Raw genomic sequence first — 115,343 nt, 5'->3', positions numbered from 1 at the left:
ATTGCCGGCATCCCCCAGGGTCGCGATCCGGGCTGGATCGAGGCCGAGATGGCGGCTCATGGCCTCGACGAAGGCTGCCTTGCCGGAACCCGGCGGGGTTACGTCGAGGTAGTAGGCCTGCGAGCGGTGGACGTCGGCGCGTCCGGCCAGCGCCTTGGCGATCTCGGTCTCGCAAGCCTCCAGGTGGGCCGCGTCCGCGCTGACGCCGACGATCTTGGCGGCGTGGTCGAGGAGGGGCACGAGATCCGCGACCACGTTCGGCTCGGTCCGGAGTGTTCGGCGCTCGAGGTCCGTGTACGGGCCGTACGGGTTGGTGAGGTTCCAGGCCCCGTGCGCGAACACCCAGGTGTCGAGGCCGGCCGCCGCGAAACGTCCTGCCGCGTCCTGGGCTGCCTCAGCGGGGATCAGCGTTTCCGACAGGATCGTCAGGTCGGGAGCGACCAGGGTGCTGCCGTTGAAGGCCCCCATCGGCAGGGTCAGGCCGAGCTCCGCCACCAGGGATCGCAACCCCACCGGTGGCCGGCTCGACGCGATCGTCAAGCCGATGCCCGCGGCTTTCAGCCGGCGCACGGCCGCGCGGGTCGCCGGTGTCAGGCGCTTCTCGGAGGTGACGAGCGTGCCGTCCACATCCGAGATGACCAGGGCGATCGCGGTGGGAGGCGCGTCGACAGAGGAGGGCGCATCGGAGGAAGCAGGCATGGCAAGGCTCGGGCTGAGATTTCAGGAGGACTGACCGCCCTCCCCCAAGTCCAGACGGGCCAGGATCGTTGCCACGACGGCCTCGGGGGCCGCGTCGATGCCCACTGCCGTCGCGTTCTCCTCCGGTCCCGGCGGCTCCAGGATCGCGAACTGGGTATCGAGCAGGGCCGGCGGCATGAAGTGCCCCTGCCGTTGCGCGAGACGCCGTTCGATCAGGGCTCGATCGCCCTCCAGATAGATGATCTGCACCTCGTCGCGACCGCGAACCAGGATGTCTCGATAGGCGCGGCGCAGGGCCGAGCAGACTACGATTCCGGGTGTACGCTGTTGTATCTGGGTATCGATCCAGGCTCCGATCGCGGCGAGCCAGGGGGCGCGGTCATCGTCGTCGAGGGGGTGGCCGGCCCGCATCTTAGCCACGTGCTCGGGGCTGTGGAAACCGTCGCCATCGACGAAGGCCCAGCCGAGGCGCTCGGCGAGGCAGGCTGCCACCGTGCTCTTGCCCGAGCCGGAGACGCCCATCACCATCAGGATTTTGGGATGTCGGGTCTGTGGCGGAGCCTGATGAGACGCCATCGCGTATCCTTACTGTCCTGACGAAACCGCCTCTTAGCAGGCTCTGGCGCGATTGCGCGGGCCGGGGGCGGGCTGCTTTCGCGGTGCGTCAGGATGCAATCGCAACGGGGCAGAGCCCGGGCTGGACCGGGCTCAGCACGCGCTCGCGCAGGCGCTGCGGGCCGAGCGTCATGGCGAAGAAGTCGTAATAGCCGCGCTGGTCGTTGGCGAGCAGGAACTGGAAGTGCATTCGGAACGGGCGCCATCGCACCTTCCGGTAGGTTTCGGCGCTGATGATCTCGCGGAATCGCGCAGACCGCACCAGGGGATTGGTTGCGAGGCGACCACGTAGGTCGAGATCGAGATGAGTCACCGGATTGAAGCCAGGAAAGTTCATCCAGTCCTGGGGGGCCTGGAAGTCGGCCCAGACCAGGCGCTGCGAGGTGACGAGACTCGTGATCTCGTCGCGCAGGCGCTGCGCCCGGCGCTGCATCGCCACGAGAGGGAGCCCGGAGCCGAGGGTCACGAGGGCCAGTGTCGTGGACCCCGTGCCAAGTCGGCCGTTGCGGGCGAGGACCCTGGCCGCAACCTCGACGGCGGTCATGGCTCCCGAGGAATGGCCGAGGATCAAGATTTCGTCGGGCTCGTCCCCTGCTACCAACCCGGCGCAGCGCGCCAGGACATGGTCGGTGAACGCGTCCAGGCGCTGCTCGTAATCCGGTCTCCAGCCCTGGCCATGCTGCCAGTTGAAGACCCAGTCGTTCAGGAGCTGCCAGAAGTAGATCCTGTTGAGGAACGCTTCCATTGCCTTGATCCACGCGAGGGCGATGAGAAGCCCCGCCGGCATGGTGATCCAGAGCGGCCATCCGAGGCTGTGTCCGAAGGCCGTCCCCAGATGGGCATGCACGAAGGTCGCGATGGCAAGCGTGCACAAAGCAAGGATGAGAACCATCACCAGGGGATAGAGAATGACGTTCCCGTATTTCCAGTTCAGGCGGTAGAATCGGATCATCAGACCGGATGCAAGGGTCTGGAGCGTGCCCATCAGCAGGAGGGCGACGCTGAGGGGGCGCCGCCGCCCGAAGTCCGTCCGGACGAGATCGTCCCAGAGCAGCACGTCGTAGGTGGTCTCAGCCCCCTGTGTCTCGGGCTGCGCCGCCACCCGCCAGCTCTGCACCGTCCCGTCCGCACTGAGGGTTGCGCGCGAGATCGCGCGCTTGGGCTCGGCGAAGCGCTTGGTGTAACGTGCCAGTTCCCGGACGAACAGCATCCTGTAGCGGCTGCTGCCCTCCGGGTCGTATCCCGGGACATAGAAGATATGTCGTCGCTTGACCGGCCCTGCGACCGCATCCGCTAGGCCTGAAGGCGTATAGTCAAACGGCGATGCCATAGCGTCCGATGGGCCAGGAATTCAGGTTTCGCAAATCGATCCTGCGCCTTGAGGTGAGAACGTATATTGCCTTGTCCTTTCAAATGTTACTCGTTGCACGATTTGTTTGGGATAGGCGTGGGTAGCGGGGATGAGAGGCTGGGTCCGGGCGCTCGCCGTTGGACTGTGACCCCTCCGCCACGGACAGAACCTCGGCGATGGTCTAGGCAGCCTGTGAGAGAAACCGACAGGCGATCCTGCATGCGCGCACTGCCTCTGGCCCTCTGCACCGCCCTGGGCACTGCCCTGGCGGTGTCGGGCTGCTCGTCGATGCTACCGGCCGCCGGTCCGACGACGGGTGCGGTGGTGGACGGGGCCGACATCGCCACGAGCGAGGGGACCTTCGCGCGCTACGAGATCGTCGACCTGTCGGCGGCCACCATCGAGNGCCGGTCCGACGACGGGTGCGGTGGTGGACGGGGCCGACATCGCCACGAGCGAGGGGACCTTCGCGCGCTACGAGATCGTCGACCTGTCGGCGGCCACCATCGAGGCCCTGCGCGGACGCGCCCTCGACAGCCTGCTGGCCTCGTTCGGCGACCGRCGCCCCTCCCTCGAACCCGTGATCGGGGTCGGCGACTACGTGGCCGTGTCGGTGTGGGAAGCGGGTTCGGGCGGCCTGTTCTCMGGKCCSCTGGTGGCCGACCGCTTCTCGGCYGGCTCCAAGTCGGCCCTCATCCCCGAGCAGGTGGTGCCGCGCGACGGAGCCATCAGCGTGCCCTATGCCGGGCGCATCCAGGTGGCCGGGCGCCGGCCCCAGGAYGTGCAGGCGCTGATCGAGACCGAACTGGCCGGYAAGGCGATCCAGCCCCAGGTGCTGGTCTCGGTGACCAAGGCGGTGTCGCAGACCGTGACGGTGACGGGCGAGGTCGTGGCCGGCGCYCGCGTGCCGCTCTCGGGCAAGGGCGACCGCCTGCTCGACGTGGTCGCCACCGCCGGCGGGGTGCGCGCGCCGGTCAACGAGACCTTCGTGCGCCTCTCGCGCGGACCGCAGACCGCCACGGTGCCGCTGACCACGGTGGTGTCGAACCCGGCCGAGAACATCTTCCTGCGCCCGGGCGACACCCTGACCCTGGTGCGCGACCCCCAGACCTTCCTGGCGGTGGGCGCGCTGGGCAACGCCTCCGAGATCCCGTTCCAGGCCGAGGGCATCACCCTGGCCCAGGCCCTGGCCAAGGCGCGCGGCCTGTCCGACTTCCAGGCCGACCCGTCGGGCACCTTCATCTTCCGCTTCGAGCCGGCCGCGGTGGTGCGCCGCCTCAAGCCGGGCAGCCCGCTGCTGGGCACGCCCCTGGTGCCGGTGGTCTACCGCATCAACATGCGCGACCCCAACAGCCTGTTCCTGACCCAGGCCTTCCGCATGCGCAATCGCGATCTCGTCTACGTCTCCAACGCCCCCTTCACCGAGGTCCAGAAGGATGGCGTCGCCGCGGTGTGCCCTTCTNCATCAACATGCGCGACCCCAACAGCCTGTTCCTGACCCAGGCCTTCCGCATGCGCAATCGCGATCTCGTCTACGTCTCCAACGCCCCCTTCACCGAGGTTCAGAAGGTCCTCTCCGTCTTCTCTACCGTCACCGCTCCGGTCTCGGCCGGCGCTTCCCTCTACGCGACGGCCCGGTAAGGTGGCGCTGCGGGCATCTGGCATCGCCGCCTGACGCCCGCGCCGAAGCTCCCTCTTGCGTTCTCGTGCAGCATCGCGCACGGGTCGCACAGGCCCGGTTCGATGCCGGAAGGCAACGGGTCGTGGACCCGGTGCACGCCGAACCTTGGCGGCAGGCCGATCCGCCTCTATCTTTCAGCGAGGTCGACCGAGGCGTGAGACGGGGCGGGATGAGGTTCAGACGCGCGGCCCGGCGCTTCGGGCTTGCGGGCGGCTTGGCTGGCAGCCTGTTCCTCGGCGCCGGCTCGATGGTCGGAGCCACCCCGGCCCGGGCCGACGTGGTCATTGGCGTCGCCGTTCCGCGCTCCGGCGCCTACGTTGCGGTCGGCGAACAGGTCCTGCGCGGTGTCCAGGCCGCGGCCCGCGATGCCAACGCCAAGGGCGGCCTTGATGGCCAGACCATCGTTCTCGACGTGCAGGACGATGCCTGCGACTCCAACAAGGCCGTGGCGGTGGCCAACCACTACGCCACCCAGGGGGTGCGCCTCGTGGTCGGCCACGTCTGTTCGAACGCGTCGCTTGCCGCCTCCGAGGTCTATGCCGCCAACGGCACGCTGATGATCACCGCGGCCTCCGTCGCCGCCAAGCTCACCGACCGGGGTCTGCCGACGATCTTCCGCGTGTGCGGGCGCGATGACGATCAGGCCAAGCTCTCGGCCACCGTCCTCGCCGAGCGGTTCCGCGACAAGAAGATCGCCATTCTCAACGACCTGACGCCCGGCTCGCGCAACCTCGCCGCCGCCACCAAGGAAAACCTCAATCGCATCGGCATCAACGAGGCTATCGCCACTGCCTTCGCGGCGGGCGATGCCGATGATGCCGCCCTCGCCGATCGCCTGAAAGAGGCCGGGATCGCTGTCGCGTATTACGGCGGGGATGCCCGCGAGATGGGGCGTCTCGTGCGGATTTCGGCCGAGCGTGGCTTCAAGCCGCAATGGTTCGGGACTTCCGCCATCGCCACTCAGGAATTCGCCACCATCGCGGGGCCAGCGAGCAACGGCGTGCTGATGACCTTCTATCTCGACCCGCGCCGGAAGCCCGAGGCCGCTGCCGTGGTCGCGGCCTTCAAGGCCGAAGGTGTCGAGCCCGAGGGATCGACGATCTATGGCTACGCCGCGCTGCAGGCCCTCGTGGCGGCCGGCAATTTTGCCCACACGACCGACTCGAAGCGGATCGCCGCCACCCTGCACGTGGAGCGCTTCGACCTCGTCCTCGGTTCGGTCGGTTTCGACAGCAAGGGCGACGTCACCGCCCAGGGATACGTCCTCTACGTCTGGAACGACGGCACCTTCACGTACGCCAAATAGTGTTCACGGACATCAACTCGTGTCCGCTGGCGTGATTGATGGCGTCGAAACGTCCCTGTGAGGATGCCATTCGGGTCGGCGGGAACTGACATTCTGACGTTTCGGGATCGTTTCCGGCCTTTCATCGGTTCGTGAACGGCGAATCTTCAGGCCATCGATCGGCCTGGACGCGCCGCGACGGGACGATTCGAGAACTTTCAGCGAGACGTCATGCCTCCATCCTCCGCAGGTCCCTCCACCGGGCGCCGTGCTCTTCTCTCCGCAGGGCTTGGCGGCGCGGCATCCCTCCTGGGGGCGCCTGCGCGCGCCGAGGCTGTGCCGGAACTGCGCTGGCGTCTCGCCTGCGCGTTTCCGAAGAATCTCGATATCCTGTTCGGTGCGACGGAAATGCTGGCCCGGCTCGTCGGCGAGGCCACCGACGGGCGCTTCCAGATCCAACCCTCGGGGCCCGGCGAGCCCGTACCTGCCGAAGGGGTCCTCGACGCGGTGAGCGCGGGTACGGTCGAGATGGGCTACGCGTCGGCGGCCCTGGGGGCGTCCAAGGACCCGACCTTCGCCCTCGCCACCGCCCTGCCCTTCGGCCTCAACGCGCGCGGCCAGGGCGCCTGGTGGCTCCAGGGCGGAGCCGCCGACCTGTTCGGCGAGATCTTCGCCAAGCACGGTCTGGTGGCCCTGCCGGCGGGCAACACCGGTGCGCAGATGGGCGGATGGTTCCGCCGCGAGGTGAAGACGCTGGCGGACCTCCAGGGGCTGAAGCTGCGGATCGGCGGGCTTGGCGGCCAAGTATTGGCCAAGCTCGGTGTCGTGCCCCAGACCACGCCGGGGTCGGACCTCTACGCCGCCCTGGAAGCCAAAACGATCGATGCAGCCGAGTGGATCGGGCCCTACGATGACGAGAAGCTCGGACTGCAGAAGGTGGCCCCGACCTACCATTATCCCGGTTTCTGGGAAGGGGCGTCGATGCTTCACCTCTGGTTCAACGCCGAGGCGTGGAAGGGACTGCCGAAAGCGTACCGCGCCATCCTGCAGGCTGCCTCCGCCCAGGTCTATGCCGACGTGCAGGCGAAGTACGACGCGCGCAATCCGCGGGCCCTGCGTCGCCTCGTGGCCGGCGGCGCACAGTTGCGTCCCTTCCCCCAGGACGTGATGGAGGCAGCCCTGAAGGCCGCCAACGACGTCTATGGCGACATCGGCGCCAAGAATGCCGACTTCAAGCGGATCTACGAGGCGATGAAGGTGTTCCGGAACGAGGAATATCTCTGGTTCCAGGTGGCGGAATACACCTACGACAACTTCATGATCCGGGCGCGCGCCCGTGGGTGACGGGCGCGCGACAGAAAAAAGGCCGCTCCGAAGAGCGGCCCGAAGTCTAGGGAGGAAACGCCCAAGGAGGGCAGCGGGACCGCGACGCCATCGCGTTCCCGCGATGCACAATCTGATCCTCCTGTGGAGAATTGCAAGGTGAATAGGGCAGCACTCGTGTCTCTTTTCGCGGGGTGCGATCGGTTGCTCCATTTCTGTATCCAAAATGTCGCATCTGAGCAGCCGCAAATGCTCGCTTCCTGGATCGGGTGCGATCTGAAGTGAATACGCGGTAGCGGGCTGTTCGAATTCAGCTTTCGTCGTTCCGTCTGTTCTTCTCCGTAGTGCGGCCCTTCGCGCGGGTGGGCCTTTATGCCTTCGGCGCCGGATGGACCTGGCGCTCGATCTTTCAGCGTGATTCGGAAATGGGTGTCGGCCGATGGCGATACAGGCGGGACGGGTTCGAATTCTCAACGATGTCGAGCCCCGCGGCGACGGGCGCTACGTGCTCTATCTGCTGCAACAGGCAAACCGCGCCCACCACAACCCGGCTCTGGAATGGGCCGTCGAGGAGGGGAACCGCCTCGGTCTTCCCGTGCTCGCCTGCTTCGGGCTGCTCGACGGCGCCAATGGGTTTCCCGAGGCCAATGCCCGGCACTACGCCTTCCTGCTCCAGGGTCTCGCCGATGCGGCCTTGGGCCTCGAGGCGCGCGGCATCGGCTTCTGCCTGCGCAAGGCCTCGCCCGCCGCGATCGCCATCGACCTCGCAAAGCAAGCGGCCGTTCTGGTTTTGGACCGGGGTTATCTCGCCATCCAGAAGCGCTGGTACGACGAGATCGCCGCCGTCGTCGAGACCCGAGTCGTACAGGTGGAGGGTGACGTGGTCGTCCCCGTGGACGTCGTCTCGAGCAAGCACGAATACGCGGCCCGCACCTTGCGCCCGAAGCTGCACAAGCATCTCGACGACTACGTGGCGCCCCTCGCTGCCCGCACGGTGAAGCACCGGGCCGGGGCGGGTCTGCCCCGTTCCGAGGTCGACATCGCCGATCCCGACGCGGTGCTGGCGAGCATGAGCCTCGACCGCGTGGTGGGTCCGGTGCGCCGCTTCACCGGTGGCGAGACCGAGGCCCGCCGGCGGCTCGTGGCCTATCTCGACGGCCCGTTCGCGCAGTACGGAAGCGACCGCAACCGCCCGGAAGCCGGGGCGGCCTCGCACATGAGCCCCTACCTGCATTTTGGGCAGATCTCACCCGTCGAGATCGTGCTGGCGGTGCGCGCGGCGAAGACCGGCGGCCGAGAGGACAAGACGGCCTATGTCGAGGAGGTCGTGGTCCGTCGCGAACTGGCGATGAATCACGTCCATCATACGGAGGGCTACGACGACTATGCCCGCGCCGTCCCCGAATGGGCCCGGAAAGTGCTGGCCGAGCACGCGGCCGACCCGCGTCCCAGGACCTATACCGAGACGGAACTCGCCGAGGGCAAAACGCACGACGTCTACTGGAATGCGGCTCAGGCCGAGATGCGCGAGACCGGCTACATGCACAACCATCTGCGCATGTATTGGGGCAAGAAGATCCTCGAATGGTCGCCCTCACCCGAGGAGGGCTTCGCCCGCACATTGCGACTCAACAACCGCTACTTCCTCGACGGCCGCGACGCGAATTCCTTCACCAACGTCGCCTGGGTCTACGGCCTGCACGATCGGCCCTGGGCCCGCCGCAAGATCTTCGGGACCGTGCGATACCAGAGCGAGAATTCTCTTCGGAAGTTCGACGCCAAGGCGTATCTCAAGACCGTCGAGGCCCTCTGTCGGGCGGAGGCGGAGGGAAAGGACGGGCACGCGAAGGTACGGCCCTTGCCTGAGCGCTCCGCTCGCCGCGCCAAGGGCTCGTCCTGAGCCTCGCCGTCCGTCCTCGTTTCACTTCCGGGACCGAATGCTCCGAATTCCGACCCCCCGGCGCGCAAAGCTCCTGCGCGCCAAACTCATTCGCGGAAAGGTCCTGCCTGCCAAGGTCCTGCCTGCCAAACTCCTGCCTGCCAAACTCCTGCCCGGGATGCAGCGGTTGCGTGGCGCGACGCAGGACGCCTTCGGGGTGTGGCGCCATCGACTGCTGTTCCTTGCCGGCGGCGTCGGCGTCGGGCTGGCGGCGGTGCTCATGGCCTGGCTGGCCGATGCGGCCCAGGGAGACTTTCGGCAGGTGCTGGCGCTCTCGCCGCTGGTGGCCCTCGGCCTCACCCCGCTCGGCTTCGCGCTCTGTGCCTGGCTCGCCCGCGACGTGTTTCCGAACGCGCAGGGGTCGGGCATCCCGCAGGTGATCGCTGCGCGCCAGACCCGGCAGGTCGCCCTGCGCCGCTCCCTCGTCTCGCTCAAGGTCGCGATCGGCAAGATCGTGGTGATGAGCCTCGGGCTGCTGTTCGGTGCCTCTACCGGGCGCGAGGGCCCGACGGTGCAGGTCGGGGCCGCGATCATGGCGGCGGCCGGTCACCTGACGCCTGAGCGGGTTCCGGGCCTGATCCTGGCGGGTGGCGCGGCCGGCGTCGCGGCTGCCTTCAACACGCCGCTCGCTGGCATCGTCTTCGGCATCGAGGAACTCGGCCGGGCTTACGAGGCGCGCACCGGCGGACTCATCGTCGCCGCCATCGTAGCGGCGGGGCTGACCGCCATGGCGCTCACCGGCAACTACACCTACTTCGGCACCTCCGACGCCGCCCTGCCCTTCGGTCCGGGCTGGATCGCCATCCCGGTGATCGGCGCTCTCGGCGGCCTTGCCGGCGGTGGGTTCGCCCGCATCGTCATCCTGTTCGCGCGCGGCCTGCCGGGACGCCTCGGGGCGGCCATCGCCAGACACCCGATCGCCTTCGCGGCGGCCTGCGGCCTCGGAGTCGCCCTGTGCGGCCTCATCTCGGGCGGCGCGGTCTACGGCACCGGCTACGAGGAGGCCCGCGCCCTCCTGCACGGCACCGCGGCGAGCCACGTCGATTTCGCCCCGCTGAAGTTCCTGGCGACCCTGTTCTCGGCGATCAGCGGTATACCCGGCGGGCTGTTCGCCCCCTCCCTCAGCATCGGGGCCGGCCTCGGCGCCGCCTTCCAGGGGTGGTTCCCGGGGGTGCCGGTGGCTGCCCTCGTCCTGATCGGCATGGTCGCCTACCTCACCGGGGCTCTGCAGGCGCCGATCACCGCCTTCGTCATCGTCACCGAGATGACCCAGGACCATACCCTGATGATCCCCCTCATGGTGGCGGCTCTGATCGCCGACGCGGTCTCGAAGGCAGTCTGCCGCGAGGGGCTCTACCACGCCCTGGCGCACATCCTTCTCGAGCGGCACGGCACGGAGGGGCGCCCGAGCGCGCCCGCATCTCCGATGCCGTCGTAAAACAGCCGAGCTTGGGCGGAACGCTTGCGGCTCAGGGCGGTTATCGCTCGGTTTCGCGAGCTGGAGTATTGCGCATGACCCTTTTGAAATGGGCCCTCATCTGTTTCGTGATCTCCCTGCTCGCGGGTGGTCTCGGCTTCACTGGCATTGCCTCGGGCGCCGGCTCCCTGGCCCGCATCCTGTTCGGTCTGTTCCTGGTGGTGGCCATCATCATCGTGATCGTCGCCTTCGCCATCGGGCAGGCGGTGTTCTAGTCCGTACGCGCCGATGCCGGACCGGATCGCTCTCGTCACCGGTGCCACCTCCGGCATCGGCACCGAAACGGCGCTCGGCCTCGCCCGGGCTGGGTACCGGGTCGGCATCGTCGGCCGGGACGCCGGGCGCGTCCGTGAGACCATCAAGCGGTTTCGCGAAGAGGTATCGCGTGGAGAGGTCGACGGCTTCACGGCCGACCTCTCGTCCCAATCCGAAATCCGTCGCCTCGCAGCGGAGGTCCGGGTAAGATACCCGCGCCTCGACGTGCTCGTGAACAATGCCGGTGCGATCTTCGACCGCTACGCCGTGACAGAAGATGGCATCGAGCGCACCTGGGCGCTCGATCATCTCGCCTACATGCAGCTCAGCCTCGAACTTCTGGATCTTCTGAAGGTCAGTGCGCCGGCCCGCATCGTCAATGTCGCCTCGGCGGCGCATCGGCGCGGTCGCATCGCCTTCGATGACATCGGCCATACCCAAGGCTACAGCCCTATCACGGTCTATTCCCAAGCCAAGCTCGGCAATGTGCTGTTCAGTGCCGCCCTCGCGCGCCGTCTGGCCGGGACCGGTGTCACCAGCAACGCCCTGCATCCCGGCGTCATCGCCAGCGGGTTCGCCGCGGGGACCGGCGGCTGGTTCGGCCTCGGCTGGCGCCTGATCCGGCCTTTCATGGCCGATCCGGTTTCAGGAGCTGCGACGTCCATCCATGTCGCGACGGCACCGGAGACGGCGGACACGACGGGGCTCTACTTCGTTCGCAGCCAATCGGTGGCGACCTCCGCCCGGGGCCGGGACGTGGCGTTGCAGGAACGGGTCTGGGCCATGAGCTTGAGCCAGCTCGGCCGGTCGGACATTGGCCCTGTAGCGACCCGCTAGCGGAAGGGATGCGGATTTCATGCACTGCACGCATAGCCGCTCCCTCAAGGAGACAATTGCATGGTGCGGTGCGGGATGGCATTTGGTGGCCATGCACCGCGGCGATGGCGTCGCCGCGGTGTGCCCTTCTTGGGCGTTTCCTCCCTAGACTTCGGGCCGCTCCCTCACCGGGGCGGCCTTTTTTCTGTCCAGGCGATGGCGGTTTATCCTCCGGATGCCGCGGAGACAAGCACAATTGTGCGAAAGCGCACGTCATGCCCCACACATTATCCTGCGCAGGCGCCCGGGGGCGCCGGCGCAAGGCGGTTCATCAAGCCGCCGGTGCTTCGGGCAGGAAGGCTCCTGTCAGCGCCGTGGCGATCAACGCCCGGGTCTCGGCGACGCCGTAGAGGGCGATGAACGAGCCAAAGCGTGGGCCGCGTGCCTCTCCGAACAGCACGTTATAGATCGTGCTGAACCAAGCCTGCGATACGCCGGGGCGCCCATCCGGGCTCTTGGCCTTGCCCGACAGGTCGGGGAAATGTCGGCGGCCGACCTCGTAGACCACCCCCTGCAGCCCCTCCGGATCACCCGAACCCGCATGTGCGGCCAGCGTCTCGGAGAGGTCCTCCAGGGCGGCCCGTTCCGCGTCCGTCGCGGCCCGGTAGGTCTTGGCCGGTCGCACCAGATCCCGGAAATACGCGAGCGCATGGCCGACGAGTCGGTTCAGCACCGGGTGGGTCTCGGGGCCCACCTCCGGGTCGTAGCGGCGGATGAAGCCCCAGAGCACGGCCGGATCCTCGGTGTTGGCCACCGCCGCGAGGTTCAGCAGCATGGCGAAGTTCAGGGCGCCGCCCTTGCCCACGGCCTCGGCCGCTGGCGGATGGCCGCCATGCAGGTGCCAAACCGGGTTGCCGAGCTTCTGGGCCGCCTCCTGGGCCGGATACTTTTCGAGGAAGCCGAGGTAGTCGTCGACCTGACGTGGGATCATCTCCACGAACAGACGCTTGGCCTCGCGGGGCTTGTTGTACATGAACAGTGCAAGGCTGTCGGCGGTGCCGTAGACCAGCCAGTCGTCGATCGAGAGGCCGTTGCCCTTCGACTTCGAGATTTTCTTGCCGTCTTTGTCGAGGAAAAGCTCGTAGTTGAAGCCCTCCGGCGGTTCGCCGCCCAGCGCTCGGGCGATCTCGCCTGAAAGCTTCACCGAATCGATGAGGTCCTTGCCGGCCATCTCGTAGTCGATGCCGAGCGCCACCCAGCGCATGGCCCAGTCGGGCTTCCACTGCAGCTTGGCATGCCCGCCGGTCACCGGGGTCTCGTAGGCCTCGCCCGTCTTCGGGTCACGCCACACCAGGGTGCCTGCGTTCACCCGCACTTCGTCGATGGCCACCTGCATCACCTCGCCCGTCACCGGGTGGATGGGCAGGAACGGGGAGTAGCTCGCTGAGCGTTCGGCCCGCAGCGACGGCAACATGATCGCCATCACGGCCTCGTAGCGCTCCAGCACCGTCATCAACGCCGCATCGAACAGACCGGCCTTGTAGCATTCGGTCGCCGAGCGGAATTCATAGTCGAAGCCGAAGGCGTCGAGGAAGCGGCGCAACTCGGCGTTGTTGTGTGCGCCGAAGCTGTCATGGGTGCCGAACGGATCGGGCACGCGGGTCAGCGGCTGATTCAGGGCGCCGATCAGCATCTCCTTGTTCGGCACGTTGTCCGGCACTTTGCGAAGGCCGTCCATGTCGTCCGAAAACGCGATCAGCCGCGTCGGTACGCTGTCCTGGGTGAGCACCCGAAAGGCGTGCCGGACCATGGAGGTCCGTGCCACCTCGCCGAAGGTGCCGATATGCGGCAGGCCCGACGGCCCGTAGCCGGTCTCGAACAGGATTTCGGATTTCGGACGACGCTCCAGCCGCGCCACGAGCTTGCGCGCCTCCTCGAAGGGCCAGGCGGCGGCGGTGGCCGCCGCCGCGATGAGATCCGGGTCGAGGTGGAACGGGGACGACATGAGACAGCGTCAGTTCTGCAAGGATGATCAGGAAGGTCGGCACCGTAGGGAGGGTGACCCGGAGGGTCAACGCGGAGTGGTCTCGCGACGCGCAGGGTTCTGGTCGCGCCGAGGCCGGCGCTTTCGCTCCGACTCAGCCTCGCCGCATCTATGTCGCGCGTCGCGGGCGGACACAGGGCGATTCAGGTCTTGGTCGCGGATCTGCGTCGGTAGCCGAGCCTAACGAGCCTAACGATCTTGGCGATCCTGGCTCCGTCTCGACGGCGGGTCGGCTTCACACCTTTGCCGCGTCGACCTGCGAAACGTCGTCTCGCATCACGATGCGCTCAGGCTGCCCAGCCCCCAAGGCTTCATGACGTCGAACCCCCGATCCGCGATCGCCCGTCCGCATATGCGGATGAACGGCGCCCCCGAAATTCGTGCCACGCGCCTGCTGTTCCTCATCGTGGGGTTCGGGGTTGCGGCCTGGGCGCCTCTGGTCCCCCTCGTGAAGGCCGGGGCCGGCCTGGACGACGCGACCCTTGGGCTGCTTCTCCTCTGTCTCGGCATCGGCTCCCTCGCCACGATGCCGATGGCGGGCGCTCTCGCACAAAGCTTCGGTGTCCGCCCGGTTCTGACGCTCGCCGTCGTCACCACCGGTTCGGCGCTGTTGGCGTTGTCCCGCGCCACCGATCTCGCGGTCCTCGCCGTCGCCTTGATTGGGCTCGGGATCGGGCTCGGCCTGCTCGATTGCCTGATGAATCTTCAAGCGGTGGTGGTGGAGCGCCGCGCCGGGCGGCCGATGATGTCGGGCTTCCACGGGCTCTACAGCCTCGGCTGCATCGTGGGCGCCGCCGGCTTCAGCGCCCTCCTGAGCCTCGGCCTGACACCGCCGGCCGCGACACTGGCGGTGGTCGCCGGCATCGCGGTCGCCTTCCTTGCCGCCCTGCCGGGACTTCTGCCCAGCGAAGGCGGATCACGCGGCCCGGCCTTCGCGGTGCCGCGCGGCCCGGTGCTGGTGATCGGCCTCCTGTGCTCTGTGGTCTTCCTCACGGAGGGGTCGGCCTTGGACTGGAGCGGCATCTTCCTGATCCAGGAGCGGGGCCTTGCGCCAGCCCAGGCCGGCCTCGGCTACGCGGCCTTCTCGTTGACCATGACCCTCTGCCGGCTCACCGGCGACGGTCTCGTGCACCGGCTCGGCCGCCGCCGCATCGTGGTCCTGGGCGCCCTGCTGGCAGCCGCCGGGCTCGTCCTGGTGACGACCGTGCCGCTCTGGCCGGTGACGCTCCTGGGCTATGCCCTGGTGGGGGCGGGGTGCGCCAACATCGTGCCGGTGCTGTTCACCGCCGCCGGACGGCAAGCCTCGATGCCCGCCGCCCTGGCGATTCCCGCTGTGACCACCCTGGGCTATGCCGGCGTGCTCGCCGGCCCGGCCGCCATCGGAATCCTGGCCCACGCCACCAGCCTGACCTGGGCTTTCCTCGCGGTAGCCGTCCTCCTCCTCGGCGTCGCGGCCGGGGCGGGGAGGCTGCGCGACTGAGGCTCACGGACGAGGCGCGAAGAGTATTGCAATCGGCCTTCGCGGCGATCGGCATCCTGACCACACTGAATCCCGGCTTGCAGCCTCGATAGGGGGTGTCGAAGACAATCGTGGTGATCTGACCGCCGGTCCTGCCCGCAGGAATGCACAATGGGAGTGACGGGTCTCGTCAGCGTTCTTCGATGTCCTGGAGGCCTATGCTGCCTGGAACAGGAAACGATCCCGCTCGATCAGAATCTGGCGCTAAGGGGCGCTCCTTGCATCGATGCCGATGCTCCGCCGAAAGAATCGAACCACGTTCGTGTTGAATGCGCGGTGGAATGCGGCTCGATCGAAGCCGGGCTGGCTGCTGCAGATCATCGGCATCACGGAGGGGACGGTGCAAGGCGCCAGAAAATCGAAGTGGCCAGCGCCCGGGACAGCGTGAAACTCAGGCGGAATGGGCAGTGCGGCGCGCACCGCATCCGCGTAAATGCGTGGCGGCAGAACTGTATCGTCGTCCGCTCGCCACAGCTGCACGGGAATCCGGATTGCGGCGGCACCTGCGCGATCGAAGGTAAAACCCAATGCCGGTGCCGCAATCACAATTGCCTTGATCCTCGGATCCCGCATGTCGGGCCATGCCCCGATTGAGACGTGCGGTTGAGCCTTAACCAGGTTGCAGTCGAAGAAGGTGGGATGGGCTGCGCAATGCTCCGTCAAGCGCGTGAGATCGGGGCGACCGCCGACAGCGGCCAGAACCGTGAACCCGCCTGAGGAAAAGCCGAATGCACCGATCCTTTCGGGATCGATGCCGGCATGGCCCGGCCAGTCCGCGAGCATATAGGTAATCAGGCGGCTGAGTGCCCTTGGGCGTTCTTCGATGTGCGTGGCGCGACTGTTATCCCGCCAGTTGTCGCCGGGATGCGTGAGGGCTGCAACGATGAAGCCGGCACGTGCCAGCGCCACCGCGGTGTCGGCGTGACCCGTGAAGTCACCTCCCGTTCCGTGCGACATGACGATCATCGGATAAGGACCCGGGAGTGGGGAGCTTCCCTGGACCACCTCGTGGGTGAAGAGGCCGAGCCGATGGGGCGAGTCCCGGCCGGCCGCAGGATACCAGATGCCAATCTCGACGCCGTCGCTAGAGACCTGACGTTCAAAGCCGGCTCCAGTCCCCTGGGCGCGGGCGGAGGATATCAAGGTGGCGCCGGCGATCAGGGCCGCCAGGGCAAAGTGCAGTGAGGTGGTGGCGAGGAGGGCAGTCAGGATGAAGTGCAGTGGCATCGTTGGACTCCGGTATGGGCACCGCACCGTGACGATGTCAGGATCGGTCCTCAAAGCCGGTTTTCGCGAGTAGGCCAGCGGGTTCGCCGATGGGCGTCCAGGCTTTGGTCCGCGACTGCATCGGGCTGGAGGTTCTCATGACTGGTCCCGTCTTTCTCGGCGCGATGAGCCTGCCGCACGCACGGCTGCTGAAGGGTGTTGGCGTCGCTGCCGGTGCGGGTGCCCTGCTCGCCGTGTTCGGTCCCTTTGGTACTTATCTCAACCCTGGATTGATCGCGCGGGCTGCCTATTGGATCGCAGCGATGCTGATCGGCTTTGTTCTCTACGGCGCGGCCTTTGCGGCTGTCGGGCTCCTTGCGCCGCCGGAGCGTCGCTACAGATGGCCCGTTCTCCTCATCGTGACGTTGCTCGCCGGCATTGCAGAAACAGCGATCACCCGCGCGTTGGCATTCTGGTTATGGCCCGACCTGAAGATGCTGGAACTGCCCTGGTCCCTATGGTTCGCACAGGTCAGCACATTCGGGCTGATCGCGATGGGGATAGCCGAACGCGCATATCGGCGCCGTATCGGGCCATCCGAGACCACTTCTCCAGGGGATCCGTCCATCGTTGCTCCGCCCCGCCGCCTCCTGGCGGGCAACGTTCTGGCCTTGCAGATGGAGGATCATTATGTCCGCGTCCACACGCCTCAGGGTTCGGATCTGGTCCTGATGCCGCTGACCCGCGCCATGGAGAGTGTCGACATCCCCGGGTTGCGGATTCACCGTTCGTGGTGGGTGGCACGTGACGCCGTCGTGTCCATCGAGGGCACCTCACGGGCGATGCGACTGCATCTCTCAAACGGTGTTGTTGCCCCCGTCGCCCGCTCCGCCGTGATTCATCTCAAGGACGCGGGTTGGCTATCGAGGAATGATCCGACCCGAATTCGCGCAGCGTCCGAGAAAGACGTTGGGGGTGGGAGGTCCACCCCTCTCTAAAACGGGCTCACCGGGAAGAACCGCAGATACAGCTCCGCATACTTGCCTTCGTCCCACAGTCGCTGCAGCGCGTCGTCCAGCGCCCGGGACAGGACGGGGTCGTCGGAGCGGGTGACGAGGCCGATGCCCTCACCGAAATAGCGGTTCTCGAGGTAGTCGCCGCCTAGGAAGGCGCAGCAGCCCGCGGCTTCGACGCCGCCGATCCAGAGGGCGAGGTTGAGCCCGTCGGCGAAAACGTAGTCGACCTCGCCCCGACGCAGAGCCGCCTCGGCGGTGGCGAGGTCGGTGAAGGGCTTCGCGGCCGCCTTGGGGAAAAAGGCCGTCAGGTAGGCCGCGTGTGCGCTGCCGCCGACCACGCCGACGCTCTTCTCGGCCAGGGCCGCGGCGGAGGGAACCGGCAGGCCCTTGTCGGTGCGCGCGACGAAGCGGGCCGGCCAGCGGAAGTACGGACGGGTGGCAAGGAAGCGCGCGCGCAGGGTCGGAGTCAGTGGGATCGCGGCGGCGACGACGTCCCCCTGCCGGTCGGCCAGGGCGTCGAGGAGGGTGTCGAAGCGGCGGGCCTGGACCGTGCAGGACATCGCGAGCCGCTCGCAGACGGCCCGGGCGAGTTCCACGACGAAGCCGGTGGGAGAGCCGTCCGGTCCGGCGAAATGCAGCGGCGGGAAGTCGTCGTCGGTGAGGAAGCGGACCGTGCGCGTACCCGGCTGTGATTCCATCCGTTCCTGGCGTGAGCGCGGGTTCCAGAAGTTCGGGATCGAGACGCCGTCGGCTCGTGCGGTCGGGGCGTTCCCGCCGCAGATCAGCGCTGCACCCAGGATGAAAGCAGTGACTCGGCTCCGCCGACGCCTTGCCTTCCGGTCATCGCGCGCGGAAGTTGTAAATGTGGCGCACGAGTTGTGCGTGGATGCGGTCTGGCTCACCGCGTCTCCCTAGCACATCCTCGGGCTCTCGGGAGGTCGCGCGTGGTGTCGCTGCTCGGCTTCAGCGCTCCCGGCGGCGGGAATGCTGCGCTTCCGCCGGAGATCGCGTTCCTGGCCCGGCAGGGATTTGACCCGGAACGCCTGGCCGAGGCCGCCGCCCTGGCTCGGGCCTGCGGCACCGACGCCGCCACCGCGCTGATCCACGCGGACCTGATCGGCGAAGAGACCTATTACCGCCGGCTCGCCCTGGCCCTCGGCGTTCCGTTCCTCGTCGGCGACCTCCTGCGGCTCGGGGATGGGACCTGCTATCCCGACAGCCTCGTGGCTGGCCTCGCCCCCCTGGCGTGGCCAGGGCCGGCAGCCTTCGTGCGCGCGCCGCGCGGACCCGCCATCGCGGCGCTCCTATGCGATGGCACCGCCGACGGCGAAGGCTATGCCATCACGACGCCGCGTGCCCTGCGCGATGCGGTCTTTGCCGCCAACCCCACCGGGATCGCGACCTACGCCGCCGACAGCCTCCAGCGGCATCGCCCCGACTGGGCCTTCGAGTCCGGGACGCAGGGGCCGCGCCTCGCCCTCGTGGGGCTGATGTTCGGGGCGGCGTATCTCGGAGCCGAGTTCATCCCCGGCGCGATCCTGATCGGCACCTGGACCGTGGTGCAGCTCGGCTTTCTCGTCATGGTGACGTTCCGCATCGCCGCCGCTGCCGTCGAGCCCGATCCGGTCCCCGAGGCGCGGCTGCCGGATACGGCATTGCCGGTCTACACCGTGCTGGTGGCGCTCCATCGCGAAGCGCGGGTTGTGCCGCGCCTCATCGCAGCCCTGGCGCGGTTCGACTATCCGGTGGCGAAGCTCGACATCAAGCTCGTGATCGAGGCCGACGACACGGAGACCGGCGACGCCCTGGCGGCGGCCGCGCTGCCGGCCCGGTTCGAGATCATTCGGGTGCCGGGGGGACTGCCCCGCACCAAGCCGCGTGCCCTCAACGCCGCCCTACCGCTGGCGCGCGGAGCCTGCCTGGTGGTCTACGACGCCGAGGATGTTCCCGATCCGAATCAGCTCCGCGCCGCGGCGGCCCGCTTCGCCCAGGCGTCCCACAAGGTCGCCTGCCTGCAGGGCCGCCTCGTCATCGACAACATGGATGACGGCCGCCTCACCCAGTGCTTCGCCATCGAGTATGCGGCGCTGTTCGACGTCCTGATTCCCGCCCTCGCCTCCTGGTGCATTCCGATTCCGCTCGGAGGCACCTCGACCCATTTCCGGACCGACATTCTCCGAAGCCTGCACGGCTGGGATGCGTGGAACGTCACCGAGGATGCCGATCTCGGAATCCGCCTCGCCCGGGCGGGCTACCACGTGGCGGACCTGCCCAGCGATACGCTGGAGGAGGCGCCTCGGGCATTCCGGCCCTGGCTGCACCAGCGCACCCGCTGGATGAAGGGCTTCCTGCAGACCAGCCTCACCCATGCGCGGGCGCCGCGCGACACGGCCCGCCAGCTCGGCATCCTCGGTACGCTCGGCGCCATCGCGCTGGTTCCCGGAACCGTGATCTCCGGTCTGGTCTATCCGTTCCTCATGGGCCGGGCGGCCTACGACTTCGCGCTCTTCGTATGGAGCGGATTCCCGGCGCCCGGCGGCTTCTGGGCGAACCTTCCCGCCGGGGCGTCGGTGACGCTGTTCATCGCCGGATTGCTGGCCATGCTGCTGCCCGCCGCCCTCGGCTGCGTCCGACGCGAGTGGTTCGACCTCCTGGCGGTCGTGCCCTGGATGCCGGTGTACTTCCTGCTCGTCAGCCTCGCCGCCTGGGCGGGCCTGATCGAACTCATCCGCGCGCCGAATCGCTGGAACAAGACCGAGCACGGCCTCGCCCGCACCTCCCGCTCCGGTGCCCTGCATCCGCGTTGAAGAGGAGCGCGGTCAGCTCAGCTCGAGGGTCGCCAGCGTGTCCGCGATCCGCCGCCGGACCTCCTCGGTCACGGGGAGGATCGGGCGCGGCGGCTCCGCTCGGCAGAGTCCGAGAGGATTGGCACAGGCATAAGCGACCCGCAGGCTCGAAAACGTCCGGAACAGCTCCCAGAGCGGTGCCAGCCGGGCGTTGAGGCGTCGCGCCTCGGCCGCATCCCCGACCTCGACCGCGCGGGTGATCGCCAGAGCGGACCTCGGGAACAGTCCGGCAAAGACGCTGTACCAGGCCTCGCCGCCCGCCAGCAGCGCCTCGACCGCGTTCCAGTCGCCGCTGTAACCGAGGGTGAATTCGGCCGGCACCGCGGCGCGCAGCACCCGAACGTGTTCCGCCGCGGCTTCCGGCTCGGGGGACGGGCTCTTCACCGCGACGATGCCCGGAACACGGGCGAGGCGGCCGACGAGTTCCGGGGTGAACCGGAAATGGGTGGTACCCGGATTGTCGTAGAGGCAGAGCGGCAGGCCGGAATCCCGCGCCACGGTCGCACAATGCTCGAAGACCTCGTCCTCGGTCAGGGGCGTATAGGACATGGCCGCGAGGAGGCCGGCCTGGGCTCCGGCACCCTTCGCGTCCTGGGCCATCCGCACCGCCTCGTCGGTGCGCAGGGCGCCGACCCCGACGAGGAGCGGCACCCGGCCCGCCACCGCCTCGACGGCAGCCTCCACGGCCCGGCGGCGCTGGTGGCGCGCCAGGAAGGGATAGGTGCCGGTGCTGCCGAGAAGGCCGATCGAGCCGACGCCCGCCTCCACCAGGGGCTGCAGGATGGTCCGCAGGGCACCGAGGTCGACTTGGCCATCGGCGTTCGAGGGGGTGATCGGGAAGGCCGACAGGACGGTCATGGTCGCTCCGGGGCAGAGAGAGAAGGCCGGCGCGTGCGCCGTTCCGCGTCAGCGTGAGGCCAAGGCGCTCACAGCATCTTGGCGAGTTCGGCCGCTGCCTCCTGGGGTGGGCGGGCGAGATTGAGGGCGTTAAGGAAGCGGTTCTGGCCATTCATCACGTAGACGAGGGCGGTGTGCTCCATGGTGTAGTCGCCATCCTTGGTCGGCACCTTGCGGACATAGGCCCGGTAGGCCTTCACCGCCGCGTTCACCTCCTCGGGCAAGCCGGTCAGGCCGACGATGCGCGGATCGAAGCTCGCCAGGTAGGTCTTCAAGGCCTCCGGGGTATCGCGCTCGGGGTCGACGGCGATGAACAGGGCGCGAGTGTCCTTCCCCTTCGGCCCGAGGGCCTGGAGCACGTCGCCGATCTGCTGCAGCGTCGTCGGGCACACGTCCGGACAGTGGGTGAAGCCGAAGAACACGAGGTGCGTCCGGCCCGCATAGTCACGCTCGGTGACGCGCTGCCCGTCCTGGTTGGTCAGGGTGAAGGGGCCGCCGACGCTGCTCGTCCCGGCCTCCTGGGTCCGCGGCGCCAAGACCACGAAGGCAGCGACGCAGAGCCCTACGAGGCCGACCACGAAGGCGAGGAGGGGCAGGAGCGTGCGACGCATGGGACGGCCTTGCAGTCGAGGGAGATGGCGGCTTCAGACCACAGGCGCCGCCCCCGGGCAATCTACCAAACCGTCGCCGGACATTCGGACCGCTGGCTTGCGGACTGCCTGTCCTCAGATCGCGAGCTTGCCCGGTTCGATCGCGGCGATCGCTGCCGCCGCACCCATCCGCCGCAGGGCCTCGCCAACCATGAGCAGGGCTGGCCCTTCATGGCCCGAGGCCTCGACCCGGTCGGCGAGGTCGGCCGCGCTGGCTTCCACCACCTGCTGGTTCGGACGGGTGGCGTTGAAGACGAGGAGGGCCGGGGTCGTCGGTGCGAGCCCCTCGGCGATCGCCCGCTCCAGCAGGACACCCAGCGTCTTCTTCGGCATGTAGACTACGGTGGTGACGCTCGGATCGGCGAGTGCACCCCAGTTCAGATCCTCGGGCAGCGCCCCGCGCCGGTCGTGTCCGGTGACGTATTGCAGGCGCCGCGCCGCGTCGCGGTTCGTCAGCGAGACGCAGAGGGAAGCCGCGGCCCCCTGCGCGGCCGAGATGCCCGGCACCACGCTGACGGGAATGCCGGCGGCGCGGCAGGCATCGATCTCTTCGCCGGCCCGCCCGAACACCAGAGGGTCGCCGGATTTCAGGCGTACCACCTGTTTGCCGGATTTGGCCAACTGCACCATCAGCGCGTTGATGTCGTCCTGGCGGCAGGAGGGGCCATGCCCGGTCTTGCCCACCAGCATGGTGCGGGCCTCGCGGCGGGCATAGTCGAGGATCTCAGGCGCCACGAGATCGTCGTAGAGGATCACGTCGGCGTTGCGCAGCGCGCGCAGCGCCTTGAGGGTGAGGAGTTCAGCATCGCCGGGTCCGGCGCCCACCAGGGTTACCGCGCCACCCTTCGGCGCGGCCTCGGTCTCGCCCAGCAACTCGGCGAGATCGGTTGCGGTCGGCGTGCGATCGGGCTCCGCGAAGGCGCGATCGGTAAAGCGCTCCCAGAAAGCGCGGCGGTCCGAGAAGCCATGGAAGCGGCTCGTCACCTCCTCGCGCCAGTCGCGGGCGGCGCCGATCCAGGCCTTGAACCCGCGCGGCAGCATGCCCTCGATCCGAGCGCGCACAGTCTGGCCGAAGACCGGGGCGGCACCCTCCGTGGAGATGCCCACCACCATGGGCGAGCGGTTGACGATGGCGCCGAACTTCACGTCGCAGAGATGTGGCCGGTCGACTGCGTTGACGATGGCGCCGGTCTTCCGGGCGGCGGTGACGAAGGCGACACAGTCCGCCTCGTCCTCCATGGCGCCGATGCAGAAAGCGGACCCAGCGAGGTCGTCCGGATGCCATGGGCGCTCATGCAGGGTCACGGAGCCCGCGACGATCTCGCCTGGCACGGCGCGCAGCTCGTCGCTCGGCTCCGGCGCATAGACGTCCACGTGGGCCCCGGCGGCGGCGAGCAGCTTCACCTTCCAGGGCGCACCCCCGTTCGAGCCGGCCAGCACGGCCCGCTTGCCCTGAAGCGGCACGAAGACCGGCAGCACCGCAAGCGGCTCCAGGCCGGCAGGGCTGCCGCCGCGAGTCGATTCATTACCGGCGGGCCGGGTTTCACGGGGAATACGGGGCGTGCTCATGAGGCTCGGAGATGGGTGTCGATTCGGCCGAAAGTGAGCCTATGCGGCGTTGCGCGCAAGCGCCTCGGGCAGCAGCTTGCGGATCTCGGGGATGCACGAGCCGCAATTCGTGCCGGCCTTGCAGGCTGCGCCCACGGCCTCCACGGTGCCCGCCCCCGCCGCGATGACCCCGGCGATGACGTCGAGCCCGACGCCGTGACAGGCACAGACGGTCGGGCCGGCCGAGGCGGTCTCGGCGCGTCCCGACAGGAGGGAGCGTCGGGCGGCAGGGTCCGGTTCGGTCTCCGCGAAAAGGGCCTTGGCCTCCTCCCAACTCGGACGGGCCTCGGCGGGCGCGAGGGCGAGGCAGGCGACGAGGCGCCCGGCCTCGTAGACGGCGCAGCGGTAGCGCCCGCGCGCATGGTCGGCATATTCGGCGAGCTCGTGGCCCTGGAACAGGCCCCGCATCATCAGCGCCACGGCGCGCGAACTTTCCTGCGTGGCGAATTGCAACCCCGAGCCGCCCGCAATCGTGGCTCGGGCCCACCACCAGCCCTCGGGCAGCGCCTGCTCCCCGCGGGTCAGCAGGAAGCCGCGGTTGCGGTAGGGCACCAGCGCGATGCCGGCCGGTGTCGCCTTCAGTTCCGGCTGGCCGGAGACCGGATCGGGAATGCCCCGTACCAGGGCGCCGACGCGGGCATCCGAGGCGGTGGCGGCGCTCCAGTGGAAGGTCGCGAACAGGTTGCCCGACCGCACGGCGTCGGTGATCATCGTCTCCAGGGTCACGGTGCCGTGCGGCGTGGCGATCCGGGCGAGGTCGCCCTCCCTCAGCCCGAGTGGCACGGCATCGTCGGGGTGGATCTCCACGAAGGGCAGCGAGCGATGGGCCGAGAGGCGCTGGCTCTTCCCCGTGCGGGTCATGGTATGCCAGTGATCGCGCACGCGGCCGGTGTTGAGGACGAGGGGGTAATCTTCGCTCACCGCCTGTGCGAGGGCCGGGGGCTGAACGGCGACGAACCGGGCGCGCTTGTCGAAGGTGTAGAACTGGCCGTCGGCGAAGAGTCGGGCGCGGGCCTTGCCGCGCTTCGGCAGCGGCCATTGCAGCGGCGACGCGGCCGCATAGGCGGTATCGGCCAGGTCGCTCAGGGCTCCGATGTCGAAATCCCGGCTGCCGTTGTTCTCGAAGGCCGAAAGGCTGGCATGCTCGCGGAAGATCGCCGCGGCCCCCGAATAGGCGAAGGCCTGCGCGTGGCCGAGGCGCTTGGCGACGTCGCAGACGATCTGCCAATCGGCCCGAGCCTCGCCGGGGGCTTTCAGGAAGCTGCGCTGGCGCGAAATCCGACGCTCCGAATTCGTCACCGTACCGTCCTTCTCGCCCCAGGCGAGGGCGGGCAGCAGCACGGTCTTCTTCCCCGTCGCCCGTGCGCTGTCGCTGTCGGCCACCGCTTCCGAGACGACGTAGAGGTCGAGGGACTTCAGGCTTTCGCGGATGAGGTCGGCGCGCGGCATCGACACGATGGGGTTGGTGCCCATCACCCACAGGGCCTTGATCTTGCCGCGCTCGATCGCCTCGAACAGGGCGACCGCCTTCATGCCCTCGCCCGTGATGATGTTGGGGGCCGACCAGAAGCGGCGGACCCGGTCCACCTCCTCGGGGGTGAAGTGCATGTGGGCGGCCAGCATGTTGGCGAGGCCCCCGACCTCGCGCCCGCCCATGGCATTGGGCTGGCCGGTGAGGGAGAACGGGCCGGCGCCGGGCAGGCCGATGCGGCCGGTGGCGAGATGGCAGTTGATGATCGCGTTGCCCTTGTCGGTGCCCTGCGCCGACTGGTTCACCCCCTGCGAGAAGGCGGTGACGACCCGCTTCGTGCGGGCGAACAGCTCGAAGAAGCGCGCTACGTCGGTCTCGGACAGGCCGGTGGCGGCCGCAGTGGCGGCCACCGTCGGCGCGATGGCGCGCGCCCGCTCCAGGGTGCCGTCGAGGCCCGTCGTATGGTCGAGGACGAAGCGGTAATCGAGGGAGCCGGTGCTGGCGAGATGGACCAGCAGGCCGGAAAACAGCGCCGTGTCGGTGCCGGGCTTCAGCCCGAGGAAGAGGTCGGCCTCCTCGCCCGTCTGGGTGCGGCGGGGGTCGATCACCACCAGCTTGGTGCCGCGCTTGGCGCGGGCATCCACCATGCGGCGGAACAGGATCGGGTGGCACCAGGCGGTGTTCGAGCCGACCAGGACGATGAGGTCGGCCTCGTCGAGGTCCTCGTAGCAGCCCGGCACGGTGTCCGAGCCGAAGGCGCGCCGGTGGGCCGCCACCGCGCTCGACATGCAAAGGCGCGAGTTGGTGTCGACGTGCGGGGTGCCGAGGAAACCCTTCGCGAGCTTGTTGGCGACGTAGTAATCTTCCGTGAGCAGCTGGCCCGAGAGATAGAACGCGATCGAATCCGGCCCGTGCTGCTCGGCGATCCTGCGCAAAGATCCCGCGACCGTGCCGAGGGCGGATTCCCAGCTCGCGCGGATGCCGTCCACCTGCGGGTACAGCAGGCGATTGTCGAGGGAGAGCGTCTCGCCGAGCGCCGAGCCCTTGGAGCAGAGGCGGCCGAAATTCGCCGGGTGTCCGGTGTCGCCGGCAATGTCCGCGCCGCCCTGCCCGTCCGGCGTGGCAAGCACGCCGCAGCCGACACCGCAATAGGGGCAGGTGGTCTTCACGGGAGCGGGCGGCGCCTGGACGTGCGCGTTCATGGCAGGATCCTCGGCGTATTTTTGATGGTGCCGTTTGCAGCAAGAGTCGGGCCGAGGCGAAAGCCCACCCCCCCCTCTCCCGACCCGCATGCGCGGGCCGCCCTCCCCCGCACCGGGGGGAAGGCTGAGATGGCGTGCTAGTACACGTCGGCCTGATACCGCCCGGTCTTCTTGAGGTGGGCGAGGTACGCCACGGCCTCGTCGGGGTTCTTCCCCCCGTATTGGCCAGCGACGTCGATGATCGCCCGCTCGACGTCCTTGGCCATGCGCTTGGCATCCCCGCAGACGTAGAAATGCGCGCCGCCCTCGAGCCAAGTCCACAGCTCCGCGCCGGTCTCGCGCATGCGGTCCTGGACGTAGGTCTTCTCGGTGCCGTCGCGGGACCAGGCCAGCGACAAACGGGTCAGCACCTTCCGGTCCTTCAGGGCGTTGAGCTCGTCCTTGTAGAAGAAGTCGCTGGCTTGGCGCTGGTGACCGTAGAACAACCAATTGCGCCCCGGCGCCGCGGTGGCGTCGCGTTCGCGCAGGAACGCGCGGAACGGCGCGATGCCGGTGCCGGGACCGACCATGATGACGTCCTGCGACAGGTCCTCCGGCAGGGCGAACCCGTGGGCCTTCTGGAGGTAGACCCTGACCTTCATCCCCTCGGGGATGCGCTCGCCGAGATGGGTCGAGGCGACACCGAGGCGCAGGCGCGAGCGGTGACTGTAGCGCACCGCGTCGACGGTGAGCGAGACCCGGCCCGGATCGGCTTTCGGCGACGACGAGATCGAGTAGAGCCGCGGCTGCAGCTCGTCCAGCGCCTCCAGGAACACCTCGGCGTCGGGCCGCGCACCGGGGAACTTGTGGAGCGCACCGAGCACGTCGAGATGGGCGGCGTCGCCGTCCGGGTCCTCGCCGGCGGCGAGCGCCTGGGCCTTCTTGCGGGCTTCGCCCGAAGTCAGGAGCGAGAGAAGCTGATAGAGCCCGTCCGGCGCGCCACCGAGGGCATAGTCGGTGAGCAGGCAATCCCGCAGGGTCTTGCGGCCGATCTTGCGCTCGGGGCGGGCCCCGAGTTCGGCGATGACCGCGTCGACCAGGGCCGGGGCGTTGGCGGGGAACAGGCCAAGCGAATCGCCGACCACGTAGTCGATGGGCGTACCGGTGAGATCGATCTCGACGTGCCAGGTCTCCTTCTCGCCGCCCGGCGCATTGAGCCGGGTGCGCGACACGAAGGTCGCCTCCACGGGGTTCTCGCGGCAGAAGCCCAGCGGCCCGAGTTCGGGCGCCGTTTTGGGGGCGGTGCCCTCGGCCTTCTTCGGGGCGGCCCCGCCGGCGGCCCCGAATTCCTCCTCGAGCTTCTTCAGCATCCGGAGCGTGTCCTTGCCGCCGGGCTGGCACAGGTTCAGGCGCTCCTCGTTCTTGAGGAAGATGGCGTTGGCGTAGTCGGCGCAATTGTAGCCGCACTGGCCGCAATCCTGCTGCGCCATGGCGGCCATCAGCTTCTGCGGCTCGGGCCGTTCCTGGGCGAGCGCCATCCGGTCGGGCAGTGGCATCGACGGGTCGTGCCAGGGCGCGTCGTCGTTGTCGGCCAGCGTCTGGCCACCGCCGGGCATCTCGCCGGAGGCAAGTGCGGTGGCTCCCTCCACGGCAGGGCCGAGGAGCGCTGCGAAGTAGCCCGAGAGCCAGGCACGCTGGTCCGGGTCGAACGGGGCGGTCTCGGGAATGAGGACCAGCGGGGGGGTGACGTGCTCGCTCATGCGGCGGCCTTCAGGACGGGTTGCTCTTCGGCGATGTGGCGCAGCGACTCGGGGCCGGTGCGGGCGGTGAAGGCCTGGAAGCTCTCCTCCGGGCCGGTGCGCCGGGCGAGATAGCTGCGCAGCAGCGCCTCGATCCGGGTCGGGCAATCCTCGGCCTTCACGGCCTTCCAGATCTCGGTGCCGATCTTCGGGCTGTCGCCGAAGCCACCGCCGACCACGATGTCGTAGCCTTCGACGGTGTCGCCCTCCTCCGAGACCACGACCTTGGCGCCGATAAGACCGATGTCGCCGATGTAGTGCTGGGCGCAAGAGTGATGGCACCCGGTGAGATGGACGTTCACCGGAACGTCGAGCTCCTTCAGGTTCGCCTCGATATAGTCGGCGATGACGAGGGCGTGGCCCTTCGTGTCGGAGGCGGCGAACTTGCAGCCGCGACTACCGGTGCAGGCGACCAGTCCGGCGCGGATGCTCGAGGCCTCGGTGGTGAGCCCAAGCGCGGCGACGCGCTCCTGCACTTCCGCGATCTTCGCATCCGGAACCCCGGAAAACAAAAAATTCTGCCAGACGGTCATGCGGATGGCGCCGTCGCCGCATTCCACGGCGATCCTGGCCAGATCCCGCATCTGGTCGGTGGTGAGTTTGCCGACGGGCAGGATCACGCCGATCCAGTTCAGGCCGGGCTGCACCTGCGGGTGGACGCCCACATGGGCGAAGCGGTCCATCGGCCCGCGCGGGGCGATGTGGGCCGGGTCGACCCGGTCGAGCTTGGTGCCCAGCACCGCCTCGACGGCCGCGAGGTACTTGTCGAAGCCCCAGGCGTCGAGGACGTACTTCATCCGGCTCTTGTTGCGGTTGGTCCGGTCGCCGTTCTGGATGAAGACGCGCAGGATGGCGTCGGCGACCTTGTTGCAATCCTCAGGCCTGAGAACCACGCCGGTGTCACGGGCCAGGTCCCGGTGCCCCGAGATGCCGCCCAGCACGAGGCGCATCCAGATGCCCGGCGCGACGCTCGCACCCTCCAGCACCCGCACGGCCTGGAAGCCGATGTCGTTGGTCTCTTCCAGCACCGGCATCACGCCGCCGCCGTCGAAGGCGACGTTGAACTTGCGCGGCAGACCGAACAGCGAGCGGTCGTTGAGGATGTGATTGTGCCAGGACTTGGCGAGGGGGCGGGTGTCGAGCAATTCCTGCGCGTCGATGCCGGCCACCGGCGAGCCGGTGACGTTGCGGATGTTGTCGGCACCGGCCCCCCGCGCGGTGAGGCCGAGGTCGATCAGCCCATCGAGGAAGGGCTGGCCGTGCTCGGGCGTGATCTCGCGGACCTGCAGGTTGGCGCGGGTGGTGACATGGGCATAGCCGCCGCCATGCGCGTCGGCCAGATCGGCGATGCCGGCGAACTGCCAGTGCTGCACGATGCCGTTGGGGATGCGGAGGCGGCACATGTAGGAGTTCTGGGCCGGAGCGACCCAGAACAGGCCATGGTAGCGCCAGCGGAAATTATCCTCCGGCTTCGGGGCCTTGCCCGTCGACGCTTCGGCAATGAGGCGATTGTGGCCGTCGAAGGGGTTCTCCGCCCGCTTCCACTTCTCCTGCTCGCACAGCTTGCCGCCTGCCTTGATGGTGGCGTCCTGTGCCTTGATGTGGATCGCGTCGGGACCGGTCGGCTCGGCGGGCGGGGCCGAAGCCCCCTGCCCGGCTGCGAGGCCGCCGGTCATCCGGGCCGCGGCGATGCCGGAGGCGAAGCCTTCGAGGTAGCGCGTCTGCTCGGCGTTGAATGCGTCAGCCATCAGGGCCTCCTCACGCTGCGAGGGGTTGGGATGCGGGCGCGGTGCGCCCGAACATGAGATCGTCGCGATGGTCGGCGATCGAGGCGCCGGTGCGGATCAGCTCCTTGCACCAGCCCTGCTCAGCGATGTCGCCGACGAAGACCGCGCCGAGGAGCCGGTCCTCGGCCACGATGAGCTTGCGGTAGAGGCCGAGGCCGGGATCCGACATCAGCACGGTCTCGGCGCCCTCCGGCGCCTCGATCTGCCCGGCGGAGAACACCGGCAACCCCGAGACCTTGAGGCTGGTGGCCAGCGACGTGCCCAGATAGGCCGCCTCCTCGCCGACGAGGTGGCGGCTCAGGGCCTCGGCCTGCTCGTAGGCCGGCTCCACGAGGCCGTAGACCTGACCCCGGTGCTCGGCGCATTCGCCGAGCGCGAAGATGCGGGCATCCGAGGATTGCATCCGGTCGTCGACCATGATGCCGCGGGCGGTCTCGATCCCGGCGTTCTGAGCCAGGGCCACGTTGGGGCGCACCCCCACCGACATCACCACGAGATCGGCCGGCAGCACGGTGCCGTCGGACAGGACCAGGCGCTCGACCCGGCCCTCCCCCTCGACCGACGCGGTGTCGGCCTTGAGCAGCACCTTCACGCCGCGCGCCTCCATGGCGCGCTTCACGAGGCCGGCGGCGGCGTGGTCGAGCTGGCGTTCCATCAGCCGGTCCATGACGTGCAGGAGCGTGGTGTCGACGCCGAGGCGCGCGAGTCCGACGGCGGCTTCGAGGCCGAGAAGCCCGCCACCGATCACGATGGCGCGGGCCTGCGCGACGGCCGCCCTGCGGATGGCGGCAACGTCCGCGAGATCGCGGAAGGTCAGCACGCCGGGCAGGTCCATGCCGGGCTTGGCCAGCCGGATCGGCAGGGAGCCGACCGCGAGCACGAGCTTGTCAAAAGGCAGGACATGGGTCTGCCCCACCATCACGAGGGCGTTCTCGCGGTCGATCTCGGTGACCGGCGCGCCGGTGATGAGACGAATGCCGTGGCCCTCGTACCAGTCGAGGCCTCGGAAGGCGCAGCCGGCCTCGTCCACCTCGCCGCCGAGCAGCGAGGAGAGCAGGACGCGGTTGTAGGCCGCCTGTGGCTCGGCCCCGACGACGGTGACGTCGTACCGGCCCGGCGCCCGCTCTGTGAGGCGTTCCAGGAAGCGCAGCGACGCCATGCCGTTGCCGATGACCACCAACCGTTCCCGCATGGCTCGCGATCCGCCCGTCAGGCCGCGATAGCGGGCTTGGCGTGGCGCGCGTAGAGGAACTCCAGCACCTCGGCGCGGGCGTGGGTGTAGGTCGCGTCCTCCACGAGATCGAGGCGGCGGCGCGGCCGCTCGAGGTCGACAGTCAGGATCTCGCCCACCGTGGCCGAGGGGCCGTTGGTCATCATCACGATGCGGTCCGAGAGCAGCACTGCCTCGTCGACGTCGTGGGTGATCATGATCACGGCGTTCTTCAGCCGCGCATGGATATCCATGAGCGAGTCCTGGAGATGGGCGCGGGTGAGCGCATCGAGCGCCCCGAAGGGCTCGTCGAGGAGCAGGACCTTCGGTTCCATGGCCAGCGCCCGGGCGATGCCGACGCGCTGCTTCATGCCGCCCGAAATCTCGCTCGGGCGCCGGTCGGCCGCGTGGGTCATGTTCACCAGCGACAGGTTGTGGTCGATCCATGCGTTGCGCTCGGCCTTCGACTTCTTGCCCTTGAAGACCTTGTCGACGGCGAGCGCCACGTTCTCGCGCACCGTCAGCCAGGGCAGCAGCGAGTGGTTCTGGAACACCACGGCCCGGTCGGGGCCGGGGCTGTTGACCTCCTTGTCCTCGAGGAGGACGCCGCCGGTGGAGGCCTTGAGCAGGCCGGCGACGATGTTGAGCACCGTCGACTTGCCGCAGCCCGAATGCCCGATCAGCGAGACGAACTCGCCCTTGTCGATCTTCACGCTGACGTCGCGCAGCACCTCGTTGGTGCGGCCCGAACGGGTGAAGGAGATGCCGATATTCTCGATGCTGAGATACGTCATGGAATGATCCTCAGGCCGTCGCGGTGCCGCGGGTGACGAGGGTGCCGACGAAGGCGACGAAGCGGTCGAGGATGAAGCCGATGATGCCGACATAGACGAGGGCGACGATGATCTCGGAGATGTGGGAGGAGTTCCACGCGTCCCAGATGAAGAAGCCGATGCCGACGCCGCCGATGAGCATCTCGGCTGCCACGATCGCGAGCCACGACAGGCCGATGCCGATGCGCAGGCCCGTGAAGATGTAGGGAGCTGCCGAGGGCAGCATGATCTTGGCGAAGAATTCCAGCGGGTTGAGGCGCAGCACTGCCGCCACGTTGCGGTAATCCTGCGGGATGTTGCGGATGCCCACCGCCGTGTTGATGATGATCGGCCAGATCGACGTGATGAAGATCACGAAGATCGCGGAGGGCTGGCCGTCGCGGAAGGCGGCGAGCGACAGCGGCAGCCAGGCCAGCGGCGGAATGGTGCGCAGGACCTGGAAGATCGGGTCGAGGCCGCGCATGGCCCATTCGGACTGGCCGATCAGGGTGCCGGTGAGGATGCCCACGATGGTCGCCAGGGCGAAGCCGAGGGCGACCCGCTGGATGCTGGCGGAGATGTGCCAGAACAATCCCTTGTCGGTGCCGCCGTTGTCGTAGAACGGGTGGGCGATGATGTCCCAGGCCTCGGTGACCACACGCGAGGGCGGTGGCAGGCCGGCACCCGGGCGCGAGCACAGCAATTCCCAGATCACCAGGAAGGCGATCACCACCACCACGGGCGGGATCAGATTTTTTGCGATGGTGTTCAGGGTCGCCATCGTGATCCGGGGCGCCCGCTTGGGCTTGGCGTCCGCCTTGGCCGCCGCTTTCGCGGCGATGGGGGCGGCGGCGATGGTGGAGGTATTGGCCATCACGCGATCCTCTTGATGCCGAGGCTGGACAGGTAGGCGGCGGGATCTGCGGGATCGAAGACCTTGCCGTCGAAGAAGGTCTCTTTTCCACGCGACGTGGAGCTCGGGATCGCGCTGACGCCGAGGGCTTTCGCGGCCTCGCGCCAGAGATCCTCCCGGTTCACCTTGGCGATGAGGGCCTTGGTGTCGGTCTGCGCGTCGAACTTGCCCCAGCGGATGTCCTCGGTCAGGAACCAGAGGTCGTGGGACTGGTAAGGATACGAGGCGTTGTCGGCCCAGAACTTCATCACGAAGGGGCTGTTCTCGACCACGCGGCCGTCGCCGTAATCGATCGTGCCCTTCATGCGGCCGGCGACGTCCGAGACCGGGACGTTCATCCACTGGCGCTTGGCCGCGATGGCGGCGACCTCATCCTTGTTCGCGGGGGTGTCGCACCATTGCTGCGCCTCCAGCACCGCCATCAGAAGCGCCTTGGTGGCGTTCGGGTACTTCTCCGTGAAGGAGGACCGCATGGCGAAGGCCTTCTCGGGGTGGTCCTTCCACAATTCGCCGGTGGTCAGCGCGGTGTAGCCAAGGCCCTGCTGCACGAGCTGCGCGTTCCACGGCTCACCGACGCAGAAGCAGTCCATCGTGCCGACCTTCATGTTCGCCACCATCTGGGGCGGCGGCACCACGATGGTCTCGATGTCCTTGTCCGGGTCGATGCCGCCGGCCGCCATCCAGTAGCGAATCCACAGGTCGTGGGTGCCGCCCGGGAAGGTCATGGCGGCTTTCACCGACTTGCCGGCGGCCTTCTTCTTCTCAATGGCGGCCTTGAAGACCTTCGCATCGAGGGCGACCTTCTGGTCGAGATATTCCTTGGCCACCGAGATGCACTGGCCGTTGGTGTTGAGCCGGGCCAGGATCTGCATCGGCACGGGGACGTTGTTCTGCGTCACGCGGCCGGCCGAGATTAGGTAGGGCATTGGCGAGAGGATGTGGGCGCCGTCGATGCCGTTGCCTTCCGATCCGAGCACCAGGTTATCGCGGGTGGTGCCCCAGCTCGCCTGCTTGAGCACCTCGACATCGGGCATGCCGTGCTTGGCAAAGAAGCCCTTCTCCTTGGCGACGAAGAGCGGACTCGCGTCGGTGAGTGCGATGAACCCGAGCTTCGCCCCCTTCACTTCGGGGCCGGCGCCCTGCGCGAAGGCGCCTCCCGGCAGGGCGGTGCGGGCCAGTGCCGCGAGGGACAGCGTCGCGGCGGCACCCTTCAGGAGGTCACGGCGGTTGTTGCGGACACCGTCAGTCATCGAACCCGAAACCCTCGAAATCATGGACACCCGCCAAAGAAAAAACCGCCGACCAAGCACATCCATCGAACGCAGGATCTGCGTTCCGTGGGGGACTCGGGTCAGCGGCTTTGCCGACGGATAGGGCTCGTCATCGTTGACGAGCCCCTGGGCATCTGCACGAGGCGTGCCAAGTTCGGCATCGAGGCTCGATCCAGGCGATGTCAAGAATTCCAGAATCGTTCCAACCTGTTCCGGCAGAAGCGATTTATCAAAAACGTCTCACCGGTCGCCGGCGGATTCGGTGCGAATCCGACCGAGCGCGTCCGGGCCTCGTCACGCGGGCGGACGCAGCCGGTGCCTGCTTCCGCGCCGCCTGGTGCGCTGCACAATCTGCAGGCACTCTGCCGGCGCGAGCGGCAGCGGCTCCTCAGCCGGCAGCGTCGTACACGTCGGTCCGGTACATCGCCCGGGCGCGGGCAACCAGGGCGGGCGTGGGCGTGATCTGGCCGGCTCGCTCCATCTCGGCGAGAATCCAGTCGGCATGGGCGGGAAGCGGCCGCTCGGCCTCGGCGCCGAACACGACGAAGCGCGGCGCGTGCCGCTCGGTCCCGTCCGGATCGACCACCACGGTGCCCGCGAGGGCCCGTCGGACGAGGCTCGCGTCTGTTCCGAGATGACCCGGGCGGGCGAGCAGGCCCGCCAGCTCGCGCTGGTTCTCGGGCGCCGCGCACCAGCGTCCGGCCCGGCGTACCGCCCGCACCAGCGGAGCGCTCGCCGCCGCCGCATAGGCCGGCAGGGCCAGCACCTTTTCCGGACAATCGGGCGCGAGCTCGCAGCCGAGAGCGGCGATGCGGCCGTAGCCCTCCGCCACTGCCACGCTGTTCCAGGGGCTGCCGACGCAGAAGCCGTCGATCTGTCCGGTCCTGAGGGCTTCGGCGATCCAGGGCGGCGGGATCACCACCATGCGGGCGGCCCCGTCGAGGTCGAGGCCGCCGCGGGCTGCGAACATCCGGAGCTGGTATGTGTGATTGGAATACGGATGCACTGTGCCCAGGGTCAGCGGCCGATTCTGCGTGACCCGCACGCGTGCGACCCGTGAGAACGCGCGTGCAATCGTGTCGAGATCGTCGGCCTCCGGCGCCATCTCGGCCCAGAGCGGCCGCGAGACCGTGATCGCATTGCCGTTGAGATTCAGCCCGAGAGGAACCGCCAGGTCGGTCTGCGGCCCGCTGATGCCCAGCGCACTGGCCAGGGCAAGGGGCGCCAACATGTGGGCTCCGTCGAGGTGGCCCAGGGCCAGCTTGTCACGCAGGGTCGCCCACGAGGGTTCGCTGATGAGGTCGATCGCCAGTCCTTCGGCAGCGGCAAAGCCTCCCTCGACGGCGGCGATCAGCGGGGCCGCGTCGATGAGCGGGACATATCCGAGGGCGAGTCTCATCCGAGCAGACTTCTCATCCGAGGAGATCCGCCGCAGTCACGATGGCGCGTGCGATGTCGGCGATCTTTCGCTTCTCGTTCATGGCCTTGCGCCGCATCATCCGGTAGGCCTCCTCCTCGGACAGACCCCTGGCTGTCATCAGGATGCCCTTGGCGCGCTCGATGAGCTTGCGGTCGGCCAGTTCGCCTCGTGCCTCAGACAATTCGCGTTGCAGCCGCGCGAAGGCGTTGAAGCGTAGAATCGCCACGTCCAAGATCGAGCGGATGCGCTGCGGCTGCAATCCGTCCACCACATAAGCCGAGATTCCCGCATCCATTGCCGCCTGCATCATCGGCACGTCCGAGCGGTCGACGAACATCGCCACCGGCCGCTCCACGTGACGGGAGAGGCCTGACATCTGCTCCAGAATGTCCCGGCTCGGGCTCTCCAGGTGGATCACGACGACGTCTGGATTCAGTGCGGCCACACGGGCCGACAGATCGGCGGTGTCAGGCAGGACCACGACGTGGGTGAAGCCGGCCGCCGTAAGGCCTTCCTCCAGGATCGCGGCGCGTGCCCGGCTCGGATCGATCACGGCGACGGTGAGGGTCGGCTCGGTCATCGGGGATTGAGAATGGATCGAAAGGGGGAATCCGGCGGATCGCTTCTGCCTAGGGATTGCCATGTTCCATCGGCGGGCGACAGCAAAACCTGAACGGATGGTCTCCAGGCAAGCGGCATGCCCGCACGGTCGTTACCGCTCGGACAGGAAACAGCCCAGGTTCCGCCGCAAACGAACCGACTAATGTCGTTGGCCTTCGAACCGATTGCCGAACCGCGCAACGAGGTGACCCGGATGTCAGCGTGCACGTCCCCCGCTCAATCGGCGTTCGAAGCGGGCACCGGGCGCGGCGTGACCCCGCCCCTCCTGCCAACCCTGATGATGGCGGTGATCCTCGGAGCGGCTTCTTATCTCTGCCACGAGCCCGCTGCTGCACCGCCTCCGCCCTCGGTCCCGGCGACGGCGGTCGCCGCCGCACCCGAGACGGTGGTGGAGACACCCTACATCCCGGCTCCCCTCGCCTTCCGGACCCAGTTCCCGATGGTCGTGGTGGCTCAGGCCGAACCCGCCGCCGTTCAGGCTCACAAGGCCATGCCTCGCCCCACACGTCTCGCCGCCCCACGCCGGGCCGATCCGCCGCGTCTTGCGACCAAGGCCCTCCCGGCGCCGAGCAAGCCGATGCCCTTCGCGCCGGAGGCCGAAGAATCCCCGATCGTCGAGAGAGCGGTTTCGACCTCGGACGAAGGCATCCTACCCGAGATCGCCCTGCCCTTCGCGCCGACGATCCGCGCCGTGAGCGAAGCCGGCGCGGCCGCCGGTGCGTTCATGGGGGCCAAGGGAGCGGTGCTCAGCGCCGAGACCGCGGCTCTCGGTGCTGCTGTCTCCGGCTTGGTCGGGCGCCTGCGCTGAAGCCGGCCCGGTTTTCCGGGCGACCGGAAAATCCGGACGGAAAGCAACGCGCAATCGCCGCGCCGACCCTGGACCCTGCCGGCTTCGGAGACTAGGTGGACGCGAGCAGTGAGGCGCTGCCGCAGGCCGTGGTGACGGTCGGCTTCGCGGACACGAGGACTTGGATGGCCGGACGGATCGAGGATTACGCGCTTGTCGGTGATGGACGTACCGCTGCGCTGATCGCCCGTGACGGCAGCGTCGACTGGCTGTGCTGGCCCCGCTTCGACTCCGCCGCCTGCTTCGCCGCCCTACTCGGCACGGAAGATCACGGCTACTGGAAGCTCGGTCCCGCCGAGCCCGCCACCACCACGCGCCAGTACCGCGAGGGGAGCCTCGTGCTGGAGACCCGGCATGAGACCGCGTCCGGTTCGGTGCGGGTGACGGACTACATGCCCGCCAATGACGGGTCGCACCTTGTGCGGATCGTCGAGGGGCTCGAGGGCGCTGTGCCCATGCGGATGCAGATGCGCGTGCGCTTCGACTACGGGTTGGCGGTGCCGTGGGTCTCGCACAACGAACTCGGAGACCTGCGCGCGATCTCGGGGCCTCACAAGGTGGTGCTGCGCACCCTCGTGCCGACGCACGGCCAGGACCAGACCACCGTCGCGGACTTCACGGTCGAGGCCGGCCGCAGCGTGGCCTTCACCCTGAGCTACGGTGCCTCTCACGAGGACGATCCAGCGCCGATCCAGCCACGCAAGGTTCTGTTCGAGACCGATCGCTACTGGCGCGACTGGTCGGGCCGAGCTGCCTCGGGCACGCCCTGGGACGCGATCCTGAAGCGCTCCCTGCTCACCCTGAAGGCGCTGATTTACCAGCCGACGGGCGGCATCGTGGCCGCCCCCACGACCTCGCTGCCGGAGGATCTCGGCGGCGTCCGCAACTGGGATTACCGGTTCTGCTGGCTGCGTGATTCCACCTTCACGCTGATCGCTCTGATGGACGGCGGCTACCTCGACGAGGCGCGTGCCTGGCGCGACTGGCTCGTCCGGGCGGTGGCCGGCAACCCGGAGCAGGCGCACATTCTCTATGGCATCGCCGGCGAGCGCATGCTGCCCGAGATCGAGCTCGACTGGCTTCCGGGCTACGAGAATTCGAAGCCCGTGCGCATCGGAAACGCGGCGGTGGAGCAGTTCCAACTCGACGTCTACGGCGAGATCTTCGACGCGCTCTACCAGGCGCGCCAGCGTGGCCTCCAGGGCGACGCCGACGGCTGGCGCGTCGGCGAGGCGCTGCTGCGCCACCTCGAGAAGGTCTGGTGCACGCCCGACGAGGGCATCTGGGAGGTGCGCGGCGGCCGCCGGCACTTCGTGCACTCGAAGGTCATGGCGTGGGTTGCCTTCGACCGGGCCATCCGCTCCTTCGAGGAGGCCGAGACTCGCGAGCAGGATGAGATCCGCACCACGGGCTTGAGCCATCGACCCAAGGAGGCCCGTGACGTGCCGGTGGCACGCTGGCGCGAGATCCGCGATCAGATCCACGCCGAGGTTTGCGCCAAGGGCTTCGACCCTGAGCTGAACAGCTTCGTGCAATCCTACGGCTCGAAGCGCCTCGACGCGAGTCTGCTGCTGATCGCCCATATGGGTTTCCTGCCCCAGCACGACCCCCGGGTGGTCGGTACGGTGGAGGCGATCGGGCGCACGCTCATGCGCGATGGCTTCGTTCTGCGCTACGACACCGAGAACCAGACCACAGACGGGCTGCCCGGCGACGAGGGTGCCTTCCTGCCCTGTTCGTTCTGGTACGCCGACAATCTCATCGGCCTCGGTCGCTGCGACGAGGCGCGTGCGCTGATCGAGAGGCTGATCGGCGTCTGCAACGATGTCGGATTGGTGGCGGAGGAGTATGATGTGAAGGCTCGGCGCTTGGTGGGTAACTTCCCGCAGGCGTTCAGCCACGTCACACTGGTGAACACCATTCTCAATTACAGCCGAGCCAAGGGGCCCGCGCGGGAGCGGAGCAGTGGCTCCGTGGACGTCAGATCCCCGGCCCGATCACCGGTTGCGGTTGTCTCCGCGGCCCAACGGCGCGACGCCTGAGCGTTCCGGACGCTGAAGGCGAACAAGCTCAGAGATTTGAAGGACGACGAGAGATGAGCGGAGCAGAGACCAAGCCGAATGCGGTCCTGAGCGAGATCGACAAGCTCAGCATCGACACGCTCCGGACCCTCGCCATCGACGCGGTGCAGAAGGCCAATTCCGGCCATGCCGGCGCCCCGATGGCGCTGGCGCCGGTGGCCTACACCCTGTGGAACCGCTACCTGCGCTACGACCCGGCGCATCCGCACTGGCCGAACCGCGACCGCTTCGTGCTGTCGGCCGGCCACGCCTCGATGCTCCTCTATGGCCTGATCCATCTAGCCGGCGTCGCTGAGAAGGATGGCGGCAACGCCCCCGCCCTCACCCTCGACGACCTCAAGAACTTCCGCCAACTCGACAGCCGCACGCCGGGCCACCCGGAATACCACTTCACCACCGGCGTAGAGACCACCACCGGGCCGCTCGGCCAGGGCGTCGCCAACTCCGTTGGCATGGCGATGGGCGGTCGCTTCCTCGGCGAGCGCCTGAATCGGCCCGAACTGCCGCTGTTCGACTACAACGTCTACGCCATCTGTTCGGACGGCGACCTGATGGAGGGCGTCGCCTCGGAGGCCGCCTCCATCGCCGGGCACCTGCGCCTGTCGAACCTGTGCTGGATCTACGACAACAATACCATCACGATCGAGGGCCATACGGAATTGGCCTTCTCGGAAGAGGTCGCGGCCCGTTTCCTCGCCTATGGCTGGCAGGTTCTGCGCGTGGCCGACGCCAACGACGTGCACGCAATCGCGTCCGCTCTCGAAACCTTCCTTCAGTCGAGCGACCGCCCGACCCTGATCGTCGTGAACTCGATCATCGGCTTCGGCGCCCCGAAGAAGCAGAACACCGCCAAGGCCCACTCGGACGCCCTTGGCGAGGACGAAGTTAAGGGTGCCAAGCGCGCCTATGGCTGGCCCGAGGACGCGCAGTTCCTGGTACCGGACGGTGTCTACGACAACTTCCGCAACGGCATCGGCAAGCGTGGTGCCGAACTCTATGCGACCTGGGAGGGTTTCTTTCAGGAAGCAAGGGCCGCCGATGCCACCCATGCCGAGGAACTCGACGCTTACTTGGAAGGCCGTCTCCCCGAGGGCTGGGACAAGGATATCCCGGTCTTCGAGGCCGACGCCAAGGGCCTTGCCACGCGCGAATCCTCCGGCAAGGTCCTGAATGCCATCGCGCAGCACGTGCCGTTCATGCTCGGCGGATCGGCCGATCTCGCGCCCTCCAACAAGACTAACCTTACCTTCGAGGGTGCCGGCTCGCTGACCCCCTTCGAGCCGGGTGGGCGCAACATCCACTTCGGCGTGCGCGAGCACGCGATGGGCTCCATCGTGAACGGCTTCGGCCTTGTGGGCCTACGCGCCTACGGTGCCACCTTCCTGGTCTTCGCCGATTACATGCGCCCACCGATCCGCCTCGCAGCGCTGATGGAGGTGCCGGTATTCCATGTCTTCACGCACGATTCGATCGGCGTCGGCGAGGATGGCCCGACCCACCAGCCGGTGGAGCAATTGCTGACGCTGCGGGCGATCCCCGGCTTGGTGACCCTGCGCCCGGCGGATGCCAACGAGGTCGCGGAATCTTATCGGGTGATCATGAGCCTCAAGGACCAGCCGGCGGTGCTGGCGCTGAGCCGCCAGCCACTGCCGACCCTGGACCGCTCAGCCTACGCCGCCGCATCCGGCACAGCCAAGGGCGCCTATGTCCTCGCCGATTGCGACGGGGCGCCTGAGGTGATCCTGATCGGCACAGGCTCCGAAGTGCAGCTCTGCATCTCGGCCTACGAGACCCTGAAGGCCGAGGGCATCAAGGCCCGCGTCGTCTCGATGCCGTCCTGGGACCTGTTCGAACGTCAGGATGAAGCCTACCGCAACAGCGTGCTCATCCCGGAAGTGCTGGCCCGCGTCGCCGTGGAGCAGGGCTCGGTCATCGGCTGGGACCGCTATGCGGGCTCGGCCGGCACCATCATCGGCATGCACACCTTCGGCTCCTCAGCGCCGATCAAGGATCTGCAGACGAAGTTCGGTTTCACCCCCGAAAAGGTGCTTCAGGCCGCCCGCGACCAGATCGCCCGGCACAAGAGGTAGGCGACGCGGGTTCTAACCCTATCCGGAACGCGTACCCCGTCCGTGTGAAGAGAGGCTAGGAGTGGGGTTGGCTGAGTGACCCTCCGGCACCTGTGGCTGGCGGAGCCGCCCCCACCTCCAGCTTCTCTCCGCAAGGGCGAGGAGAGACGCATGATCAATGACGAATGAGGCGACGCTGATTTTTGTGCGCGACGCCACGATGACGGACGACGAGGAGTTTTCCATGAACCCGCTCAAGGCTCTCTTCCCCGAACAGGGTCAGGCCGTGTGGCTCGATTTCGTCGCCCGCGGCTTCGTTGCGCAGGGCAAGCTCAAGGCGCTGGTGGACGAGGACGGCCTGCGCGGCGTCACCTCGAATCCCTCGATCTTCGAGAAGGCCATTGGCGGTTCGTCCGAGTACGACGACGCACTCAAATCCGTGATGAACCAGGGCGATGCCCGTGTCATCGACCTCTACGAGGGCTGCGCGGTGGCCGACATCCAGGCTGCCGCCGACGTACTGCGCCCGGTTTACGATGAGAGCGACGGCGCCGACGGTTATGTCAGCCTGGAGGTGTCGCCCTACCTCGCCCTCGACACGGAGGAGACCCTGGCGGAAGCGCGTCGCCTGCACAGGATGGTGGCCCGCGACAACCTGATGGTGAAGGTGCCCGCCACTCGCGAAGGCATTCCGGCGATCCAGGCCCTGACGGCGGACGGCATCAGCATCAACGTCACTCTGCTGTTCTCGGTTGACACCTACGAGGCGGTGGCCCGCGCCTTCATTGCCGGTCTGGAGGCATTCGCCGCTAAGGGCGGCGACGTCTCGAAGGTCGCAAGCGTGGCGAGCTTCTTCATCAGCCGCATCGACGTCGCCATCGATAAGGCGCTCGATGAGAAGGGCGGCTTCGACGACCTGAAGGGCAAGGGCGCCATCGCCAACGCCAAGCTCGCCTATCAGCGCTACAAGGCTGTTCACGCCGAGCCGCAATGGCAGGCGCTTGCTGCCAAGGGGGCCAAGGCGCAGCGCCTGCTCTGGGCGTCCACGGGCGTCAAGAACAAGGCCTATTCCGACGTGCTCTACGTCGAGGAACTCATCGGACCCGACACGGTCAACACCATGCCGCCGGCCACCATGGATGCCTTTCGCGACCACGGTACCGTCAAGGCCGCCATCGAGAACGACGTGGCGGGTGCGCAGAGCGTGATGACGCGCCTCGCCGAGGCCGGGATCGACATTGAGCGTGTCGCCGACACCCTGGTCGACGAGGGTGTGCAACTTTTCATCGATGCCGCCGACAAGCTGCTGGGTGCGGTGGCCGGCAAGCGCATTGATTTCCTCGGGACGAAGCTCGACTCACAGACCCTCGTGCTTGGGGAAGCCCTGACCACGGCTGCCAAGAAGGCGGTCGAGGAATGGCGTGCGTCGGGCAAGATCCGCCGGCTCTGGGCTCACGACAAGACCGTGTGGAGCAATGCCGACGAGGATCGCTGGCTCGGCTGGCTGCGCATCGTTGAGGATGAACTGGAGCACGTCGCCGACTACGAGGCTTTCGCCGAGGAGGTCCGGGCGGGCGGCTTCTCCGATGTCGTCGTTCTGGGCATGGGCGGGTCGAGCCTCGGTCCGGAGGTCTTGGCCGAGACCTACGGTGTGCACGATGGCTTCCCGACCCTGCGCATCCTCGATTCCACCGACCCGGATCAGGTCCGCGAGACGGAAGCCGCCATCAGCCTGCCCACCACGCTCTTCATCGTGGCGAGCAAGTCCGGCTCGACCCTCGAGCCCAACGTGTTCCGTGACTACTTCCTCGGCCGGATGAAGGACACGGTCGGCGCCGACAAGGCGGGATCGCACTTCGTCGCTGTCACCGATCCGGGCTCAGCCATGGAGAAGGCTGCCCAGTCCGACGGCTTCCGAAAGATCTTCTACGGGGTACCGCAGATCGGCGGACGCTACTCCGTCCTCTCGGCGTTCGGCTTCGTGCCGGCGGCGGCCTCGGGCATCGACGTGAAGGCCTTCCTCGACACCGCCCGGATCATGGTCCGCTCCTGCGGCCCGGCCGTGCCGCCGGCCCAGAACCCGGGCGTGCTCCTCGGCACCGCCATGGGGGCTGCCGCTCTTACCGAGGGGCGCGACAAGATCACGATCATTGCTTCACCCGGTATCGACACCTTCGGGGCGTGGGCCGAGCAGCTCATCGCGGAATCCACCGGCAAGGAGGGCAAGGGCCTGATCCCGATCGACGGCGAGCCCGTCGACGTGCCTGCCGTCTACGGCCGGGACCGCTTCTTCGTCTATCTGCGCCTCGACAGCCGTGCCGATCCCCATCAGGACGAAGCCGTGCGCAACCTTGAGCGTGAGGGGCACCCCGTGGTGCACATCACCCTCGCCAACGCCGAGCAGTTGCCCCAGGAATTTTTCCGTTTCGAGATCGCCACGGCGGTGGCGGGGGCGATGCTCGGGATCAATCCCTTCGACCAGCCCGACGTTGAGGCGAGCAAGATCGAGACGAAGAAGCTGTTCGACGCGGCCGAGAAGAGCGGTGCCCTGCCGGGGGAAACGGCGATCTTCGCCGATGAGACGATCGCGCTCTACGCGGATGCGGGCAATGTCGGCGCCCTTCCCCAGGCCGTCGAAGGGTTGGAGGCTGCCGTCGCCGCCCATCTCGCCCGGGCGAAGGACGGCGACTACGTGGCGTTGCTGGCCTACGTGGCGCGCAATCCGGGCCATCACGCGATCCTCCAGGAGGCCCGGGTGGCCCTCCGCGACAAGCGACGCCTCGCGACCTGCCTCGAATTCGGGCCGCGCTTCCTGCACTCCACCGGCCAAGCTTATAAGGGCGGTCCCGATACCGGGGTGTTCCTGCAGATCACCGCCGACCCTTCGGCCGACCTCGCGATTCCCGGCCGCAGCCTCGGCTTCGGCACGGTGGTGGCAGCCCAGGCACGAGGGGATTTCGCGGTCCTGGCCGAGCGAAAGCGCCGGGCCCTCCGCGTCCACATCAAGGGCGGTCAGGTCGAGGCCGGCTTGAAGCGCATCGCGGCCGCGATCAGGGCCGCGCTGTAGCGCCTGGCGGGGCGGACGGCGATCGAGCGAGAACCGCCTGTTCCTGACCGGGGATGGGCGGTTCTCGTTTTGGGCTCACTGAGCCGTTTGGACGTTTTTGGGCGGCTGAAGCGGGGAGAGCCGGCCCGGGCCTACGACGCGAACCCGTTGTCCCGTCCCCAGATGATCGCCTCGCCACGGCGATGGATGCCGAGCTTACGATAGAGCGCGGCGGCGTGGTTGCGGACCGTGTTGGGGGTCAGACCCAATCGCTTGGCGATGGCGCCGTCTCCCAGGCCCTGACAGATCAGGCGGAGCACTTCACCTTCGCGCCTGGTCAGATCGGGCCGGATGGGGGCAACTTCGGTCGCGCCCGGATGGCGCAGGCTCCCGAGCTTCTCGATCAATCCGCGGCTGAACCAGGACGTGTCGGCCATTACGGCCTCGATCGCATCGAACAATTCGCGCTCGGAACGCTTGCGATCGCTGATATCCTGCAGCACCGCGAGTAGGCAGGCCTCGTCGCCGATGGTGACGCGTTCGGCGGAGACGAGGCAGTCGAGTTCGACACCGTCGCAGGTCCGCAGGCAGGCTTCGAAGCCGAGAATGCTTCCCTGCGCAGCGAGATCGGTTCCGAAGCGCTCGCGCTGGACGCTGTCGGCCCACAAGGCCATGGCATCGAGCCCCTGCCCCACCACCGTGTCGTCGGGGTGGCCGAAAATTCGGGTGAAGGCCTGATTGATCCCGATGACGGAAAGGTCATCCGCCCGGCACAGCAGAGTCGGCACCGGCGTGAGGCGGAAGGCCGTCGCGAATCGCTCCTCGCTGTGCCGGAGCGCCGTTTCCGCCTTCTTTCGCAGTTCGAGGTCGGCGAAGGTGAAGAGCATGCAGGGCTCGTCGCCCATGGCGATCGGTTGCCCGGCCACGATGACGAAGCGCGTGCCGCCATCCGGCAGGCGCAGGCAGGCCTCCATCTGCGGGATGGTCTCGCCCGCATTGAGGCGCGCGATGGCCAGCGACCGGTTGCGGGCCTCGTTGAGCACATCGATCTCGTAGACGCTGCTCCCAACGATGTCGGCGCTGCGATAGCCGGTCATCTCCAGGAAACCGAGATTGACCTTGACGTGGCGAAGGTCCGATAGGCGGCAGATGACGGCGGGAGCCGGATTGGCGTGGAAGGTCTTCTCGAAGCGATCCTCGGCTTCGAACTGCGATGTCACGTCGGTCAGGATCAATACGAGGCAGTCGGGTTCCCCGGCCGCGTCCGTGATGACGAGGCTGCGGATGCGCTGCATCACGTCGAAATCGGGGCGGTCCGTCCGCCGAACGTTGACGATCACCTCGTCAAAGGTCTCGCCCGCCAACACCCGTTCGATCGGCGTGCGCGTCAGGACGTGGTGATTGCGATAGCGCAGTACGAACCTCTCGCGATAGGCTTCGACGGTCCCCCCGAGTTCGGCGAGTTCGGAAGCCCCGTGCATGGCGAGGGCGGCCGTATTGGCCCAGGCGATCCGCTGGTCGGGCTCGATCAAGATGACGCCCTCGGTGAGGCCGGCGATGATCTGGTGAAGCTGGGAACGGTCGACGCCCGTCGTCAAAGGTTTTGGCATCCTGCGTGCAAAGCGACGCTCGCGTGAGCGAAGGCACCTGAGTAGGTCGTCACGCCTCGCAAACGGACCTGTTCGCCTGGGAACAAACGCGGCGCAGCGGGACTCGTTGCCGACACGTGCCTAGGCGGAAAGCGTGGCCGCAGCTTTGCATGCAAAATTCTTGCTGATTCTAAAACCGAGGATTTGCGATGTGCCAGGGTGACGATCCGAATTGCGTTCATTTCGTCGAGCATCGGGCCCGTATGCTCGACGATCTGGCGCCGGAGCGGAGATCCTTTCTGAAGAGCGGATTCGTGGCGTCTGGCGCGGCCGCGACCCTGATGGCCGGTGGTCTCAGCCTGCCCGGGCCCACGCTGGCGCAGGCAAGCGCCCGCGGCGGCTTGAAGCAGACGGCGCATTACCATCTGCCGGCCACGGCCGAAACGGTGCATTGGGGCTATTTCAGCCGCAGTCTCAAGCCCCAGGTCGAGATCGAATCCGGCGACTACGTCACCATCGAGACGTTGACCCACCACGCCAACGACGACGCCGAGCGCATGGTGACGGGGGATCCCGGCGCAGAGAGCGTCTTCCTCTGGACCAAGGACAGAAAGGGCGTCGTCCGGCGCGGGGCTGGTCCGGAGGAGACCAAATTCGGACCGGGCGGAGGCCTCGGCGTGCATATCTGCACCGGCCCGGTGGCAATTCGCGGCGCCGAGCCCGGCGACGTGCTCGAGGTCCGCATCCTCGACGTGGCGCCCCGCCCCTGCGCCAACCCAGCCTTCAAGGGCCGCACTTTCGGCAGCAATGCCGCCGCGAACTGGGGCTACCACTACAAGGACATGATCACCGGGGACCGACCCCGGGAGGTGGTGACGATCTACGAGGTCGATGCCTCCGGCGCCCGCGACTGGGCGCAGGCGGTCTATAGTTTTCGCTGGCCGGGTGTCATTGATCCCAACGGCGTCGCCCATCCGACCATCGATTATCCGGGTCTGCCCGTCGATCACACCAGGACCATTCGCAACGTCGATGTGCTCAAGGGCTTCCGGATCCCGATCCGCCCGCATTTCGGCACCATGGGCTTGGCGCCCAAGGAGGCCGAAATGGTGAACTCGATCCCACCGAGCTACACCGGCGGCAACATCGACAATTGGCGCATCGGCAAGGGTGCGACCCTGTACTATCCTGTCGCGGTGCCGGGCGCGCTGTTCTCGGTGGGTGACCCACATGCGAGCCAGGGCGATTCCGAACTCTGCGGCACGGCCATCGAGTGCTCGCTGACCGGCACCTTCCAGTTCATTTTGCACAAGAAGCGTGATCTTCCCGGCACCGCCCTGGAGACCCTCGACTTCCCGATGATCGAGACGGCCGATGACTGGGTGCTCTCCGGCTTCAGTTACCCGAACTACCTCGCCGATCTCGGGCCAGACGCACAGAACGCGATCTTCGCCAAATCCTCCATCGACCTCGCCATGCGCGACGCCTTCCGCAAAATGCGCCAGTTCCTCATGCACGGGCACGGGCTGACCGAGGACGAGACGATTTCGCTCATGTCCGTTGCGGTGGATTTCGGAATCACCCAGGTGGTGGACGGCAACTGGGGCGTCCACGCCATTGTCAAGAAGTCGATCTTCCCGGTGCGGACGACCTGAGCCGCCGCCTTCGTGTTGGCTAGAGCCGACCGGCGCGCACCGACAGGGGCCAACGGATATCCCGCTGCTCCATGGGCGAGCCCCAGGCTTCCGCCAGGGCTTCCTGAAACGCCACGATCGGCGCGCGGCCGATGGCCTTCTCCGCCGCTCGGACTGCCGACCAAGTTTCCGTATAGCCAATCAGGTCCGACAAGCCCCAGGACAGTGTGATGGCGAGTTCCGGCACTGCGATCTCCGGAAATGGGAACGGAAGCATTTGATATCCGTCCTCGACATGGCGGCGCTCCGGCGGCCAATGGGGCTGGAGAGTTCCGCCGTAGAAGCGCTGTATCACGGCGTCGACCGTCGCATCGTCCACGTGCAGAACGCCGTAGGTGATCAGCGCCAGGATCGCGCCCGGCCGTGCGACCCGCCGCACTTCGACGTAGAATGTCGGGAGGTCCAGCCAATGCGCCGCCTGGGCGACGGTGACGAGATCGGTACTGGCGTCCGGAAGGCCGCTGCGCTCGGCAGGCGCGATACTGTATGCGACGCGGTCATGCGGCGTCGCATGGGCGATCTGCTGCGCACTCGCGTCGGTGGCCACGACATGCTGGAATCGGTCGGCGAGTAGGACCGAGAGCTGCCCGGTGCCGCAGGCGCAATCGAGGGCGACGGATTGCCCTGGCGCGGCCTCCGCAAGGACATCGATCAGCGCCCGCGGGTAGGTCGGCCGATGTGCCGCGTACTCGGACGCATGGGTCGAAAAATGGTCCTTGAAACGCGTCATGGCCATCGGCCCCGGGTATCGGAAACATGCGCAGATCGCGACCGCATCGATCTGCTTCCGGAGCGCTGCACATCAGGGATTGTACAGGCTGCTACAACACCCGCAAGAGCTGGGATCAGCGTGGTGTGAGGAAGACTATTCCTTTGAGAAGGTGGTGATCTCGTCGTTCGGATCGATGGGATATCGATCAGTCCAACCGTCAGGCGATGGCCATGTCAATTGATGCGGCCCTGTCCGAAATCACCGTCGTGGCGCCGCGCGTTCCCGGCTCGACGGTGACGGAGAAAGCCACATCGAAGCACTGCCCCAACGGGTTGCGTTGGGGCTAAAGCATCCTGGGCCCAGCCAATGCGATTCCCTCAAGGATCGCATTCGTCTCGCCCCTAATCGCCGCTGGTTCGGACCCGGAGATCAGCAACTCAGGCGACGGCCCTCACGACGACCGAAGACACGGAAGTGAGCGGCGCCGGATTCCATCTGGCCCCGGTTGACCGCTCGGCGGACATCGGGATTGCAGCGAAGATACTCCGCCTCGTCGAAGCCGCTGTCTCGCCGGCCGTAACCCCGTCCACGCTCCCGGTAATCCCCGTCGCGATCACGGTATCCGTCGTCCCGGCCTCGATATCCGTCGTCGCGGCTGCGATAGCCGTCTTCGTATCCACGATAGGGCTGGGCGAGGACAGGGCTGATCGAGCCGAGGACGGTCAGTCCCAGAACCGCTGCTGCACAGAGTGACTTCATGTCCGAGATTCTCCTTGCCGGACGCTAGAAACAGTTCCGCTTGGGATTTGGTTCAATCGGACCCGACGATCCGGCCTTCGAGGCCGAACAGACGGCTGAGGCCGCGCACCCGGTTCAGGATACGGTCGCCCGGCAATGAACCTTGACCGGGCGCGAGTGTCAGGGTCACTCGGCCGTCCTGGACAAGGACCGGGAGCCGCCCGAGGGCGCCCTCCATGCCGGCCGAGAGCGGAAAGGCGAGGCGCAGAAGAGCGCCGAGAAGGCGCGCGCGCTCAAACAGGCGAGGACCTGCCAGATTGCGCAGCATCGGGCTCGCCTTCTCGGGCGCGATCCCCTCATGGCGGAAGTAGATGGCGAGCGCGAGGTAGGCCCGGCCCGGATGGTCGATGCCTACGAAGGCCGCATGCGTGATGACGTTGACGCTCTGCTCTCCGCGGTAGTCTGGATGGGCCCGCCACCCGATGTCGGACAGAAGGCAGCCCGCGTGCCGCAGGCGGCGCTCGTCGGCGGTTTCGGGAGCATCGAGACTTGCGATGAAGCGGTCGCTCCAGCCGATCAGATCGGCAGCATGCCCCGGCGAGCGGGCCCGGAGTGCGTTCAACTCGGCAGCTGCCGCGAGCAACGGGTCGGCCAGGCGTGAATCGCGGTCGAGCTGCTCGTAGAGCAGACCCTCGCGCACACCGCTGGCGGAGACGGCAAGCTCGCGCGGACGTCCGATGCGGATGATTTCCTCCAGCACCACGGCTCCATAGGCAAGCAAGGGGCGGCGCGCTTCTGAGACGCTTTCGACATCCTGGAGCAGGGCCGCGTCGGTGCGCTCCACCACTTCGAGGAAGTTCAATTCGTCGGACGGCTCGACACTGTAGCCGTGCATGACGTGGAGCGGGTATCCGCGGGCCGATTGGTGCAGCCGCGCCAGCGCGCGCCACGTCCCTCCCACGGCGTAGAAGCTACGTCCGCGCAGAGTCTCCAGTTGCGGCGCTGCCTTCTTCAGGTTCTCGCGGACGATCTTGAGCGCCTTCTTCACTGACCCGCCGGAGAGATCCTGCAGCGCGAGGCCCCCGAGCGGCATCGTCACACCCGTACCGACCGTGGCGCCGCGCACATCGACGAGTTCGAGGGAGCCGCCGCCGAGATCGCCAACGACGCCATCGGGGGCGTGGAAGCCCGAGATGACACCGAACGCCGAGAGTTCGGCCTCGCGACGCCCGGAGAGAAGCTCGATGCGCTGGCCGCAGGCGGCTTCCGCGGCGGCCAGGAAGTCGGGTCCGTTCTCGGCATCGCGCGCCGCGGCCGTGGCCAGCACGAAGACCCGGCCGATCTGCATGGTTTCGCAAAGCACGCGGAAGCGCGCGAGGGCGATGAGGGCCCGGCGCACCGCATCCTCATTGAGACGGCCCGTAGTCAGTACGTTGCGGCCGAGGCCGCACAGAACTTTCTCGTTGTAGAGCGGTGTCGGTGCCCGTGTCAGCCCGTCATAGGCGACGAGCCGTACCGAGTTCGAGCCGATGTCGATGATCGCCACCGGCGCGTTGTGACCTCCCGTCCCCTGGAAGGGGGGCCCTCGGACAGGTGTAGGGCGGGCAGGGTCGAGGCCCATGCGGGCTCCTCTGGACAATCCGTCGGCCACGCTGCCGTCAGCCACGCTGCGCGCGTCGGCTCAAAGCGCGCGGGCTCGACTTTTTCGACGACTTGCCGCGCCCGGACAGGCTCGGATTCGTCATGAAGTACTTGTGCGCATTGAACGGCTCCTCCCCTTCGGCAGGTAGGATCCGCTCACTGGCACCCGACGCCAGTACACGCCAGCTCTGGCGGTTGTCGAGGAGGTTGGCCAGCATGATCTGATCGAGGACCTGCTGATGCACGGTCGGATTGGTGATCGGTAACAGGGCCTCGACGCGACGGTCCAGATTCCGGCTCATCAGATCGGCGGACGAGATGTAGACGGTCGCCTTCGGATGGGGCAGCCCGACGCCGTTGCCGAAGCAGTAGATGCGCCCGTGCTCCAGGAAGCGTCCGACGATCGACTTCACCCGGATCGTGTCCGACAGGCCCGGGATGCCGGGCCGCAAGCAGCAGATGCCGCGCACCACGCAGTCGATCTGCACGCCGGCCTGGGAGGCATCGTAGAGCGCGTCGATGATCTGTTGGTCGACCAGCGAGTTGCACTTGATCCAGATCGCCGCCGGGCGCCCCGCCTTGGCGTGGGCCACCTCCGCCTCGATGTTCTCGAGAAGGCGCGGTTTCAGGGTCAGCGGTGAAACCGACATCCGCTCGAGCTCCGCGGGCTCGGCGTAGCCGGTGATGAAATTGAAGATGCGGCTGACATCACGAGCCACTGCTGGGTCGGCGGTGAAGAAGGACAGGTCGGTGTAAATGCGCGCCGTGATCGGGTGATAGTTGCCGGTGCCGACATGGCAGTAGGTCACGAGGCGATCCCCCTCGCGGCGCACCACCATCGACAGCTTGGCGTGGGTCTTCAGCTCGATGAAGCCGAACACCACCTGAGCACCGGCCTTTTCTAGGTTGCGCGCCCAACGGATGTTGGCCTCTTCGTCGAAGCGGGCCTTCAGCTCGACGAGGGCAGTCACCGATTTGCCGAGTTCGGCGGCCTCTGCCAGAGCGGCGACGATCGGTGAATTCGAGGAGGTGCGATAGAGCGTCTGCTTGATCGCCACCACGTTCGGGTCACGAGCCGCCTGAGCCAGGAACTGCACTACCGCGTCGAAGGATTCGTAGGGGTGATGGACGATGAAGTCCTTCTGTCGGATCGCCGCGAAGACGTCGCCTCCGCTCTCGCGAATGCGCTCGGGAAAGCGCGGATTGTAGGACTTGAACTTCAGGTCCGGCCGGTCGATCCCGACGATCTGGGACAGCTCGTTGAGCGCCAGCATACCCTCCACGAAAATTACCGCATCGGTGCTGATCTCCAACTCGTCGGCGACGAAAGCTCGCAGGTCCTCGGGCATGCCGGCCTCGACCTCGAGACGGATGACCACGCCGCGGCGGCGCTGCTTCAGCGCTGTCTCGAAATGCAGGACGAGGTCCTCTGCCTCCTCCTCGATCTCGAGGTCCGAATCGCGGATCACCCGGAAAGCGCCCTGTCCCCGCAGCGAATAGCCCGGGAATAGCCGTCCGGTGAACAGGACGATGACCTGCTCGATGGCGATGAAGCGCGCGGTGGCATCGTTCTCCGCGTCAGGGAGGCGCACGAAGCGGTCGAGCACCGCCGGAAGACGAATGAGAGCCCGCAGGGTCCGGCCATCGCGGGGACGCACCAGCATCAACGCGATGGTGGAGCCGAGATTTGGAATGAACGGGAACGGATGGGCCGGATCGATGGCGAGGGGCGTCAGCACCGGAAAGACGTGGTTGAGGAAGTAGTCTTCCAGCCACGCTTTATGTTCCTGCGTCAGACAGGCGGGCTCCACCAATTCGATGCCGACGCCGAGCAGGTCGCGGCGCAGTTCGCGCCATCGGGTCTGCTGATCGAGGGCGAGGCGCGAGACTTCGGAACCGACACGGGCCAGTTGCTCCGACGGCGTCAGCCCATCCTGCGAGGGCAGCACCAGTCCCGCGCGGACCTGATCATGCAGGCCGGCGACGCGCACCATGAAGAACTCGTCCAGATTGTTGGCCGAGATCGACAGGAAGCGCACCTGCTCCAGCAACGGGTGGTTGGTGTTCGAAGCCTCCTCGAGCACACGGCGATTGAACTGCAGCCACGAGAGTTCGCGGTTGACGAAACGCTCGGGCGAGTGGCGCAGAGCGAGGCCGGCTTCACGCACGGAATCGCGAGCGTCGGAGCCCGGGATTGCCTCGGCGGAGGCCGTCCCTGCCTCAGCAGCCGGCAGATCGAGGTCCGCATCCGGCAATGCCTCCGGGGCGGGCGCCGGCACGACCCGCGTCTCTTTGGGGGCCATCTTCTCCTGAGGTGGTCTGGCTGCCGAAGCGGGGGCGCTTCGCCGAGCAGCAGGGCGGGCCGGTCGCGCGCGGCTCTCGGTGCCCCGCGGGATTTCGGCGTCCGGGATGCCGGTGTCCCGTGCGGTTGCGTCCGAGTCCATGTCGCCCAAGAGTCTTTCTCCTTCGTCGCGGGATCGGCTTCCTAGCATGGGCAAGGCCGCCGTTTTTGACAGTTCAATGACAATCACTGGTGCTGCCAGGAGGGCATCAGGACCGTCGCTCCTGTCGATGAGAGCCGTGTTCTCGCATTCAGATGGGGGCTTCGCTGTCGGCGGCTGGATTGTCGTATGCCTCGTCGTCGTCGGCTTCACCCGCGCCGTAGCCGAGGCGCTCCAGCACGGCCAGGGCCAGGGGCTTGGTGATGCGCCGGCCCCGGCTCAGGGCGTCGCGATCCAGGGCGGTGACGACTTCCCGGGCGCGGCCGAGGGAGCGGTCGATGCGGAGCGCGAGAGCCTCGACGATCGCAAGGTCAACGACGAGTTGGCGGTCTACGAACAGCTTGACCAGAACCGCTCGCAGGAGGGCGTCGTCGGGAGGCAGGATCATGGCGCTGGGCGCAAGGCGCAGCCGTGAGCGCAGATCCGCCGTGGTCAGCCCCAGTGCCTCCACCGAGGTCGCGGAGGTGATCAGGACCGGACAGGCTCTTTCGCGGGCGAGATTGAGCAGGTGGAACAGGGCCGCTTCGTCGCGCGGGCCGGCCCGGTCTATGTCTTCGACCACCAGGGCGCCGTTGGACAGGAAGCGTGGGACCGTCTCCGCAGTGATCTCGGAGGCCTGTGCCGTCCAGGCATGCGAGCGGGTCGCCCAAATCGAGGCGAGATGGCTCTTGCCGCTGCCCGGCGGTCCGGTGAGCAAGCATACGGGGTGGGGCCAGTTCGGCCAGGCCTCGACCAGCGCATAGGCGGCCTCGTTGGCCGGACCGACGAGGAAGTCTTCACGGCCGTAGCGCGGGTCTGCCGGCAGGTCGAAGGCGAGTTGCTTCGGGGGGACGTTTTCGCGGATTGCCATCTAGTGATCGGGTTTGGACAGGAGCGCAGGAGCGTCGGCATAGTAGAGCGGGCTCTGGAGGTAACGCTCCAGGACGAACCGGACCAGAACTCCGATGGAAGCCGCGACAGGGACCGCCAGCAGGAGTCCGAGGAAGCCGAACAGCGAGCCGAAGGCAAGCAGCGCGAACATCAGCCAGACCGGATGCAGGCCAACCGATTCCCCCACCAGCTTCGGCGAGATGATGTTGCCCTCGAGGAACTGACCCACCACGAACACCCCGATGGTGAGGCCGATATGAAGCCAGTCGGAACCCGGCCAGAACTGAGCCAGGGCGACGCCGACGGAGAGAAGGAAGCCGGTCAGCGTCCCCACATACGGGATGAAGGTCAGGAAGCCCGCGATCAGCCCGATCAGGACACCGAAATTCAATCCAACGGCGAACAGGCCGACGGCGTAGAAAGTGCCGAGGATGAGACAGACCAGGGTCTGGCCGCGCACGAAGCCCGTCACCGCCCCGTCGATCTCGCGTCCGAGGCGTCGCACGACTGGACGGTGGCGCGGGGGTACCCAGCCGTCGACGGACGCGACCATGCGGTCCCAGTCAACGAGAAGGTAGAAGGCCACCACCGGGGTCACCACCAGGAGCGACGCGATTGAAATCAGCGCCTGGCTGCCCGACCACAACGATTTCAGGAAGGTCAGGAACCAAGTCCCCCCCTGCCCCACCAGGGTGCCGACCTGCGATTGTAGGTCGCTCAGCACGTCGGCGCCACCGACCCGCTGCAGGAGTGGGCCGGCCCGCTCGGCCAGAATGCCCTGAAGGCGCGAGACCATGCCGGGCAGGGTCGCTACGAGGGCGGAGACCTGGTTGGCGGCAAGCGGCACGACGAGGAGCAGTACGACGACGAGGCCGACCACGAACATCGCCAGGATGAGGAGGGAGGCGGAGAGCCGCCCAAGTCCCAGGCGCTCCAGTCGATCAGCGATCGGATCGAGAAGATAGGCCAGCGCCAGACCGGCCACGAACGGCAGCATCACGTCGGCCAGCAGGTACAGCAGCAGGGCGAGGCCCACGAGGGCCGTCAGCCCGATCATCGCCCTGCCGCGCATCGGCCGTTCCCCGTTCACGTCGTTCCATGCCCAACAGTGGGAACCCGGGGCAACACGGTCAAGGCTGTGGTGCGAAAGGGATGGAAACCTTGTACGCCCCTGAGCGACGCAAGACAGAACACAAGATTGGTATACCAGCGGCACGGCTGTCCTGGGATACGATGGACTCGCGAACCCGCGCGCGAGCGGTTAGAGGTCGCCCAACACGGATTTGCAGAGAGCGGTGCGGATGACCGGCGAGCCCAGTAACGGAATGACCTACGCGGCAGCCGGCGTCGATATCGACGCCGGCAACGCCATGGTCGAGACGATCAAGCCGCTGGTACGTGCTACCCGCCGGCCGGGGGCGGATGCCGAGATCGGCGGCTTCGGTGGCCTGTTCGACCTCAAGGCCGCCGGCTTCAAGGACCCGATTCTTGTGGCGGCCAATGACGGCGTCGGCACCAAGGTGAAGATTGCCATCGAGACCAATCGGCACGACACCATCGGCATCGACCTTGTGGCGATGTGCGTCAACGACATCATCGTGCAGGGTGCCGAACCGCTGTTCTTCCTCGACTATTTCGCAACCGCCAAGCTGGTACCGGGAGTGGGCGCCGACATCGTGCGTGGCATCGCGGCCGGCTGCCGGATTGCCGGCTGCGCCCTGATCGGCGGCGAGACCGCGGAAATGCCGGGTCTCTACGACGGCGCCGACTACGATCTCGCAGGCTTCAGCGTAGGCGCGGCCGAACGCGGAACCCTGCTGCCGCGCGGCAACATCGTTCCGGGCGACGTGGTACTGGGCCTGCCCTCCTCGGGCGTGCATTCCAACGGTTTCTCGCTGGTGCGCCGCATCGTCGAGAAGAGCGGCCTGTCCTACGACGATCCCGCCCCCTTCGAGCCCACCCGGACGCTGGGCGAGGCGCTGCTGGAGCCGACCCAGATCTACGTGAAGCCGCTGCTGGCGGCCCTGCGGACCACGGATGGCATCAAGGCGCTGGCCCACATCACGGGTGGCGGCTTCCCCGACAACCTGCCTCGCGTGCTGCCCGACGGCGTCGGCATCAGCATCGACCTCGACGCGATCATCCCGCCGCCGGTCTTCGGGTGGCTTTCGGAGGTTGGCGGAGTCGCCGAATCCGAGATGCTGCGCACCTTCAACTGCGGCATCGGCATGGTTGTGGTGGTGGCGCCCGAGAGCGTCAGCAGCGTGTCGAAAGCCCTCGACCTCGGCGGCGCCTCCCCGGTCCGCCTTGGCCGGATCACCCCGCGCGGCCCCGAGCCCGTGACCTTCGAAGGCCGGCTCGCCTTCTGATGGTGGCCCTTGCGAAAACCCGCGTCGCGATCCTGATCTCAGGGCGCGGCTCGAACATGGCCTCGCTGATCGCAGCGGCCGAGGCGTCGGATTATCCCGCCGAGATCGTGCTGGTGGCGGCCAACCGCCCCGAGGCACCGGGCCTTGCCTTCGCGGCAGAGCGCGGCATCCCGACCCGTGCCCTCGATCACCGGGCCTACCTGAGCCGGGAGGCCTTCGACGCCGCGCTCCATACCGAATTGAAGGACGCCGGCATCGATCTCGTCTGCCTCGCTGGCTTCATGCGGATCTTCTCCGCCGGCTTCGTCGAGTCCTGGGCGGGTCGGATGATCAACATCCACCCCTCCCTGCTGCCGCTGTTCAAGGGCGTGCACACCCACGATCAGGCGCTGGTCGCCGGTGTCCGCCTTCACGGCTGCACCGTGCATTACGTCGTGCCCGAACTCGATGCCGGTCCGATCATCGCCCAGGCCGCCGTGCCGGTCCGGCCCGGAGACGATGCCGAGACCCTCGCGGCACGCATTCTGGTACAGGAGCATCGGCTCTACCCGCAGGCCCTGGCGCTGGTCGCGGCCGGCCAAGTGAGCCTGGACGGTGACCGGGTGACGTTTTCGGGAGGCGTGCCGGGGACGGACGGGGCGCTACTCAGCCTGTAGCACAGAGCCGTGGGCCGCTTATGCGTTCGGGAGGTGCGTCGCCAGGGCTTCCAGAACCGCCATGCGGACGGCGACGCCCATCTCGACCTGCTCTCGGATCAGCGACTGCGCCCCATCGGCGATCTCAGACGAGATTTCGACGCCCCGGTTCATCGGACCCGGATGCATCACCAGGGCGTCGGGGGCGGCCAGCCGCAGCTTGTCGGCATCGAGCCCGAAATAGCGGAAATACTCCTTCACGGAGGGTACGAACGAGCCGTTCATGCGCTCGCGCTGCAGGCGCAGCATCATGACGATGTCACAGCCCTCCAGGCCCCTGCGCATGTCCGTGAAGACCTCGACGCCGAAGCGCTCGATGCCGGCGGGTAGCAGGGTCGAGGGCCCGATGATGCGCACCCGGGCACCCATCGCCTGGAGCAGGATCAGGTTGGATCGCGCGACGCGGCTGTGCAGGACGTCGCCGCAGATGGCGACCCGAAGGCCCTCGATCCGACCCTTGTTGCGCCGAATGGTCAGGGCATCGAGAAGGGCCTGGGTCGGATGCTCGTGCGCGCCATCCCCGGCATTGACCACGGCACAATCGACCTTGCGGGCGAGGAGATGGACGGCGCCCGCCGCATGGTGGCGCACCACGATGATGTCGGGCCGCATGGCATTCAGGGTAGCGGCGGTGTCGATGAGGGTCTCGCCCTTCTTCACCGAGGACGAGGCCACGGACATGTTCATGACGTCCGCGCCGAGGCGCTTGCCGGCCAGCTCGAACGAACTCTGCGTCCGCGTCGAGGGCTCGAAGAACAGGTTGATTTGGGTGCGGCCCCGCAATGTGGCGCGCTTCTTCTCGACTTGGCGGGAGAGTGCCACCGCCTCCTCCGCCCGATCGAGGAGGATCTCGATATCGGGCCGCGAGAGCCCTTCGATACCGAGCAGGTGCCGGTGGGGGAAACTTTGAGGCGCGGCTGTCATGCTGGGTCCAGGGCTATAGGCCGGGCCGGCAAGGGCGGCAAGGCACGTGAGGCGCCCGGCCGCCCCCGCGCCTACACCCCCGGAGCCACCAGCGGGCGGAGGGATGCTGCGAGGTCGGTGAGGCTCAGACCACCCTTCTGCAAGACGCGGTCGGCGCGTCCTGCGAGGCGGCGCCGATCTTCCGCGGTGATGTCCTTGGCGGTCAGCACCACCACCGGAATGTCGCGCCACTCCGCGCGTTCGCGCAGTGCCCGCAGGAATCCGAAGCCGTCCATCTCCGGCATCATCAGGTCGAGGAGGATGAGGCAGGGCTTCTTGGCCGCCGTTGCCTCGAGTCCCGCGACGCCGTTCTCCGCCGAGGCGACCCGCCAGCCTTCGCGCGTCAGCATCGCCGACAGCCGTTCCCGGGCATCGGGATCGTCGTCGATGATGAGGACCGGTCCCTTGTGCTCGGAGGGTTTGAACCGATCCATCGCGGATTTGAGCTGCGTCCACTCGATCGGTTTCTGCAGATAGTCAGTGGCCCCGAGGGAGAAGGCGAGGTTCTGCTCGTCGAGCACCGTCACCATGATGATCGGTGTCGTGCCGAGTTCTGGATCCGCTCTCAGGGTGCGCAGCACCGACCAGCCATCCATGCGCGGCATCGTCACGTCGAGGAGGATGACGCGAGGCTTCAGTTCGCGGGCCCGCTCGATGCCTTCGCGCCCGTCGCGGGCTGTGGCAACGGTGAAGCCGTCTTTCTGCAAGAAACGCGCGAGAAGGTCGCGGGTCGAGGCGTCGTCATCGATGATGAGGACGTGTCCGCCGGGGATCGGCCGTGCCTCGTGCGTCAGGTGCAGGGCGCCATGGTCGTGCGCGACGGCTGCCTGGGGGCTTGCGGGGACATAGACTGCGGGCACCACCAGGGTGAAGGTGGTGCCGGACCCTTCCTCGCTCTCGACCTCGATCCGGCCGCCCAGCATCTCTGCGAAGGCGCGGGTGATGGCGAGGCCGAGGCCCGTTCCGCCGAAACGCCGGGTGGTCGAAGCGTCAGCCTGGGTGAAGCGCTGGAACAGCTTGGCCTGCTGCTCGGCGTTCATGCCAATGCCCGTGTCGGTGACGCGGAAGTTGAGCCAAGCGGCCTCGTCGCGCGTCATGCGCGAAACCGCCAGCACGATCCGTCCCCCCTCGGTGAACTTTGCGGCGTTGCTCAGGAGGTTGATCAGGCATTGGCGCAGCTTGGTCTGGTCGGTCTGCGCCTCGCCGAGGTCGTCCGCGATTTCGAGGGCGAGGGTGTTGCCCTTCTTCTCGATGAGCGATTCCACCGTGGAGGCGACGTCACGCACAGTCTCCGAGACGGAGAAGGTTTCGGCGTAGACCTCCATGCGCTCGGCCTCGATTTTTGACAGATCGAGCACATCGTTGATCAGGCCCAGAAGGTGGCGGGCATTCGACTCGATTTTGCGCATGTCGGCGAGGAGTCCTTCCTCGCCTAGATCCTCGATTTCCTCCTGCAGCATCTCCGAGTAGCCGATTACCGCGGAGAGCGGGGTGCGCAGTTCGTGACTCATGTTGGCGAGGAACTGGCTCTTGGCACGATTGGCCTCCTCGGCCGCCTCCTTGGCGGCTTCCAGCGCCAGCTCGGCCTCTTTCCGTGCCGTCACATCTGAATGGGTGCCGACCCATTCGCGAATGCTGCCATTTTCCTCCAGGATGGGGACCGCCCGGGCGGACATGATCCGCCAGACGCCGTCGTGACGGCGGATCCGATGTTCGATCTCGTAGGGTGAAAGGCTCTCTACGGCCTGCACCCAGGTCTCGTTGGTGCGGCTCTGATCATCCGGGTGGATGGCCTTCAGCCATCCGGCTCCCGCGGCCTCCTGGGGTGTCTGACCGGTAAAGCGGGTCCATTCGGAGGGCGTCACCTCGAAGCCGCCCTCGGGCGTCGTGGTCCAGACGATGGCGCTCGTGGCCTCGGTAAGAGACCGGAAGCGCTCTTCGCTGTGGCGCATGCGCTCCTCGGAGAGCTTGCGCAGGGTCTCGTCCGAAACCACCAATCCGACGCCGTCGGCCTGGGATTTGCCAGCGCCGGACGAACCGCCCCGCCCCCGCAGGGGATAGAAGCTCATCTGGAAATGGCGCACCCCGCGGGGGGCGCTCGGCGTCGAGACCGCCACGTCGACATTGGTGGTGACGAGGCCCTCGTCGCGGGCGGCCTTGAGCTTCGGAATCAGCTGCTCCTGCAGGGTCGGCACATGGGCCCAGATCGGCGCCCCGAGATCGGCCCCGAAGCCGCGCTCGTTCATGGTGGCGAGCGCCCGGTTCATGTGCTGGATCGTCAGGTCGCGATCGAGGAAGCCGAGCCCGACGGGCGCGTTGGCAAATACGCCGTCGAGGAGAGCCGCCGTGCGCTGCTCGTCGCGCCGGCGCACCAGTGCGAGTCGTCCGAGCAACGCGACGGCACCGAGGGCGGCCGCAATCGAAACCAGGGACAGGACGAGGGAGAGTACCCGGTCCCGTGCCTCGCTCGTCGCCAGGACCGCATTGGCGTGGTTCTGAACCGCCTTCACCGCGGCCCGCACTTCGTCCATCGAGCGCTTGCCCTCGCCCATCCGGGCGAGCCCCACGGCGGCGTCGTAGCCCTGCTCCCGACGCAGCGCGATCACCCGGGCTGCGTAGGCGCGCTTCGTCTCGACGAAGCGGCGCAGGTCGCGGATGTGCTGCGGCCCTTGATCATCCGTTTGCGTGGACAGCGTCTCGATGGCGTTCAACTGACCGTCGATGGTGTCCTGCGCCGCCTGATAAGGCTCGAGATAGGCCTCGTCCCCGAACAGCACGTAGCCCCGCATGCCGGTCTCAAGCTCAACCATGTTCGAGAGCAGGCGCTCGCTCTGGCTGAGGATGGCATGCTGGCGAGCGCCCTGTGCGCGGCTCGCCTCGCCGGCCAGGTAGTTCCCGATTCCAGCTGCGACCGCCAGGCCGATCAGCACCAGGGCGAGCGGCGAGCTGGGTAGACCCGCGAGAAGGCGGGGCTTGCGCCAGGCTCGATCGGGACGCGGAGGCGAGGCATTGCTCATGTGGTGGACTTCATGCGGCGGGTGACCCGGTGGGCGAAGGAACGAACGGACAATCGCGATGGCGCTTTGCTGCCGGTCTGCGTGCCCGGACAGGGTGCCCTCGCAGAGGCCGGAAGCGATGGAGGCGGACTCACGTCAATGAGCCGTGGACATGAGCAAGGGGGGACACGAGCAGGGAGGACATGAGCAAGGAGATTGCATCGACGCTCGCAAACGCGCCGCCGGTCCGTCCGTTCATCGCCAACCTGTCTTTGGTCAACGCGCCTGGTTGCGCAGGCGGCGTGTCCCACCGGATCGTCAGTCGCTGCCCTCGTCGGGAATGGCGAGGCGGGTGCCACAGGCCTTGCAGTGGACGGCATCCGTGTCATGGCGCTGCAGACCACAGGTCGGGCAAGGAAATCGGATTTTGGGCGGCCGGAACAGCACCTGGGCAAGGCGCAGGAACAGGGTCACACCAAAGATTATGACCGCGACCGAGATCAGGCGCCCCGTTGGGCCCGGCAGGGTGATGTCCCCGTATCCGGTAGTCGTCAGCGAGGTCACGGTGAAATAGAGCGCGTCGATGGCATTGCCGATCGCCGGATTGGTGCCGTGCTGGGTCGCGTAGACGATCCCGGTCATCACGAACACGAACACCGCGAGGTTGGTGGCCGCCAGGATCGCGTCCTCGTTGGCGCGGAAGACCGCACTGTCGGCACGCAACCGGTCGAGGAGCTGGTAGGTGCGCAGAAGGCGGAGGGTGCGGAGGATGCGCAGGAAGCCCACGCCCTCGCCAATCACCGGTGCCAGAAACGAGACCAAAGCGGCGATGTCGGCCCAGGTCGAGAGATGCAGGAACTCCCGCGATCGATTCCGGCTGATGGCGAGCCGGGCCAGGAAGTCCAGGAGGACCACGAGGCCGAAGGCGATATCGATCCGCTCGATCCAGGCCTGACGCGGCAGGAACGAGGTCCCCACGACGTAGACCACGGTCGCCGCATCGAAGAGGAGGAGGCCATAGCGGAAGCGATGGGCGCGGCCCGTATCGCCCTCGTAGAGTTCCGCGAGAAGCGCGTTCTGCTGAGCCATCAATGCGAAGTTGCCTGTCGGGGGAAGGAGTGCGCTCAGCGCCGCAGGCGATTGCCGAGCACGAAGCCGAACAGACCCATCAGGATGATGCCAGCCGCGCCCTCGATGCCGACGAGAAGATTGGTGACGCGTCCCACGGGTTTGACGCCGATCTCGGGAGGATTGGCGGTCATCATGTTGAGAGCGCTATAGCTCACCAGGTCCAGAGGGTTGTAGGTCGGCCGGCCGTCGCTGCCCTCGGGAATCAATCCACCGGTCAGACCGTAGAGCGCTGCGAAGACGCCGATGAGGATTACGAAGGCACGGGCAATCCGCGACAGGCTTTCGCCATAGTCGCAAAGCCACTCCACGAAGCGATCCGCGACCCATTGATAACCATGGCGGAGCAGGTCCGGGCCAGAACGCGCGTCCCAGGCTGCCCGCGCCTGAGCGCCCGCATGGAGACGACCCATCCGGCGACCGCGCTTATAGGCCCAGCTTGCCGCGTCCTGGCTGCCGATACTCTTGAAATTCTGCTCGAGCGCCAGATAGCTCGCCTGAGCCGCGGGGTAATCTCGAGCGACCTCCTCGCCCACCGCGCCGCCAAGCTGGTCCACCCGCATCCGGGTGCCGTTGAGCCAGGCGCCGGCGAAGCGCGCGTGGCGCAGGTCGCAGGTGGAGAGGTTGAGGCGTACGAGGCTGGTCTCGGAGAGGTCCGCCTCCGACAGGTTGGCCCCGTCCAACTTCACGCCGGTGAGGTTGGCGCCCCGCAGGCGCGAGCCGGTCAGCTGCGTCTTCTTGAGGCTGGCGCCCTCGAAATCGGCGTAGGTCAGGTTGACGCCCACGAGCTTGACCTCGTCCAGGCGAGCGCTGCGAAAATGGGTGTAGTCGGCGTCGGCCCCGGTGAAATCGGCGCCCCAGAGGTCGGCGCCCTCGAAGTTGGCTCCATCGAGGAGCGCACGACGCAGCTTGGCGAAGCGCATCGCCGCACCGTCGAAACGCGCATCCTCCAGCATCGCATCGTCGAAGTTCGCCTCGCCCCCGGCAATGCCAGTGAAGCGCGCGCCGCTGAGGTCGGCATTGGCGAAGTTCGCCTCCTCCACGGTGGCACCGGTAAAATCGGCGGACCGGCCGAGCACGCCGGCCAGCGTCGCACCTGAGAGGTTCGCTCCGGAGAGATCCACGTCCTCGAGGTGTGCGTCGGTGAGATCCGCTCCAGCCAGGGCCAAGCCGGCCTGCTTGGCGTCCCACCAGGCAGGCGGTTCCGTATCCACACCGAGACGGGCTGCCAACGCCTCGCGTCCGAGGGGGAGTCCCGCAAGGGCACGGGTGTCGTCGCCCGCCGCGAAGGCCGTGCCGGCGAGAGCTGCGATGCGTTCCAGGACCCGGTCGGCACGAGCCTGCGCGGCGGTGATCGGATCCGCCTCAGGGTTCATGGCGGGGCTCCAGACCTGTCGCGTGGGCACCATTCCGGGCCTCGGACGTTTCGAAGTGCTTGGCCACGGCGTGCCGGCGACGGCACGGGGAGCGCGGTGTGGGTGTGATGTGGGTGGAGATCGGCCTGAAGGCCGCCGGGGGGATCCTCGTGGTCGCGACCCTGCTGCCCTTCATTCCCAGCAATTCCGGCTTCATCCGCACCTTCGACTTCCCGCGATTGCAGATTGCGGCCCTGATCGTGGCCGTGATCCTGGGATTGCTGATCGCTGCCCGCGACACTTCGGGTCTCACACTCGTTGCCGCGCTCGCCGCAGCCCTAGCCTACCAACTGGTCTGCATCTACCCGTTCACCCGATTGGTCTCGCCGCAGGCGGCCGCGGCAGAGCCGGAATCCTGCCGCTCGGAGGCGGGCTTCTCGATCATGATCGCGAACGTGCTGGAATCGAACCGCGCCTACGCGTCCCTGCTCGACCTCGTCACCAAGCAGGATCCCGACCTGTTGCTGCTCGTCGAGACCGACGAACTCTGGGCGGAGGCTCTGGAACCCCTGCGGACGCGGTATCCATACGGAGTGGCCCAGCCGCAGCACAACACCTACGGGCTGATGTTCTATTCCAAGCTCGCTTTAGATAACCCGGAGGTGCGTTTCCTGCTGCAGGACGACGTCCCCTCCGTGCGCACCGGTGTGACGCTCCGCTCGGGAGAGCGCTTTACCTTCTTCGGCGTGCATCCCAGGCCGCCTCATCCGGGTCAGAGCAGCGCGCCGCGTGACGCCGAACTCGTGATGGTGGCGCGCGAGGTTGCGGCGGAGGGGGGCCCGGCAGTGGTGGCAGGCGACCTGAACGACGTCGCCTGGTCGAAGACGAACGACCTGTTTCAGCGTATCAGCGGTCTCCTCGATCCGCGGATCGGCCGTGGTCTCTATCCGACCTTCAACGCCAAATGGCCGCTGCTGCGCTGGCCCCTCGACCATGTGTTCTTCAGCGACGATTTTCTCCTCGGCCGGATCGAGCGATTGCCTCATATCCAGTCCGACCACTTTCCAATCCTGATCAGCCTCTGCCGCACGGATCGGGCGCCACGCCTGCAGGATGCCCCGCAAGCCACGGCGCAGGATCACGAGGATGCACAGGAGGCGGTAGAGGCGGCCCGATGATGGGGCTCAACGCTGGGCAACACCGGCCGCCATGTTGATGGCGAGGGCCAGCACGCTGGTATTGAAGATATAGGCGTAGATGGTCTGCACTGTCGCAACACGGCGCATCGCCTTGCTGGTGATATCGGTATCCGATGTCTGCGACGTCGCCCCGATGGTCACGGAGAAATAGAAGAAGTCCCAGAAATCCGGGTTCTCGTCGCCATTGAAGTCGAGTCCGCGGCGCGATGTGTCCGCTTCGGTCCCGTAGTACAGGTGCGCGTAGTGCACCGTGAAGACCACCTGCACGAAGAGCCAAGCGCAGATCATGGTCGCTGCGGCGAGCGCGAGGTGGCTCAAACGATACGCCTCGCTTCCATTGCCGCCGAGTACCAGCATCGCCACGGCGCCGAAGCTCGCGGCGGCCGCCAGAATCGCGAAGAGCGTTACGGTGAGAGCACTGTCGTCCAGGCGCGACGACTCCCTACGCAGCGAGTCCTGCGACTGACGCGCTGCTTTCCCGACGATCAACCCGCAATAGGCGAGAACGCCGAGGCACCAGCCGAGCAGCAGCCGAACCGACAGGTCTGCGAAGGGAAGAATCAACGCGAGGACGAGGGTGAGCCCTACGGAGGCGAGAAGGCGCGGACGGAGCCAGAAGGCCTGAAAGGGATTCAGCATGTGAGGATCGTCTCGACCATTCGCGATTCGATCCTGCTCTCGCGCGGAGATGCCTTATCCGCAAGCCTTGTCTCCGCAAGCCTTGTCTCCGCAAGCCTTGTCACAGCTTGCTCTGCGGCCTGGGAGGAAGCGGGCGATCCACGGTCGCAGCGGTAGGAACAAGCGATAGGCGACCTCGCCGAGGCTGATCAGCCCAGGCAGGCGAGCGAGATGGGCAAGGATACGCCAGCGCGGCAGCACGGCCCAGAGCGCAGCGAAACCTCTCGCTCCCGATGCCAGCGCACCATCCGGGCGGCGGACATGGAAGCGGGCACGGGCTGCGCTTCGGGTCAGGTCGGGACCGAGATCCGCGGGGTCTTCGGCGGCGACGTCGATCCAAGCGACCCGCTCTCCGCCCGGCGAGCGCCGGTAGAGCCGGATCTCAGCAGCGCAAAGAGGACAGGCCCCGTCATAATAGACGGTCAGGGTCGGCGACGATGGCGCGGTCGGAGTCATGCCTTGGAAGATAGGGTGACGAGCCCCCGTGACACGGTCGTGAATCGCTTCGCGACCGTGTCATTGTCCCGCATGGGTCTCTCAGACCGGGTTCAGCGACGGGCCAGCGCCTTCAGGGCATTACGACCGGCATAGAGGGCCTGTGAACCAAGGCCTTCCTCGATGCGGATGAGCTGATTGTACTTGGCCAATCTGTCGGAGCGCGCCAGCGAGCCGGTCTTGATCTGTCCGCAGTTCGTCGCAACCGCGAGGTCAGCGATGGTCGAATCCTCGGTCTCACCGGAGCGATGGGACATCACGGCCGTGTAGCCGGCCCGCTGGGCCATATCGACGGCGGCCAGCGTTTCTGTGAGCGAACCGATCTGGTTCACCTTCACCAAGATCGAGTTGGCCGTCTGCTCGGCGATGCCGCGCGACAGGCGTGTCACGTTGGTGACGAACAGGTCGTCGCCGACCAGCTGGCAACGGTCGCCGACACGCTCGGTGAGAAGCTTCCAGCCCTCCCAATCGTCCTCCGACATACCATCCTCGATCGACAGGATCGGGTAGGCGTCGACGAGCCCCGCCAGATAGGCGACCTGCGCCTCGATATCGCGGGTCTGGCCTTCACCCTCGTAGTGGTAGGCGCCATCCTTGAAGAACTCGGTCGCTGCGCAGTCGAGAGCCAGCACCATGTCGGTGCCGGGCTTGAAACCAGCGGCCTGGATCGATTGCATCACGAAATCGAGAGCGGCCTCGGCCGAGGGCAGGTTCGGGGCAAAACCGCCCTCGTCGCCCACGTTGGTGTTGTGGCCGGCCTTCTTCAATGCACCCTTGAGGGTGTGGAACACCTCAGCACCCATGCGCACGGCTTCGGCAAGCGAGGACGCGCCCACCGGCATGATCATGAATTCCTGGAAGTCGATCGGGTTGTCGGCATGGGCACCGCCGTTGATGATGTTCATCATCGGCACAGGCAGTACCCGGCCCTGGGTTCCACCGATGTAGCGGTAGAGCGGCAGGCCTGCCGTCTCGGCGGCGGCTTTGGCGACAGCGAGTGACACGCCCAGGATTGCGTTGGCGCCGAGGCGGCTCTTGTTGGGCGTGCCGTCGAGCTCGATCATCGCCTCGTCGATGGCGATCTGATCCTCGGCATCCATGCCGCCGATGGCGTCGAGGATGTCCGACTGCACCGCATTGACCGCCTTGCGGACACCCTTGCCGCCGTACCGACCCTTGTCCCCGTCACGCAGTTCCATGGCCTCGTGCGCGCCGGTGGAGGCGCCCGAGGGAACAGCGGCACGCCCGAAGGAGCCGTCTTCGAGCAACACGTCGACCTCGATGGTCGGGTTGCCTCGACTGTCGAGGATCTCACGGGCGGCGATGTTCGTGATCGCGGTCATGGAAGCGCCTTTGCGGACGGTGCGGCTTATCGAGGCCTCGTCACGCGAGGCCGGGTCCGATGCCCAAGGATGTCCGGATGACATGCCCCGGGACCGGACGATTTCGCCGAGGCTTATCCGTCAACGCTTCGCGTCCGGCAAGCGTCCTGTCGCCTCCTGCAAGACTGCCGGCGCGCTGGAACTGGTATTCCAGCCCGTCGGCCGCAGGGGATTGATCGTTGCGCCTGAATCGAAGGGAAGTGGCCTAGCGGTCACCGGCTCCGGACAGAAGCAGCTCGATCTGCGCCATTCCGTTCTCACGCGCCTTGGCTTCGGTCGGGTGATTGCGGTCGGATCGCTGGATCAGCTTGCCCTTCCGGCGGATGGCCCATTGGTATGGACTGCCGGGCGCCTTGGGCGGCTGGATCTCCAGAGTGTAGGGATAGGTGGCCGTGTTTTCGTCGCTCATGGTTCCCATATGGCACGCGGACATCGCGCCTGCCACTCACCGTCGCCACTTGGGCGGCAAATTGGTTGGATTTCAGCATAAGGCGTGACCTGTGCGACAAGCGTGTCGCCCCCGTCACCGGAAGATTTTGCCCATGACGCAGCCACCTTCAGGCGCCGAGAGCTTGCAACTCGGACAGACGACGCCCCTGCCGACCAGTCCCGACGAGGCCCGTCTCGACCGGGTGCCGAACCCGCATCCGGGCACTGACTATCTTGCCCGCTTCACCGTGCCTGAGTTCACTTCGCTCTGCCCCGTCACCGGCCAGCCGGACTTCGCCATCCTGGTAATCGACTACGTGCCGGATCAATGGCTCGTCGAATCGAAGTCGCTCAAGCTCTACCTGACAGCCTTCCGCAATCACGGGGCCTTCCACGAGGATTGCACAGTGGGGATCGGTTTGCGGCTCACGGAGTTGCTGGCGCCCCGCTACCTGCGCATCGGGGGCTTCTGGTACCCACGCGGCGGCATTCCCATCGACGTGTTCTGGCAGACCGGCGAGCCGCTGAAATCCGTCTGGCTCCCGGATCCCGGCGTGCCCCCCTACCGGGCCCGCTGAGATCCGTTCCCATTGAAAGCGGCTTCGGCTCAGGCTGCCGCCAGGAGTCGCGTCTCGATGTCGGGCCAGGCTGCCTGTGCAGCCAGACGCAGGCGCAAGCCGGTGACGATCCGGTCGCGCTCGGCCTCGACGATCGGTCCGTCGAACGCCACCGGGCGGCAGCGGCCGGGCAGTGGACTGGCGCTTTCATCAACGTCCCTCCACCAGCCCTGCACGGTGTCACTGCCGAACCAGGCGCGCGAGCCGCTCTCGAAATACGATTCGGCCGGCAGGCCTTCCGCCAGCAGGATGTCGTGCTGGTCGAGCTCCACGTGCCAGTAGGTGACCCGGTCCACGGGCTCTCGGCAGATCGCGATCCCATCAATGAGGTTCATGATAGGAGTCAGCACACCGCCCGCATTCCCCGCGTCGGCACCGATCAGGACAGGGTGGCCGGGCGACAGGCGCAGGTCCCGAGCCGGGAGGGCTTGACCGGAGCCGTCCCTGCCGAAGGCCCCCGCCAGGATGCGCACGGGCCATTGCGTGGATGGATCGCCATACGTCTCAGGCCGGACGTCCCGCTGGCCAATCCAGCGGATCGAACGGTGACCGCCCGTGGCGGTTACCGCCACGTCGGTCAGGCGCAGATCCTCGATCGGTACCGTGCAGGCAGCACCGTCCCGCACGACGCCGAGGCGTGTTCCGGTGGTGAAGCAGACGGGCGCGGCGAACCGGATCTGTTCGATGCCCGTCAATGTATCGACGGCGCCGGTGGTCTTATCGGTGACGGTGGTGACCGTGCTGGTCCTGTCGATTGCGAAGTTCGTGCGCAAGCCTGTGACAATGAAAGTATCAGAACCACCTCCGCCGTTGACCACGTTGCTGTTGCCATTGCCGATGATCACGTCGTCGCCGGCACCAGTGACGACCTTGTCGATTCGTGTGCCGAAAGAGATGCCGATGTTGTTCGTGACGGCGCTGTTGGCGCTGGCCGTGCTGAAGGTGCCGGGATTCAGATTGATCCGGCTGCTCGTGCTGAAACCAGAGACGTCGAGGGTGTTGTCGATTCCGCGATTGTAGAGGGTCACGAAGGGCGTGCTGTTCTTGGTGAAATCGAAGTAATCTCGGGACGACCCGGCGATGTTCGTATTGAAGCCGTAGGTCTGACCGCCAGCGAAGGTGCTGGTTTTCGATTCGCCGTAGAAGCGCTGGATGGCCATAATATCGATGGGCATGGGTGTCTGGGCCCACCCTCCCTGCCAATCCGCCACGACGGGGCCCTCGGAGGTGAAGGGCGAAGCCGGATCACTGTTTCCGTAGTAGGACATCAAACTCCAGAGATTCTGGTCGTACGGGCCTCGAACACCCTCCACGGTGTCGCCGTTGACCGGTCCGGTATGTCCAAGGCCTAAGAGGTGGCCAGTCTCATGGAATACAGTCCCCATAACGTTGGAGTACTGAAGGTCGAAGTTGCCCCACGCGTTGTCCGGTGCTGCGATCCCAGTGTCGTTTTGCACCTTTGTCCGGGGATTAGGCGAGACCCACGAAGGAATATTCGAGCTACCAATGGGTTGCGATCCGTTGTTTGTCCATCCGGCCGGGGTCTGTTGTGTTCTAAAAATGATATTAGATTTCTCGGTATTGGAGGTGTACTTAAACTGAACGTCGGCGATATCCGACCACATGTTTAACGCAGAGGTGTAGGCCGCCTGTGCCTGCGGCGGTAGATCAGCATCAAAAGAATAGGTGACCACTCCACCCGGCGTTCCAGCTCGGCTGGCTGGCGCGAGGGCCGCGCCATCACTATCGTTGTACCACTTGTTGAACCAGACTTTGTCGGTGCCAGTGTCCAACGTTTTCCAAGTCCACCACGTATCCTTAGCGATCCGGCCATCCTCATCGAGGCCCGACAGGTAAGTAACCTCGTCGCGCTGTTCCGCGTTCAGGTCCGTCAGGTTGGCCATTCCGCATTCCCCGCAGCTGTGGGGATCGGACGCGAGCCCCTGTGCGAAGCTTGTGGGACGAGGCGCGAAAATCGATACGGCCACGCCCGGAGGGGGCGGACTATGCCGGTCCAAGAGTGACGCTTGGAGCCCAAATGGGATCGAGGACGGCCAACCTTCGTGGGCTGTCCTCGATCGCTTTCGCTACAGGTCGTTTGTATCAGACGAGGTGGGACTCAGTAGCCATAACCGTAGGCTGGCGCGCCGTACCCATAGGCAGGACGGGCATAACCATCGCGATAATAGGAGTCGCGAGCAGCGCCAGCAGCGATGGCACCTGCCGCAAGACCGGCAATGCCGAGGCCGACCGCCGCGCCGGTTCCGATTCCGCGACGACGACCGCCATACGCGTATCCGCGACCATAACCACGATGGCCGTAAGCATGGCCATGACCATAGCCACCATGACCGTACCCATGGCCACGCGGGCCAGCCTCGGCGGAGGTCACAGTGGCAAGGCCGCCGAGCGAAAGGGTGAGAGCGGAAATCAAAGCAAGCTTGCGCATGGTATCCTTTAGCGTTCGAGAACGAATTGGAAATTCTAACGTCAGGATGCCCTGATCGTTCCCGTCACCTTCCGCAGACGGACACTGTACGACCTGGTTCATTGATCATGGTGAATCGCTCCAATCGGCCGCACCCGTGATGCCTGCGCCTGGACTTGCTCCATCTGGGTTGCCGGTTTCAGTGGTCTTGATGGACCGTTCGCGCCTTTGCCAGCCGGTCGAACGCCTGGAGTTCGGCCAATAAGGCCGGCATCGCTTTCAGCGGCACCATGTTCGGGCCATCCGAGGGGGCATGGTCCGGGTCGGGATGCGTCTCGATGAAAAGCCCGGCCACGCCGACGGCGACGGCCGCGCGGGCGAGCACGGCGACGAATTCGCGCTGACCGCCCGAGGTCGCGCCCTGCCCGCCGGGCTGCTGCACCGAGTGGGTGGCGTCGAACACTACAGGGGCACCATGCGTGACCTGCGCCATGATCGGCAGGCTGCGCATGTCGGAGACGAGGGTGTTGTATCCGAACGAGGCGCCGCGCTCGGTCACCAGCACGTTGGGATTGCCGGCCCCCGTTACCTTCGCGGCCACGTGGGCCATGTCCCAGGGTGCGAGGAACTGGCCCTTCTTCACATTCACCACGCGTCCGGTGGCGGCGGCCGCGAGCAACAGGTCGGTTTGCCGGCATAGGAAGGCCGGAATCTGGAGGATGTCGATGACCTCGGCGGCGGGGCCACACTGCGCCGCCTCGTGTACGTCCGTGAGCACGGGCAGGCCGAAACGGTCCTTGATCTCGGAAAAGATCGGCAGCGCCCCTTCCAGGCCGAGCCCGCGAGCGGTGCTGCCGGAGGTCCTGTTGGCCTTGTCGAACGAGGCCTTGAACACCAGGCCGATCCCGAGGCGGTCGGTCATCGCCTTCAAGGCGTCGGCGATCTCGATGGCGTGGTCACGGCTCTCGAGTTGACAGGGGCCGGCGATCAGCGCGAAGGGCAGATGGTTGGCGAAGGCGACCGAACCAGCGGTGACCACGGGAGCGGTGGAGGGGGTGATCTCAGGCATGACGTCGGTCTAGCCCGCTGCGGTCCCAACGAAAAGGCCGGCCCGGCGTCGAAGCACGGGCTTCGCATGAGGAACCGGGAGGGGGGCCAGGATGCAACGGGTACGCAAACCGTCGAAGGGGTCTGCATCCGAAGCGGTTTCGCATCGAATGGCGACCCGCCTGGTCGTCCCCTGCTGTGGACGTCCTGTCGCCAGGGCCTCCTGCTGCAGGACCAGCGCCAGCGTCTCTGCCGCTTCGGCGCTCGCGCCGGTCAAGGCCTGCGCGGCGTCACCGATCAGTTCGTAGAACCGGCGGCTTGGTTCGCGTTCACGGGCGATGAGGACCATCCGGCGCGGCGCCCGGCAATCCAGGCTCATGCGTTCCGCATCGGCCGCCCGGAAGACGGCCCGGGAGCCGACGCGTCCGGCCAGCGATGCTCCCGTTGCACGGATCATGCGGACGGTAAGGGTATCACAGGTATCCGCTGCCTGGGCCGGAGCCAGGCAGACCAAAGTGCTCGCGGCAAGAATCAAGGAAAGGCGAACAGAAATCGTCATCGTGTTGATTTAACGCACGCCCGGCTCAAGGCCCACACTCCAAGTCCCACACTTATTGGTGTTGGCCGATCGCCCCGGTGATCTCATCGGAGCAAGTTTCATGGGTGTGAGAGCGCAACACACGGGGCAGATGAACTGCATGCAGCCCCGCCTCGTCCTCAATGGTGCCCGTCAGAGCGCCGGGTTCGACGACGCCCTGGAAACGAATCGCGCCCGCCTCGGTCGAGACCGCGAAGGTAAGCGCCCTGGTGGAATCGTCGAGGCTCATGGCTTCAACCGCAACGGGGCCGATGTGGTCCGCGCCCTCGAAGGTCACGGCATTGCCGTTTGGCGAGCGCCGCAGCATGACCCGGTGTCCGTTGCGTGCGCCATTGTCCCGAACGGTGCAGAGATCGGCATAGACGAAGGTGCCGGTGATCCAGGCGGAGCGTGCCTGCGCCTGCGTTGCGGCGCTGAGGAGCATGACGACCGTCACGACCGCCCGGCACGGCGGACCGTCCCAGCGCCATGTTCTGATCGTCGTCACGTCCTCACCCTCGTCACGTCCTCACCCTCGTCACGTCCTCACCCTCGTCACGTCCTCACCGTCGTCATCCTGGCGCCTCCCGGCCCCACGCCTCGGCATCCGATCTGTGACCCGGATGCCGAGGCAGGTCTCAGGCCGCCGCTCGTTCACGGGTCCTGTGTTCGGCGTCGAGGGATGCAAGAAGGATGCACAGCGCGATGCCCTCGGCTGCCTTCGTGACGTCGTCGAGGCTGGGATAGGTGGGCGCGAGACGCAGGACGCTGTCCTTCGGATCACGGCCGTAGGGCGAGGTCGCTCCGGCCGGCGTGAGGGCGATGCCGGCATCCTTGGCCAACCGCACCACCTCGGTGGCCGTGCCCTCACGGGCTTCCACGGTAATGAAGTAGCCTCCCTCCGGCCGCGTCCAGCGTGCGGCACCCGTGCCGCTGAGGTGCCGGTCAAGCGCCGCCTGCACGGCAGCGAATTTGGGCGCGATCAGGGCGCGGTGGGCGTCCATGTGGGCCTGAAGGCCAGCGCCATCCCGCAAGAAGCGCACGTGGCGCAGTTGGTTGAGCTTATCCGGACCGATGGTCTGCTTCGCGGATCGAGCCAGGAACCAGCGCGTGTTCTCGGGCGAGCCGGCGAAGACCGCAAGACCGGCGCCCGCAAGCGTGATTTTCGAGGTCGAGGCGTAGAGGAAGGGACGGTTCGGGTTGCCGGCCTCGGTGCAGGCGGTGAGAATATCCTGCACCGGATGGCGATCCGACGTCAGGTGATGCACCGCGTAGGCGTTGTCCCAGAACAGGCGAAAGTCGGGAGCGCCGGTCTTCATCGCGGCGAGGCGCCGCACAGTTTCGTCCGAGAAGATCTCTCCGGACGGATTGGCGTATTTCGGGACGCACCACATGCCCTTGACGGCCGGGTCGGCGACGAGACCCTCGACCACGTCCATGTCCGGTCCCTGTCCCGTCATCGGCACGGGGATCATGCGGATGCCGTATTCCTCGCACAGGGCGAAGTGGCGGTCGTAACCCGGGACCGGGCAGAGGAAGACCGGAGCGTCCTCCTTCGACCAGGGCCGCTCGGACCCCGGTACGCCCTTCAGCAGCGCCCACGCGATGGTGTCGTGCATCAGGGCGAGGCTCGAATTGCCTCCGACCACGATCTGGTCCGCCGGCGCGTCGATGAGGTGCGAGAACAGCGCGCGCAACTCGGGCAGGCCCTGCTGGCCACCATAATTGCGGGCATCCTCCCCGGCTGCAGTGGTGTAGTCGCCGTTGCCGGGCAGCGCGAGCATACCGGACGACAGGTCGAGCTGCTCGGGCGCCGGTTTGCCACGCGTCATGTCGAGCTTGAGGCCCCGCGCCTTGAAGGCGTCATAGGCCGCTTGAGCCTGGGCGCGCAGATCCGCGAGTTCGGCCGGGCTGCGGTCGGCGATCGTCGTCATGATGTCTCGAGTCCGAGTGAGGCCGCGCGAGCGGCAAGCGCGGCGCACCATGACGCCTCGCGCCGCCTGCGTCACCCCGTTTGAAATGCAGCCCGCGACGGATCAGGGTTGCGTGGTCTGCCAGGCCGCGCACCCCTGGGCGTCGAGGGCGTTGTACTTGGCCTCAATCCAATCGAGGCCTGCGCCCGCCATGTTGTCGGCCAGATGCTGCCGATCGCCGGTGCCGGCAATCGGAAGCAGCACGGGCGAGCGCCTGAGAAGCCAAGCCAGCACCACCGCGCCATCCTTGACCCCGTGTTCCCGGGCAAGCTCGGTCAGGACCGAGCCATACGGGACTCCGTATGAGGCTGCACGAGGGCTTGAGTCGCAGATTCTGCGAAGGAAACCTGCGAGACAGTCACGTATGCCGCCTGACATAACCTGACAGTGCGTCCCCGGACGCATTCGAAGACCTGAACCCGCCAAAGACCTGACGTCATCGGCGCCCGGACGACGGGCGGCGCCGGCCCATGCAATGAGCCGGCGCCGGGTTCGTTTTTCGCGATGCGAGGCGGGTTGGGATCAGCCCGCTCGGGATCAGCCTGCCTTGTTCAGGGCCACCGCCACAAAGCGGGTGACGCCCTTCTGGCTCTTGACGCGCATCAAGACCGCCTTCCGGCCGCTCGTCTCGGCGGAGCGAATCCGCTCGGCGACCTCGGAGGGCTGCGAGACGCTGGAGCCTGCGACATCGAGGATGATGTCGCCCTGCTCGATACCCTTGGCCGCTGCCGGACCATCCGGATCGACCTCCATCACCGCCACACCTTCGGAGCCGGCACCGACTTCGGAGGCCGGAGCGAGGCTGAGGCCCAGACGCGGCTGCCCGTTTGCCGACGAACCGCGATCGTTGTTCGCCACCCGGGTGTCGTTCGGCAGGACACCGAGTTCCACGGTCGCGGTATCGGACTTGCCGCCGCGTAGGTAGGTCAGCTCGACCTTGGCACCCGGCTTGATGCCGGCGATCTTGCGGGACAGCTCCCTGGCATCGTTGATCGGCGTGCCGTTGACGGTTTCGATGACGTCACCGGATTTCAGACCGGCCTTGGCCGCGGGGGTCCCGGCCTCGGCGTGGTCCACGAGGGCGCCCTTGGCCTTGTCGAGGCCGAGGCCGTCGGCGATGTCCTTCGTCACCGGCTGGACCTGAACTCCGAGATAGCCGCGCGCCACCTTGCCGTCGGCCCGGAGCTGGTCGACCACCGCCTGAACGGTCTCCGCAGGAATCGCGAAGGCGAGACCGACGCTGCCGCCTGAAGGCGACGCGATGGCGGTGTTCACGCCCACCACTTCGCCGCCGACGTTGAAGGTCGGGCCGCCGGAATTGCCCTTGTTGATCGGCGCATCGATCTGCAGGAAGTCGTCGTAAGGGCCGGCACCGATGTCGCGGCCGCGGGCCGAGACGATGCCGGCAGTGACGGTGCCACCCAGGCCGAACGGGTTGCCGATGGCCACCACCCAGTCACCGACCCGGGGGGCCGACTTGCTGAGCGAGACGTATGGGAAGGTCCCGCCCTCGGTGATCTTCAGGAGAGCGAGGTCGGTCTTGGGGTCCTTGCCGATGACCTTCGCGTCGAGGGTGCGGTTGTCGTCGAGCGTCACCTGCACGGACTTGGCCTTGTCGACGACGTGGTTGTTGGTCACCACGTAGCCATCGGCCGAGATGATGAAGCCGGAGCCCATGGCGCCGCGTTGGCCCTGGCGCTTGGGCGCGCCGAAACCCTGGCCCTGGCCCGGACCACCCTGGCCGAAGCGCTTGAAGAACTCCCGGAGCTGAGGCGGAACCTGCTGACCCTGGCCCTGACCGGGGCCGTCGTCATCGTCCGACGTGGCGCTATCGTCGAGTTTCACCTTCACGGCGACGACGCCCGGCTTCACCTTGTCGACGACGCTGGCAAAGGAGCCCGGCGGATGGTCGGGCGTCTCGATCGGGTTCTTGGATAGGGACTGGGCATAGGCCGGCGTCGACGGTTGGGTCAGGCCGAAGCCGGCGGCGCCCGTCGCGACGAGGGATGCAACGGCGACCGAGGCGAGAGCATTGCGGCGCAGGCGGTTGGGCTGAGCGATCATCATGGACTCCGGATCGGGTGGCGCGCAGCGGCACGCCGTGATCCGGTTTGTAAGGCGTGCCGCCTGACCCCCGCGTGGCGCCAGGATTACGGTTTGGACAGGTTCGCGGTCGCGGCAGGAAGGGCCGTGAGGCCGGCGCGCCAGCGCAGGTCGAGGAGCAAGCCCGCCGGATACGTGTCGAGGATTGGCGTGATCGGGAGGCCGGCCGCATTCAGCAGCCGTGCGGCCCAATGATTGCAGACATTCGCGTAGGAGAAGCGTCCCGTCCCCTCGTAGAACAGGCTCGGGCCGTAGAGGCCTGGTCCGCCGGCGATCGGCTGTCCCTCCACGAGGCCGAATCCTGCCTCTAACCGGGTGAGAAGGCGCGCGAGGCCGGCGCGCGAGACCCGCACGGGCACGATATCGGAACCAGGAAAGCTCTCGCGCACCGGACGCTCCAGACCGACCACCTGGATGACGCCTGCGCGACCCCCCGGCGTGAAGAGGGCCTCAAGGGCGAGGCGAGCATCGAATTGCGCCAGGGTCGGCGTCGCCCGGTAGAAACGGGCTTCGCCCCAGCCGAATTCGATCTGCGGATAGGCGCGAAACCGGGTGGCGATGCTGGCAAGCGCCGGCCCCCCGCCGGGCCCGATCAAGGCCGCGCGGGGCAGGATCAGGCCGGAGTGCCAGCCATGCGAGACGAGGCTGATGGTCTCGCCGTCCTCTGCACGAGCGGGATAAAGGTCGGGATCGCCCGGGTGCGCCGTCATCAGCGCCGCCAGGACCAGCACGCCGATGGTGATCGCCACGACGGCCACCATGGCTGCGAAGAGGCGACCGGTCCGGTACAGGGCGGTACGGCGCGTGCACATCGGATTTCGGACGATCAGTCGGGCTGCCAGACCTGACCGTGATAATCGAACAGATCAGGTTGGCTCGCCAGGGCGGCGAGGCCGGTCAGGGCCGGATCGTGCACGGCGATGACGCTGGTGGGGATTACCTGCATTTGTGCGATGAAGGGCGGCTTGCGCTCGAAGGCTTCGCGAAACGCTCCGCGCTGCAGCACGTCGATGATCCGGGGCGCGATCCCGCCGCCGATATAGACGCCACCGGTCGCCAGGAAGGTCAGGGCGAGATCGCCGCAGACCCTGCCGAGAAGCTTCGCGAAAAGGTTCAGGGACGCTGCCGCATCCGGATCGGTGCCCGAGAGTCCGGCTTCGGTCACGGATGCCGGATCGCGCCGAGGGCCGTCTGTGCCGGTGCGCAGACGGTGCAGTCCCCCATGGAGCCGCGTCAGGCCGGGGCCGGAGAGCAGAGTCTCCACGGTCACGCGACCCTCGACGCGCTCCAGGTGCGGCCACAGCGCGTGCTCGGCGGCATTGCTCGGTCCGAAATCCGTGTGTCCCGCTTCGGTGGAGACGATGACGAGCCGCTTGCCGACCGGCAGCAGCGCCGCCGCGCCGAAGCCGGTGCCAGGACCGAGCACCAGCCGGGCACCCTGATCGCCCTCCCGGCCTTCCTCGCGATGAGGACCGATCGGCGTGAGCTCGGAGGGGCTGATCCCCGCCGCGCCTGCCGCGACCGGCACGTAGTCGTTGACGACGACGGAGCGCGAGAGGCCGAAATCCCGACCGATCCGGGCACCCTCGATCACCCAATGGGCGTTGGTGAGCTGCACCGCCGGTCCATCGACCCGGGCCGCCACCGCGAGGATTGCCGAGCGCGGGGCGGGACCGTCACCCTGGGCCAGCGAAGCCCGGATGGCGGCGCTGGGATCGGGATGGCCGGCCGTCGCCTCGTGGGAGAGCAGGATGGGCTTCGCGCCCGCCTCCGGCACCACAGCGAAGCGCGCGTTGGTGCCGCCGATATCACCGACGAGAACGGGGAACTCGAACATGCGCGCCTCTTCCATCGGGTGCCCGGGACCGGGCTGGGCGGGAAATTGGGGGCCGGAAATGCGGTTCTAGGCTGGCGGCAAGGCGTCGGGATCGATGGGGGCGCCATCGGCCCATCCATAGATCAGGCGCCGGACATCTTCAGGATCGATCAGGCGACGCGATGCGATGGTCTCGGCGCCCCCGATGCGGATGCTAATGCCACCGAGCTCATTGACCACCGCGAAGGCCTTCTCGTCGGTGAGATCGTCTCCAAGGAAGATCGCCCGGCGGCCCGCATAGGGCGGGTTTCCGGCGAGCGCCCGGATGGCGTGCCCCTTGGTGGCGGAGGCGGGCACGATCTCGCCGACCGCCTTGCCAAGCTGGAGGCGGTAGGCGCTCCCGAGATGGGCCGCAGCGGCCTTGACCGCGTCTTCGGCCGCGGCGGCATCGGTTGGCGTGGCGAGGCGCCAATGGACTGCTACGGAAGCGCCCTTGTCCTCGATCAGCACATGCTCCAGCGCCGCCACGGCCGCATGCAGGGCCGGAACCTGGGCGCGCAACTCGGGATGGTCCTCTGCTCGCCCGCCCGAGACCACGCCGTCGACCCGGCTCTCGACGCCGTGCAGGCCGGCGACGTCGAACCGCGCCGGTGCGAGGAAGCCGTCGATCACCGCAATCGGCCGCCCGGTGACGATGGCGAGCGCGCCGCCGAGCCGGGTGCGCAGGCGCTCCAAGGCCGGGGCGAGGGCCGGATCGACCCGCACCTGATCGGGCTTGGGGGCGATCTCCACCAGAGTGCCGTCGAAGTCGAGGTACAGGGCGAACGCGGTCGGCTCGGTCACGCGGGATGTCCCTTCGTCTGATCCGGGCCTGCGCTACCATGCCCTGCGCCGGGGGAAAACGGGCGGCCGCACCGCCCTGCCCTATCTGTCAGGGCTTCCGATCCACCGAGGCAAGGTTCCGACCCATGTGGCCCACCCCGATCCCGCCCGGCCCGAACGAGGAGAGCGTGTGGGACTATCCGCGGCCACCACGGCTGGAGGCCGTCGACGCGCGCCTGCGGGTTGCCTTGGCCGGTCAGACCATCGCCGAGTCCCGAGCCGGGTATCGGGTGCTGGAGACGAGTCATCCGCCAACCTATTACTTTCCGCCTGGTGATGTGGTGGCCGGCGTGCTCGGACCCGCCCGCCGCGCGGGGATCTGCGAGTGGAAGGGCCGCGCGGTTTTGTACGACGTGGCGGCGGGCGTGGCCCGTGCCGAGGGCGCTGCCTGGGCCTACCCCGCTCCGACGCCTGGGTTTTCCGCGATCGCCGGCTACATCGCCTTCTATGCCGGGCCGATGGATGGATGCTTCGTCGGCGATGCGCGGGTGACAGCGCAGCCGGGCGGTTTCTACGGCGGCTGGATCAGCCCGGGCATCATCGGCCCCTTCAAGGGCGGTCCCGGAAGCATGGGCTGGTGATGGGCCGAGGCCTTGCGCAGGACCGCTCCCGCGCTATGCCGGGATAGGGTGATCACGGAACGGAGCGTGCGGATGCAGGGTGAGATCGGATGCGAGCCACGGGCTCTGGGCTTCTGTCCGGATCGCCTGGAGCGCATCGACGGCTGGATGCAGCGCCTGGTCGGCGATAGCAAGGTCGCGGGTCTGTCCGTGATGCTGGCGCGTGGCGGACAGACCGCGTTCTTTCGCGCCCATGGCCGCGCCGACATCGCCCGCAACGCAGCCTTCAAGCCTGACACCATCGCGCGCATCTACTCGATGACCAAGCCGCTGACGTCGGTGGCGGTGATGATGCTCTACGAGGAGGGGCGCTTCCAACTCGACGATCCCGTCACCCGCTTCCTGCCCGAATTCACGGACATGCGGGTTCTCACCGGCGGCAACCGAGCGAAGTTCGACAGCGAGCCGGCCCAACGCCCGATCACCATCCGCGACCTGCTCACCCACACCTCCGGCCTGACCTACGGTTTCATGGAGGCGACCCTCGTCGATGCGCTATACCGTCAGAACGGTGTCGATTTCGGAGAGGCCCAGGAGGCGAGCCTGGCCGACGTGGTCGGACGGCTCGCGCGGCAGCCGCTGCTCGCCCAGCCCGGCGCCGAATGGAACTACTCGGTGGCCACCGACGTCCTCGGGCATCTCGTGGCGGTGGTCTCGGGCCAGGATTTCGCGGACTTCCTGCGCGAACGTGTGATCCGGCCGCTGGGCATGGTCGATACCGACTTCTTCGTGCCCGCCGACAAGCTGCCGCGCCTCGCGGCCAATTACAGCCTGTTCCGGGATCGCACCCTGAAGCTCTACGACGACGCGGTGAGGAGCCGCTTCTCGACACCCCCGGCCTGCCCCTCCGGGGGCGGCGGCCTCGTTTCGACGGCGTCCGACTACATGCGCTTCTGCCGCTTCCTTCTCGGGCGTGGCGAACTCGATGGCGCCCGCCTCCTCGGGCGCAAGACCGTCGACCTCATGCTCATGAACCATCTCGACGGGGACCTGGCCGCCATGGGCCAGCCGCGCTTCTCCGAGACGGCCTACACGGGCATCGGCTTCGGCCTCGGCTTCTCGGTCATGCTCGATCCGGCTCGCGCTCAGATCGTCGGTACACCGGGCGAGGTGGCCTGGGGCGGGCTCGCCAGCACCGCCTTCTGGGTCGATCCAGCCGAGGATCTCGCCGTGGTATTGCTGACCCAGCTCATTCCCTCGTCGGCGCTGCCGCTCCGGCGCGAATTGCGGGTGCTGACCTACGCGGCCCTGGTGGATTGAGTCCTCGGGGGCGAACGCGAAACGCCGCCCCGGGTCGGGAGCGGCGTTTTCTGGGTTCAGTCGGTCGTCGACAGGATGGGCCGTCTATTCCGCGGCCGGGGCGGCCGCCGGCGCCGCACCCGCCTTCGGGGCAGCCTTCGGCGCCGGCTTGGCGGTTCCGGCGCCGCCGGCAGGAGCGCCGGACGCGGCGGCCGGGGCCTTGGGAGCCCACTCGGCATCGGAGCGCGGCCCGCCGGGGCCGTTGGTCGGGCCGGTAAGCTGTCCCGGCAGCACATCGTTGACCCGGTTCCAGGTCTGGGACCCGCAGAGGAAGCCGAGGAGGCAGCCGCGCACCGACAGTTCGGTCGGCTGGTCCGACCACATCGTCACGTCGTAGAACTTGCCCTCGTCGGCATTGTAGATCTTGCCGCCGTAATGGCCGTCGGGCTGCGGCTTCAGCCCCATGATGAGCTGCAGGCCGAGGGAGGGCCGGGCCTGCTTCTTCGGGTCGGGATTCTTGAAGTCGATGCGGGGTTGGCCCTGATCGTTCAGGGGCACCTTCAGCCAGACCACATAGCCGCACAGGTTGGTGTTCTGCGGGCCGCACTTCTCGGTGCGAATCCGGGCGCGTCCATCCTCTGTGAGCCAGGTTCCACTGGCATCGTTCGGGGCGGCGGCCAGAGCAAGGCCCGGCAGAAGAGCGGCCGCGAGGCCGGCCAGGGGCACCAGCCGGCGTGCGGCGCCCGCGATGGTCGAACGATTCATCATGCTTCCAACAACCCTCATGCGCTCGCCCCGCGGCGACCCGCCCCTATCCGAAGGACGGTCAGCGCCCGTCACCTGATGCCTCGCCATCCGCTGCGAAGGTGACGGGATCATGGCCGGGTTGGGTGAGTCCCGAAGATTTGGCGCACTCACAGGCTCGACGAACAAGCTTCGGGCAGATCTCCCATGTCGTATGCGGACGGACGATCGGCCGGGCCGGCCTGTCCTGACTTCGCGAAGACCTGTTGCGAAGCCTTATCCCGAAGATGTGGGGTCGATCGCGGAAACGCCGGGCGGTACCCAATTCGGCGAGGGTCTTCGCGGCGGTGAGGTGATCGCATCGGTTCTCGCCGACTGCGACCGGCCACGGCCCCGGGCCGTCCGGCACGTGGTCGTCGAAGACGCGGCAGGTCTCGCAGGCCGCTCTCGGGAGGACGATCCGACCTGCGACGCGGTCGTTTCGGGCCGGGGTGCACCGGCCGAACGCGGCATCGAACGATCCGGGGCGCTCCGCGTTTATGGCCGTGCTTCACCCCGAATGGCGGACCCGTTGATGCGTGATGAATCGGCGGGGCTGCGGCAGCGCCTGGAGGCGGCGGACATCCGCCTCGGTGTGTCGCTCGCCCGTGCGAAGGACACCCGCGGGGTGCGAGGCCTGGCAGCGGCCAGCGAGGCGGGGGGCTGGAAATGGCTGCTCGCTCTCTCGGCCGGGACCCTCGCCGTGGGGGTGCTGCGGCGGGACCGGCGTCTGGCGGAGGCCGGGCGGCACATGCTCGTCTCCGGGGTCATGGCGGCGATGACGAAGACGACCGTGAAGCGGATCGTCCACCGCACCCGGCCCAACGTGCTGATGGACGAAGGCCTCTACGAGACCGGCTGGTTCGGGCCGAATGTCGGGCCGTGGCAGTCGTTTCCGTCGGGGCATTCGGCTCTGAGCGTGGCGGTGGCGAGTGCCGCCGGGCGGGCCTATCCGGAGATCCGCGGGGTGGCCACGGCGGCGGCCCTGGGCGTCGTCGGGGTCCAGGTTCTGCGCGGCGCGCACTTCCCGTCCGACGTGGCGGCGGGGGCGCTGATCGGTCTCTCGGCCGAGGCCGCCGAGCACCGGATCGCCCTCGGGCGGGATGTCATCGCCGGCGTGGTATTCCGAAAGGTCGCGTCACGGTCACGCGGCATCGGGCAGCAGGAACGGGGCGACGCAGCCTCCGGTTGACGCGGTATTCCAACGGAGACTCCGCGTGACCACCAATCCCTTGACGCAGTACCCCCGGCCCCCGTTCGAGGGCCAGCCGCAGAGCTTTCCCGGCAAGACCGGGAAGATGTCCCCCGAGCCGGATCACGGCGAGGCGAGCTACCGGGGCTCGGGCAAGCTGACGGGCCAGGCCGCCCTGATCACCGGCGGCGACAGCGGCATCGGCCGGGCCGTGGCCATCGCCTTCGCCCGCGAAGGGGCCGACGTGGCGATCGCCTACCTGCCGGAGGAGCAGGCGGATGCCGAGGCGGTGGCCGGCTGGATCGAGCGGGCCGGGCGCCGCGCCCTCCTGCTGCCGGGCGACCTCAAGGACCCGGCCCACGGCCGCGACCTGGTGGAGCGGACCGTCGCCGCCTTCGGCCGCCTCGACGTGCTGGTGAACAACGGCGCTTTCCAGCAGCCGAACCAGGGGCTCGATGCCATCGAGGACACGGTCTTCGAGGACCATTTCCGCACCAACGTGTTCGGACCGTTCTACCTGACCAAGGCCGCCCTGCCCCACCTGAAGCCCGGCGCCTCGGTGATCTTCACCTCCTCGGTGAACTCCAAGCACCCGATGCCCTCGCTGATGGCCTACAGCGCCACCAAGGGCGCCCTGAGCAACATGGTGCTGAGCCTGTCGCAGCTCCTGGCCGAGAAGGGCATCCGGGTAAACGGCGTGCTGCCGGGACCGATCTGGACGCCGTTCATTCCCTCGGGGATGAGCGAGGATTCGGTCAAGTCCTTCGGCAGCCAGGTCCCGTTCGGGCGTCCGGGCCAGCCGGCCGAACTCGCCTCCGCCTACGTGATGCTGGCCTCGCCGGAGAGCAGCTACACCTCCGGTGCCCTCGTCACCGTCGCCGGAGCCATGCCGGTCCTCTGACCCCATCCCAGAAACCGAAGCGCCTATCCCAGAAACCGAAGCGCCGGGACCGAACGGTTCCGGCGCTTCGTGCGTTCCTGTCGCCTCGAACAGGGGGGACGGCACGATGCGGACCTGGAGGGCCATGGACCGGGCGCCGCAGGACGGGCGCTGGATCATCGCGATCCACCGGGACGACCCGGACCGGCGGGCGGTGATCCGCTGGGACCCGGAGAACGCGGTCGATCCCCGGCCCTGGCACGTCGCTTCCTGCCAGCACAGCTACCCGGCCGACGCCTTCACGGACTGGATGGAGTTTCCCGACCGTCCGCCCGGACCGGCGCGTCCGCCCGAATCCGAGATCCACCGGTACGGCAGCGGAGGCGATCACCATGACGCGTGACCCCACCCCGGCACAGAACACCCCTCCGGCCGAGGAGACGGGCGGGCCCCTCACCCTCCAGCTCACCCTCCAGGTCGAGCCCTGCCCCGAGGATGCCGGCCGCTATCGCTGGACCCTGCGGGCGGGCTTGCACCCCGTGCGGACGGCGCCCTACGCGCTGCCCGATGCCGAGGCCGCCTGGGTCCAGGGCCGGGCGGCTTTCGCCGAAGCCGCCGCCCTGCAGCGCGACACGACGCCGGCCGCGCCGCACTGAGGGGTCGACCGTCCGGCGCGCCGGGCGCCCGGGTTGGCACGGTGCCGCCAGAGCTGATCGCGATTTCAAACCTTGGGATGCAGAGCAACCGCGAGTGGGCGTGACCCGCCCCGGAACGCCGTTTCCTTCCAGGACAGAGAACCCGCGTGGATTGGGAACGGCCGCAGGCGGTCAGGGGCGGGACTCGTCCGGGCGCCAGCCCGGCAGGCCGGCCCAGGCCGTGTCGATGATGCGGTCCCGGCGCGCGGCGCGGTCGCCGGCGGCATCGGCCACCCGCCGCAGGGCGGCCTCCATCGCCTCGCGCCCGCCGGCGGCGGACGCCTCCTCGCCCTTGCGCCGGATCGCGGCCTGGAAAGCCTTGACGGCGGGGCCGGCGGTCGGCCCGCTCTCGACGGCCGCCACCAGGCTCAGCAGGGCCTCGGCGATCGGCACGATCGCTTCCTGCCAGGGCGGTGCGGAGGGCGCGGCCGGTCCCGGGGGAGCCGCATGGGACAGCACGGTCGTCCGTGGGCGGATCATGGCGTCGGGCTCCTGCGTGCGAACGGGGGGATGCGGGCGTGCCGGACGGGCCGGCGGCGTCACGCCGCGATCGGCGTCACCGAACCCATCACGGCCCGCCGGCCTTCGCCGGAAACCGCGCAACCCCGAACCGATTGTGCCACGAACACCCGCCTCGCTTCCACTGTCGCCGTGTCGCCCTGCGGCACCGAGATTCTGCTGCACTGGGATTCTGCGCAGCTGTCGTCCAGAACCGGAGCGCCCGCGCCCCGCCCCGGCGCAGGGAGACACCGCCGCCACCGGGTCGAGAAGCGGTCGTCTCCGGATACCGAGCGGCCGGGCGCCGCGTGGTCCGCCGTCCGCTGGCGCCACGGACTCCCTTCGGGCGGCGGGGTGCCGGGCTTGTCGCTGCCGACGGAGCGCGGCGGCCGGGTGATGCCGTGTTCCGCCCGGCCCTACCCCACCCGCGCGGTGCGGCGCAGGCGGCGCCAGCCCAGGATCACGCCCGAGACGGCGATGCCGGCGCCGAGGCCGTTGAGGAGCCACATCACGAGGTCCCAGGCCGGGCGCGCCTGGAACAGGATCGCGAAATCGAGGCGGTGCGGCGCCTCGAACAGCCAGCGCTGGAGGCGGCCGCTGGCGTCGAGGCGGTCGAGGAGCGCGCCGGTCTCCGGGTCGAGGTGGAGCCAGGTCGCGGCGGCATCGTCGAAGCGCACCCGCAGCACCGGCAGGGGCCGGGTGTCGTGGTGGGGATACCAGTAGGCGTCGTAGGCGGTCAGCGTCTCGATCGCGGCGATGCGGGCCTCCGGCAGGACGCGGGCGGCGGCCGCCCGCAGGGCCTCGGGGCTCGGCGGCGGAACCACGCGCCGCCCACCCCGCGCGTCGGCGGCGATCAGCACGGGCCGGCCATCGACCTGGGTGAACCGGACCTCGACGGTGCCGAGTCGGGCCCTATCGTCGAGGTCAAGGTCGTCGAGAGCAAGGCCGTCGAGGGCGGCGCGGCCGACCGGATGGACAGGCCCGGCATAGGCCTCGCGCATCGGTTCCGGCGGGGAGCGGGGCGAGAACCAGTGGTTGGGGTTCATCGAGAGCCAGCCGCTCGCCACGAAGGTGAGAAGGCTCAAGCCCCCGAGGGTGCCGAGGAGGTGGTGCCAGCGCGCGAGGCCGCGATAGGGCGTCACCCCCGAGGCGTAGAGCCGGCGCAGCCGGAGGCGCCAGATCCCCAGGACGAGGCCGCTGAGCACCCCCGCGATCGCGATCCCCGACACCCACAGCACTGTGCCGCGCCACAGCTCGGCCCGGGCCCGCAGGGGCGTCGGGTAGAACCAGTGCGGGATCGCCCCGAGCCAGTTCCACAGGCGCTCCCGGCGGGTGGTGTCGAGCACCACCGCGCCGGTGCGGGCCGAGACGTAGAGCTCGGTGCCGGACGCGTCGCCCGGCGCCACCACGTGGAAGGGGCGCAGAGGGTCGTAGCGGTCCCGCACCGTCCATTGGTCGCGCCGCACCGCCCGCACGGTGGCGCCCGGCCCGAACGACGCCACGGCCGCCGCCGCGTCGATGGGGCCGAGGGTCTGCCCGGTCTCGGCCGAGACCGCGTGGCGCGCGCCGTCGCGGGTGGTGACCTGATAGACCGGTGCCCTGCCCCGCATCGACAGGCTGAGGCCGCCGGGGGGCGGGTCGAGCCCGGCCCGGGCCAGGGCCGCGTCGGGGCCGAGATGCACCCGGTCCCAGGCGATGGGCGCGAGATGGGACAGGCGCTCGGCCTCGGTAAGGGCCGGGAACGCCACGTAGAGCATCACCAGCCCCGACAGCACCCAGGCGGCGAGGAACAGCCCGGTGACGATGCCGAGCCAGCGATGGCCGAGGATCAGCCAGCGCTTGACGGGCTTCAGGAGCACCCGCGTCGAAGAGGCCCGCATCAGAACCGCACGCTGTAGGCCACCTCGAAGGAGCGCGGGCGGCCGAGCAGCCAGTTGGTGCCGATCCCGTTCACCGCGTTGCCGCTGATCGCGTAGATCTCGTCGAAGAGGTTGTAGGCTCGCAGGGACAGCCGCGAGGACGGCGTGACCTGATGGTCGAGACCGGCATTGACCAGGGTGTAGGCCGGGCGCTGCGCCTGGTTGCCGAAGTCGCTGAAGGTCTCGCCCACGTGCTGCAGGCCGATCCGGGCCTCCCAGGCGGGGGCGAAGGCCCAATTGACCCAGAGGTTGCCGACGCGCTCCGGCACGTCGATGGGCTGGCGTCCGGCATAGGAGACCACTGCGCCCCCGACCCTTTGGTTGAAGGCGTCGTACTGGGCGTGGAGAAGGGCCACGTTGGCGTCGATGCGCCAGGCCTCGAACAGGTGCAGGCTCAGGGCCGCCTCGACGCCGAGGGAGGATTGCTGCCCGACCTGGGTCGCGAGCGCCGCCTCGCCCGGCACCCGCGTGATCGGATTGTCCTTGACGATGCGGTAGCCGGCCAGGGTCCACTCGGCCCGGCCGTTCCAGGCCACGCCCTTGGCGCCGACCTCCACCTGCTCGCCGGTGGAGAGCTTCAAACCGGACAGACTCTGCGACAGCGAGATCAGGCTGCCGACCGGATCGGTGGCGGTGGCGTATTGGGCGTAGAGCGCCAGCAGGGGGGTCGGGTTGTAGACGGCGCCGAAGCGGTAGCTGAGCGCCTGGAAATCCTGCTCGAAGGCGGCGCCCGTGACGAGGTTGGTCCGGTGCAGCACCGGCGCGTCGTAGCGCATGCCGGCCAGCAGCGAGACCTGGTCGGACAGGATCAGGCGGTTCTCGGCGAAGACCGAGGCCTGGCGCGTGTTGGTGGCGTAGGCCGGAGTGGCGCGGCCATTGGCCGGGAACAGACCCGGGTCATAGGCGAAGGGATCGACGCTGGTGGTGAGGCCGCCGCCCTCGGAGCTGAAGTTGTTGGTGTGCCGGAACGCGATGGCGTTGACGTCGAACCCGGCCAGGAATTCGTTGCGGAATCCGAACACCGTGCCCCGGACCGTCGCGTCGAGGCGATTCCCGATCTGCTCCTGGCTGTGGTAGATTTCGAGATAGTCCGAGCGGTCGATCCGCCCGGTGTCGCGGTTGAAGGCGTATTGCTCGACGTCCCGCCACTGGCGCCGGCTCTGGAGCCGGTAGGCGGTGTTGCGGATCGTGATGTCGGCGCTCGGCGTCCACTCCGCTCGCAGCTGCGTCCAGTTGTCGGTCCAGAGGATCTGGGCGTCGCGGACGTTGTAGTTGTTGAACCGGATGGCGTCGCGGATGCGCCCGTCGATGAGCGGCGTGCCCCAGTAGCGGGCCGGCTCCTGGTAGCCGAAATCATGGCTCAGGGTGATGGCGAGGTCAGGATTCGCCTGCAGGGTCAGGGCGCCCGAGACCGCGAGATTGCGGAAGTCGCCGTCCGGCGCGATCCAGCCCGCGGCGCGGTTGCCGCTGATGTTGAGGCGGTAGGCGAGCGCCTCCCCGATGGGACCGCCGGAATCGAGGGCCAAGCGCGCCAGACCATCCGAGCCGACGGCCGCGCGCGCCACGTTGAGGGGCGTGAAGACCGGCTTCTTGGTCACGACGTTGATCACGCCGCCGATGGCGCCGTCGCCGTAGAGCACGGAGGCCGGCCCACGCAGCACCTCGATGCGCTCGACGTTCCAGGTGTCGAACGGGAAGGTGACGGTGCCCGCCCCGACGAACAGGCGGGTGCCGTCGTAGAGCTGCTGGATCGAGTTCGGGCCGGCGAAGCCCCGGGCCGTGAAGGCGCCGTTGCCGTTGCCGGGGGCCGCCACCGTGGTGATGCCGGTGGCGTTCTGGGTGACGGCCTCCGCCACCGTGTTCTGGCCGCGCAGGCGCGTGGTCTCCCCCGCGATCACGTCGACGCTGGCGGGGGTTTCCAGGGGCGTCAGGCCGAGGCGGCTGGCGCTGCGGCTCGAGCTGCGCAGGTTCAGCCCCTCGGCGGGCGGCGGGCCGCCGCGCCCGGAGCCCGCGACCTCCAGGGTCTCCAGGGTGACGGCCGAGTGGGATTCGCCGGGCGCGGCGTCGGCCGGCATCGGCAGCAGGCCGCCGAGCAGGGCCGCGAGCGGCCAGGATGTGAGGGGCCGGGATATCGGAGGCCGGGATATCGGGGGCAAGACGTGGCCCTGCCGTGCGCGTCGGGCGCGTGGGGATCGGGACGGGATTTGGGCGAGGGCCATGGGACAACCGGGAAAGGGGCGCGGGCATCGGCCAGGGCCGACGAGCCACCTCTGCTAAAGCGAATGTTATAATGTTACAATCGCTGAGTGGTGCCGGACGCGACGTTGTCCGCAAGCCAGCCGTCTTCGGACCGCGCGGGGCGATCGGACGAGGCGGACGGGAGCGGGACGCGCGGGCGCAGACGGGCATCGACGGGACGGCTGACGCGACGGGTCGCGCGGAGTGGCACGTCACCGCGACGAGGTCGGTCCGTTCGCCGCATGCGAACGCCCCGACACCCACCAGGACACCCCGCCCGATGCGTTTCGCGTGTGACCACGACTGACGGCAGGTCTCCTGGCTCGCGGGTCACCGCCCTCTCATCGTCTTCCCAGAGGCTTGCAACCCCCAGTGACGTGTTGATGATGGGCTCGCCGCTTACAGTTGCGGGGGCAGCCGCGGCGTTGGGGCAGAGCCCCGCACCGCGTTCCCTTTTGATCCTCGATCCGAGGAACCGTCGCGCCGAAGCTAGGCGGTTTCCGGCGCCGGCGTCAATCGACGGGGACGATTCGCCCCCGGGAGCGTTGGCCCCGCGGCGGGGGTCGCACCTGCGATCGCCGGTCACGAAGGAGCAGAAGCACGATGTCCGAGGATGGGATCACGTTCGAACGGGTCCGCGAGCGCGCCCACGAGATCTGGGAGCGCAACCACCGTCCCGAAGGCTTCGAGGTCGAGTTCTGGCTGATGGCCGAGCGGGAACTCCGCGCCGAGCAGGCCCGCCGCAAGCCGGCCGCCGACCGGACCGCCTCGGAGACGCCGCCGGGGGCCGACACGACCACCCGGTGAGGCCGGCATGGCTCGCCTTCGGGCGAGGTTAGGCCGACGAGGCCCGCGGTGAGGCGCGTGCCGCCTGCCGGGACGGAAAACCGTCAGGATCGGACGTCGAGCACGCCCATCATGCCGAGTTCCTCGTGCTCGAGAATGTGGCAATGGTACATGCGCGGCCCCGGCTGGTCCTGGCGCAGCAGGAGCCGGACCGTCTCGCCGGACACGACGTTCACGGTGTCCTTCCAGGCGCGATAACCCGGGGTCCTGACCTGTCCGTCCTTCTCGTAGGCGACGATCTGGAACTGGGTTCCGTGGACATGGAACGGGTGATCCATGTCCGATTGGTTGACGATGTCCCATTGTTCGACCTGACCGACCTTCGAGACCTCGTCGATGCGGGTCATGTCGAAGCTCTTGTTGTTGATCAGGAACTTCATGTCGTGGCTGCCGGGCGGCTTGGCGGCGGCGGCACCGCCTTTCGCGGTTCCGCCGTGATCCATGCCCGGCATGGCGCCGTGATCCATGCCGGGCATGGCACCGTGATCCATGCCCGGCATGGCGCTGTGATCCATGCCCGGCATGGCACCGTGATCCATGGAGCCCATGTCCTCCGTCAGCACGAAGCGGCGGGTGACGACCGGGGCCTGGAGCGGGGCGATCGCCCGCAGCATCTTCGGCAGCGGCGGTGGCGGCGTCGCCGGTCGTCCCGCCACGTTCGCGGTCAGCAGGACCTTACCCGCCTCCTTTGGCTCCCCCGGTCCCATCCAGCCGCGCTCGTAGGCGAGCGTGGTCAGTTTGGCCGGGCCGGGCTGATCGAAGGAGACGATGAGTTCCACCCGCTCGGCCGGGGTGAGCAGCACCTCGTCGACGGCGACCGGCGCCTCGACAAGGCCGCCATCGGTGCCGATCAGGGTCATGCGGGCGCCCGCGAAGCGCAGGCGCAGGTAGCGCGCGTTGGTCGCGTTGACGAGCCGGAGGCGGCGCTTCTCGCCCGGCGCCACCGTCATCACCGGATTGCTCTGGCCGTTGACGAGCACGTGGTCGCCGACGCGACCGTTCATCAGGTCGACCATCGTGCTGGGCGGCATCGTCCCGTCCGCCGCGATCCGGAGATCGGTGAGCATCAGGACCGTGTCGCCATAGGCGGCCGGAATCGGATCGGATTTCGGCTTGACCAGGAAGAGCCCGGCGAGGCCGCGATAGACCTGTTCGGCGGTGAGGCCGTGCGGATGCGGATGAAACCAGTAGGTCGCCGCACTGCCCTCGGGCAGGTCGAAGGCGTAGCCGTGTTCGGCCCCGGACGCGACGGGGTTCATCGGGTTGCCGTCCTGGTCGGACGGCACCGGCATCCCATGCCAGTGGATCGTGGAGGGTTGCCCTGGAATGCCGTTCTGGAACGTGATCGCGACCCGGTCGCCCTCCTGCGCCTCGATCACCGGATGGCCGCCGTTATAGAGCAGCACCGGCGTGTCGAGGCCCTCCGCATAGCGGACCACGCCGGGGCGCGCCGCGATCGTGGCCTCGAATCGACCGGGTCGGGTCGAGCGGTTGCGGAGCCGGGGCAGCTCCTTCAACGGCTGCCCCGGCGGCAGGACCGGCGCGGTGCCGGCCATCGGTGCCATCGGCCCGCCCGGCCCGGCCCCGGCTCCCATGGGTCCCATGTTCCCCATGGCTCCCATGTCGTGCTTCATCTGAGCCGATGCCGGTCCGGTTCCGAGGACCCCCGCAAGACCTGCCAGGAATGTGCGCCGATGCATGTCCAGTCCCTCTTGAATCAACGGGCGGGTAGCGAGTTCTTCCCCATGGTACAAGACGGATTTGTCTTCGGGACATAAATATCTCTCAACTATTCTGAGCTAGAACAGGTCAGAGACCAAAGATCGGTCCGTCTCGGGGTGCCGGGATCATCAAGGACCTGCGTGGTTTCCTGAGCGCATCTGTCGCGAATCGACGTTTGATCCGTCTCTCCCTGTATCGCGTCTTGATGAGGCAAGGTCGGTCTGATCATCGGAGTCGATCCGGACTTGAAAATCTCAGATGTTCGACGCGTCTCAGGCCGGCATCGATCTCCGTTGGTCCCAGGCCAGGGTCGATCGGCCGAGGTCGGCTGGTTTCCAATTCCGATTCCACCAGGATCAGGGTCGCGATGAGATCGCATTGCGGGCCAGGTTACAGACAAGAGCATCTCGCCTGATCTCGGTGTTGTTGTCGGACTTGCCGCTCCGTCAGGGCTTCGTCTCCGTCACGAAAACCTTCAGCTCGATCGTCGCACAATGTTTCTTCAGAAATCCGATTCGATAGTTTTATGCTGTCGCAGGTTATATTCTTTGAATTCAATCATGGAGGGGGCTGGCAGCGTCATTTTTCGATAAACCATCCGTTGAACAGACTATTCCGTGCCCCGACAAAATGGTGTAGTCAGCCCCTATGAGATTCGAGCAGCAATTCGTGCGCCTGATGGCGGCGGTGATCGTGATGATCATCGCCTACGTTGCGCCGTCCGCTGCTCGGGCTCACGAGGGCCATCACCCTGCGGATACGGCCGCCCTGACGACGGCGGAGGCGCCCAGCGCGCCGGCGGGCGCGTCCGCAACGCCCGACATCGCCACGGCGGTGACCGTCGGTTCGGGAATGCCCACCCTGCTCGGCGACCAAGCCTTTCTCAGCAAACAAGCCCTGTTTGGTGAGAAAGCCCTCCTTAGTGAAGAGGTCTTGCTCGGCGCTGCGGCCGTGGTCCGTGTGGCGGGGCTGATCTCCGACGACACGGGGCGGGGCTGCTGCTCCGGTCCGTGCACGGGCACCCGCTGCGGAACCCCGATCTGCTGCGCGTCGGGCATCCTGTCGGCCACGGCCACGTTGCCGACGCTCGCCTACGGACGGGTGGTCCGCGTCTCCCGGCAGGTCGATCGCCGCCGCGGTCTCGGACCCGAGACGCTCTCCAGGCCCCCCAGACTCCGCGCGTAAGCGAACGGCGCCCCCGAGGCGCTCGACGGTCGGATCGTGCCCGCCAAAGGCGGGGGCACGCCCGGGATTTGAACGCGAGGAAGCTTCTCCCATGGTTTTTCGAATTGCCGCCGCCCTGGGCGCGGTGTGGCTGCTGGTCGGTACGCTGGCGGGTCCCGCGCAGGCTCATGAGGGGCACGACGACGGGGCCACGCCCGCGCTGGTGCTGACGTCCGTCGCCCCGCGCGGCGAGGCCGTCTCGGACGCCTTCGAGCTGACCGCCATCCTGCGGGATGCCTCGGTGACGTTCTACCTCGACCACTTCCGGACGAACCAGCCCGTCCGGGACGCCGTCCTGACGGTGGAGACGCCGGACGGCCAGCAGACGGCCGAGAAGACGGCGGACGGGGCCTACGTTCTGCCCGTGCCGTGGCTCGCCAAGTCGGGCCTGCACGACCTGCTGGTGACCGTCACCGCGGGGGACGTGGTCGACATCCTCACCGTGCCGCTGTCCATGCCGAAGGCGGGCGCGTCTTCAGCGACTGCGGCGGCCACCGGCGGGCCGATGTCCGAGGGGATGGCCTCTCCGGTCGCCGAACTGAAGGCGCGCCTCGGCGCACAGAACCCGATGCTGATCGCAGCGGGCGCCTTCCTCCTCGGGGTGCTGGTCACCGGACTGACGCGGGCGCGGCGCAGCCTGAGGCTGGGGGCCGTGCTGGCCGCGGCCCTGGCCGTCATCCTGGCCCTGGGCACGCTCGCCTTCGCCCATGGCGACGAGGATCACGGCGCGCCGGTGACGGGGGCCGCCCTGCCGGGTCCCGGAAAAGCCGCGACGGACCTCGCCCAGCGCCTGCCCGACGGCTCCGTGTTCGTACCCAAGCCGACCCAGCGCCTCCTCGACCTGCGCACCACTCTGACGAAGCAGGGCACCTTCCACCGCACCGTCGAATTGCCGGCCCGCGTCATTCCGGACCCGAACGCCAGCGGCGTCGTGCAATCCTCTGTGGGCGGCCGCCTGTCGCCGCCGCCCTCCGGGCTCTTCCCGCGGCTCGGCACGATCGTGAAGAAGGGGGACGTGCTCGCCTACGTGACGCCCCCGGTCCAGGCCATCGACGTCTCGGACATGCGCCAGCGCCAGGGCGAGCTCGACCAGCAGATCGACGTCCTCGCGCGGCGGGTGGATCGCTACCGCAAGCTCGCGACCACCGGGGCCGTCGCCCAGACCCAGCTCGACGACGCCCTCTCCGAACTGCAGGGAGCGCGGGACCGCCGCCTGGCCCTCGACAAGGTGCGCCATCAACCGGAGGCCCTGGTCGCGCCCGTCGACGGGGTGATCGCGCAGGCCTCCGCGGTGGCGGGCCAGATGGCGGCGGCCGGCGCCATGGTGTTCCAGATCGTGGACCCCGACCGCCTGTGGGTCGAGGCGCTCAGCTTCGACGCCCTGACCACGGCCCAGAACGCCACGGCCCGCTTCGCCGACGGGCGCACCCTGTCCCTGGTCTACAAGGGCGCGGGTCTCGCCGACCGAAACCAGGCCCTTCCGGTCCAGTTCGCCGTGCAGGGCAGCACCAGCGGGCTGCGGGTCGGGCAGTTCCTCACCGTGCTGGCGGGCACCGATACCGAACAGTCCGGCCTCGCCCTTCCGCGCGCCGCCGTCATCCGCTCCGGGAACGGGCAGGCGATCGTCTACGAGCACGTCGCCGCCGAGCGTTTCGAGGCCCGTCCGGTCCGGGTCGAGCCCCTCGACGGGACCAACGTGCTCGTCGCCGAAGGGGTCGGCGCGGGCAGGCGCATCGTCACCGAAGGTGCCGAACTCCTCGATCAGGTCCGCTGAGCAAGTCCGCTGAGGAGGCAAGGCCATGTTCAACTTTCTCGTCACGCAGTCCCTGCGCAATCGCCTCCTCGTCCTCGCGGTCGCCGCCGTCCTGATCCTGTACGGGGCCTTCACGGCGACGCGGCTGCCGGTGGACGTGTTTCCCGACCTGAACAAACCGACGGTCACGATCATGACCGAGGCTGAGGGGTTCGCCCCGCCGGAGGTCGAGCAGCTCGTCACCTATCCGATCGAGACCCGGATGAACGGCCTGCCCGGCGTCAGCCGGGTGCGCTCGGTTTCCGGCGTCGGTCTCTCGATCGTCTACGTCGAATTCGACTGGGGCACCGACATCTACCGCAACCGGCAGCAGCTCGCCGAACGCCTCACCCTGGTGCGTGATCAGCTGCCGCCGAACGTGACCCCGCAAATGGGGCCGATCTCCTCCATCATGGGGCAGATCCTGCTGGTGGGCGTCACCAGCGAGACGGCCACCCCCATGGAGATGCGCGAAGTCGCCGACTTCATCCTGCGTCCCCGGCTCCTCACCATCCCGGGCGTGGCCCAAGTCATTCCCATCGGCGGGGAGGTGCGCCAATTCCGGGTCAGTCCGAACGTGGCGGTGATGCGGGCGCTCGGCGTGACCAATGCCCAGCTCGAGTCGTCCCTGGCGCAGTTCGGCACCAATGCGGGCGGCGGCTTCACCGATCAGTACGCCCGCGAATTCCTGATCCGGAACATCGGCCGGACCATGAGCCTCGACGACCTGCGCAGCGTCGTGGTCGCCAATGTCGGCGATGCCCCGGTCTACCTGCGCCAGGTGGCCGACGTCTCCTTCGCGGCGAAGGTGAAGCGCGGCGATGCCGGCTACATGGGCAAGCCCGGCGTCATCGTCTCCGTCGAGAAGCAGCCCGACGTCGACACGGTCAAGCTGACGCGCGAGATCGAGTCCGCCCTGAAGGAGATCACCGCAACCCTGCCGAACGGCATCAAGGCCGACCAGATCCTGTTCCGTCAGGCGAACTTCATCGAGGCCTCGATCGCCAATGTCGAGCGCGTGCTCGTCGAGGCCATCGTGGTGGTGGCCATCGTGCTGTTCGCGTTCCTGCTCAACGTGCGCACCACGGCCATCTCGCTCACCGCCATCCCGGTCTCGATCCTGGCGACCGCGGTGGCCTTCCACCTCGCCGGCCTGTCGATCAACACGATGACCCTCGGCGGGCTCGCCATCGCCATCGGCGAACTCGTCGACGACGCGGTGGTCGACGTCGAGAACATCTTCCGCAGGCTCGGCGAGAACCGGGCGGCCGGCTCGCCGCGCTCGACCTTCGACGTGGTGGTGGCGGCGTCCTCGGAGGTGCGCTCCGGCATCGTCTACGCGACGATGATCATCGTGCTCGTGTTCGTGCCGCTGTTCGCCCTGTCGGGCATCGAGGGCCGGCTGTTCGCGCCCCTGGGCCAGGCCTACATCATCTCGATCCTGGCGAGCCTCGTGGTGTCGCTGACCCTGACGCCGGTGCTGGCCTATTACCTGCTGCCGGGCCTCAAGAGCCTGACGGAGCACGACAGCGCCCTGCTGCGGTGGCTCAAGCGCGGCAATGCCCGCCTGCTCGACGTCGCCTTCCGGCACCAGGGCGTGCTGGTCGCCACGGTGGCGGTCTCCGTCACGGTGGCCGGCATCGTCGCCTGGAACCTGCCGCGCGCCTTCCTGCCGCCCTTCAACGAGGGCTCGTTCACCGTCAACACGACGTTCAACCCGGGGATCTCGCTGTCCGAGAGCAACCGCGTCGGCCTGATCGCCGAACGCCTGCTCCTGGATATCCCCGAGGTCCGTGCGGTCGGCCGCCGCACCGGCCGGGCCGAACTCGACGAGCATGCCGAGGGCGTCCATTCCTCCGAGATCGAGGTGGAGCTGAAGGGGGGCGGTCGCTCCAAGGATGCGGTGATCGCCGACATCCGCCAGCGCCTGGCCCAGCTTCCCGTGTCGATCAATGTCGGGCAGCCGATCTCGCACCGCCTCGACCACATGCTCTCCGGCGTGCGGGCCGAGCTGGCCCTGAAGATCTTCGGCGAGGATCTCGATGCCCTGCGCAGCGTGGCCAACGATCTGCGCGAACGCATGGCCAGGATTCCCGGGCTCGTCGACCTTCAGGTGGAGAAGCAGGTTCGCATTCCGCAGCTGGAGATCCGGGTCGACTACACCCGGGCCGCCCTCTACGGGGTCCAGCCCTCGGCCGTGGTGGACCAGCTCAGCCGCCTCTCCAACGGGCGCGTCGTCTCGACCGTAGCCGACGGCTACAAGCGCTTCGACGTGCTCCTGCGTCTGCCCGAAGGGCAGCGCACGACGCAAGGGCTCAAGGACCTCCTGATCGAGACGCCGTCCGGCTGGGTGCCGGCGCGCCAGATCGCCGACATCCGGGAGACGGACGGCCCCAACCAGATCCTGCGGGAGAACAGCCGGCGCCGTGTCGTGGTGCAGGCCAACACCAACGGGGACAGCGACATGGGCACCATCGTGGCGGCCATTCGCGAGCAGGTGGCCGAGGCCAAGCTTCCCCCGGGGTTCTTCGCCAAGCTCGAGGGGACCTTCCAGGCGCAGGAGGAGGCGAGCCGGACCATCGCGGCCCTGTCCACCCTGTCCCTCGCCCTGGTCTTCGCCATCCTCTACAGCCGCTACCGCTCGGCCGTGCTGGCGCTGATCATCATGGGCAACGTGCCGCTCGCCCTCATCGGCAGCGTGCTCGCGCTGTGGCTGGTGGGGCAGCCGCTCTCCGTGGCGTCGATGATCGGGTTCATCACCCTGACGGGCATCAGCGCCCGCAACGGCATCCTGAAGATCAGCCACTACCTGAACCTGTCGCTGCACGAGGGCATGCCGTTCGGGCGCGACCTCGTGGTGCGGGGCAGCCTGGAGCGCCTGACGCCGGTGCTGATGACCGCCCTGTCGGCCGGCGTGGCCCTGGTGCCGCTGCTCTACGACGCCGCGACCCCGGGCAAGGAGATCCTGCACCCGGTCGCGGTGACCATCTTCGGCGGCCTGATCAGCGCGACCCTCCTCGACACGGTGCTGACGCCGGTCCTGTTCTTGCGCTTCGGGCGGGCGCCGTTGGAGCGCCTGCGGGCGGCCCAGGCCGAAGCCGCCGAGGCCCCTCTTCCGGAGGGCGCCAAGCCCCGACAGGTCGAGGCGTTCTGATCCAACCGCCCGACCAAGCCGCCCGACCAAGCTACCCGAGACGGCCATCTGACACGGCCACCCGACGAGGAAAGAACCGATGATGCGATGGATGATGACCCTGCTCGCCGGCCTGCTGACGGCCGTGGCGGCCCACGCGCACGAGGCGGCCGGCCAGCATGGCGGCCGGACGACGGATGTCGGCGCGTATCACGTCGAACTGATCGCCAAGGGTGAGACCGTCGACATCTTCGTCACGAACGCCAAGCAGGAACCGGTGCCGGCGGGCGGCTTCAAGGGCACGGCGATCCTCGTCCTCGGCGGCAAGGCCACCCGCATCCCCCTCGCGCCGGCCGAGGGCAATCGTCTCTCCGGCACGGCGCCGATGGCGCTCGGGGAGCGTCCGAAGGGCGCGGTCCAGCTCACCGGACCCGACGGCGCGACCGCCAGCGGCAAATTGCATTGAGGCCTCGCGCCTCCGCCGCACGCGCGGTCGGACGGCGCCGGACGATCCCGCACAGGGATGCAGAGGGACCCGCGCGCAGGCGCGTCTCCCGTTTGCGAACCACCGGTCAGGCGGCCGAGACGGCCCTGATCACGCCAACGCGAACAACCAAGGCAGTCACCTCATGAAGTTCACCACCGTGCTCCCGCTGCTGGTCGCTCTCGCCGCCGCCTCCCCGGCTCTGGCCGACGACCAGGGCAACGCGAATGCCGAGCAGCAGACCCAGCCGACGCCGAACCGCGGCGGCACCGCGGGCGGACCGGGGCATAGGCCCACCGCCCCGGACGCCATGACGAAGCCGGCCGAGGCGCCCGCGGCCAAGGAGGGGCATCACCACCATCCCAAGGACACCGCGCCGGCGAGCAAGCACAGCCACTGAAACCAGCCCCCGCCCTGCCCGCAGAACCGGGCCGAAGGACTCAGGTCGGATCTGGCAGGCAAAAGCCTTCGCCGGCGCGGTCATCCGCGCCGGCCACCCGCCCTCGCGAGGACGCGCCTGACTATGTGAGAGATGGACCGGCGATACGCCGTCCCGACGCGATCCCGGGCGTCATCCGTCCGAGCCCGCCGGCAGGACGGTGGAGCATGTTCGATATCGGGTCATACCGAATATCAGGCCTGGTTCCGCGCCGCCGCAGGCCTGCGCCCCTGCCCGACCGCATCACCCGGGTCTGTACCGGACGGTCCTGCCGATCTGTCGCCAGCAACCGAAACTTCGCGATCTCGGCTCCCACGATCCGCACCGGATTGACGTCAACGCCCGACGCGGCGGTGGAGCGCCTACGCGCACCAGCGACCCAGCCAGATCGTTACGACTGTGAGATGTATTGGATAAGGTAAATGGCGCGCCCGAAAGGATTCGAACCTCTGACCCCCAGATTCGTAGTCTGGTGCTCTATCCAGCTGAGCTACGGGCGCCTGCGACCGGGTGGCTGGTAGGCGCCGCCCCGGTGTGAGCGGGTGTTTAGAGGCTCCGTTTTGCGCTGGCAACCCTGGCCGGACAAGTTTTTCGCGCCGGCCGGATTTCGGGACCCGGGGCGTGGGCAGCGGCGCTTCGCGCTTGGGCTCCGGCAGCGTCCGGGTCCAGATCTTCGCAGCGGATAGGCGTGTTCCCGGCGGGCGAACAGAGAGCTTGAGGGTTCACGAGCGATCTTTGTTGCAGGAAGGACTTTCGCCGGCGCAGGATCAGCTTGCCGTTTCATCCGATGTATCGTGTCAGATCATGACGGAACCTTTTTCCGATCGAAACGTGTCGGCCATTCGGGCTGCTATTCTTGATGCGCGCCCGGGAACGCTTTGCGGTCTCGCGGGATTGAGAGGGACTTTCGCCGCTTCGGACTTCCGTACCGGATCGGCGGTTCTCAGATGCCTTCCAAGGAGAATGCCGTGAAACGCTCCCTGACCACCCTCGCCCTTCTGTCGGTCCTCGGCGCGGGGCCGGCATTCGCGCAGACCACCGTCACCGGCACCCCCGCTCCGGACGCCAAGTCGAGCGCCACGTCGGGCGGCCAGGAGGCCGTGACCCGGCCCAACACCGACAAGCCCGACGCGACCAAGCCCGCCACCACCAAGGCCGCCGCCAACGCCAAGCTCGAGGAAGGCGCCAACAGCTTCACCGAGGCCCAGACCCATCACCGTCTCACCGAGGCGGGCTACAAGGACGTCAAGGGCCTGACCAAGGACGACAAGGGCATCTGGCGCGGCCAGGCGATGCTGGACGGCAAGCCCGTCAAGGTCGGTGTCGACTTCAAGGGCAACGTCGCCGCGCAGTAGCGCATCGCGCCGCGCGACCGGAGCACGTCTCCCGCTCCGCGCGGCTCTCCCCGATCGGCTTTCCCAGAGGAATTCATCCCATGGCCCAGCAGACCATCACCGCCCTGTACGACAATTACGATGACGCCAGCACCGCCGTCTCCAAGCTGGAGGCCGCCGGCGTCTCGCATTCCGACATCAGCATCGTGAGCAACAACGAGGGCGACCGCCACGCCGGCCGTCTCGGCACTACCACCACTACCACCGACCTCGATCCGCATACGCATGGGGACACCCCCGAGAAGGCCAGCACCGGCGCGGGCGCGGGCGCGACCGTGGGCACGGTCCTGGGCGGGGCCGCCGGCCTCCTGACCGGCCTCGGCCTCCTGGCGATCCCGGGCGTCGGCCCGGTGGTGGCCGCCGGATGGCTGGTGGCGACGCTGACCGGCGCCGGCATCGGTGCGGCCGCCGGCGGTCTCGCGGGCGGCTTGACCGGGGCCGGCTTGAGCGAGACGGATGCCCACACCTACAGCGAGGGCGTGCGCCGCGGCGGCACCCTGGTGACGGTCCGGGCCGATCAGGCGCACGCCACCCGCGTGATGGACATCCTGGAGGAGCACGGCTCGATCGACGTGGACGAGCGCGCGCAGAACTGGCGCGCCGATGGCTGGACCGCGCCGCAGGCCGCCGCTGCGACCTCGCCGGACGCGATTCCGGGCAATGCGCTCGGCGGCACCGTCGAGGGTCGCAATCGCGTGCGTGCCTACCCGACCACGCCGGTCTGATCGGCTGATCCGGACGGCCACCCTCTCTCTGGGGTGGTCGTTCGACCCGGCCTCGGGTCGCAAGACCATCGAGCCCAAGAAAAAGCCCCGCGCCGGATCGGCGTCGGGGCTTTTTCAGGTCCGGTGGCATACGCCCCGTCGCGCGATGCGCGACGTCCGGGAAAAGGTGGGTCCCGGAGCCGAAGCCCCGGGTTCTGTTTCGACGGTTACCCTACCGCAAGATGCTTACGCCGCGAGGCGGGCATCCATGACAACGTTATCGTTGGCATTTAGAGTTTTGGCCAAATGCCCGAAACAGGGGTTGCCTGCGTCGAACCGGTCGAGTCCTTACCGACAGCCGCATCGTCCTGCACCGAAGTGCAAGCGAACTCGCGATCCCTTTACCGCCCAGTCGATCCTATTTCGCCCCCATCAGAAACCCACCGGCGCTGGCGCTCGTGGGCTTATGGTGGAGGCGCCGGAGTACTGCCCTCCGGGTCCTGAAACGTTATTACGAACCGGTCATCAACCGCGGGTCCGATATACGCGCGATCACCCGGCGGGTCCAGATGCTGCGTTATCCCGCCGCACCCACGGCCTCGGCGTACCAGTCGGCATAGGGGGTGTTGCGGGCCATGTGCCGGTTGAGGTCGGGCGTCCCGTCGGTCCACCAGACCGGGCCGCGCTCGCCGAGGCCGTGCTTGGCGGCATCGACGGCGGCCCGCGCCTGCGCGAGGGCACCGCCATCCCCTGCGGCCTTGGCGGTCTTCACGGCCCGGCGCCCGTCCATCAGGGCCGCCACCAGCGCCTCTCGGCGCGCAGGGTCGAGGTCGGGCCGCGTCCGGCGCCAGAGGCGGCCGCGCACCACGATGTAGCGCCCGTCCGGGGTTTCCAGCGGTGGGCCGGCCCTATTCGGCCGCGCGGCCACGGCGATGCGCCTGTTCCTCGATGAGGGCCTCGACCGCCGCGATGGTGTTCTCGAGGTCGGCGATGCGCCGCAGCATGCTGTCGGGCGGCAGCATGGCGATCTTCGCGGCTTCGAGGATGAGCGTCCTCTGAGCGTCCTTGAGGCGTTCGAGGAGAGAATCCAAGTCTGACATGACTGGGCTTTAGCGGATGCCGGGGCCGACCGGCAATGCACAGGGGAGCAGAACGACGGAGATATCCTGTCGTGTCCTCGGATCGCGCGCCGAGATTCGCGTGCGACCCGGTTCCGATCTTTGCCGGCACCGGGTTAGAGCGGGATCGATACGATCGAGCCGCGGTTCCGGTCCGATGCGACTCAGTTGGGGTGGAAGACCACCTTCACGCAGCCGTCCTTCTTATCGCGGAACGTCTTGTAGAGGTCGGGGCCGTCGGCGAGGTCGGCGGAGCGGTGCGTGATCATCGCGGTCATGTCGAACCGGCCCTCCTGGATCAGCTTCGTCAGCGTCTCGAGGTAGCGCTTCACGTGGGTCTGGCCGCTCTTCAGGGTCAGGCCCTTCTGGACGATCGAGCCCATGTTGATCGGCACCGGCCCGCCATAGACGCCTGGCACCGAGACGATGCCGCAGGGCCGCACCGCCTTGATCGCCTCCGCCAGCACGTAGGGACGCTCGGTCGAGGTCAGCTTCTCCTGCAGGGTGCTGAGCATCCCGGCGATGCCGTGGCCGGCGGTGGCCTCCATGCCGACGCAATCGATGACGCCGTCGGCGCCCTGCCCCTTGCTGATCTCCTGGATGCGCTCGAAGACGTCCTCCTGCATGAAGTCGATCACGTCGGTGGCGCCGTAGCGGCGGGCCAGCGCGATGCGCTCGGGCACGGTCTCGATGGCGATGATGCGCTCGGCGCCCATGATCTTGGCCGACTGGATCGCGAACAGGCCGACGGGGCCGGCGCCCCAGACCGCGATGATCTCGCCGCCCTTGATCTCGCAATGCTCGGCGGCCTGCCAGCCGGTCGGCAGGATGTCGGTGAGGAACAGGACCGACTCGTCGTCCATGCCGTCCGGCACCTTCATGGGGGCGACGTCGGCCATCGGCACGCGGACGTATTCCGCCTGTCCGCCCGCGTAGCCGCCGGTGAGGTGCGAGTATCCGAACAGGCCCGCGGTGGTGTAGCCGAACTGGGCCGCCGCCATCTGGGCATTGCGGTTGGAGCGCTCGCAGACCGACCAGTTGCCGAGCCGGCACTGCCGGCACGCGCCGCAATTGATGTTGAAGGGCACCACGATGCGGTCGCCCTTGCGGAACTTGGTGAAGCCGGCCCCGACCTCGACCACCTCGCCCATGAACTCATGGCCGAGCACGTCGCCGGACTCCATGGTGGGCATCTGGCCGTCCATCAGGTGGAGGTCCGAACCGCAGATCGCGCAGCTCGTCACCTTGATGATGACGTCGCGCGCATCCTCGATCTGCGGGTCCGGGACCGTATCGCAGCGGATGTCGCCCTTGCCGTGCCAGCACAATGCCTTCATCGCGGATCTCCATCCGGCCGATACCGGGTTCCTGCGCGTGGGCAGGGCTGGTTGTGGGGAGAGGGGGAGCCTTGAAAGGGGCTGCCCTTCGCGAGAAGGTCCGGCCCGGCGGCCTTGTTCCCCGGGGATTTTTTCGGTTCTCCGGCGGCTTTTTGCGATATCCCGGTCTTCTCCGCGGGACCGGCCGGGGGGAACGGGTGGCGCCTGCGTCCCGTTGGCCTCCGGATTCGCGCCGGAATGCGTGCCCGGGAAGGCCTCATGCTGATCCTCGTCCTGTCCCTCGTGCTGCTCGCGACCCTGGTGCTGATGGTCGTCCGCCGCCGCTACATCGGCCGGCTGACCTCGTTCGCGACCCTGTTGGCCTCGATCATCCTGATGATCTGGCTGCAGGACAGCGGCCTCTTGCCGGGCACCCGGGGGCCGTTGAGCGATCGTCGCCCCCAGACGAGCCTCGATCGCCCGGCGCCGGCGCCCACCCTCCCCTGATCGCGTCGCACCGAGGCAGGCCGGTACGGCGCGGACCCTGTGTCGCTCGATCGCGTGGCATGCCATGGACCGTTCCGGCGCATCGTGCGTTCACACGACGGCCCGGGCTGATGTCTTGCTCGGGCACCGGTATCCGGGCGCGTGTCCGGCGTGCGATGGGCTGCGCGGTGATGATGCCGGCGACGTTCGAGGGGTTCAGGGGCAATGGCGAAAATCCTGCTGGTGGAAGATCACGAGGAGATCTGGGACTTCCTGTCCCGCCGGCTGAAGCGGCGCGGCTACGACGTGATCCTCGCCCATGACGGCGAGTCCGGTGTGCAGCAGGCGCGCACCGGACAGCCCGACGTCATCCTCCTCGACATGAACCTGCCGATTCTCGACGGCTGGTCGGCGGCCCGGGTGCTGAAATCCGGCAGCGACACCAAGGGTATCCCGATCATCGCGCTGACCGCCCATGCCATGTCGGGCGACCGCGACAAGGCGATTCAGGCCGGCTGCAACGACTACCACCCGAAGCCCGTGGATTTCTCCAAGCTGCTGACGCAGATCAACGCCGCCGTCGGACCGCAGGCGCCCGCGGTGCCCTGAAGGCGGCCGCTCCCGTCCCGTCCCAGGCTTCGCCCGACCCTCATCCGCCCCTTCGTCGCCCGTCCCGCCCGACATCCGATCGTCGGCGCCAGCGTCGCTCACCCCCACGAGACCCGGCCAATCCATGAGCGACGATCCCATCACCGCCCGCCTGCTGCGGCAGGCGATGCCGGTCTTCACGACCCTGGCCTCCTGCCTCCTCGTGATCACCATCGCGGCGGCGCTCTATCTGGGGCGCGACATCTTCGTGCCGGTGACGCTGGCGATCCTGCTCAGCTTCGTCCTGGTGCCGGGGGTGAGGCTCCTGCGCCGCATCCGGGTCCCGCGGGCGCTCGCCGTGCTGGTCGTGGTGCTCACCGCCTTCGGGGCGCTCCTCGGTGTCGCCCTCCTGATCGCCAACGAGACGGCGCAGCTCGCCTCGGACCTGCCCCGCTATCAGGTCACCATGCGGGAGAAGATCGCCTCCCTGAAGGAGGCGACGGCCGGGAGCGGCACGCTCTCGCGCATGGTCGACATGGTGCAGGACCTCAGCGCCGAGCTACAGCCGGACCTGAAGAACACGACCCCCGAGGGCAGCGCCGGCAGCCTCGCCCATCCCCTCCACGTGCAGATCGCCTCCGCCAAGGCGGGGCTCCTGGGAACCCTCGGCGCCGTGGTGGGGCCGATCCTGCATCCGCTCGCCACCACCGGCCTGATCCTGATCTTCACGATCTTCATCCTGCTGCAGCGGGAGGATCTGCGGAACCGCGCGATCCGCCTGGCCGGCTCGGGCGATCTGCGGCGGACCACGGCGGCCATCGACGACGCGGCGGCTCGTCTCAGCCGGTTCTTTCTGGCCCAGCTCATCCTCAACATCGCCTTCGGCATCGTCATCGGCGTCGGGCTGTGGTGGATCGGGGTGCCGAACCCGATCCTGTTCGGGGTGCTCGCCGCGATCATGCGCTTCGTGCCCTATATCGGCGCCGCGATCAGCGCCCTGCTACCGCTGATCGTGGCCGCCGCCGTCGATCCCGGCTGGAGCATGGTCATCGCCACGGCAGCCCTCTTCGTCGTGGTCGAGCCCATCGCCGGCCACGTGATCGAGCCCCTGCTCTACGGCCATTCCACCGGCCTCTCGCCGATCGCCGTGATCCTGGCCGCCACCCTGTGGGCGTTCCTGTGGGGGCCGATCGGCCTGGTGCTGGCCACGCCGATCACCGTCTGCCTCGTGGTTCTGGGCCGGCACATCGAGCGCCTGTGGTTCCTGGACGTGATCCTGGGCGACCGGCCGGCCCTGGCGCCGCCCGAGATCTTCTACCAGCGCATGCTGGCGGGCGATCCCGAGGAGGCGATCGACCAGGGCCGGATGTTCCTGAAGGCGCGCGCCCTCGTCACCTACTACGACGAGGTGGTGCTGGCCGGCCTGCTGATGGCGCAGGAGGATCTTTCGCGCGGGACCCTCGACCGGACCCGGCAGGACGAGGTCGGCACCGCTCTGCGGGCGGTGGTCACCCGGCTCGGGACCGTGCCGGCGGGCCGGAAGGGCGGCTCCGCCACCAAGGCGGCGGGCAATTCGGAGACGTCGGCGGCCTTCGCGGCCATCGGGCCGGACCGGCAGGTCGCCGCCATGGTGCTGCGCCCGGACGAACTCCCGCCGCGTTGGCGGGCGGCCCGGCCCGTGCTCTGCGTCTCGAGCCGCGGCCCCTTCGACGAGGCGGCGACGTCCATGCTCGGCCAGATCCTCGACCGCCACGGCCTCGCCGCGCAGGTGATGTCGATGGCGGACCTGCGCCGCGGGGCGGTGCCGGACGACCTCGGGGGCATCGCCCTGGTGTGCTTCTCCTACCTGGAGCCCGTCAGCCTGTCGCAGATCCGGCTCAACGTCCGCCAGGCGCGGCGGGCGATTCCCGGCGTGCGGGTACTGGTCGGCTTCTGGCGCGAGCGCGATCCCGCCTCCCTCGATCGCCTGCGGCGGACCCTCTCGGCCGACGTGCTGGTGACGACCCTGAACGGTGCCCTCGATGCAGCCCTGACCTTCGCCAAACGAGGGTGAGACCGGTGCGGCGGGACCGATCATTTGACTTCCCCCCGGGGTTGACCCACTTCTCCCCGGCGCCGACCCCCTCTCCGGACGGGTGGCGACGCCCCCCGCACAATCTGCGAACGGTCGTTGCTGTGGGTCAGGCCCTGACGAGAGGCTAGTACCAGCACATGAAAGTCGTCGTCGTCGAGTCGCCGGCCAAGGCCAAGACGATCAACAAGTATCTCGGTCGCGATTACGAGGTTCTCGCCTCGTTCGGCCACATCCGTGACCTTCCGGCCAAGGACGGTTCCGTCGATCCCGAGGCCGACTTCCACATGCTGTGGGAGCTCGACGACCGGGGATCGAAGCGCGTCTCCGATATCGTCAGGGCGCTCAAGGGCGCCGACGGCCTGATTCTCGCCACCGATCCGGATCGCGAGGGCGAAGCGATCTCCTGGCACGTGGTCGAGGCGCTCACCGCCCGGCGCGCCCTCAAGGGCATACCCGTGGAGCGGGTGACCTTCAACGCCATCACCAAGGCGGCGGTCGAGACCGCCATGCGCCAGCCCCGGCAGATCGACCAGGCCCTGGTCGACGCCTACCTGGCCCGCCGGGCGCTCGATTACCTCGTGGGCTTCAACCTCTCGCCGGTGCTGTGGCGCAAGCTCCCTGGCGCCCGCTCGGCCGGCCGCGTGCAATCGGTGGCGCTCCGCCTCGTCTGCGAGCGCGAGCGCGAGATCGAGGTCTTCCGCCCCCGCGAGTACTGGTCGCTGGTGGCGACCCTGACGACGGAGACCGGCGCCAGCTTCGAGGCCCGGCTCACCGGCGCCGACGGCAAGCGCATCCAGCGCCTCGACGTCGGCACCGGCGACGAGGCGGCGGCGTTCAAGCGTGACCTCGAACTGGCGACCTTCCAGGTTGCCAGCGTCGAGGCCAAGCCCGCCAAGCGCCACCCCGCACCTCCCTTCACGACGTCGACCCTGCAGCAGGAGGCCTCGCGCAAGCTCGGAATGGCGCCGGCCCAGACCATGCGGGCCGCCCAGAAGCTCTACGAGGGCGTCGAGATCGACGGCGAGACGGTCGGCCTGATCACCTATATGCGGACCGACGGCGTCGACATGGCGCCCGAAGCCATCGCCGACGTGCGCCGGGTGATCGGCAAGGAATACGGCGAGCGCTATCTGCCGGGTGCGCCGCGGAAATACAGCGTCAAGGCCAAGAACGCCCAGGAGGCGCACGAGGCCGTGCGCCCCACCGACATGAGCCGCCTGCCGAAGACGGTGGCCCGCACCGTCGATGCCGAGCAGGCCCGGCTCTACGAGCTGATCTGGACCCGCACGGTGGCGAGCCAGATGGAATCGGCCGAGCTGGAGCGCACCACGGTCGACATCGTCGCCCAGGTCGGCCCGCGCAAGCTGGAGCTGCGCGCCACCGGCCAGGTGGTGAAGTTCGACGGCTTCCTCACCCTCTACCAGGAGGGCAAGGACGACGAGGAGGACGAGGACGGCCGGCGCCTGCCGCCGATGAGCGCGGGCGATCCGCTCAAGCGCGAGCGCATCGCCTCGACCCAGCACTTCACCGAGCCGCCGCCGCGCTACTCCGAGGCCAGCCTCGTCAAGCGCATGGAAGAGCTCGGCATCGGCCGGCCCTCGACCTACGCGGCCGTGCTGCAGACCCTGCGCGACCGCGAATACGTGCGGATCGAGAAGAAGCGCCTGGTGGCGGAGGACAAGGGCCGCCTCGTCACCGGCTTCCTCGAGAGCTTCTTCAAGCGCTACGTGGAGTACGACTTCACCGCCGAGCTCGAAACCCAGCTCGACCGGGTCTCCAACGCCGAGATCGACTGGCGCGAGGTGCTGCGCGATTTCTGGCGTGATTTTTCCGCCGCGATCCTGGGCACCAAGGAACTGCGCGTCACCGAGGTGCTCGATGCCCTCAACGACCTGCTCGGCGCCCATATCTTCCCCGAGAAGGCCGACGGCTCGAACCCACGGACCTGCCCGACCTGCGGCTCGGGCCAGCTCTCTCTCAAGCTCGGCAAGTTCGGCGCCTTCGTGGGCTGCTCGAACTACCCGGAGTGCAAGTACACCCGTCAGCTCGCCGCCTCCGGCGTCGAGGGCGACGGCGAGGGCTCCTCGGAGAACGGCGGCCAGCCGGGCACCCGCGTGCTCGGCAACGATCCCGCGTCCGGCCTGCCCGTGACGGTGCGGGACGGCCGCTTCGGTCCCTTCGTCCAGCTCGGCGAGGCCTCGACGGAGAAGGAGGCTCCGAAGCCCAAGCGCTCCTCGATCCCGAAGGGCACCAGCCCGTCCTCGGTCGACCTGGACATGGCCCTGAAGCTGCTGTCGCTTCCCCGTGAGGTGGCGCGGCACCCGGAGACCGGCGAACCGATCCTGGCCAATCTCGGCCGCTTCGGACCTTACGTGCAGCACGGCAAGATGTACGCCAATCTCGGGCGCGACGACGACGTGCTGGAGATCGGCGCCAACCGGGCCATCGACCTCATCGTGGCCAAGGAGCAGGGCGGCGGCCGGCGCGGTCCGGCCTCCGATCCCGGTCGCGCGCTCGGCGAGCACCCGGAGACCGGCAAGCCGATCGTGGTCAAGTCGGGCAAGTACGGCCCCTACGTCACCGACGGCAGCACCAACGCGACGCTGCCCAAGACCCTGGCGGCCGAGGAGATCGGGCTCGCCCAGGCGCTGGAGCTGATCGCCGCGCGGGAAGCCGCGGGCGGGGGCAAGAAGAAGGCTCCGGCGCGCAAGGCTGCGGGTGCGAAGGCGCCGGCCAAGAAGGCGCCGGCAAAGAAGGCTGCGGCCAAGAAGGCGCCGGCCAAGAAAGCGGCCGCCGAGAAGGCGCCGGCGAAGAAGGCGGCGGACGGCGACGAACCGGCCGCGAAGTCGACGGCGAAGGCGGTTGCGGCCAAAAAGCCCGCGAAAAGCGCCGCCGACACGCCCACGGCGGCGGCCCGCAAGAAGGCGTGAGCGCCCGCTCCGGCATCGGCTGCGTCCCACCCCGCGACCGCTGAGGTTTCCTGACAAACCTCTCGTTCGCGGGCCGGGGCGCTCTCCCGAACGGCAACGGTCCGCTTCGGTTCCTGGCTGATTCCGGGCCGTACCCGCCCGGGGGGCTGGCGGTCGTGGAGGGCGATGGCGGCGCCGATCCGCACGCAGAGCCGTCCTGGCGTGCCGCCCGCGCGCCCTGCCGCTTCCGGGGCGATCCACGCGCGTCATCGCTCTGCCGGGTGAGTTTGATGGTCGGCGACGGTCGCCGGGCGCCTTCACGGACCGTCCCCGTTGAAGGGACACGTTCGGTGGAGGACGGAAGACCCGGAACGGTTGCGTTCCGGACGGGGTGAGGCCAGGCTGCCCGAGCTTGGGCCAAGGCCCTTCGTCCAGCCATCCTGTCCTCCGATCGACGGCGGAATGCCCCATGCACGTTTGGGTGATGTTCCGGTTGGTGGGTCTTGGGGGACTCGCCGCGCTTTGGGTTGCAGGCGCGCCGCTTCGGGCCGCGGACTATGCCGGCGTCGATCTACGGATACCGATTGCGGCGCAGGAGGGCGGCAGCCTCGAGGCCGTCATGGTGCTCCCGCTCGGCGGCGGCCGGCATCCTCTCGTCATCCTCAGCCACGGATCACCCCGTGAGGCGCGCGACCGCCCCGGCATGAGCGCGCGCGGGATGATGCCGCAACTGGTGGCGTTCGCCCGGCGCGGCTTCGTCGCCGTGAGTGTGCTGCGTCGGGGCTACGGCACCTCGGTCGGACCCTGGGCAGAAGGCTCCGGGCCCTGCGAGAAGGCCGATTACGCCCGATCGGCTCGGGCGGGCGCGGCCGATATCCGGACGGCGATCGCGTTCATGACCCGCCGCGATGATGTCGATATCACCAGGATCGTCGCGGTGGGGCAATCGGCCGGAGGCTTCGCCACCGTGGCGCTCACGGCCGATCCACCCTCCGGTCTCGTGGCAGCGATCAGCTTCGCCGGCGGCCGCGGCTCGCGCGCGCCCGACTCGGTCTGTGACGAGGACGCGCTGGTTCGCGCCTTCGGGACCTTCGGACGACGGTCTCACGTACCGATGCTGTGGATCTATACCGAGAACGACCGCTATTTCGGGCCGGCTCTGGCGCGGCGGTTCCGTGCGGCCTTTCAGGACTCTGGCGGGCAGGTCAGCTTCGTCGCCGCTCCGGCCTTCGGGTCGGATGGTCACGCCCTGTTCTCGGCTCCGAACGGTCGGGACATCTGGATGCCCATCGTCGAGGCGTTCCTGGTCCGGCAGGGTCTTCATCTTCCGGCGGTCCGTCCTTCGACACCCTCGTCGCTGAAGCCTCCGCAATCCCTCGGCGCTGCCGGGCAGGCCGCTTTCGGGACTTATCTCGACAGCCCCGGCAGCAAGGCCTTTGCCGTGTCCGCCACGGGCGGATATGGCTGGCGCACCGGACGCGTTTCGGCCCTTGAGGCGCGCGACGGCGCCCTCGCGAATTGTGCGCGTGCCACCGGCACGATCTGCCGGCTCCATGCCGTCGACGACGCCTATGTGGTCGATCCATGAACCCGGACGCCCGTCACGATCCGGGCCGTCACACCTGTGCCATGCGATCGGGTTAACGGGCGAGGCTGCCGCCAGCCTCTACGGACCGCCCCATGACCGAACCGACGCGAACCCGCTCGCAGGCCGCCGAGGCCGCCGAGGATCGCGGCTCGAACGCCAGCGCCAACCCGACCTTCGGCGACGTGGTGGCGGCGCGCTTCGACCGGCGCGACCTCCTGCGCGGGCTGCTCGGCGTCGGCGCCATCGCGGCGGTGGTGACGCCGGGTGCACTGGCCGCCGGTGCGGCCCAGGCGGCCAGCGCGCGCTTTCCGTTCGAAGAAATCGAGGCCGGGTCGGACGCGCACCATCACGTCGCCGCCGGGCACGATGCCGACATCCTGATCCGCTGGGGTGACCCGGTGCTGCCCGGTGCGCCGACCTTCGACCCGCACCAGCAATCGGCGGCGGCCCAGGCCCAGCAGTTCGGCTACAACAACGACTTCGTCGGCTACTTTCCGATGCCGGGGGCGGCCGACCCGGCGGCGCACGGCCTCCTCGTGGTCAACCACGAATACACCAACGAGGAACTGATGTTCCCCGGCCTGGGGCGCCAGGACACTCGGGCGGCCGCGTTCAAGGGCATGACCCGGAACCTCGTCGACATCGAGATGGCGGCCCATGGCGGCTCGGTCATCGAGATCCGCCGCACCGATGGCCGGTGGGCGGTGGTGCCGGATTCGCCCTATGCCCGCCGCATCACGGCGCAGACTCCGATGATGCTGACCGGCCCCGCCGCCGGCACGGAGCGGATGAAGACGGCGGCCGACCCCGGCGGGCGGGCGGTTCTCGGCATGATCAACAACTGCGCCGGCGGCACGACGCCCTGGGGCACCTGGCTGACCTGCGAGGAGAACATCAACTACTACTTCTCCGGCACGCTGCCGGAGGCCTCGCCCGAGGCCCCCAACCACAAGCGTTTCAACCTGCCGGCCGGCGCCTATGCGTGGGGCCGATTCCACGAGCGCTTCGACGTCTCGCGCGCGCCCAACGAGCCCAACCGCTTCGGTTGGGTGGTGGAGATCGACCCGTTCGATCCCCAATCGACCCCAAAGAAGCGTACGGCGCTCGGCCGCTTCAAGCACGAGGGCGCCGCCGGCATCGTCGCCCGGGACGGCCGCTACGTCATCTATCAGGGCGACGACGAGCGCTTCGACTACGTCTACAAGTTCGTCACCGCCGGGCGGGCCGACAGCGGCGACCGCGATCTCCTCGATGCGGGCACGCTCCACGTTGCCCGCTTCGAGGCCGACGGGCGCGGCACCTGGATGCCGCTGGTGCTCGGCGAAGGGCCGCTGACGCCCGAGAACGGCTTTGCATCCCAAGCCGACGTGGTGATCGGCGCCCGGCTCGCCGCCGACCGGCTCGGGGCCACCAAGATGGACCGGCCCGAGGATGTCGAGGCCAGCGCCAAGACCGGCAAGGTCTACGTGATGCTGACCAACAACGGGAAGCGCAAGGCCGACCAGACGGACGCCGCCAATCCCCGCGCTGATAACCGTTTCGGCCACATCGTCGAACTCACCCCCGACGACGGCGACCACGCCGCCACGGGCTTCACCTGGGAAATCCTGGTCCGCTGCGGCGACCCCGGTATCGCTGCGGTGGGCGCCACCTTCTCGTCCGCCACCACGACGAACGGCTGGTTCGGCATGCCGGACAATTGCGCCGTCGACGGGCTCGGCCGGCTCTGGGTCGCCACCGACGGCAATGCCCCCTCGCGCACCGGCCGCAACGACGGCATCTGGGCGATGGAGACCGAAGGGGCGGGCCGCGGCACGGGCAAGCACTTCTTCCGCGTGCCCGACGGCGCCGAGATGTGCGGCCCCTATTTCACCCCCGACGACACCACCTTCTTCGTGGCCGTGCAGCATCCCGGCGAGGCCGACGAGGAGGACCCGAAGGCGGTGCCCGCCACCTTCGAGGCGCCCGCCACCCGCTGGCCCGACTTCGACCCGGCGATGCCGCCGCGCCCCGCCGTGGTGGCGATCACGAAGCGGGGCGGTGGCCGCGTCGGGACCTGAAAGATCGGGCTGTCCCGCCCGTAAGGCGGCTCCGCCACGGTGAGGCCTTCTTAACCACCCCCATACCATGTCATGGGGTGGTACGTTTCGTGCGGCGGAGGCTCCGAGCCCCAGCCCCTGCGAGACGGGAACCCCTTTCTGTTTCCGGTTTGTTCCGGTATGGTGAGAGGATGAAGGCGAATGCTGCACGGTCTCCCTCTGCGATCCGGTCCGCGAAGCCCGCGGCCTCACCATCCCCGGCGCGAGGCGCTCCGGTGAGCGACCCCGCACGCGATCTCTTCGCCGGCGGCAAGCCTCCTGTGCCGAAGCCTCCCGCGCCGAAGCCCCCTGCCTCGAAACCCGCCGAGCGACGCAAGCTCGACGCCGTGGCGCCGCTTCCGCCCGTCTCGGCCGAAGCCGGCTACGACGCCTCCGACATCGAGGTGCTGGAGGGGCTGGAGCCGGTGCGCCGCCGCCCCGGCATGTATATCGGCGGCACCGACGAGCGCGCCCTGCACCACCTCTTCGCCGAGGTGATCGACAATTCGATGGACGAGGCGGTGGCGGGCCATGCCAGCTTCATCGAGGTGGAGCTGGAGGAGAGCGGCCACCTCGTGGTCACCGATAACGGCCGCGGCATCCCGGTCGATCCGCATCCGAAATACCCCACCAAGTCCGCCCTGGAGGTCATCATGACCATCCTGCACGCGGGCGGTAAGTTCGACTCGAAGGTCTACGAGACGTCCGGAGGTCTGCACGGCGTCGGCATCTCGGTGGTCAACGCCCTCTCGGACGAACTCGAGGTCGAGGTCGCCCGCAGCCAGACCCTCTATCGCCAGACCTTTTCGCGCGGACATGTGCAGGGGCCGCTGGAAACCGTCGGCCGGGTGCAGAATCGGCGCGGGACGCGGGTCCGCTTCCATCCCGACGCCGAGATCTTCGGCGCCCTCAAGTTCGACCCGCGCCGCCTCTTCAAGATGGCGCGCTCCAAGGCCTACCTGTTCGGCGGAGTCGAGATCCGCTGGCGCTGCGCCCCTGCCCTGCTGGAGGGCCTGGACGACGTGCCGGCCGAGACCGTGCACCGTTTCCCCGGGGGCTTGCGCGACTATCTCGCCCGCGATCTGGAGGGCAAGGAACTCGTCACCGACGCGATCTTCTCGGGCAAGATCACCAAGCCGGGCGGGCACGGCTCCCTCGAATGGGCCGTCGCCTGGATGGTCACCGACGACGGTGTCTCGGCCTCCTACTGCAACACCATTCCGACCGCCGAGGGCGGCACCCACGAGAGCGGCCTGCGCGTCGCCCTGCTGCGGGCCCTGCGCGAGCATGCCGAGCGCGTCGGCCAGGCCAAGCGCATGACTGCGGTGACAACCGACGACGTGATGGCGACCTGCGCCTCGATGCTCTCGGTGTTCATCCGCGAACCCGAGTTCCAGGGCCAGACCAAGGACAAGCTCGCCACCGTCGAGGCCTCGCGCATCGTCGAGACCGCGATCCGCGACGCCTTCGACCATTGGCTCGCCGCCTCCCCGGCCCAGGCCAACAAGCTTCTCGACTGGGTGATCGACCGGGCGGAGGAGCGCCTGCGCCGGCGGCAGGAGAAGGAGGTTGCGCGCAAGTCCGCCACCCGCAAGCTGCGGCTGCCGGGCAAGCTCGCCGATTGCTCCAAGGCCGGCATGGCCGGCTCGGAGATCTTCATCGTCGAGGGTGACTCGGCCGGCGGTTCGGCCAAGCAGGCGCGCGACCGCGCCACCCAGGCGATCCTGCCCCTACGCGGCAAGATCCTGAACGTGGCCTCGGCCAGCCGCGACAAACTCGGCGCTAACCAGCTGATTTCCGACCTGACCCAGGCGCTCGGCTGCGGCACCGGCACCAGCTACCGCTCGGAAGACCTTCGCTACGAGAAGGTGATCATCATGACGGACGCCGACGTCGACGGCGCCCACATCGCCTCGCTGCTGATCACGTTCTTCTACCGGCAGATGCCCAAGCTCATCGATCGCGGTCACCTCTACCTGGCGATCCCGCCGCTCTACCGGATCAGCCAGGGCGCCAAGACCGCCTATGCCCGCGACGACGATCACAAGGTCCAGCTGATCAAGACGGTGTTCAAGAACGGCAAGGTCGAGATCGGCCGCTTCAAGGGCCTCGGCGAGATGATGCCGGCGCAGCTGAAGGAGACCACCATGGACCCGAAGAAGCGTACGCTGCTGCGGGTCGAGGTCCTGGACGAGGCGCGCGATTCCACCGGCGATGCGGTCGAGCGCCTGATGGGCAACAAGCCCGAGGCCCGCTTCACCTTCATTTCCGAACGCGCCGCCTTCGCCGACGGGGCGGAACTCGACATCTGAGGCTGGATTGTGCCCGCCCGTCCGGACCTCCGGAGGGGCGCGGCCGGTGATCGGTCGGCGCCTTCGTTCGCTGGGGTTCAGACGGAAGAAGAGGCCAGACGCAAGAAAGCCCGGCCGCGAGGCCGGGCTTTCTTGTTGGAGGAAGTCTCGCGCGACCCGTTCGGGTCGCGCGAGATGCCGCCGGATCGGGTCCTAGGGTCCTAGTACGAGCCGAACTTGTAGTTCAGGCCGGCGCGGACGACGGCGAACTCGGTGCCGCTGTTGCGGTTGGAGAAGCCGGGCTGGCGGTAGAGGACGTTGTTGGTGTCGTAGGCGTAGACGCCGGCGTTGCGGTTGTTGTTGTCGAGGTTCACGTACAGGCCTTCGACCTTGAGCGTGACGGCCGAGGAACGGAAGAAGTTCAGGAACGAGTCGGTGGGGAGCGCGTACTCGATGCCACC

At 68.0% G+C, this 115,343-nt stretch carries 90 protein-coding genes, 1 tRNA gene, 1 other RNA gene, 4 pseudogenes and 1 riboswitch (1 of these 97 running past the window's edge); of the genes and pseudogenes, 40 read left to right on the top strand and 56 right to left on the bottom strand.

Annotated features, from left to right (window positions below):
- From ASF57_RS20790 to ASF57_RS20780, 3 genes are all read right to left on the bottom strand, one after another.
- Positions 1-699, bottom strand: the 5' portion of a protein-coding gene (locus ASF57_RS20790; RefSeq protein WP_056486925.1) for a Cof-type HAD-IIB family hydrolase. Its footprint begins 147 nt before the window's first position; the window shows 699 of its 846 coding nt (coding positions 1-699); it begins with the start codon at positions 697-699; its stop codon lies beyond the left edge, outside the window.
- Between the two features lie 21 nt (positions 700-720).
- Positions 721-1,275: a gluconokinase gene (locus ASF57_RS20785; protein WP_056486921.1), complete on the bottom strand. Its 555-nt coding sequence runs from the start codon at positions 1,273-1,275 to the stop codon at positions 721-723.
- Positions 1,276-1,363: 88 nt separating this feature from the next.
- Positions 1,364-2,524, bottom strand: coding sequence for an alpha/beta hydrolase (locus tag ASF57_RS20780; protein ID WP_348528148.1), 1,161 nt, complete (start codon positions 2,522-2,524; stop codon positions 1,364-1,366).
- A gap of 547 nt (positions 2,525-3,071) precedes the next feature.
- Here ASF57_RS20780 and ASF57_RS20775 point away from each other — a divergent pair.
- The 7 genes and pseudogenes from ASF57_RS20775 to ASF57_RS20745 all read left to right on the top strand — a co-directional run.
- Positions 3,072-4,127, top strand: a pseudogene (locus tag ASF57_RS20775) (polysaccharide biosynthesis/export family protein); the annotation flags it as partial.
- 466 nt (positions 4,128-4,593) lie between these two features.
- A complete protein-coding gene (locus ASF57_RS20770) occupies positions 4,594-5,652 on the top strand; it encodes a branched-chain amino acid ABC transporter substrate-binding protein (protein WP_244477060.1) in 1,059 nt (352 codons plus the stop codon).
- Positions 5,653-5,862: 210 nt separating this feature from the next.
- On the top strand, positions 5,863-6,975 hold the full coding sequence (locus ASF57_RS20765) for an ABC transporter substrate-binding protein (RefSeq protein WP_056486907.1): 1,113 nt from the start codon (positions 5,863-5,865) through the stop codon (positions 6,973-6,975).
- A 418-nt stretch (positions 6,976-7,393) separates the two neighbouring features.
- Positions 7,394-8,854, top strand: coding sequence for a deoxyribodipyrimidine photo-lyase (locus ASF57_RS20760; RefSeq protein WP_082504244.1), 1,461 nt, complete (start codon positions 7,394-7,396; stop codon positions 8,852-8,854).
- Between the two features lie 157 nt (positions 8,855-9,011).
- Positions 9,012-10,331, top strand: coding sequence for a chloride channel protein (locus ASF57_RS20755; RefSeq protein ID WP_056487479.1), 1,320 nt, complete (start codon positions 9,012-9,014; stop codon positions 10,329-10,331).
- 74 nt (positions 10,332-10,405) lie between these two features.
- Entirely contained in the window at positions 10,406-10,585 is a 180-nt protein-coding gene (locus ASF57_RS20750; RefSeq protein WP_056183226.1) for a DUF1328 domain-containing protein, read from the top strand.
- A gap of 13 nt (positions 10,586-10,598) precedes the next feature.
- Positions 10,599-11,462 (top strand): SDR family NAD(P)-dependent oxidoreductase, encoded by an 864-nt coding sequence (locus ASF57_RS20745; protein WP_056486905.1) that lies wholly within the window; start codon positions 10,599-10,601, stop codon positions 11,460-11,462.
- Between the two features lie 310 nt (positions 11,463-11,772).
- Here ASF57_RS20745 and ASF57_RS20740 read toward each other — a convergent pair whose 3' ends face one another.
- Entirely contained in the window at positions 11,773-13,446 is a 1,674-nt protein-coding gene (locus ASF57_RS20740) for a lysine--tRNA ligase (RefSeq protein ID WP_056486902.1), read from the bottom strand.
- A gap of 352 nt (positions 13,447-13,798) precedes the next feature.
- On the opposite strand from ASF57_RS20740, the gene ASF57_RS20735 reads away from it, so the two are divergent.
- The gene (locus ASF57_RS20735; protein ID WP_056486900.1) at positions 13,799-14,965 is read left to right on the top strand and encodes an MFS transporter; all 1,167 of its coding nucleotides are present in this window, start codon (positions 13,799-13,801) and stop codon (positions 14,963-14,965) included.
- Between the two features lie 243 nt (positions 14,966-15,208).
- On the opposite strand, the gene ASF57_RS20730 is transcribed toward ASF57_RS20735, so the two are convergent.
- Positions 15,209-16,231: a dienelactone hydrolase gene (locus tag ASF57_RS20730; protein ID WP_056486897.1), complete on the bottom strand. Its 1,023-nt coding sequence runs from the start codon at positions 16,229-16,231 to the stop codon at positions 15,209-15,211.
- 137 nt (positions 16,232-16,368) lie between these two features.
- On the opposite strand from ASF57_RS20730, the gene ASF57_RS20725 reads away from it, so the two are divergent.
- Positions 16,369-17,208, top strand: a complete 840-nt coding sequence (locus ASF57_RS20725) for a LytTR family DNA-binding domain-containing protein (protein ID WP_200935906.1) — start codon at positions 16,369-16,371, stop codon at positions 17,206-17,208.
- Here ASF57_RS20725 and ASF57_RS20720 read toward each other — a convergent pair.
- A complete protein-coding gene (locus ASF57_RS20720; RefSeq protein ID WP_056487476.1) occupies positions 17,205-18,026 on the bottom strand; it encodes a transporter substrate-binding domain-containing protein in 822 nt (273 codons plus the stop codon). The two genes, ASF57_RS20725 and ASF57_RS20720, sit on opposite strands and share 4 nt — an antisense overlap.
- A 144-nt stretch (positions 18,027-18,170) precedes the next feature.
- On the opposite strand from ASF57_RS20720, the gene ASF57_RS20715 reads away from it, so the two are divergent.
- Complete coding sequence (locus tag ASF57_RS20715; RefSeq protein ID WP_244477050.1) at positions 18,171-20,033, top strand: glycosyltransferase; 1,863 nt, start codon at positions 18,171-18,173, stop codon at positions 20,031-20,033.
- 12 nt (positions 20,034-20,045) lie between these two features.
- Here the strand turns inward: ASF57_RS20715 and ASF57_RS20710 are convergent, their stop codons facing one another.
- The 12 genes from ASF57_RS20710 to ASF57_RS20655 all read right to left on the bottom strand — a co-directional run bounded on the left by ASF57_RS20710 (position 20,046) and on the right by ASF57_RS20655 (position 35,671).
- Positions 20,046-20,930: a dihydrodipicolinate synthase family protein gene (locus ASF57_RS20710; protein WP_056486894.1), complete on the bottom strand. Its 885-nt coding sequence runs from the start codon at positions 20,928-20,930 to the stop codon at positions 20,046-20,048.
- A 68-nt stretch (positions 20,931-20,998) separates the two neighbouring features.
- Positions 20,999-21,580 carry an SCO family protein gene (locus ASF57_RS20705; protein ID WP_056486891.1) on the bottom strand — a complete coding sequence of 194 codons (582 nt, stop codon included), beginning with the start codon at positions 21,578-21,580 and terminating at the stop codon, positions 20,999-21,001.
- 114 nt (positions 21,581-21,694) lie between these two features.
- Positions 21,695-23,188, bottom strand: coding sequence for a siroheme synthase CysG (gene cysG, locus ASF57_RS20700; RefSeq protein ID WP_056183195.1), 1,494 nt, complete (start codon positions 23,186-23,188; stop codon positions 21,695-21,697).
- A gap of 39 nt (positions 23,189-23,227) precedes the next feature.
- Positions 23,228-25,900 (bottom strand): nitrate reductase, encoded by a 2,673-nt coding sequence (locus ASF57_RS20695; RefSeq protein WP_056486887.1) that lies wholly within the window; start codon positions 25,898-25,900, stop codon positions 23,228-23,230.
- 137 nt (positions 25,901-26,037) lie between these two features.
- The gene (locus ASF57_RS20690) at positions 26,038-27,639 is read right to left on the bottom strand and encodes a sulfite reductase subunit alpha (protein ID WP_056183189.1); all 1,602 of its coding nucleotides are present in this window, start codon (positions 27,637-27,639) and stop codon (positions 26,038-26,040) included.
- Complete coding sequence (locus ASF57_RS20685; protein ID WP_056486884.1) at positions 27,636-29,426, bottom strand: NirA family protein; 1,791 nt, start codon at positions 29,424-29,426, stop codon at positions 27,636-27,638. The genes ASF57_RS20690 and ASF57_RS20685 overlap by 4 nt, the downstream gene beginning before the upstream one ends.
- 10 nt (positions 29,427-29,436) lie before the next feature.
- Positions 29,437-30,657, bottom strand: coding sequence for an FAD-dependent oxidoreductase (locus ASF57_RS20680; RefSeq protein ID WP_056486880.1), 1,221 nt, complete (start codon positions 30,655-30,657; stop codon positions 29,437-29,439).
- 17 nt (positions 30,658-30,674) lie between these two features.
- The gene (locus ASF57_RS20675) at positions 30,675-31,469 is read right to left on the bottom strand and encodes an ABC transporter ATP-binding protein (protein ID WP_056183181.1); all 795 of its coding nucleotides are present in this window, start codon (positions 31,467-31,469) and stop codon (positions 30,675-30,677) included.
- Positions 31,470-31,479: 10 nt separating this feature from the next.
- Positions 31,480-32,361: a nitrate ABC transporter permease gene (gene ntrB, locus ASF57_RS20670; protein WP_056486877.1), complete on the bottom strand. Its 882-nt coding sequence runs from the start codon at positions 32,359-32,361 to the stop codon at positions 31,480-31,482.
- Positions 32,361-33,650, bottom strand: coding sequence for a CmpA/NrtA family ABC transporter substrate-binding protein (locus ASF57_RS20665; RefSeq protein ID WP_056183176.1), 1,290 nt, complete (start codon positions 33,648-33,650; stop codon positions 32,361-32,363). The genes ntrB and ASF57_RS20665 overlap by 1 nt, the downstream gene beginning before the upstream one ends.
- A gap of 409 nt (positions 33,651-34,059) precedes the next feature.
- A complete protein-coding gene (locus tag ASF57_RS20660; protein WP_056486874.1) occupies positions 34,060-35,070 on the bottom strand; it encodes an ABC transporter substrate-binding protein in 1,011 nt (336 codons plus the stop codon).
- 13 nt (positions 35,071-35,083) lie between these two features.
- Entirely contained in the window at positions 35,084-35,671 is a 588-nt protein-coding gene (locus ASF57_RS20655; RefSeq protein WP_056183170.1) for an ANTAR domain-containing protein, read from the bottom strand.
- A gap of 291 nt (positions 35,672-35,962) precedes the next feature.
- Here ASF57_RS20655 and ASF57_RS20650 point away from each other — a divergent pair, with 291 nt between their 5' ends.
- Positions 35,963-36,520, top strand: coding sequence for a hypothetical protein (locus ASF57_RS20650; protein ID WP_210166831.1), 558 nt, complete (start codon positions 35,963-35,965; stop codon positions 36,518-36,520).
- A gap of 164 nt (positions 36,521-36,684) precedes the next feature.
- On the top strand, positions 36,685-38,601 hold the full coding sequence (locus ASF57_RS20645) for a glycoside hydrolase family 15 protein (protein WP_056183276.1): 1,917 nt from the start codon (positions 36,685-36,687) through the stop codon (positions 38,599-38,601).
- 105 nt (positions 38,602-38,706) lie between these two features.
- Here ASF57_RS20645 and ASF57_RS27080 read toward each other — a convergent pair.
- Positions 38,707-38,768: pseudogene (locus ASF57_RS27080) on the bottom strand (hypothetical protein).
- Between ASF57_RS27080 and tkt the strand changes: the two are divergent.
- Positions 38,760-40,730 (top strand): annotated as a pseudogene (gene tkt / locus ASF57_RS20640) (transketolase); the annotation flags it as partial. The pseudogenes ASF57_RS27080 and tkt overlap by 9 nt on opposite strands.
- 223 nt (positions 40,731-40,953) lie before the next feature.
- Positions 40,954-43,776, top strand: coding sequence for a bifunctional transaldolase/phosoglucose isomerase (locus ASF57_RS20635; RefSeq protein WP_056487470.1), 2,823 nt, complete (start codon positions 40,954-40,956; stop codon positions 43,774-43,776).
- 131 nt (positions 43,777-43,907) lie between these two features.
- On the opposite strand, the gene ASF57_RS20630 is transcribed toward ASF57_RS20635, so the two are convergent.
- Positions 43,908-45,353, bottom strand: coding sequence for a helix-turn-helix transcriptional regulator (locus ASF57_RS20630; protein ID WP_056486865.1), 1,446 nt, complete (start codon positions 45,351-45,353; stop codon positions 43,908-43,910).
- Positions 45,354-45,553: 200 nt separating this feature from the next.
- Between ASF57_RS20630 and ASF57_RS20625 the strand changes: the two genes are divergently transcribed.
- A complete protein-coding gene (locus ASF57_RS20625; RefSeq protein ID WP_056183158.1) occupies positions 45,554-46,999 on the top strand; it encodes an acetamidase/formamidase family protein in 1,446 nt (481 codons plus the stop codon).
- Positions 47,000-47,018: 19 nt separating this feature from the next.
- Here ASF57_RS20625 and ASF57_RS20620 read toward each other — a convergent pair whose 3' ends face one another.
- From ASF57_RS20620 to ASF57_RS20595, 6 genes are all read right to left on the bottom strand, one after another.
- Positions 47,019-47,774, bottom strand: coding sequence for a class I SAM-dependent methyltransferase (locus ASF57_RS20620; protein WP_244477049.1), 756 nt, complete (start codon positions 47,772-47,774; stop codon positions 47,019-47,021).
- 405 nt (positions 47,775-48,179) lie between these two features.
- Positions 48,180-48,509: a hypothetical protein gene (locus ASF57_RS20615; protein WP_082504241.1), complete on the bottom strand. Its 330-nt coding sequence runs from the start codon at positions 48,507-48,509 to the stop codon at positions 48,180-48,182.
- Positions 48,510-48,561: 52 nt separating this feature from the next.
- Positions 48,562-50,034 carry an exopolyphosphatase gene (gene ppx, locus ASF57_RS20610; RefSeq protein WP_056486857.1) on the bottom strand — a complete coding sequence of 491 codons (1,473 nt, stop codon included), beginning with the start codon at positions 50,032-50,034 and terminating at the stop codon, positions 48,562-48,564.
- 112 nt (positions 50,035-50,146) lie between these two features.
- Positions 50,147-52,432 carry an RNA degradosome polyphosphate kinase gene (locus ASF57_RS20605; RefSeq protein WP_082504237.1) on the bottom strand — a complete coding sequence of 762 codons (2,286 nt, stop codon included), beginning with the start codon at positions 52,430-52,432 and terminating at the stop codon, positions 50,147-50,149.
- A gap of 289 nt (positions 52,433-52,721) precedes the next feature.
- Positions 52,722-53,474 carry a hypothetical protein gene (locus ASF57_RS20600; protein WP_056487462.1) on the bottom strand — a complete coding sequence of 251 codons (753 nt, stop codon included), beginning with the start codon at positions 53,472-53,474 and terminating at the stop codon, positions 52,722-52,724.
- Between the two features lie 6 nt (positions 53,475-53,480).
- Positions 53,481-54,572: an AI-2E family transporter gene (locus ASF57_RS20595; protein ID WP_056183147.1), complete on the bottom strand. Its 1,092-nt coding sequence runs from the start codon at positions 54,570-54,572 to the stop codon at positions 53,481-53,483.
- Between the two features lie 229 nt (positions 54,573-54,801).
- Here ASF57_RS20595 and purM point away from each other — a divergent pair, with 229 nt between their 5' ends.
- Both purM and purN read left to right on the top strand, forming a co-directional pair.
- Positions 54,802-55,869: a phosphoribosylformylglycinamidine cyclo-ligase gene (gene purM, locus ASF57_RS20590; protein ID WP_056486851.1), complete on the top strand. Its 1,068-nt coding sequence runs from the start codon at positions 54,802-54,804 to the stop codon at positions 55,867-55,869.
- The gene (purN, locus tag ASF57_RS20585) at positions 55,869-56,525 is read left to right on the top strand and encodes a phosphoribosylglycinamide formyltransferase (protein WP_056486847.1); all 657 of its coding nucleotides are present in this window, start codon (positions 55,869-55,871) and stop codon (positions 56,523-56,525) included. Before purM ends, purN begins: the two co-directional genes overlap by 1 nt.
- A gap of 18 nt (positions 56,526-56,543) precedes the next feature.
- Here the strand turns inward: purN and ASF57_RS20580 are convergent, their stop codons facing one another.
- The 4 genes from ASF57_RS20580 to ASF57_RS20565 all read right to left on the bottom strand — a co-directional run bounded on the left by ASF57_RS20580 (position 56,544) and on the right by ASF57_RS20565 (position 63,027).
- A complete protein-coding gene (locus ASF57_RS20580; protein WP_056183141.1) occupies positions 56,544-57,488 on the bottom strand; it encodes an aspartate carbamoyltransferase catalytic subunit in 945 nt (314 codons plus the stop codon).
- Between the two features lie 71 nt (positions 57,489-57,559).
- Positions 57,560-60,544, bottom strand: coding sequence for a response regulator (locus ASF57_RS20575; RefSeq protein WP_056486844.1), 2,985 nt, complete (start codon positions 60,542-60,544; stop codon positions 57,560-57,562).
- Between the two features lie 297 nt (positions 60,545-60,841).
- Positions 60,842-61,612, bottom strand: a complete 771-nt coding sequence (locus ASF57_RS20570) for a potassium channel family protein (RefSeq protein WP_056486841.1) — start codon at positions 61,610-61,612, stop codon at positions 60,842-60,844.
- Between the two features lie 35 nt (positions 61,613-61,647).
- Entirely contained in the window at positions 61,648-63,027 is a 1,380-nt protein-coding gene (locus ASF57_RS20565; protein ID WP_056486839.1) for a pentapeptide repeat-containing protein, read from the bottom strand.
- Between the two features lie 107 nt (positions 63,028-63,134).
- On the opposite strand from ASF57_RS20565, the gene ASF57_RS20560 reads away from it, so the two are divergent.
- Entirely contained in the window at positions 63,135-64,184 is a 1,050-nt protein-coding gene (locus ASF57_RS20560) for an endonuclease/exonuclease/phosphatase family protein (RefSeq protein WP_082504233.1), read from the top strand.
- Positions 64,185-64,190: 6 nt separating this feature from the next.
- On the opposite strand, the gene ASF57_RS20555 is transcribed toward ASF57_RS20560, so the two are convergent.
- The 4 genes from ASF57_RS20555 to ASF57_RS20545 form a co-directional block, all read right to left on the bottom strand.
- Positions 64,191-64,844 carry a DUF1345 domain-containing protein gene (locus ASF57_RS20555; RefSeq protein ID WP_056183128.1) on the bottom strand — a complete coding sequence of 218 codons (654 nt, stop codon included), beginning with the start codon at positions 64,842-64,844 and terminating at the stop codon, positions 64,191-64,193.
- A 54-nt stretch (positions 64,845-64,898) separates the two neighbouring features.
- Positions 64,899-65,339 carry a DUF393 domain-containing protein gene (locus tag ASF57_RS25060; protein ID WP_082504231.1) on the bottom strand — a complete coding sequence of 147 codons (441 nt, stop codon included), beginning with the start codon at positions 65,337-65,339 and terminating at the stop codon, positions 64,899-64,901.
- Positions 65,340-65,431: 92 nt separating this feature from the next.
- Positions 65,432-66,721 (bottom strand): phosphopyruvate hydratase, encoded by a 1,290-nt coding sequence (gene eno / locus ASF57_RS20550; protein WP_056183125.1) that lies wholly within the window; start codon positions 66,719-66,721, stop codon positions 65,432-65,434.
- A 244-nt stretch (positions 66,722-66,965) separates the two neighbouring features.
- The gene (locus tag ASF57_RS20545; protein ID WP_056183260.1) at positions 66,966-67,169 is read right to left on the bottom strand and encodes a hypothetical protein; all 204 of its coding nucleotides are present in this window, start codon (positions 67,167-67,169) and stop codon (positions 66,966-66,968) included.
- 133 nt (positions 67,170-67,302) lie between these two features.
- On the opposite strand from ASF57_RS20545, the gene queF reads away from it, so the two are divergent.
- Positions 67,303-67,767 (top strand): preQ(1) synthase, encoded by a 465-nt coding sequence (gene queF, locus ASF57_RS20540; RefSeq protein WP_056183122.1) that lies wholly within the window; start codon positions 67,303-67,305, stop codon positions 67,765-67,767.
- Between the two features lie 29 nt (positions 67,768-67,796).
- Here the strand turns inward: queF and ASF57_RS25055 are convergent, their stop codons facing one another.
- The 11 genes from ASF57_RS25055 to otsB form a co-directional block, all read right to left on the bottom strand.
- On the bottom strand, positions 67,797-69,710 hold the full coding sequence (locus tag ASF57_RS25055; RefSeq protein ID WP_244477048.1) for a Hint domain-containing protein: 1,914 nt from the start codon (positions 69,708-69,710) through the stop codon (positions 67,797-67,799).
- A 215-nt stretch (positions 69,711-69,925) separates the two neighbouring features.
- Positions 69,926-70,255, bottom strand: a complete 330-nt coding sequence (locus ASF57_RS20530; protein WP_082504229.1) for a hypothetical protein — start codon at positions 70,253-70,255, stop codon at positions 69,926-69,928.
- 178 nt (positions 70,256-70,433) lie between these two features.
- On the bottom strand, positions 70,434-71,303 hold the full coding sequence (gene kdsA / locus ASF57_RS20525; protein ID WP_056183115.1) for a 3-deoxy-8-phosphooctulonate synthase: 870 nt from the start codon (positions 71,301-71,303) through the stop codon (positions 70,434-70,436).
- Between the two features lie 9 nt (positions 71,304-71,312).
- Positions 71,313-71,840 (bottom strand): hypothetical protein, encoded by a 528-nt coding sequence (locus ASF57_RS20520; protein WP_056486829.1) that lies wholly within the window; start codon positions 71,838-71,840, stop codon positions 71,313-71,315.
- 52 nt (positions 71,841-71,892) lie between these two features.
- Positions 71,893-72,366 (bottom strand): hypothetical protein, encoded by a 474-nt coding sequence (locus tag ASF57_RS20515; protein ID WP_056183110.1) that lies wholly within the window; start codon positions 72,364-72,366, stop codon positions 71,893-71,895.
- Between the two features lie 130 nt (positions 72,367-72,496).
- Entirely contained in the window at positions 72,497-73,792 is a 1,296-nt protein-coding gene (locus tag ASF57_RS20510; protein WP_056183107.1) for an aminotransferase class I/II-fold pyridoxal phosphate-dependent enzyme, read from the bottom strand.
- Positions 73,793-73,894: 102 nt separating this feature from the next.
- The gene (locus ASF57_RS27400; protein WP_348528146.1) at positions 73,895-74,209 is read right to left on the bottom strand and encodes an aldo/keto reductase; all 315 of its coding nucleotides are present in this window, start codon (positions 74,207-74,209) and stop codon (positions 73,895-73,897) included.
- A 159-nt stretch (positions 74,210-74,368) separates the two neighbouring features.
- A complete protein-coding gene (locus tag ASF57_RS20505) occupies positions 74,369-75,895 on the bottom strand; it encodes a Do family serine endopeptidase (RefSeq protein WP_056183253.1) in 1,527 nt (508 codons plus the stop codon).
- An 86-nt stretch (positions 75,896-75,981) separates the two neighbouring features.
- Positions 75,982-76,695, bottom strand: coding sequence for a DUF2459 domain-containing protein (locus ASF57_RS20500; RefSeq protein ID WP_056487458.1), 714 nt, complete (start codon positions 76,693-76,695; stop codon positions 75,982-75,984).
- A gap of 65 nt (positions 76,696-76,760) precedes the next feature.
- Complete coding sequence (locus tag ASF57_RS20495; protein ID WP_056487455.1) at positions 76,761-77,771, bottom strand: glucokinase; 1,011 nt, start codon at positions 77,769-77,771, stop codon at positions 76,761-76,763.
- Between the two features lie 66 nt (positions 77,772-77,837).
- Positions 77,838-78,593: a trehalose-phosphatase gene (gene otsB / locus ASF57_RS20490; protein WP_056486823.1), complete on the bottom strand. Its 756-nt coding sequence runs from the start codon at positions 78,591-78,593 to the stop codon at positions 77,838-77,840.
- 125 nt (positions 78,594-78,718) lie between these two features.
- Between otsB and ASF57_RS20485 the strand changes: the two genes are divergently transcribed.
- Entirely contained in the window at positions 78,719-79,213 is a 495-nt protein-coding gene (locus ASF57_RS20485; protein ID WP_056486820.1) for a DUF427 domain-containing protein, read from the top strand.
- Between the two features lie 72 nt (positions 79,214-79,285).
- Entirely contained in the window at positions 79,286-80,512 is a 1,227-nt protein-coding gene (locus tag ASF57_RS20480; protein ID WP_056486818.1) for a serine hydrolase domain-containing protein, read from the top strand.
- A gap of 84 nt (positions 80,513-80,596) precedes the next feature.
- Here the strand turns inward: ASF57_RS20480 and ASF57_RS20475 are convergent, their stop codons facing one another.
- The gene (locus ASF57_RS20475) at positions 80,597-81,259 is read right to left on the bottom strand and encodes a DUF2147 domain-containing protein (RefSeq protein WP_056183086.1); all 663 of its coding nucleotides are present in this window, start codon (positions 81,257-81,259) and stop codon (positions 80,597-80,599) included.
- Between the two features lie 550 nt (positions 81,260-81,809).
- Here ASF57_RS20475 and ASF57_RS20470 point away from each other — a divergent pair.
- From ASF57_RS20470 to ASF57_RS20455, 4 genes are all read left to right on the top strand, one after another.
- Entirely contained in the window at positions 81,810-82,466 is a 657-nt protein-coding gene (locus tag ASF57_RS20470) for a phosphatase PAP2 family protein (RefSeq protein WP_244477046.1), read from the top strand.
- A gap of 25 nt (positions 82,467-82,491) precedes the next feature.
- Positions 82,492-83,367: an SDR family oxidoreductase gene (locus ASF57_RS20465; protein ID WP_056486815.1), complete on the top strand. Its 876-nt coding sequence runs from the start codon at positions 82,492-82,494 to the stop codon at positions 83,365-83,367.
- A 106-nt stretch (positions 83,368-83,473) separates the two neighbouring features.
- Positions 83,474-83,749 (top strand): hypothetical protein, encoded by a 276-nt coding sequence (locus ASF57_RS20460; RefSeq protein ID WP_244477045.1) that lies wholly within the window; start codon positions 83,474-83,476, stop codon positions 83,747-83,749.
- A complete protein-coding gene (locus ASF57_RS20455; RefSeq protein WP_056486811.1) occupies positions 83,739-84,002 on the top strand; it encodes a hypothetical protein in 264 nt (87 codons plus the stop codon). Before ASF57_RS20460 ends, ASF57_RS20455 begins: the two co-directional genes overlap by 11 nt.
- Before the next feature lie 171 nt (positions 84,003-84,173).
- Here ASF57_RS20455 and ASF57_RS20450 read toward each other — a convergent pair whose 3' ends face one another.
- The 3 genes from ASF57_RS20450 to ASF57_RS20440 all read right to left on the bottom strand — a co-directional run bounded on the left by ASF57_RS20450 (position 84,174) and on the right by ASF57_RS20440 (position 88,533).
- A complete protein-coding gene (locus ASF57_RS20450; protein WP_056486808.1) occupies positions 84,174-84,521 on the bottom strand; it encodes a hypothetical protein in 348 nt (115 codons plus the stop codon).
- A gap of 434 nt (positions 84,522-84,955) precedes the next feature.
- Positions 84,956-86,419, bottom strand: coding sequence for a PepSY domain-containing protein (locus ASF57_RS20445; RefSeq protein WP_056486805.1), 1,464 nt, complete (start codon positions 86,417-86,419; stop codon positions 84,956-84,958).
- Complete coding sequence (locus ASF57_RS20440; protein ID WP_056487452.1) at positions 86,419-88,533, bottom strand: TonB-dependent siderophore receptor; 2,115 nt, start codon at positions 88,531-88,533, stop codon at positions 86,419-86,421. The genes ASF57_RS20445 and ASF57_RS20440 overlap by 1 nt, the downstream gene beginning before the upstream one ends.
- 453 nt (positions 88,534-88,986) lie before the next feature.
- Positions 88,987-89,191, bottom strand: a riboswitch (cobalamin riboswitch).
- Positions 89,192-89,299: 108 nt separating this feature from the next.
- On the opposite strand from ASF57_RS20440, the gene ASF57_RS20435 reads away from it, so the two are divergent.
- Positions 89,300-89,503, top strand: a complete 204-nt coding sequence (locus ASF57_RS20435) for a DUF2934 domain-containing protein (protein ID WP_056183064.1) — start codon at positions 89,300-89,302, stop codon at positions 89,501-89,503.
- Between the two features lie 83 nt (positions 89,504-89,586).
- Here ASF57_RS20435 and ASF57_RS20430 read toward each other — a convergent pair whose 3' ends face one another.
- Positions 89,587-91,242, bottom strand: coding sequence for a multicopper oxidase family protein (locus tag ASF57_RS20430; protein WP_056486802.1), 1,656 nt, complete (start codon positions 91,240-91,242; stop codon positions 89,587-89,589).
- 691 nt (positions 91,243-91,933) lie between these two features.
- Here ASF57_RS20430 and ASF57_RS20420 point away from each other — a divergent pair.
- From ASF57_RS20420 to ASF57_RS20400, 5 genes are all read left to right on the top strand, one after another.
- Entirely contained in the window at positions 91,934-92,449 is a 516-nt protein-coding gene (locus ASF57_RS20420) for a hypothetical protein (RefSeq protein WP_162241582.1), read from the top strand.
- A gap of 91 nt (positions 92,450-92,540) precedes the next feature.
- Positions 92,541-94,262, top strand: a complete 1,722-nt coding sequence (locus tag ASF57_RS20415; RefSeq protein WP_056486794.1) for an efflux RND transporter periplasmic adaptor subunit — start codon at positions 92,541-92,543, stop codon at positions 94,260-94,262.
- Positions 94,263-94,287: 25 nt separating this feature from the next.
- Positions 94,288-97,434, top strand: coding sequence for an efflux RND transporter permease subunit (locus ASF57_RS20410; protein ID WP_056486789.1), 3,147 nt, complete (start codon positions 94,288-94,290; stop codon positions 97,432-97,434).
- A gap of 79 nt (positions 97,435-97,513) precedes the next feature.
- Positions 97,514-97,879, top strand: a complete 366-nt coding sequence (locus ASF57_RS20405; protein ID WP_056486785.1) for a hypothetical protein — start codon at positions 97,514-97,516, stop codon at positions 97,877-97,879.
- A gap of 163 nt (positions 97,880-98,042) precedes the next feature.
- Positions 98,043-98,297 carry a hypothetical protein gene (locus ASF57_RS20400; RefSeq protein ID WP_056486782.1) on the top strand — a complete coding sequence of 85 codons (255 nt, stop codon included), beginning with the start codon at positions 98,043-98,045 and terminating at the stop codon, positions 98,295-98,297.
- 462 nt (positions 98,298-98,759) lie between these two features.
- On the opposite strand, the gene ASF57_RS20395 is transcribed toward ASF57_RS20400, so the two are convergent.
- Positions 98,760-98,836, bottom strand: a tRNA-Arg gene (locus ASF57_RS20395).
- Positions 98,837-99,304: 468 nt separating this feature from the next.
- Between ASF57_RS20395 and ASF57_RS20390 the strand changes: the two genes are divergently transcribed.
- Positions 99,305-99,691, top strand: a complete 387-nt coding sequence (locus ASF57_RS20390) for a hypothetical protein (RefSeq protein ID WP_056183249.1) — start codon at positions 99,305-99,307, stop codon at positions 99,689-99,691.
- An 80-nt stretch (positions 99,692-99,771) separates the two neighbouring features.
- A complete protein-coding gene (locus tag ASF57_RS20385; protein ID WP_056183038.1) occupies positions 99,772-100,455 on the top strand; it encodes a hypothetical protein in 684 nt (227 codons plus the stop codon).
- Between the two features lie 183 nt (positions 100,456-100,638).
- Here ASF57_RS20385 and ssrA read toward each other — a convergent pair.
- The 4 genes from ssrA to ASF57_RS20370 all read right to left on the bottom strand — a co-directional run bounded on the left by ssrA (position 100,639) and on the right by ASF57_RS20370 (position 102,889).
- Positions 100,639-101,006, bottom strand: a transfer-messenger RNA (tmRNA) gene (gene ssrA / locus ASF57_RS25050).
- Positions 101,007-101,011: 5 nt separating this feature from the next.
- A complete protein-coding gene (locus tag ASF57_RS20380; protein WP_200935904.1) occupies positions 101,012-101,362 on the bottom strand; it encodes a hypothetical protein in 351 nt (116 codons plus the stop codon).
- Positions 101,343-101,534 (bottom strand): hypothetical protein, encoded by a 192-nt coding sequence (locus ASF57_RS20375; protein ID WP_056183034.1) that lies wholly within the window; start codon positions 101,532-101,534, stop codon positions 101,343-101,345. The genes ASF57_RS20380 and ASF57_RS20375 overlap by 20 nt, the downstream gene beginning before the upstream one ends.
- A 182-nt stretch (positions 101,535-101,716) precedes the next feature.
- Entirely contained in the window at positions 101,717-102,889 is a 1,173-nt protein-coding gene (locus tag ASF57_RS20370) for a zinc-dependent alcohol dehydrogenase (protein WP_056486779.1), read from the bottom strand.
- 258 nt (positions 102,890-103,147) lie between these two features.
- Between ASF57_RS20370 and ASF57_RS20365 the strand changes: the two genes are divergently transcribed.
- The 7 genes from ASF57_RS20365 (at position 103,148) to parE (ending at position 114,903) form a co-directional block, all read left to right on the top strand.
- Complete coding sequence (locus ASF57_RS20365; protein ID WP_056487449.1) at positions 103,148-103,375, top strand: hypothetical protein; 228 nt, start codon at positions 103,148-103,150, stop codon at positions 103,373-103,375.
- Between the two features lie 204 nt (positions 103,376-103,579).
- Positions 103,580-103,963 (top strand): response regulator, encoded by a 384-nt coding sequence (locus tag ASF57_RS20360; protein ID WP_056183028.1) that lies wholly within the window; start codon positions 103,580-103,582, stop codon positions 103,961-103,963.
- Positions 103,964-104,087: 124 nt separating this feature from the next.
- Entirely contained in the window at positions 104,088-105,995 is a 1,908-nt protein-coding gene (locus ASF57_RS20355; RefSeq protein ID WP_056183026.1) for an AI-2E family transporter, read from the top strand.
- Positions 105,996-106,153: 158 nt separating this feature from the next.
- On the top strand, positions 106,154-108,946 hold the full coding sequence (gene topA, locus ASF57_RS20350) for a type I DNA topoisomerase (protein ID WP_056486776.1): 2,793 nt from the start codon (positions 106,154-106,156) through the stop codon (positions 108,944-108,946).
- Positions 108,947-109,394: 448 nt separating this feature from the next.
- A complete protein-coding gene (locus ASF57_RS20345) occupies positions 109,395-110,513 on the top strand; it encodes a CocE/NonD family hydrolase (RefSeq protein WP_244477044.1) in 1,119 nt (372 codons plus the stop codon).
- A gap of 92 nt (positions 110,514-110,605) precedes the next feature.
- Positions 110,606-112,573, top strand: coding sequence for a PhoX family phosphatase (locus tag ASF57_RS20340; RefSeq protein WP_056486771.1), 1,968 nt, complete (start codon positions 110,606-110,608; stop codon positions 112,571-112,573).
- A gap of 254 nt (positions 112,574-112,827) precedes the next feature.
- Positions 112,828-114,903, top strand: a complete 2,076-nt coding sequence (parE, locus tag ASF57_RS20335) for a DNA topoisomerase IV subunit B (RefSeq protein ID WP_056486767.1) — start codon at positions 112,828-112,830, stop codon at positions 114,901-114,903.
- A 200-nt stretch (positions 114,904-115,103) separates the two neighbouring features.
- Here the strand turns inward: parE and ASF57_RS26280 are convergent.
- Positions 115,104-115,343, bottom strand: a pseudogene (locus ASF57_RS26280) (porin family protein); the annotation flags it as partial.

This window comes from Methylobacterium sp. Leaf117, from assembly GCF_001422985.1.
Taxonomy (GTDB): domain Bacteria; phylum Pseudomonadota; class Alphaproteobacteria; order Rhizobiales; family Beijerinckiaceae; genus Methylobacterium.
Note: the sequence above shows the minus strand (reverse complement) of the source record. Positions and strands in the feature narration are given on the sequence as shown.

Bases quoted from the DNA above. Each gene is read 5' to 3' on its own strand.
- purM (WP_056486851.1), top strand. From the start codon at position 54,802: ATGACCGGCGAGCCCAGTAACGGAATGACCTACGCGGCAGCCGGCGTC.
- kdsA (WP_056183115.1), bottom strand. From the start codon at position 71,303: ATGCCTGAGATCACCCCCTCCACCGCTCCCGTGGTCACCGCTGGTTCG.
- ASF57_RS20730 (WP_056486897.1), bottom strand. From the start codon at position 16,231: ATGCCACTGCACTTCATCCTGACTGCCCTCCTCGCCACCACCTCACTG.
- ASF57_RS20460 (WP_244477045.1), top strand. From the start codon at position 83,474: ATGCGGACCTGGAGGGCCATGGACCGGGCGCCGCAGGACGGGCGCTGG.
- ASF57_RS20345 (WP_244477044.1), top strand. From the start codon at position 109,395: ATGCACGTTTGGGTGATGTTCCGGTTGGTGGGTCTTGGGGGACTCGCC.
- ASF57_RS20655 (WP_056183170.1), bottom strand. From the start codon at position 35,671: ATGACCGAGCCGACCCTCACCGTCGCCGTGATCGATCCGAGCCGGGCA.
- ASF57_RS20340 (WP_056486771.1), top strand. From the start codon at position 110,606: ATGACCGAACCGACGCGAACCCGCTCGCAGGCCGCCGAGGCCGCCGAG.
- ASF57_RS25060 (WP_082504231.1), bottom strand. From the start codon at position 65,339: ATGACTCCGACCGCGCCATCGTCGCCGACCCTGACCGTCTATTATGAC.
- ASF57_RS20705 (WP_056486891.1), bottom strand. From the start codon at position 21,580: ATGCGTCGCACGCTCCTGCCCCTCCTCGCCTTCGTGGTCGGCCTCGTA.
- ASF57_RS20735 (WP_056486900.1), top strand. From the start codon at position 13,799: ATGACGTCGAACCCCCGATCCGCGATCGCCCGTCCGCATATGCGGATG.
- ASF57_RS20480 (WP_056486818.1), top strand. From the start codon at position 79,286: ATGCAGGGTGAGATCGGATGCGAGCCACGGGCTCTGGGCTTCTGTCCG.
- ASF57_RS20400 (WP_056486782.1), top strand. From the start codon at position 98,043: ATGAAGTTCACCACCGTGCTCCCGCTGCTGGTCGCTCTCGCCGCCGCC.
- ASF57_RS20690 (WP_056183189.1), bottom strand. From the start codon at position 27,639: ATGAGCGAGCACGTCACCCCCCCGCTGGTCCTCATTCCCGAGACCGCC.
- ASF57_RS20445 (WP_056486805.1), bottom strand. From the start codon at position 86,419: ATGCGGGCCTCTTCGACGCGGGTGCTCCTGAAGCCCGTCAAGCGCTGG.
- ASF57_RS20415 (WP_056486794.1), top strand. From the start codon at position 92,541: ATGGTTTTTCGAATTGCCGCCGCCCTGGGCGCGGTGTGGCTGCTGGTC.
- eno (WP_056183125.1), bottom strand. From the start codon at position 66,721: ATGACCGCGATCACGAACATCGCCGCCCGTGAGATCCTCGACAGTCGA.
- ASF57_RS20370 (WP_056486779.1), bottom strand. From the start codon at position 102,889: ATGAAGGCATTGTGCTGGCACGGCAAGGGCGACATCCGCTGCGATACG.
- ASF57_RS20410 (WP_056486789.1), top strand. From the start codon at position 94,288: ATGTTCAACTTTCTCGTCACGCAGTCCCTGCGCAATCGCCTCCTCGTC.
- ASF57_RS20530 (WP_082504229.1), bottom strand. From the start codon at position 70,255: ATGCGCAAGCTTGCTTTGATTTCCGCTCTCACCCTTTCGCTCGGCGGC.
- topA (WP_056486776.1), top strand. From the start codon at position 106,154: ATGAAAGTCGTCGTCGTCGAGTCGCCGGCCAAGGCCAAGACGATCAAC.
- ASF57_RS20595 (WP_056183147.1), bottom strand. From the start codon at position 54,572: ATGCGCGGCAGGGCGATGATCGGGCTGACGGCCCTCGTGGGCCTCGCC.
- ASF57_RS20765 (WP_056486907.1), top strand. From the start codon at position 5,863: ATGCCTCCATCCTCCGCAGGTCCCTCCACCGGGCGCCGTGCTCTTCTC.
- ASF57_RS20770 (WP_244477060.1), top strand. From the start codon at position 4,594: ATGGTCGGAGCCACCCCGGCCCGGGCCGACGTGGTCATTGGCGTCGCC.
- ASF57_RS20580 (WP_056183141.1), bottom strand. From the start codon at position 57,488: ATGACAGCCGCGCCTCAAAGTTTCCCCCACCGGCACCTGCTCGGTATC.
- ASF57_RS20560 (WP_082504233.1), top strand. From the start codon at position 63,135: ATGTGGGTGGAGATCGGCCTGAAGGCCGCCGGGGGGATCCTCGTGGTC.
- ASF57_RS20450 (WP_056486808.1), bottom strand. From the start codon at position 84,521: ATGATCCGCCCACGGACGACCGTGCTGTCCCATGCGGCTCCCCCGGGA.
- ASF57_RS20745 (WP_056486905.1), top strand. From the start codon at position 10,599: ATGCCGGACCGGATCGCTCTCGTCACCGGTGCCACCTCCGGCATCGGC.
- ASF57_RS20615 (WP_082504241.1), bottom strand. From the start codon at position 48,509: ATGAAGTCACTCTGTGCAGCAGCGGTTCTGGGACTGACCGTCCTCGGC.
- ASF57_RS20685 (WP_056486884.1), bottom strand. From the start codon at position 29,426: ATGGCTGACGCATTCAACGCCGAGCAGACGCGCTACCTCGAAGGCTTC.
- ASF57_RS20430 (WP_056486802.1), bottom strand. From the start codon at position 91,242: ATGCATCGGCGCACATTCCTGGCAGGTCTTGCGGGGGTCCTCGGAACC.
- ASF57_RS20360 (WP_056183028.1), top strand. From the start codon at position 103,580: ATGGCGAAAATCCTGCTGGTGGAAGATCACGAGGAGATCTGGGACTTC.
- ASF57_RS20760 (WP_082504244.1), top strand. From the start codon at position 7,394: ATGGCGATACAGGCGGGACGGGTTCGAATTCTCAACGATGTCGAGCCC.
- ASF57_RS20455 (WP_056486811.1), top strand. From the start codon at position 83,739: ATGACGCGTGACCCCACCCCGGCACAGAACACCCCTCCGGCCGAGGAG.
- ntrB (WP_056486877.1), bottom strand. From the start codon at position 32,361: ATGGCCAATACCTCCACCATCGCCGCCGCCCCCATCGCCGCGAAAGCG.
- ASF57_RS25055 (WP_244477048.1), bottom strand. From the start codon at position 69,710: ATGGCCAACCTGACGGACCTGAACGCGGAACAGCGCGACGAGGTTACT.
- ASF57_RS20710 (WP_056486894.1), bottom strand. From the start codon at position 20,930: ATGACCGTCCTGTCGGCCTTCCCGATCACCCCCTCGAACGCCGATGGC.
- ASF57_RS20485 (WP_056486820.1), top strand. From the start codon at position 78,719: ATGTGGCCCACCCCGATCCCGCCCGGCCCGAACGAGGAGAGCGTGTGG.
- queF (WP_056183122.1), top strand. From the start codon at position 67,303: ATGACGCAGCCACCTTCAGGCGCCGAGAGCTTGCAACTCGGACAGACG.
- ASF57_RS20565 (WP_056486839.1), bottom strand. From the start codon at position 63,027: ATGAACCCTGAGGCGGATCCGATCACCGCCGCGCAGGCTCGTGCCGAC.
- ASF57_RS20365 (WP_056487449.1), top strand. From the start codon at position 103,148: ATGCTGATCCTCGTCCTGTCCCTCGTGCTGCTCGCGACCCTGGTGCTG.
- ASF57_RS20660 (WP_056486874.1), bottom strand. From the start codon at position 35,070: ATGAGACTCGCCCTCGGATATGTCCCGCTCATCGACGCGGCCCCGCTG.
- ASF57_RS20665 (WP_056183176.1), bottom strand. From the start codon at position 33,650: ATGACTGACGGTGTCCGCAACAACCGCCGTGACCTCCTGAAGGGTGCC.
- ASF57_RS20435 (WP_056183064.1), top strand. From the start codon at position 89,300: ATGTCCGAGGATGGGATCACGTTCGAACGGGTCCGCGAGCGCGCCCAC.
- ASF57_RS20725 (WP_200935906.1), top strand. From the start codon at position 16,369: ATGACTGGTCCCGTCTTTCTCGGCGCGATGAGCCTGCCGCACGCACGG.
- ASF57_RS20355 (WP_056183026.1), top strand. From the start codon at position 104,088: ATGAGCGACGATCCCATCACCGCCCGCCTGCTGCGGCAGGCGATGCCG.
- ASF57_RS20510 (WP_056183107.1), bottom strand. From the start codon at position 73,792: ATGACGACGATCGCCGACCGCAGCCCGGCCGAACTCGCGGATCTGCGC.
- ASF57_RS20570 (WP_056486841.1), bottom strand. From the start codon at position 61,612: ATGGCTCAGCAGAACGCGCTTCTCGCGGAACTCTACGAGGGCGATACG.
- ASF57_RS20635 (WP_056487470.1), top strand. From the start codon at position 40,954: ATGAACCCGCTCAAGGCTCTCTTCCCCGAACAGGGTCAGGCCGTGTGG.
- ASF57_RS20575 (WP_056486844.1), bottom strand. From the start codon at position 60,544: ATGAGCAATGCCTCGCCTCCGCGTCCCGATCGAGCCTGGCGCAAGCCC.
- ASF57_RS20740 (WP_056486902.1), bottom strand. From the start codon at position 13,446: ATGTCGTCCCCGTTCCACCTCGACCCGGATCTCATCGCGGCGGCGGCC.
- ASF57_RS20385 (WP_056183038.1), top strand. From the start codon at position 99,772: ATGGCCCAGCAGACCATCACCGCCCTGTACGACAATTACGATGACGCC.
- ASF57_RS27400 (WP_348528146.1), bottom strand. From the start codon at position 74,209: ATGTCAGGCGGCATACGTGACTGTCTCGCAGGTTTCCTTCGCAGAATC.
- ASF57_RS20505 (WP_056183253.1), bottom strand. From the start codon at position 75,895: ATGATCGCTCAGCCCAACCGCCTGCGCCGCAATGCTCTCGCCTCGGTC.
- ASF57_RS20620 (WP_244477049.1), bottom strand. From the start codon at position 47,774: ATGGCCATGACGCGTTTCAAGGACCATTTTTCGACCCATGCGTCCGAG.
- ASF57_RS20750 (WP_056183226.1), top strand. From the start codon at position 10,406: ATGACCCTTTTGAAATGGGCCCTCATCTGTTTCGTGATCTCCCTGCTC.
- ASF57_RS20470 (WP_244477046.1), top strand. From the start codon at position 81,810: ATGCGTGATGAATCGGCGGGGCTGCGGCAGCGCCTGGAGGCGGCGGAC.
- ASF57_RS20375 (WP_056183034.1), bottom strand. From the start codon at position 101,534: ATGTCAGACTTGGATTCTCTCCTCGAACGCCTCAAGGACGCTCAGAGG.
- ASF57_RS20780 (WP_348528148.1), bottom strand. From the start codon at position 2,524: ATGCTGTTCGTCCGGGAACTGGCACGTTACACCAAGCGCTTCGCCGAG.
- ASF57_RS20475 (WP_056183086.1), bottom strand. From the start codon at position 81,259: ATGATGAATCGTTCGACCATCGCGGGCGCCGCACGCCGGCTGGTGCCC.
- ASF57_RS20605 (WP_082504237.1), bottom strand. From the start codon at position 52,432: ATGGCCCCCAAAGAGACGCGGGTCGTGCCGGCGCCCGCCCCGGAGGCA.
- ASF57_RS20675 (WP_056183181.1), bottom strand. From the start codon at position 31,469: ATGACGTATCTCAGCATCGAGAATATCGGCATCTCCTTCACCCGTTCG.
- ASF57_RS20545 (WP_056183260.1), bottom strand. From the start codon at position 67,169: ATGAGCGACGAAAACACGGCCACCTATCCCTACACTCTGGAGATCCAG.
- ASF57_RS20645 (WP_056183276.1), top strand. From the start codon at position 36,685: ATGGCCGGACGGATCGAGGATTACGCGCTTGTCGGTGATGGACGTACC.
- cysG (WP_056183195.1), bottom strand. From the start codon at position 23,188: ATGAGCACGCCCCGTATTCCCCGTGAAACCCGGCCCGCCGGTAATGAA.
- ASF57_RS20680 (WP_056486880.1), bottom strand. From the start codon at position 30,657: ATGCGGGAACGGTTGGTGGTCATCGGCAACGGCATGGCGTCGCTGCGC.
- ASF57_RS20500 (WP_056487458.1), bottom strand. From the start codon at position 76,695: ATGGTGGCCGTCGTGGCGATCACCATCGGCGTGCTGGTCCTGGCGGCG.
- ASF57_RS20695 (WP_056486887.1), bottom strand. From the start codon at position 25,900: ATGAACGCGCACGTCCAGGCGCCGCCCGCTCCCGTGAAGACCACCTGC.
- ASF57_RS20555 (WP_056183128.1), bottom strand. From the start codon at position 64,844: ATGCTGAATCCCTTTCAGGCCTTCTGGCTCCGTCCGCGCCTTCTCGCC.
- ASF57_RS20755 (WP_056487479.1), top strand. From the start codon at position 9,012: ATGCAGCGGTTGCGTGGCGCGACGCAGGACGCCTTCGGGGTGTGGCGC.
- ASF57_RS20405 (WP_056486785.1), top strand. From the start codon at position 97,514: ATGATGCGATGGATGATGACCCTGCTCGCCGGCCTGCTGACGGCCGTG.
- ASF57_RS20625 (WP_056183158.1), top strand. From the start codon at position 45,554: ATGTGCCAGGGTGACGATCCGAATTGCGTTCATTTCGTCGAGCATCGG.
- ASF57_RS20440 (WP_056487452.1), bottom strand. From the start codon at position 88,533: ATGCCGGCCGACGCCGCGCCCGGCGAATCCCACTCGGCCGTCACCCTG.
- ASF57_RS20785 (WP_056486921.1), bottom strand. From the start codon at position 1,275: ATGGCGTCTCATCAGGCTCCGCCACAGACCCGACATCCCAAAATCCTG.
- ASF57_RS20520 (WP_056486829.1), bottom strand. From the start codon at position 71,840: ATGACGATTTCTGTTCGCCTTTCCTTGATTCTTGCCGCGAGCACTTTG.
- ASF57_RS20495 (WP_056487455.1), bottom strand. From the start codon at position 77,771: ATGTTCGAGTTCCCCGTTCTCGTCGGTGATATCGGCGGCACCAACGCG.
- purN (WP_056486847.1), top strand. From the start codon at position 55,869: ATGGTGGCCCTTGCGAAAACCCGCGTCGCGATCCTGATCTCAGGGCGC.